Origin of the sequence: Citrobacter sp. RHB35-C21 (assembly GCF_013816515.1) — a bacterium.
In the GTDB taxonomy this organism is placed as follows: domain Bacteria; phylum Pseudomonadota; class Gammaproteobacteria; order Enterobacterales; family Enterobacteriaceae; genus Citrobacter; species Citrobacter braakii.
This window is the reverse complement of record NZ_CP057147.1, coordinates 3,446,614-3,561,012: the sequence shown is the minus strand read 5'-3', so window position 1 is coordinate 3,561,012 and position 114,399 is coordinate 3,446,614. Positions and strand designations below refer to the sequence as shown.

At 52.3% G+C, this 114,399-nt stretch carries 110 protein-coding genes, 5 tRNA genes, 2 other RNA genes, 1 pseudogene and 1 riboswitch (1 of these 119 only partly in view); of the genes and pseudogenes, 58 read left to right on the top strand and 60 right to left on the bottom strand.

The window, feature by feature from the left end; all coding sequences use genetic code 11:
- From cydX to pnuC, 18 genes are all read left to right on the top strand, one after another.
- Window positions 1–11 carry the 3' end of a cytochrome bd-I oxidase subunit CydX gene (gene cydX, locus HVZ39_RS17440; protein WP_003022970.1) on the top strand. It extends 103 nt beyond the left edge of the window, so only the last 11 of its 114 coding nucleotides appear in the window; its start codon lies off the left edge, out of view; its stop codon occupies window positions 9–11.
- Entirely contained in the window at window positions 11–304 is a 294-nt protein-coding gene (gene ybgE / locus HVZ39_RS17435; RefSeq protein ID WP_016152311.1) for a cyd operon protein YbgE, read from the top strand. The genes cydX and ybgE overlap by 1 nt, the downstream gene beginning before the upstream one ends.
- Before the next feature lie 330 nt (window positions 305–634).
- Window positions 635–1,039, top strand: a complete 405-nt coding sequence (gene ybgC, locus HVZ39_RS17430; protein ID WP_003831439.1) for a tol-pal system-associated acyl-CoA thioesterase — start codon at window positions 635–637, stop codon at window positions 1,037–1,039.
- Window positions 1,036–1,728: a Tol-Pal system protein TolQ gene (gene tolQ / locus HVZ39_RS17425; RefSeq protein WP_016152312.1), complete on the top strand. Its 693-nt coding sequence runs from the start codon at window positions 1,036–1,038 to the stop codon at window positions 1,726–1,728. Before ybgC ends, tolQ begins: the two co-directional genes overlap by 4 nt.
- A gap of 3 nt (window positions 1,729–1,731) precedes the next feature.
- Entirely contained in the window at window positions 1,732–2,160 is a 429-nt protein-coding gene (tolR, locus tag HVZ39_RS17420; RefSeq protein WP_003022978.1) for a colicin uptake protein TolR, read from the top strand.
- A 64-nt stretch (window positions 2,161–2,224) separates the two neighbouring features.
- Entirely contained in the window at window positions 2,225–3,481 is a 1,257-nt protein-coding gene (tolA, locus tag HVZ39_RS17415; RefSeq protein ID WP_181632761.1) for a cell envelope integrity protein TolA, read from the top strand.
- Between the two features lie 127 nt (window positions 3,482–3,608).
- The gene (tolB, locus tag HVZ39_RS17410; RefSeq protein WP_003022981.1) at window positions 3,609–4,901 is read left to right on the top strand and encodes a Tol-Pal system beta propeller repeat protein TolB; all 1,293 of its coding nucleotides are present in this window, start codon (window positions 3,609–3,611) and stop codon (window positions 4,899–4,901) included.
- 34 nt (window positions 4,902–4,935) lie between these two features.
- Window positions 4,936–5,454, top strand: coding sequence for a peptidoglycan-associated lipoprotein Pal (gene pal, locus HVZ39_RS17405; RefSeq protein WP_003022983.1), 519 nt, complete (start codon window positions 4,936–4,938; stop codon window positions 5,452–5,454).
- Window positions 5,455–5,463: 9 nt separating this feature from the next.
- Window positions 5,464–6,252: a cell division protein CpoB gene (gene cpoB / locus HVZ39_RS17400; RefSeq protein ID WP_016156016.1), complete on the top strand. Its 789-nt coding sequence runs from the start codon at window positions 5,464–5,466 to the stop codon at window positions 6,250–6,252.
- 165 nt (window positions 6,253–6,417) lie between these two features.
- Window positions 6,418–6,493: transfer RNA gene (locus tag HVZ39_RS17395), tRNA-Lys, on the top strand.
- A 26-nt stretch (window positions 6,494–6,519) separates the two neighbouring features.
- Window positions 6,520–6,595, top strand: a tRNA-Val gene (locus tag HVZ39_RS17390).
- Window positions 6,596–6,598: 3 nt separating this feature from the next.
- Window positions 6,599–6,674: transfer RNA gene (locus HVZ39_RS17385), tRNA-Lys, on the top strand.
- A gap of 149 nt (window positions 6,675–6,823) precedes the next feature.
- Window positions 6,824–6,899 (top strand) — tRNA-Lys (locus HVZ39_RS17380).
- A 32-nt stretch (window positions 6,900–6,931) separates the two neighbouring features.
- Window positions 6,932–7,007 (top strand) — tRNA-Lys (locus HVZ39_RS17375).
- Window positions 7,008–7,036: 29 nt separating this feature from the next.
- A non-coding RNA gene (locus HVZ39_RS17370) (RtT sRNA) lies at window positions 7,037–7,162 on the top strand.
- A 29-nt stretch (window positions 7,163–7,191) separates the two neighbouring features.
- Window positions 7,192–7,317: non-coding RNA, RtT sRNA (locus HVZ39_RS17365), on the top strand.
- Between the two features lie 269 nt (window positions 7,318–7,586).
- Window positions 7,587–8,630 carry a quinolinate synthase NadA gene (gene nadA / locus HVZ39_RS17360; RefSeq protein WP_181632760.1) on the top strand — a complete coding sequence of 348 codons (1,044 nt, stop codon included), beginning with the start codon at window positions 7,587–7,589 and terminating at the stop codon, window positions 8,628–8,630.
- A 27-nt stretch (window positions 8,631–8,657) separates the two neighbouring features.
- Complete coding sequence (gene pnuC / locus HVZ39_RS17355) at window positions 8,658–9,377, top strand: nicotinamide riboside transporter PnuC (RefSeq protein ID WP_016152316.1); 720 nt, start codon at window positions 8,658–8,660, stop codon at window positions 9,375–9,377.
- On the opposite strand, the gene zitB is transcribed toward pnuC, so the two are convergent.
- Together zitB and HVZ39_RS17345 are read right to left on the bottom strand one after the other, a co-directional pair.
- Window positions 9,374–10,315 carry a CDF family zinc transporter ZitB gene (gene zitB / locus HVZ39_RS17350; RefSeq protein WP_019076308.1) on the bottom strand — a complete coding sequence of 314 codons (942 nt, stop codon included), beginning with the start codon at window positions 10,313–10,315 and terminating at the stop codon, window positions 9,374–9,376. The two genes, pnuC and zitB, sit on opposite strands and share 4 nt — an antisense overlap.
- A gap of 113 nt (window positions 10,316–10,428) precedes the next feature.
- Window positions 10,429–10,803: a YbgS-like family protein gene (locus HVZ39_RS17345; RefSeq protein ID WP_016152318.1), complete on the bottom strand. Its 375-nt coding sequence runs from the start codon at window positions 10,801–10,803 to the stop codon at window positions 10,429–10,431.
- Window positions 10,804–11,120: 317 nt separating this feature from the next.
- On the opposite strand from HVZ39_RS17345, the gene aroG reads away from it, so the two are divergent.
- Complete coding sequence (gene aroG, locus HVZ39_RS17340) at window positions 11,121–12,173, top strand: 3-deoxy-7-phosphoheptulonate synthase AroG (protein ID WP_016152319.1); 1,053 nt, start codon at window positions 11,121–11,123, stop codon at window positions 12,171–12,173.
- A 154-nt stretch (window positions 12,174–12,327) separates the two neighbouring features.
- On the opposite strand, the gene gpmA is transcribed toward aroG, so the two are convergent.
- The gene (gene gpmA, locus HVZ39_RS17335) at window positions 12,328–13,080 is read right to left on the bottom strand and encodes a 2,3-diphosphoglycerate-dependent phosphoglycerate mutase (RefSeq protein ID WP_003022999.1); all 753 of its coding nucleotides are present in this window, start codon (window positions 13,078–13,080) and stop codon (window positions 12,328–12,330) included.
- Between the two features lie 407 nt (window positions 13,081–13,487).
- On the opposite strand from gpmA, the gene chbC reads away from it, so the two are divergent.
- From chbC to chbG, 4 genes are all read left to right on the top strand, one after another.
- Window positions 13,488–14,846 (top strand): PTS N,N'-diacetylchitobiose transporter subunit IIC, encoded by a 1,359-nt coding sequence (gene chbC, locus HVZ39_RS17330; protein ID WP_181632759.1) that lies wholly within the window; start codon window positions 13,488–13,490, stop codon window positions 14,844–14,846.
- Between the two features lie 12 nt (window positions 14,847–14,858).
- Complete coding sequence (chbR, locus tag HVZ39_RS17325; protein ID WP_181632758.1) at window positions 14,859–15,677, top strand: transcriptional regulator ChbR; 819 nt, start codon at window positions 14,859–14,861, stop codon at window positions 15,675–15,677.
- A 73-nt stretch (window positions 15,678–15,750) separates the two neighbouring features.
- On the top strand, window positions 15,751–17,142 hold the full coding sequence (locus HVZ39_RS17320; RefSeq protein ID WP_181632757.1) for a 6-phospho-beta-glucosidase: 1,392 nt from the start codon (window positions 15,751–15,753) through the stop codon (window positions 17,140–17,142).
- Window positions 17,120–17,878: a chitin disaccharide deacetylase gene (gene chbG / locus HVZ39_RS17315; RefSeq protein ID WP_141874991.1), complete on the top strand. Its 759-nt coding sequence runs from the start codon at window positions 17,120–17,122 to the stop codon at window positions 17,876–17,878. Before HVZ39_RS17320 ends, chbG begins: the two co-directional genes overlap by 23 nt.
- Before the next feature lie 50 nt (window positions 17,879–17,928).
- Here chbG and galM read toward each other — a convergent pair whose 3' ends face one another.
- The 6 genes from galM to modE all read right to left on the bottom strand — a co-directional run bounded on the left by galM (window position 17,929) and on the right by modE (window position 24,733).
- Window positions 17,929–18,969: a galactose-1-epimerase gene (galM, locus tag HVZ39_RS17310; protein WP_019076309.1), complete on the bottom strand. Its 1,041-nt coding sequence runs from the start codon at window positions 18,967–18,969 to the stop codon at window positions 17,929–17,931.
- A complete protein-coding gene (gene galK, locus HVZ39_RS17305; protein WP_181632756.1) occupies window positions 18,963–20,111 on the bottom strand; it encodes a galactokinase in 1,149 nt (382 codons plus the stop codon). The genes galM and galK overlap by 7 nt, the downstream gene beginning before the upstream one ends.
- A 3-nt stretch (window positions 20,112–20,114) precedes the next feature.
- On the bottom strand, window positions 20,115–21,161 hold the full coding sequence (gene galT, locus HVZ39_RS17300; RefSeq protein WP_016156021.1) for a galactose-1-phosphate uridylyltransferase: 1,047 nt from the start codon (window positions 21,159–21,161) through the stop codon (window positions 20,115–20,117).
- 9 nt (window positions 21,162–21,170) lie between these two features.
- Complete coding sequence (galE, locus tag HVZ39_RS17295) at window positions 21,171–22,187, bottom strand: UDP-glucose 4-epimerase GalE (protein WP_103929035.1); 1,017 nt, start codon at window positions 22,185–22,187, stop codon at window positions 21,171–21,173.
- A gap of 217 nt (window positions 22,188–22,404) precedes the next feature.
- Window positions 22,405–23,877: a molybdate ABC transporter ATP-binding protein ModF gene (modF, locus tag HVZ39_RS17290; RefSeq protein ID WP_181632755.1), complete on the bottom strand. Its 1,473-nt coding sequence runs from the start codon at window positions 23,875–23,877 to the stop codon at window positions 22,405–22,407.
- Between the two features lie 67 nt (window positions 23,878–23,944).
- Window positions 23,945–24,733, bottom strand: a complete 789-nt coding sequence (gene modE / locus HVZ39_RS17285) for a molybdenum-dependent transcriptional regulator (protein ID WP_016152325.1) — start codon at window positions 24,731–24,733, stop codon at window positions 23,945–23,947.
- Between the two features lie 130 nt (window positions 24,734–24,863).
- Between modE and HVZ39_RS17280 the strand changes: the two genes are divergently transcribed.
- From HVZ39_RS17280 to modC, 4 genes are all read left to right on the top strand, one after another.
- On the top strand, window positions 24,864–25,013 hold the full coding sequence (locus HVZ39_RS17280; protein ID WP_003023026.1) for an AcrZ family multidrug efflux pump-associated protein: 150 nt from the start codon (window positions 24,864–24,866) through the stop codon (window positions 25,011–25,013).
- A 201-nt stretch (window positions 25,014–25,214) separates the two neighbouring features.
- The gene (gene modA / locus HVZ39_RS17275) at window positions 25,215–25,988 is read left to right on the top strand and encodes a molybdate ABC transporter substrate-binding protein (protein WP_016152326.1); all 774 of its coding nucleotides are present in this window, start codon (window positions 25,215–25,217) and stop codon (window positions 25,986–25,988) included.
- Window positions 25,988–26,677 (top strand): molybdate ABC transporter permease subunit, encoded by a 690-nt coding sequence (gene modB, locus HVZ39_RS17270; protein WP_016152327.1) that lies wholly within the window; start codon window positions 25,988–25,990, stop codon window positions 26,675–26,677. Before modA ends, modB begins: the two co-directional genes overlap by 1 nt.
- Window positions 26,678–26,679: 2 nt before the next feature.
- Window positions 26,680–27,738 carry a molybdenum ABC transporter ATP-binding protein ModC gene (gene modC / locus HVZ39_RS17265; protein WP_181632754.1) on the top strand — a complete coding sequence of 353 codons (1,059 nt, stop codon included), beginning with the start codon at window positions 26,680–26,682 and terminating at the stop codon, window positions 27,736–27,738.
- Here the strand turns inward: modC and HVZ39_RS17260 are convergent, their stop codons facing one another.
- Entirely contained in the window at window positions 27,739–28,557 is an 819-nt protein-coding gene (locus HVZ39_RS17260) for a pyridoxal phosphatase (protein WP_016152329.1), read from the bottom strand. It abuts the gene before it with no gap.
- Between the two features lie 165 nt (window positions 28,558–28,722).
- Between HVZ39_RS17260 and pgl the strand changes: the two genes are divergently transcribed.
- A complete protein-coding gene (gene pgl / locus HVZ39_RS17255) occupies window positions 28,723–29,718 on the top strand; it encodes a 6-phosphogluconolactonase (RefSeq protein WP_181626315.1) in 996 nt (331 codons plus the stop codon).
- A gap of 81 nt (window positions 29,719–29,799) precedes the next feature.
- Here pgl and HVZ39_RS17250 read toward each other — a convergent pair whose 3' ends face one another.
- From HVZ39_RS17250 to HVZ39_RS17190, 13 genes are all read right to left on the bottom strand, one after another.
- On the bottom strand, window positions 29,800–30,909 hold the full coding sequence (locus HVZ39_RS17250) for a hypothetical protein (RefSeq protein ID WP_181632753.1): 1,110 nt from the start codon (window positions 30,907–30,909) through the stop codon (window positions 29,800–29,802).
- A 14-nt stretch (window positions 30,910–30,923) separates the two neighbouring features.
- Window positions 30,924–31,700: a M23 family metallopeptidase gene (locus HVZ39_RS17245; protein ID WP_223307935.1), complete on the bottom strand. Its 777-nt coding sequence runs from the start codon at window positions 31,698–31,700 to the stop codon at window positions 30,924–30,926.
- 12 nt (window positions 31,701–31,712) lie between these two features.
- A complete protein-coding gene (locus HVZ39_RS26800) occupies window positions 31,713–32,510 on the bottom strand; it encodes an A24 family peptidase (protein ID WP_103283642.1) in 798 nt (265 codons plus the stop codon).
- A 12-nt stretch (window positions 32,511–32,522) separates the two neighbouring features.
- The gene (locus HVZ39_RS17235) at window positions 32,523–33,560 is read right to left on the bottom strand and encodes a type II secretion system F family protein (protein WP_181632752.1); all 1,038 of its coding nucleotides are present in this window, start codon (window positions 33,558–33,560) and stop codon (window positions 32,523–32,525) included.
- A complete protein-coding gene (locus HVZ39_RS17230; RefSeq protein ID WP_131341739.1) occupies window positions 33,544–34,926 on the bottom strand; it encodes an ATPase, T2SS/T4P/T4SS family in 1,383 nt (460 codons plus the stop codon). The genes HVZ39_RS17235 and HVZ39_RS17230 overlap by 17 nt, the downstream gene beginning before the upstream one ends.
- A gap of 143 nt (window positions 34,927–35,069) precedes the next feature.
- Complete coding sequence (locus tag HVZ39_RS17225; RefSeq protein ID WP_181632751.1) at window positions 35,070–35,606, bottom strand: hypothetical protein; 537 nt, start codon at window positions 35,604–35,606, stop codon at window positions 35,070–35,072.
- Entirely contained in the window at window positions 35,588–36,442 is an 855-nt protein-coding gene (locus HVZ39_RS17220) for a hypothetical protein (RefSeq protein WP_181632750.1), read from the bottom strand. The genes HVZ39_RS17225 and HVZ39_RS17220 overlap by 19 nt, the downstream gene beginning before the upstream one ends.
- Before the next feature lie 4 nt (window positions 36,443–36,446).
- Window positions 36,447–36,992, bottom strand: a complete 546-nt coding sequence (locus tag HVZ39_RS17215) for a hypothetical protein (RefSeq protein ID WP_103283646.1) — start codon at window positions 36,990–36,992, stop codon at window positions 36,447–36,449.
- A gap of 7 nt (window positions 36,993–36,999) precedes the next feature.
- Window positions 37,000–38,442, bottom strand: a complete 1,443-nt coding sequence (locus HVZ39_RS17210) for a type II and III secretion system protein (RefSeq protein ID WP_049040755.1) — start codon at window positions 38,440–38,442, stop codon at window positions 37,000–37,002.
- A 20-nt stretch (window positions 38,443–38,462) separates the two neighbouring features.
- The gene (locus tag HVZ39_RS17205) at window positions 38,463–38,918 is read right to left on the bottom strand and encodes a TcpQ domain-containing protein (RefSeq protein WP_181632749.1); all 456 of its coding nucleotides are present in this window, start codon (window positions 38,916–38,918) and stop codon (window positions 38,463–38,465) included.
- Window positions 38,919–38,934: 16 nt separating this feature from the next.
- Window positions 38,935–41,085 carry a prepilin-type N-terminal cleavage/methylation domain-containing protein gene (locus HVZ39_RS17200; RefSeq protein ID WP_181632748.1) on the bottom strand — a complete coding sequence of 717 codons (2,151 nt, stop codon included), beginning with the start codon at window positions 41,083–41,085 and terminating at the stop codon, window positions 38,935–38,937.
- A gap of 84 nt (window positions 41,086–41,169) precedes the next feature.
- On the bottom strand, window positions 41,170–41,874 hold the full coding sequence (locus tag HVZ39_RS17195; protein WP_181632747.1) for a type IV pilus major pilin: 705 nt from the start codon (window positions 41,872–41,874) through the stop codon (window positions 41,170–41,172).
- 559 nt (window positions 41,875–42,433) lie between these two features.
- Window positions 42,434–43,717 carry a putative acyl-CoA thioester hydrolase gene (locus HVZ39_RS17190; protein WP_047502440.1) on the bottom strand — a complete coding sequence of 428 codons (1,284 nt, stop codon included), beginning with the start codon at window positions 43,715–43,717 and terminating at the stop codon, window positions 42,434–42,436.
- Window positions 43,718–43,940: 223 nt separating this feature from the next.
- Here HVZ39_RS17190 and hutI point away from each other — a divergent pair, with 223 nt between their 5' ends.
- The 5 genes from hutI (at window position 43,941) to hutH (ending at window position 50,242) form a co-directional block, all read left to right on the top strand.
- On the top strand, window positions 43,941–45,164 hold the full coding sequence (gene hutI, locus HVZ39_RS17185; protein ID WP_181632746.1) for an imidazolonepropionase: 1,224 nt from the start codon (window positions 43,941–43,943) through the stop codon (window positions 45,162–45,164).
- A complete protein-coding gene (gene hutG / locus HVZ39_RS17180) occupies window positions 45,161–46,102 on the top strand; it encodes a formimidoylglutamase (RefSeq protein ID WP_181632745.1) in 942 nt (313 codons plus the stop codon). Before hutI ends, hutG begins: the two co-directional genes overlap by 4 nt.
- An 87-nt stretch (window positions 46,103–46,189) precedes the next feature.
- Window positions 46,190–46,909 (top strand): histidine utilization repressor, encoded by a 720-nt coding sequence (locus HVZ39_RS17175; RefSeq protein WP_016152334.1) that lies wholly within the window; start codon window positions 46,190–46,192, stop codon window positions 46,907–46,909.
- 125 nt (window positions 46,910–47,034) lie between these two features.
- Entirely contained in the window at window positions 47,035–48,720 is a 1,686-nt protein-coding gene (hutU, locus tag HVZ39_RS17170) for a urocanate hydratase (protein ID WP_181632744.1), read from the top strand.
- Between the two features lies 1 nt (window position 48,721).
- Window positions 48,722–50,242, top strand: coding sequence for a histidine ammonia-lyase (hutH, locus tag HVZ39_RS17165; RefSeq protein ID WP_181632743.1), 1,521 nt, complete (start codon window positions 48,722–48,724; stop codon window positions 50,240–50,242).
- A 56-nt stretch (window positions 50,243–50,298) separates the two neighbouring features.
- On the opposite strand, the gene HVZ39_RS17160 is transcribed toward hutH, so the two are convergent.
- The 7 genes and pseudogenes from HVZ39_RS17160 to bioA form a co-directional block, all read right to left on the bottom strand.
- Window positions 50,299–50,775 (bottom strand): kinase inhibitor, encoded by a 477-nt coding sequence (locus tag HVZ39_RS17160; protein ID WP_016156043.1) that lies wholly within the window; start codon window positions 50,773–50,775, stop codon window positions 50,299–50,301.
- Window positions 50,776–50,874: 99 nt separating this feature from the next.
- Window positions 50,875–51,036: pseudogene (locus HVZ39_RS26695) on the bottom strand (phage tail protein); the annotation flags it as partial.
- Window positions 50,996–51,256, bottom strand: coding sequence for a hypothetical protein (locus HVZ39_RS17155; RefSeq protein ID WP_047359449.1), 261 nt, complete (start codon window positions 51,254–51,256; stop codon window positions 50,996–50,998). The gene HVZ39_RS17155 and the pseudogene HVZ39_RS26695, both read right to left, overlap by 41 nt.
- Before the next feature lie 171 nt (window positions 51,257–51,427).
- Complete coding sequence (locus HVZ39_RS17150; RefSeq protein ID WP_019076332.1) at window positions 51,428–51,862, bottom strand: hypothetical protein; 435 nt, start codon at window positions 51,860–51,862, stop codon at window positions 51,428–51,430.
- Window positions 51,859–52,215, bottom strand: a complete 357-nt coding sequence (locus tag HVZ39_RS17145) for a tlde1 domain-containing protein (protein ID WP_181628931.1) — start codon at window positions 52,213–52,215, stop codon at window positions 51,859–51,861. Before HVZ39_RS17145 ends, HVZ39_RS17150 begins: the two co-directional genes overlap by 4 nt.
- 10 nt (window positions 52,216–52,225) lie before the next feature.
- The gene (locus tag HVZ39_RS17140) at window positions 52,226–52,717 is read right to left on the bottom strand and encodes an Hcp family type VI secretion system effector (RefSeq protein ID WP_047415235.1); all 492 of its coding nucleotides are present in this window, start codon (window positions 52,715–52,717) and stop codon (window positions 52,226–52,228) included.
- 254 nt (window positions 52,718–52,971) lie between these two features.
- Window positions 52,972–54,261, bottom strand: coding sequence for an adenosylmethionine--8-amino-7-oxononanoate transaminase (bioA, locus tag HVZ39_RS17135; protein ID WP_046274629.1), 1,290 nt, complete (start codon window positions 54,259–54,261; stop codon window positions 52,972–52,974).
- A gap of 76 nt (window positions 54,262–54,337) precedes the next feature.
- On the opposite strand from bioA, the gene bioB reads away from it, so the two are divergent.
- Genes bioB through bioD form a run of 4 tightly spaced genes read left to right on the top strand, consistent with a single transcriptional unit; the run spans window position 54,338 to window position 57,962 of the window.
- Window positions 54,338–55,378, top strand: a complete 1,041-nt coding sequence (gene bioB / locus HVZ39_RS17130) for a biotin synthase BioB (RefSeq protein WP_181632742.1) — start codon at window positions 54,338–54,340, stop codon at window positions 55,376–55,378.
- Window positions 55,375–56,532: an 8-amino-7-oxononanoate synthase gene (bioF, locus tag HVZ39_RS17125; RefSeq protein ID WP_181546273.1), complete on the top strand. Its 1,158-nt coding sequence runs from the start codon at window positions 55,375–55,377 to the stop codon at window positions 56,530–56,532. The genes bioB and bioF overlap by 4 nt, the downstream gene beginning before the upstream one ends.
- Window positions 56,516–57,271, top strand: coding sequence for a malonyl-ACP O-methyltransferase BioC (bioC, locus tag HVZ39_RS17120; protein ID WP_181632741.1), 756 nt, complete (start codon window positions 56,516–56,518; stop codon window positions 57,269–57,271). The genes bioF and bioC overlap by 17 nt, the downstream gene beginning before the upstream one ends.
- Window positions 57,264–57,962, top strand: coding sequence for a dethiobiotin synthase (gene bioD / locus HVZ39_RS17115; protein WP_181598430.1), 699 nt, complete (start codon window positions 57,264–57,266; stop codon window positions 57,960–57,962). Before bioC ends, bioD begins: the two co-directional genes overlap by 8 nt.
- Here bioD and HVZ39_RS17110 read toward each other — a convergent pair.
- Complete coding sequence (locus HVZ39_RS17110; protein ID WP_047359446.1) at window positions 57,928–58,650, bottom strand: ATP-binding cassette domain-containing protein; 723 nt, start codon at window positions 58,648–58,650, stop codon at window positions 57,928–57,930. The genes bioD and HVZ39_RS17110 overlap by 35 nt on opposite strands.
- A gap of 770 nt (window positions 58,651–59,420) precedes the next feature.
- Between HVZ39_RS17110 and uvrB the strand changes: the two genes are divergently transcribed.
- The 3 genes from uvrB (at window position 59,421) to nhaC (ending at window position 64,465) form a co-directional block, all read left to right on the top strand.
- The gene (gene uvrB / locus HVZ39_RS17105; RefSeq protein ID WP_016152344.1) at window positions 59,421–61,442 is read left to right on the top strand and encodes an excinuclease ABC subunit UvrB; all 2,022 of its coding nucleotides are present in this window, start codon (window positions 59,421–59,423) and stop codon (window positions 61,440–61,442) included.
- A 329-nt stretch (window positions 61,443–61,771) separates the two neighbouring features.
- Complete coding sequence (locus tag HVZ39_RS17100; protein ID WP_181632740.1) at window positions 61,772–62,983, top strand: PLP-dependent aspartate aminotransferase family protein; 1,212 nt, start codon at window positions 61,772–61,774, stop codon at window positions 62,981–62,983.
- A 15-nt stretch (window positions 62,984–62,998) separates the two neighbouring features.
- The gene (gene nhaC / locus HVZ39_RS17095; protein WP_181632739.1) at window positions 62,999–64,465 is read left to right on the top strand and encodes a Na+/H+ antiporter NhaC; all 1,467 of its coding nucleotides are present in this window, start codon (window positions 62,999–63,001) and stop codon (window positions 64,463–64,465) included.
- Window positions 64,466–64,529: 64 nt separating this feature from the next.
- Here the strand turns inward: nhaC and yvcK are convergent, their stop codons facing one another.
- The gene (gene yvcK / locus HVZ39_RS17090) at window positions 64,530–65,438 is read right to left on the bottom strand and encodes a uridine diphosphate-N-acetylglucosamine-binding protein YvcK (protein ID WP_016152345.1); all 909 of its coding nucleotides are present in this window, start codon (window positions 65,436–65,438) and stop codon (window positions 64,530–64,532) included.
- 392 nt (window positions 65,439–65,830) lie between these two features.
- A riboswitch (molybdenum cofactor riboswitch) is annotated at window positions 65,831–65,976 on the top strand.
- On the opposite strand from yvcK, the gene moaA reads away from it, so the two are divergent.
- The 6 genes from moaA (at window position 65,964) to HVZ39_RS17060 (ending at window position 69,411) form a co-directional block, all read left to right on the top strand.
- Window positions 65,964–66,953 carry a GTP 3',8-cyclase MoaA gene (moaA, locus tag HVZ39_RS17085; protein ID WP_016152346.1) on the top strand — a complete coding sequence of 330 codons (990 nt, stop codon included), beginning with the start codon at window positions 65,964–65,966 and terminating at the stop codon, window positions 66,951–66,953. (Overlaps the previous riboswitch by 13 nt.)
- Before the next feature lie 19 nt (window positions 66,954–66,972).
- Entirely contained in the window at window positions 66,973–67,485 is a 513-nt protein-coding gene (moaB, locus tag HVZ39_RS17080) for a molybdenum cofactor biosynthesis protein B (RefSeq protein ID WP_016152347.1), read from the top strand.
- Window positions 67,486–67,487: 2 nt separating this feature from the next.
- Window positions 67,488–67,973 (top strand): cyclic pyranopterin monophosphate synthase MoaC, encoded by a 486-nt coding sequence (moaC, locus tag HVZ39_RS17075; protein ID WP_003035188.1) that lies wholly within the window; start codon window positions 67,488–67,490, stop codon window positions 67,971–67,973.
- A complete protein-coding gene (gene moaD / locus HVZ39_RS17070) occupies window positions 67,966–68,211 on the top strand; it encodes a molybdopterin synthase sulfur carrier subunit (protein WP_016152348.1) in 246 nt (81 codons plus the stop codon). Before moaC ends, moaD begins: the two co-directional genes overlap by 8 nt.
- Window position 68,212: 1 nt before the next feature.
- Complete coding sequence (gene moaE / locus HVZ39_RS17065) at window positions 68,213–68,665, top strand: molybdopterin synthase catalytic subunit MoaE (protein ID WP_016152349.1); 453 nt, start codon at window positions 68,213–68,215, stop codon at window positions 68,663–68,665.
- 41 nt (window positions 68,666–68,706) lie between these two features.
- Complete coding sequence (locus tag HVZ39_RS17060) at window positions 68,707–69,411, top strand: Bax inhibitor-1/YccA family protein (RefSeq protein ID WP_003831536.1); 705 nt, start codon at window positions 68,707–68,709, stop codon at window positions 69,409–69,411.
- A gap of 39 nt (window positions 69,412–69,450) precedes the next feature.
- Here HVZ39_RS17060 and HVZ39_RS17055 read toward each other — a convergent pair whose 3' ends face one another.
- From HVZ39_RS17055 to HVZ39_RS17045, 3 genes are read right to left on the bottom strand one after another with little or no spacing between them, the layout of a single operon-like run.
- Window positions 69,451–70,413 (bottom strand): YbhN family protein, encoded by a 963-nt coding sequence (locus HVZ39_RS17055; RefSeq protein WP_016152350.1) that lies wholly within the window; start codon window positions 70,411–70,413, stop codon window positions 69,451–69,453.
- Window positions 70,413–71,654 carry a cardiolipin synthase ClsB gene (gene clsB, locus HVZ39_RS17050; protein ID WP_080859036.1) on the bottom strand — a complete coding sequence of 414 codons (1,242 nt, stop codon included), beginning with the start codon at window positions 71,652–71,654 and terminating at the stop codon, window positions 70,413–70,415. Before clsB ends, HVZ39_RS17055 begins: the two co-directional genes overlap by 1 nt.
- On the bottom strand, window positions 71,651–72,412 hold the full coding sequence (locus tag HVZ39_RS17045; protein WP_181632738.1) for an endonuclease/exonuclease/phosphatase family protein: 762 nt from the start codon (window positions 72,410–72,412) through the stop codon (window positions 71,651–71,653). The genes clsB and HVZ39_RS17045 overlap by 4 nt, the downstream gene beginning before the upstream one ends.
- A 131-nt stretch (window positions 72,413–72,543) precedes the next feature.
- Here HVZ39_RS17045 and HVZ39_RS17040 point away from each other — a divergent pair, with 131 nt between their 5' ends.
- Window positions 72,544–72,954 carry a YbhQ family protein gene (locus HVZ39_RS17040; protein ID WP_016152353.1) on the top strand — a complete coding sequence of 137 codons (411 nt, stop codon included), beginning with the start codon at window positions 72,544–72,546 and terminating at the stop codon, window positions 72,952–72,954.
- Here the strand turns inward: HVZ39_RS17040 and HVZ39_RS17035 are convergent.
- From HVZ39_RS17035 to cecR, 5 genes are read right to left on the bottom strand one after another with little or no spacing between them, the layout of a single operon-like run.
- Window positions 72,916–74,022, bottom strand: a complete 1,107-nt coding sequence (locus tag HVZ39_RS17035) for an ABC transporter permease (protein WP_016152354.1) — start codon at window positions 74,020–74,022, stop codon at window positions 72,916–72,918. The two genes, HVZ39_RS17040 and HVZ39_RS17035, sit on opposite strands and share 39 nt — an antisense overlap.
- A 10-nt stretch (window positions 74,023–74,032) precedes the next feature.
- A complete protein-coding gene (locus tag HVZ39_RS17030) occupies window positions 74,033–75,166 on the bottom strand; it encodes an ABC transporter permease (protein WP_016156059.1) in 1,134 nt (377 codons plus the stop codon).
- Complete coding sequence (locus HVZ39_RS17025; RefSeq protein WP_016152356.1) at window positions 75,159–76,895, bottom strand: ATP-binding cassette domain-containing protein; 1,737 nt, start codon at window positions 76,893–76,895, stop codon at window positions 75,159–75,161. Before HVZ39_RS17025 ends, HVZ39_RS17030 begins: the two co-directional genes overlap by 8 nt.
- Window positions 76,888–77,883 carry a secretion protein HlyD gene (gene hlyD / locus HVZ39_RS17020; protein ID WP_016152357.1) on the bottom strand — a complete coding sequence of 332 codons (996 nt, stop codon included), beginning with the start codon at window positions 77,881–77,883 and terminating at the stop codon, window positions 76,888–76,890. The genes HVZ39_RS17025 and hlyD overlap by 8 nt, the downstream gene beginning before the upstream one ends.
- Window positions 77,880–78,557 (bottom strand): transcriptional regulator CecR, encoded by a 678-nt coding sequence (gene cecR, locus HVZ39_RS17015; RefSeq protein ID WP_016152358.1) that lies wholly within the window; start codon window positions 78,555–78,557, stop codon window positions 77,880–77,882. The genes hlyD and cecR overlap by 4 nt, the downstream gene beginning before the upstream one ends.
- A gap of 221 nt (window positions 78,558–78,778) precedes the next feature.
- On the opposite strand from cecR, the gene rhlE reads away from it, so the two are divergent.
- The 4 genes from rhlE to HVZ39_RS16995 all read left to right on the top strand — a co-directional run bounded on the left by rhlE (window position 78,779) and on the right by HVZ39_RS16995 (window position 84,614).
- Window positions 78,779–80,122 (top strand): ATP-dependent RNA helicase RhlE, encoded by a 1,344-nt coding sequence (rhlE, locus tag HVZ39_RS17010; protein WP_047415258.1) that lies wholly within the window; start codon window positions 78,779–78,781, stop codon window positions 80,120–80,122.
- Between the two features lie 96 nt (window positions 80,123–80,218).
- Window positions 80,219–82,369: an ATP-dependent DNA helicase DinG gene (gene dinG / locus HVZ39_RS17005; RefSeq protein WP_115190792.1), complete on the top strand. Its 2,151-nt coding sequence runs from the start codon at window positions 80,219–80,221 to the stop codon at window positions 82,367–82,369.
- A 29-nt stretch (window positions 82,370–82,398) separates the two neighbouring features.
- The gene (ybiB, locus tag HVZ39_RS17000) at window positions 82,399–83,367 is read left to right on the top strand and encodes a DNA-binding protein YbiB (RefSeq protein WP_181632737.1); all 969 of its coding nucleotides are present in this window, start codon (window positions 82,399–82,401) and stop codon (window positions 83,365–83,367) included.
- Between the two features lie 161 nt (window positions 83,368–83,528).
- Window positions 83,529–84,614, top strand: a complete 1,086-nt coding sequence (locus tag HVZ39_RS16995; RefSeq protein WP_181632736.1) for a malate/lactate/ureidoglycolate dehydrogenase — start codon at window positions 83,529–83,531, stop codon at window positions 84,612–84,614.
- A gap of 97 nt (window positions 84,615–84,711) precedes the next feature.
- Here the strand turns inward: HVZ39_RS16995 and ybiJ are convergent, their stop codons facing one another.
- The 5 genes from ybiJ to mcbA all read right to left on the bottom strand — a co-directional run bounded on the left by ybiJ (window position 84,712) and on the right by mcbA (window position 89,175).
- Window positions 84,712–84,972 carry a DUF1471 family protein YbiJ gene (ybiJ, locus tag HVZ39_RS16990; protein ID WP_016152363.1) on the bottom strand — a complete coding sequence of 87 codons (261 nt, stop codon included), beginning with the start codon at window positions 84,970–84,972 and terminating at the stop codon, window positions 84,712–84,714.
- A 300-nt stretch (window positions 84,973–85,272) separates the two neighbouring features.
- A complete protein-coding gene (locus HVZ39_RS16985) occupies window positions 85,273–85,539 on the bottom strand; it encodes a DksA/TraR family C4-type zinc finger protein (RefSeq protein WP_181632735.1) in 267 nt (88 codons plus the stop codon).
- 75 nt (window positions 85,540–85,614) lie between these two features.
- Complete coding sequence (ybiX, locus tag HVZ39_RS16980; RefSeq protein WP_047501257.1) at window positions 85,615–86,292, bottom strand: PKHD-type hydroxylase YbiX; 678 nt, start codon at window positions 86,290–86,292, stop codon at window positions 85,615–85,617.
- Window positions 86,293–86,335: 43 nt separating this feature from the next.
- Window positions 86,336–88,621: a catecholate siderophore receptor Fiu gene (locus tag HVZ39_RS16975; RefSeq protein WP_181632734.1), complete on the bottom strand. Its 2,286-nt coding sequence runs from the start codon at window positions 88,619–88,621 to the stop codon at window positions 86,336–86,338.
- Between the two features lie 293 nt (window positions 88,622–88,914).
- Entirely contained in the window at window positions 88,915–89,175 is a 261-nt protein-coding gene (mcbA, locus tag HVZ39_RS16970; protein ID WP_016152367.1) for a DUF1471 family periplasmic protein McbA, read from the bottom strand.
- A 210-nt stretch (window positions 89,176–89,385) separates the two neighbouring features.
- Between mcbA and rlmF the strand changes: the two genes are divergently transcribed.
- On the top strand, window positions 89,386–90,312 hold the full coding sequence (gene rlmF, locus HVZ39_RS16965) for a 23S rRNA (adenine(1618)-N(6))-methyltransferase RlmF (protein WP_047359435.1): 927 nt from the start codon (window positions 89,386–89,388) through the stop codon (window positions 90,310–90,312).
- Here rlmF and ybiO read toward each other — a convergent pair.
- The 6 genes from ybiO to rhtA all read right to left on the bottom strand — a co-directional run bounded on the left by ybiO (window position 90,309) and on the right by rhtA (window position 96,957).
- Window positions 90,309–92,546, bottom strand: coding sequence for a mechanosensitive channel protein (gene ybiO, locus HVZ39_RS16960; protein ID WP_181632733.1), 2,238 nt, complete (start codon window positions 92,544–92,546; stop codon window positions 90,309–90,311). The genes rlmF and ybiO overlap by 4 nt on opposite strands.
- Before the next feature lie 118 nt (window positions 92,547–92,664).
- The gene (gene glnQ / locus HVZ39_RS16955) at window positions 92,665–93,387 is read right to left on the bottom strand and encodes a glutamine ABC transporter ATP-binding protein GlnQ (protein WP_003035246.1); all 723 of its coding nucleotides are present in this window, start codon (window positions 93,385–93,387) and stop codon (window positions 92,665–92,667) included.
- Window positions 93,384–94,043 (bottom strand): glutamine ABC transporter permease GlnP, encoded by a 660-nt coding sequence (gene glnP, locus HVZ39_RS16950; RefSeq protein ID WP_003035248.1) that lies wholly within the window; start codon window positions 94,041–94,043, stop codon window positions 93,384–93,386. The genes glnQ and glnP overlap by 4 nt, the downstream gene beginning before the upstream one ends.
- A gap of 107 nt (window positions 94,044–94,150) precedes the next feature.
- Entirely contained in the window at window positions 94,151–94,897 is a 747-nt protein-coding gene (gene glnH / locus HVZ39_RS16945) for a glutamine ABC transporter substrate-binding protein GlnH (protein ID WP_016152370.1), read from the bottom strand.
- A 365-nt stretch (window positions 94,898–95,262) separates the two neighbouring features.
- Window positions 95,263–95,766: a DNA starvation/stationary phase protection protein Dps gene (dps, locus tag HVZ39_RS16940; protein WP_006685362.1), complete on the bottom strand. Its 504-nt coding sequence runs from the start codon at window positions 95,764–95,766 to the stop codon at window positions 95,263–95,265.
- 303 nt (window positions 95,767–96,069) lie between these two features.
- Window positions 96,070–96,957, bottom strand: a complete 888-nt coding sequence (gene rhtA / locus HVZ39_RS16935; RefSeq protein ID WP_016156069.1) for a threonine/homoserine exporter RhtA — start codon at window positions 96,955–96,957, stop codon at window positions 96,070–96,072.
- Window positions 96,958–97,368: 411 nt separating this feature from the next.
- Here rhtA and ompX point away from each other — a divergent pair, with 411 nt between their 5' ends.
- Window positions 97,369–97,884: an outer membrane protein OmpX gene (ompX, locus tag HVZ39_RS16930; RefSeq protein WP_016152372.1), complete on the top strand. Its 516-nt coding sequence runs from the start codon at window positions 97,369–97,371 to the stop codon at window positions 97,882–97,884.
- Window positions 97,885–97,947: 63 nt separating this feature from the next.
- Here ompX and HVZ39_RS16925 read toward each other — a convergent pair whose 3' ends face one another.
- Complete coding sequence (locus HVZ39_RS16925; RefSeq protein ID WP_181632732.1) at window positions 97,948–99,534, bottom strand: phosphoethanolamine transferase; 1,587 nt, start codon at window positions 99,532–99,534, stop codon at window positions 97,948–97,950.
- Window positions 99,535–99,810: 276 nt separating this feature from the next.
- Complete coding sequence (gene mntS, locus HVZ39_RS16920) at window positions 99,811–99,939, bottom strand: manganase accumulation protein MntS (protein WP_046274644.1); 129 nt, start codon at window positions 99,937–99,939, stop codon at window positions 99,811–99,813.
- A gap of 186 nt (window positions 99,940–100,125) precedes the next feature.
- Here mntS and mntR point away from each other — a divergent pair, with 186 nt between their 5' ends.
- Window positions 100,126–100,599: a manganese-binding transcriptional regulator MntR gene (gene mntR, locus HVZ39_RS16915; RefSeq protein WP_003831586.1), complete on the top strand. Its 474-nt coding sequence runs from the start codon at window positions 100,126–100,128 to the stop codon at window positions 100,597–100,599.
- Entirely contained in the window at window positions 100,596–101,705 is a 1,110-nt protein-coding gene (locus HVZ39_RS16910) for an anion transporter (protein WP_181632731.1), read from the top strand. Before mntR ends, HVZ39_RS16910 begins: the two co-directional genes overlap by 4 nt.
- Before the next feature lie 80 nt (window positions 101,706–101,785).
- On the opposite strand, the gene ldtB is transcribed toward HVZ39_RS16910, so the two are convergent.
- Window positions 101,786–102,706 carry a L,D-transpeptidase gene (gene ldtB, locus HVZ39_RS16905; RefSeq protein ID WP_003035268.1) on the bottom strand — a complete coding sequence of 307 codons (921 nt, stop codon included), beginning with the start codon at window positions 102,704–102,706 and terminating at the stop codon, window positions 101,786–101,788.
- Between the two features lie 232 nt (window positions 102,707–102,938).
- On the opposite strand from ldtB, the gene HVZ39_RS16900 reads away from it, so the two are divergent.
- Window positions 102,939–104,531, top strand: a complete 1,593-nt coding sequence (locus tag HVZ39_RS16900) for an ABC-F family ATPase (RefSeq protein ID WP_016156073.1) — start codon at window positions 102,939–102,941, stop codon at window positions 104,529–104,531.
- A gap of 143 nt (window positions 104,532–104,674) precedes the next feature.
- Here HVZ39_RS16900 and HVZ39_RS16895 read toward each other — a convergent pair whose 3' ends face one another.
- The 4 genes from HVZ39_RS16895 to HVZ39_RS16880 all read right to left on the bottom strand — a co-directional run bounded on the left by HVZ39_RS16895 (window position 104,675) and on the right by HVZ39_RS16880 (window position 110,365).
- On the bottom strand, window positions 104,675–105,937 hold the full coding sequence (locus HVZ39_RS16895) for a DUF1479 domain-containing protein (protein WP_181632730.1): 1,263 nt from the start codon (window positions 105,935–105,937) through the stop codon (window positions 104,675–104,677).
- 153 nt (window positions 105,938–106,090) lie between these two features.
- Window positions 106,091–106,906 (bottom strand): Cof-type HAD-IIB family hydrolase, encoded by an 816-nt coding sequence (locus HVZ39_RS16890; protein ID WP_047359428.1) that lies wholly within the window; start codon window positions 106,904–106,906, stop codon window positions 106,091–106,093.
- Between the two features lie 121 nt (window positions 106,907–107,027).
- Complete coding sequence (locus HVZ39_RS16885) at window positions 107,028–109,460, bottom strand: glycyl radical protein (protein ID WP_049040697.1); 2,433 nt, start codon at window positions 109,458–109,460, stop codon at window positions 107,028–107,030.
- 5 nt (window positions 109,461–109,465) lie between these two features.
- Window positions 109,466–110,365, bottom strand: coding sequence for a glycyl-radical enzyme activating protein (locus HVZ39_RS16880; protein WP_016152383.1), 900 nt, complete (start codon window positions 110,363–110,365; stop codon window positions 109,466–109,468).
- Window positions 110,366–110,497: 132 nt separating this feature from the next.
- Between HVZ39_RS16880 and fsa the strand changes: the two genes are divergently transcribed.
- Window positions 110,498–111,160, top strand: coding sequence for a fructose-6-phosphate aldolase (fsa, locus tag HVZ39_RS16875; protein ID WP_019076360.1), 663 nt, complete (start codon window positions 110,498–110,500; stop codon window positions 111,158–111,160).
- Window positions 111,161–111,279: 119 nt separating this feature from the next.
- Here the strand turns inward: fsa and moeB are convergent, their stop codons facing one another.
- Window positions 111,280–112,029 carry a molybdopterin-synthase adenylyltransferase MoeB gene (moeB, locus tag HVZ39_RS16870; protein WP_137367128.1) on the bottom strand — a complete coding sequence of 250 codons (750 nt, stop codon included), beginning with the start codon at window positions 112,027–112,029 and terminating at the stop codon, window positions 111,280–111,282.
- A complete protein-coding gene (gene moeA, locus HVZ39_RS16865) occupies window positions 112,029–113,264 on the bottom strand; it encodes a molybdopterin molybdotransferase MoeA (protein WP_181632729.1) in 1,236 nt (411 codons plus the stop codon). Before moeA ends, moeB begins: the two co-directional genes overlap by 1 nt.
- Window positions 113,265–113,439: 175 nt before the next feature.
- Here moeA and HVZ39_RS16860 point away from each other — a divergent pair, with 175 nt between their 5' ends.
- On the top strand, window positions 113,440–114,228 hold the full coding sequence (locus tag HVZ39_RS16860; RefSeq protein ID WP_181632728.1) for an aminoglycoside adenylyltransferase family protein: 789 nt from the start codon (window positions 113,440–113,442) through the stop codon (window positions 114,226–114,228).
- The last annotated feature ends 171 nt before the right edge of the window (window positions 114,229–114,399 follow it).

Sequence of the window (114,399 nt, the reverse complement as noted above, 5' to 3'; positions counted from 1 at the left end):
AAGATAGCTGATGACCAACATTATCGCGATGCAGTATAACGCGATGGATAAGCGCCCCTTGCGGGCGCTTTCCTTTGTGCTGGCAATCGTGTTGGCTGGTTGCATATTCTGGGATCCGTCACGTTTCGCGGCCAAAACCAGTGAGCTGGAAATCTGGCATGGTCTCCTGCTGATGTGGGCGGTCTGCGCAGGCATCATTCACGGCGTTGGTTTTCGTCCTCGCGCCGTACACTGGCAGGGCATTTTCTGCCCGTTAATCGCGGATATCGTCCTGGTTGTTGGTCTGATTTTCTTCTTCTTTTGAATAAGAAACATCCTTAAATATTTATGGGCTTGCATAAGCCCATAAATTTTTACTCTCCGTTTACTTTCCCCCATTCCAAAGCACCATTCCCGCGCGTATAGTAGCGAAGTTTGAAAGCATTAACCTAAGGTTGTGCCCTGGAGTTGTGTGCGGTGGCGACACTGGACCATCAGGACGCAACTTAATTGCATTACCGGGATGTAAAGTGAATACAGCGCGATATACAACGACATTCTTGAAGCATCGCGGCGGCAAGAACGCGAGTCACCAGGCGCTTACAAAGTTAAGCGACCGGTGTGAGTGGGCGAAGCCAACAAAGAGGCAGTAAGAATGAACAAGTATATGTTTCGATGGCCGGTTCGTGTCTACTATGAAGACACCGATGCCGGTGGAGTGGTTTACCACGCCAGCTACGTCGCTTTTTACGAAAGAGCACGCACAGAAATGCTGCGTCATCATCACTTCAGTCAGCAGGTCCTGTTGGCCGAACGTGTAGCCTTTGTGGTGCGCAAGATGACGCTGGAGTATTTTGCGCCTGCCCGGCTCGACGATATGCTCGAAGTCCAAACCGAAATTACGTCAATGCGTGGCACCTCATTGGTTTTCACGCAACGCATTGTCAACGCAGAGAACACCGTGCTGAATGAAGCCGAAGTTCTGATTGTTTGCGTTGATCCACTCAAAATGAAGCCTCGTGCGCTTCCCAAGTCTATTGTCGCGGAGTTTAAGCAGTGACTGACATGAATATCCTTGATTTGTTCCTGAAGGCAAGCCTTCTGGTTAAACTTATCATGTTGATTTTGATTGGTTTCTCAATCGCATCCTGGGCCATTATTATCCAGCGGACCCGTATTCTTAATGCGGCTTCACGTGAAGCTGAAGCATTTGAAGACAAGTTCTGGTCCGGCATTGAATTGTCGCGCCTGTATCAGGAAAGCCAGGGGCGTCGTGATAATCTGGTGGGTTCGGAACAAATTTTCTACAGCGGATTCAAAGAGTTTGCGCGTCTGCATCGGGCGAATAGTCATGCGCCGGAAGCGGTCGTTGAGGGGGCATCCCGTGCGATGCGTATCTCGATGAACCGTGAACTGGAAACGCTGGAAACGCATATTCCATTCCTCGGCACCGTCGGCTCCATCAGCCCGTATATCGGTCTGTTCGGTACCGTTTGGGGGATCATGCACGCATTTATCGCGTTAGGCGCGGTAAAACAGGCAACGCTGCAAATGGTCGCACCGGGTATCGCGGAAGCGTTGATTGCAACGGCTATCGGTCTGTTTGCGGCAATCCCGGCGGTTATGGCTTACAACCGACTGAATCAGCGCGTGAACAAGCTGGAACTGAATTACGACAACTTTATGGAAGAGTTCACCGCGATTCTGCACCGCCAGGCGTTTACCGTTAGCGAGAGCAACAAGGGGTAAGCCATGGCCAGAACGCGTGGACGAGGTCGTCGCGAACTCAAGTCCGAAATCAATATTGTACCGCTGCTCGACGTACTACTGGTGCTGTTGCTGATCTTTATGGCAACCGCGCCGATTATTACGCAGAGTGTGGAAGTTGACCTGCCGGATGCGACCGAATCGCAAGCTGTCAGCAGTAACGACGAACCGCCGGTCATTATTGAAGTTTCCGGGATAGGGCAATACAGCGTGGTCGTTGAGAAAGATCGTATGGATCAACTGCCGCCGGAGCAGGTTATCGCGGAAGCGAAAAGTCGCCTGCAGACCAATCCGAAAACGGTCTTTTTAATCGGTGGTGCGAAAGACGTGCCTTATGATGAAATAATTAAAGCGCTGAACTTGTTACACAGTGCAGGCGTAAAATCGGTTGGCTTGATGACGCAGCCAATCTGATGACTGCGTTTTGCTGGCTTGAAAGATAGCGCGTAACAGGCGAACAGTTTTTTGGGAACCGAGAGTGTCAAAGGCAACCGAACAAAACGACAAGCTCAAAAGGGCGATAATTATTTCAGCGGTGCTGCATGTCATTTTATTTGCAGCGCTGATCTGGAGTTCGTTCGATGAGCACATTGATGCTTCAGCCGGCGGCGGTGGCGGTTCGTCCATCGACGCCGTTATGGTCGATCCTGGCGCCGTTGTGCAACAGTACGACAGGCAGCAGCAACAGCAGGCAAGTGCTAAACGTGCAGAAGAGCAGCGTGAAAAACAGGCGCAGCAGCAAGCTGAGGAACTTCGCGAGAAGCAGGCGGCCGAGCAAGAGCGACTGAAGCAACTTGAAAAAGAACGTTTAGCCGCGCAGGAAAAAGTGCGCGAACAGGCGGAACAGCAGAAACAGGCCGAAGCCGCCGCCGCGAAAGCGCAAGAGCAACAGAAACAGGCTGAAGAAGCTGCGGCGAAGGCTGCTGCAGACGCGAAGGCCAAAGCTGATGCTCAGGCGAAACAAGCGGCAGATGCCGCGAAGAAAGCCGCTGCGGACGCACAGAAAAAAGCAGAGGCTGAAGCCGCTAAAGCCGCCGCTGATGCGAAGAAAATTGCCGAAGCACAAGCTGCTAAGGCTGCCGTAGACGCTGCGAAGAAAGCTCAGGCTGAAGCCGCCAAGCAAGCAGCAGCCGAGAAAGCTGCTGCGGAGAAAGCAGAAAAAGCCGCTGCCGCGAAAGCTGCCGCTGCTGAAAAGGCTGCGGCTGATAAGAAAGCCGCAGCGGAAAAAGCAGCAGCAGATAAAAAAGCTGCAGCCGAGAAAGCCGCTGCCGATAAGAAAGCTGCGGCAGATAAAGCGGCGGCTGCGAAAAAGGCTGCGGCCGAAAAAGCAGCTGCAGCCTCTGGCGTTGACGACTTGTTAGGCGACTTAAGCTCCGGTAAGAATGCACCGAAATCAGGTGGTGGAGCGAAAGGAAACGGTCAACCGGCGAAAGATAGTGGTACAAGTGGTGCAAATGGCGGTGCATCTGGCGCTGATATCAGTGCTTACGCATCTCAAATTCGTAATGCGATCCAGAGCCGCCTGTATGGTGCCGATTTGTATGCGGGTAAATCTTGCGTATTACATATCAAGTTAGCACCCGATGGTCTGTTACTGGATGTGACCGAAGAGGGCGGAGATCCGGCATTGTGCCAGGCTGCGCTGACGGCTGCGAAAACAGCCAGAATTCCTAAACCGCCTAGCCAGGCTGTTTATGAAAAAGTAAAAGATGCCAAGCTGGACTTTAAACTGTAATAACGTCCCTGAGAATTCAGGGGAAACGGTCTAAGGTTGAGACAGTGTTCTGGTAGTTTTGTGTATTTGAGTTTGTTAACATTCTGCTAAATTATCGTGGGCTTTCCGTCCAGATAAGGGAGATATGATGAAGCAGGCATTACGAGTAGCATTTGGTTTTCTGATGCTGTGGGCAGCGGTGCTGCACGCAGAAGTACGTATCGAGATCACCCAGGGGGTGGACTCGGCACGCCCGATTGGTGTTGTCCCCTTCCAGTGGGCAGGGCCGGGTGCTGCACCTGAAGATATCGGTGGTATCGTAGGCGCTGACCTGCGTAACAGCGGTAAATTTAATCCGTTAGACCGTTCTCGTCTGCCGCAGCAGCCGGGTACCGCACAGGAAGTTCAACCTGCCGCATGGTCTGCGCTGGGTATTGATGCCGTGGTAGTAGGTCAGGTTACGCCAAATCCGGATGGTTCCTACAGCGTTGCTTATCAACTGGTAGATACCGGTGGCGCACCGGGTACCGTACTGGCACAGAACACCTATAAAGTGAACAAGCAGTGGTTGCGTTACGCGGGACATACTGCAAGTGACGAAGTGTTTGAAAAACTGACCGGTATTAAAGGTGCATTCCGTACCCGTATCGCTTATGTTGTTCAGACGAACGGCGGCCAGTTCCCGTACGAATTACGTGTATCCGACTACGATGGCTACAACCAGTTCGTGGTACACCGTTCTCCGCAGCCGCTGATGTCTCCGGCATGGTCTCCGGACGGTTCAAAGCTGGCATACGTCACTTTCGAAAGCGGTCGTTCTGCGCTGGTTATTCAGACATTGTCTAATGGCGCGGTTCGTCAGGTAGCGTCGTTCCCACGTCACAACGGTGCACCTGCGTTTTCTCCGGATGGCAGCAAACTGGCGTTTGCCCTGTCTAAAACCGGTAGCCTGAACCTGTATGTCATGGACATTGGTTCCGGTCAGATCCGTCAGGTGACGGATGGTCGCAGCAACAACACGGAACCTACCTGGTTCCCGGACAGCCAAAACCTGGCCTTTACCTCTGACCAGGCCGGTCGTCCGCAGGTATATAAAGTTAACGTCAACGGCGGTGCTCCGCAGCGTATTACCTGGGAAGGTTCGCAAAACCAGGATGCGGATGTGAGCAGCGACGGTAAGTTTATGGTAATGGTAAGCTCAGCCAATGGTCAGCAGCACATTGCCAAACAAGATCTGGTAGCGGGTGGCGTACAAGTCCTGTCGTCAACGTTCCTGGATGAAACGCCAAGTCTGGCACCTAACGGCACTATGGTAATCTACAGCTCTTCTCAGGGGATGGGATCCGTGCTGAATTTGGTTTCTACAGATGGGCGTTTCAAAGCGCGTCTTCCGGCAACTGATGGTCAGGTCAAATTCCCTGCCTGGTCGCCGTATCTGTGATAATACATAATTGATTAATAAAGGAATCATTGAAATGCAACTGAACAAAGTGCTGAAAGGGCTGATGATTGCTCTGCCTGTTATGGCTATTGCAGCGTGTTCTTCTAACAAGAACGCCAGCAATGACGGCAGCGAAGGCATGCTGGGTGCCGGCACTGGTATGGATGCAAACGGCAGCGGCAACATGTCTTCTGAAGAGCAAGCGCGTCTTCAGATGCAACAGCTGCAGCAGAACAACATCGTTTACTTCGATCTGGACAAGTACGATATCCGTTCTGACTTCGCTGCAATGCTGGATGCTCACGCTAACTTCCTGCGTAGCAACCCGTCTTACAAAGTCACCGTAGAAGGTCATGCGGACGAACGTGGTACTCCTGAGTACAACATCTCCCTGGGTGAGCGTCGTGCAAACGCCGTTAAGATGTACCTGCAGGGTAAAGGCGTTTCTGCTGACCAGATCTCCATCGTTTCTTACGGTAAAGAAAAACCTGCAGTACTGGGTCATGACGAAGCGGCTTACGCCAAAAACCGTCGCGCCGTACTGGTTTACTAAGAGAATTGCATGAGCAGTAACTTCAGACATCACCTGTTGAGTCTGTCGTTACTGGTTGGCATAGCGGCCCCTTGGGCCGCTTTTGCACAGGCGCCAATCAGTAGTGTCGGCTCAGGCTCGGTCGAAGACCGTGTCACTCAACTCGAGCGTATTTCTAACGCTCACAGTCAGCTTTTAACCCAACTCCAGCAACAACTCTCCGATAATCAGTCCGATATCGATTCCCTGCGTGGTCAAATTCAGGAAAATCAATATCAACTGAATCAGGTTGTTGAGCGACAGAAGCAGATATTGCTGCAGATGAATAATCTTGGCAGCGGTAGTGCGCCTGCGGCACAGTCTACAGGTGGCGATCAGAGTGGGGCGGCAACCCCTGCACCTGATGCGGGAGCTGCAGCAACGTCAGGTGCTCCCGTGCAAACTGGCGATGCGAATACCGATTACAATGCAGCGATTGCTCTGGTGCAGGATAAATCCCGCCAGGATGACGCAATTGAAGCATTTCAGAACTTCATCAAAAAGTACCCGGACTCTACTTACCTGCCCAATGCGAATTACTGGCTGGGTCAGTTGAATTACAACAAGGGTAAAAAAGATGATGCTGCGTTCTATTTTGCTTCGGTAGTTAAAAACTTCCCAAAATCACCTAAGGCTGCAGACGCGATGTATAAAGTCGGCGTCATCATGCAGGACAAAGGTGACACAGCAAAAGCTAAAGCGGTTTATCAGCAGGTTATCACTAAATATCCTGGCACTGATGGCGCAAAACAAGCGCAAAAACGCCTTGGCGCGATGTAATGACCACCATGCGACCAGAAATCGTGTTATTTCTGGTCGTGTCGTGTGATTCCTAAGCAGTTGAGTTATTTACATCGAAATTTTTGTTGCGCTAAAATCTGAAATCAGTAATATATGCCGCCGTTGCCAAGGGATATCAAACAGCCCGAAAGCGGCGAAAAAAGTGGGGCGTTAGCTCAGTTGGTAGAGCAGTTGACTTTTAATCAATTGGTCGCAGGTTCGAATCCTGCACGCCCCACCACTTAATGCAGTATCCAGCGTAGTATCGGGTGATTAGCTCAGCTGGGAGAGCACCTCCCTTACAAGGAGGGGGTCGGCGGTTCGATCCCGTCATCACCCACCACTCGGGGCGTTAGCTCAGTTGGTAGAGCAGTTGACTTTTAATCAATTGGTCGCAGGTTCGAATCCTGCACGCCCCACCAACTTTAACATTGTACTCAGGTGTTAAACGTGAAGGATAACGTTGCTTTAGCAACGGCCCGTTAGGGCGAGACGAAGTCGAGTCATCCTGCACGCCCCACCAATTCTTATATTGGTGTCGAGTAAAGAATTTTTCAGGTGACATCCGAGCGGGTCGTTAGCTCAGTTGGTAGAGCAGTTGACTTTTAATCAATTGGTCGCAGGTTCGAATCCTGCACGACCCACCATCCTGAATAATTGAAGCAGTAAACCCCATACGGGGGCGTTAGCTCAGTTGGTAGAGCAGTTGACTTTTAATCAATTGGTCGCAGGTTCGAATCCTGCACGCCCCACCAGTGTAAAAAGGCGCCCTAAAGGCGCCTTTTTGCTATCTGCGATTTATAAGATTCGAACCTGCAGCAGGTTCGGGTCGAACGCAGTGAGACAACGGAGCCGTTCACGGCGACGGCCCGAAGGGCAAGCGAAGCGAGTCATCCTGCACGCCCCACCAGTGTAAAAAGGCGCCCTAAAGGCGCCTTTTTGCTATCTGCGATTTATAAGATTCGAACCTGCAGCAGGTTCGGGTCGAACGCAGTGAGACAACGGAGCCGTTCACGGCGACGGCCCGAAGGGCAAGCGAAGCGAGTCATCCTGCACGCCCCACCAGTGTAAAAAGGCGCCCTAAAGGCGCCTTTTTGCTATCTGCGATTTATAAGATTGCCTGATGTCCTTTGCTTATCAGCCTACAGACGACACTACTCGTGTAGGCCGGATAAGACGTCAGACGCCATCCGGCATTCATCACACGCAATTATTGTGACTTTTCTGCACCAATCCGCTATCTTGTTTAGCATACAAAACAAATCAAACCGAATATGGCGTGTGTCACGCTTTTAATCGGTTATTTCGTTAAGCCAGTGAAACGAGAAAGCAAGATGAGCGTGATGTTTGATCCAGAAGCAGCAATTTATCCGTTTCCGCCGAAGCCAGTACCGCTAAGTGTGGATGAAAAGCAATTTTATCGTGAAAAAATCAAGCGCCTGCTGAAAGAGCGTGATGCCGTTATGGTCGCGCATTATTACACCGATCCTGAAATTCAGCAGTTAGCGGAAGAGACCGGGGGCTGTATTTCTGATTCTCTGGAGATGGCGCGGTTCGGTGCAAAGCATTCTGCCTCTACGCTGCTGGTTGCGGGCGTGAGGTTTATGGGAGAAACTGCCAAAATTCTCAGCCCGGAAAAGACCATCCTGATGCCGACCTTACAGGCGGAATGTTCATTAGATCTGGGCTGTCCGATTGACGCGTTCAGCGCATTTTGCGACGCGCATCCGGATCGTACCGTGGTGGTTTACGCCAATACCTCTGCTGCCGTTAAAGCACGTGCGGACTGGGTCGTGACTTCCAGTATCGCGGTTGAACTTATTGAACATCTTGATAGTTTAGGTGAAAAAATCATCTGGGCTCCGGACAAACATTTGGGCAACTACTTGCAAAAACAGACCGGCGCAGACGTGCTCTGTTGGCAGGGCGCCTGTATCGTCCACGACGAGTTTAAAACCCAGGCTTTAACACGCATGAAAGGGCTTTACCCTGATGCCGCGGTGCTGGTGCACCCGGAGTCCCCTCAGTCTATCGTTGATATGGCAGATGCGGTTGGCTCAACCAGCCAGCTCATCAACGCGGCTAAATCGTTACCGCATAAGCAGTTGATTGTGGCGACTGACCGGGGCATTTTTTACAAAATGCAGCAGGCCGTTCCGGATAAAGAGCTGCTTGAAGCTCCGACGGCTGGCGAGGGGGCAACCTGTCGCAGCTGTGCGCATTGTCCGTGGATGGCGATGAATGGCCTGAAAGCGATTGCTGAGGGCCTGGAACATGGCGGCGCGGCTCATGAGATACATGTTGAGGACTCGCTGAGAGAAGGGGCGCTGTTGCCGTTAAACCGTATGTTGGAATTTGCGGCTACACTTCGAGCGTAATTATTTATTTTTGCTCTGGGGGAAAAGATGGACTTTTTTAGCACGCAGAACATTCTGGTACATATTCCGATTGGCGCGGGTGGTTACGATTTGTCGTGGATCGAAGCCGTGGGAACGATCGCCGGGTTGCTGTGTATTGGCCTGGCGAGCCTTGAGAAAATCAGCAATTACTTCTTCGGTCTGATAAACGTCACGCTGTTTGCAATTATCTTCTTTCAGATCCAGCTCTATGCCAGCTTGTTGCTGCAAGTTTTCTTCTTTGCCGCAAATATCTACGGCTGGTATGCCTGGTCCCGGCAAACCAACCAGCATGAAGCGGAACTGAAAATTCGCTGGCTACCGCTTCCAAAAGCGATCGGCTGGCTGGCGGCTTGCGTGGTGGCGATCGGCCTGATGTCGATCTATATCGATCCGGTCTTTGCGTTCCTGACAGGCATTGCAGTGAATATTATGCAGGCATTGGGATTACAGGTTGTTGTGCCTGAACTACAACCCGATGCATTCCCGTTCTGGGACTCCTGCATGATGGTGCTGTCGATTGCAGCGATGATCCTGATGACGCGCAAATACGTTGAAAACTGGCTGCTGTGGGTGATCATTAACGTCATTAGCGTTGTGATCTTTGCCCTGCAAGGCGTATATGCCATGTCGCTGGAATATATGATCCTGACGGTTATCGCCCTGAACGGTAGCAGGATGTGGATTAACAGTGCACGTGAGCGGGGTTCCCACGCGCTTTCTCATTAATGGTGATGATGTGAATGGCCGGACACGCCCTGATACAGGTGACAGTCCGGCCCATTGCACGGCTGATACTCCATCTGGATTGTGGCGTGTTCAATCTGGTAGTGATGGATAAGGAAATGCTGAATACGCTCCAGCAACGCATCGTGATCGTGTGGCGGGATCACCTGAACATGCAGCGTCATTACCGGTTTTTCGCCCACCATCCAGACATGGACATGGTGAACGTTGCGGACTTCAGGAATATCCCGGCTGAGATGGCGCTGCAGTGCGGCGATATCCAGCGTCAGCGGGGCACCTTCCAGTAATTCATTAACGCTATCTTTTAGCAATCGCCAGGCGCTACGCAGCACCAGCACGGAAACCAGAATCGAGAGAATTGGGTCCGCGGGTGTCCAGCCCGTCCAGATAATAATCAGCGCAGCGATGATTGCCCCGACCGAGCCAAGTAAATCGCCCATCACATGCAGCGCCGCGGCGCGGACGTTCAGATTTTTCTCTTCACTGCCGCGATGTAAAACCCAAAAAGCGAGCACGTTGGCCAGTAGACCCGCGACAGCAATAACCATCATCATGCCGCCAGCCACGGGGCGAGGTGTCTGGAAGCGCTCAATCGCCTCCCAGACGATTAAAATGGTGATAACGACCAATGCGATGGCATTAACAAATGCGGCCAGCGTCGTGAGCCTCAGCCAACCGAAGGTGTGTCGTATTGTGGGCGGGCGACGGGAAAAACGGACGGCCAGCAGCGCGAAAAGCAGCGCCGCAGCATCCGTGAGCATATGCCCTGCGTCGGCCAGCAAGGCCAGTGAACCAGAAAGTATTCCACCCACCACTTCAACCAACATAAATCCGGCTGTAATGCAGAATGCGAACATCAGTCGGCGGGCATTATTGTCCTTGGGTTGCTCAGAGGAAGTATGAGTATGTGCGTGAGCCATTATGCCATCCCTTTGTTATTCTCATCTTTACTGTATGCCATCATACCGTTTTTGGGATGATAAAATTAAAAAGGAGAGCTATTGCTCTCCCATTATTAGCTTTAATTTCAGCGTTACTGCGTGGTGCCATCAGTTTTTGTGTCAACATCATTGTTGATGCCGTTTCCGGTCTCAACCTTCTTATTCACATCAGGGCAGCGACCGTCCTTACACATAGTGTTTTTGTGCATCTCATCTTTGGTCATCCCTTCATGGTTCATTGATGAACCGTCCGGGTGCAGCATTGTGCCACCTGAATTCACGTTACTGTTGTCGACATTATTTGGCGCCACGTTTTCGCGGGCGTCTGGGGCGACTTGTCCTGCATCAGCCGAGGAATTTGCCTGACCGTTATTGGACTGCGCGTTGCTTTCAGCAGCTAGTGCCGCGCCACTGGCGAGGCTGAGTGTAGCGGTAAGGAAGAGTGAAGCCAGCTTTGTCATATGCATAATATGCTCCTGTTAAGGTCGATATGTCGGATAACGTCTTCCAACAGTGCATGTGCCAGTTACATCATCAATATGTGGTTAATCGTTTTGCTATGGAAATTAAAACCAGCATAGAATCTTGAAATCTATGAAAATTAAAGCTGTTACAGTTAGAAATTGTAGTTTGGATCTCGTTTTTCGCTACTTTATTGCGTTTTTTTGGCCAATTCCAGGATTAATCCGTCCAAAGTGTAAAACCCCGTTTACACTTTATGACTGAAGATATAGATTGGAGGGATTGCATTCATTTATATAAGTATGGCAACGCTGGAATAATCATGAATTATCAGAACGACGATTTACGCATTAAAGAGATCAACGAGTTATTACCACCAGTCGCACTGCTGGAAAAATTCCCCGCTACTGAAAATGCCGCCAATACGGTGGCTCATGCCCGTAAGGCGATTCATAAAATTCTGAAAGGGAGCGACGATCGCCTTCTGGTGGTGATTGGGCCGTGCTCTATTCATGATCCGGCAGCTGCCAAAGAGTATGCCACTCGTCTGCTGGCGCTGCGCGAAGCGTTAAAAGGTGAGCTTGAAATCGTCATGCGCGTCTATTTTGAAAAACCGCGTACCACCGTTGGCTGGAAAGGGCTTATCAACGACCCGCACATGGACAACAGCTTCCAGATCAATGATGGGCTGCGCATTGCGCGTAAACTGCTGCTGGATATCAACGACAGCGGATTGCCGACTGCGGGTGAATTCCTCGATATGATCACCCCACAATATCTCGCCGATCTGATGAGCTGGGGCGCGATTGGGGCACGTACAACAGAATCTCAGGTGCACCGCGAGCTGGCATCGGGTCTGTCCTGCCCGGTTGGTTTTAAAAACGGTACCGATGGCACCATCAAAGTGGCGATTGATGCAATCAACGCTGCTGGGGCACCGCACTGCTTCCTGTCTGTCACCAAATGGGGTCATTCAGCGATCGTGAATACCAGTGGTAATGGCGATTGCCATATCATTCTGCGCGGTGGCAAAGAGCCGAACTACAGCGCTCAGCACGTTGCGGACGTGAAAGAAGGTCTGGTCAAAGCAGGACTCTCTGCGCAAGTGATGATCGACTTCAGCCATGCCAACTCCAGCAAGCAGTTCAAAAAGCAGATGGATGTTGCTAAGGATGTTTGCGGACAAGTCGCCGGTGGCGAAAAAGCAATTATTGGCGTGATGATCGAAAGCCATTTGGTGGAAGGTAATCAGAATCCGGATAGCGGTGAGCCGCTGACCTACGGTAAGAGCATCACCGACGCCTGCATTGGTTGGGAAGATACCGATGCGGTGTTGCGTCAACTGGCGGATGCGGTAAAAGCGCGTCGCGGTTAACCAAGTCCCGTAGGCCTGAGAGGCGTAGCGCCATCAGGCATTCCGGTGCAGGCTGCCGGATGGGGCGATGTCTTATCCGGCCTACATTTTCTTGTAGGGCCGAAATAAAAAAGCGTGGAGGAATCCACGCTTTGTCTTTAACTTACCGAGAAAATTACTTCGCTTTACCCTGGTTCGCAACGGCCGCCGCTTTTGCTGCGATCTCGTCAGCGTTACCCAGATAGTAGTGTTTGATCGGCTTGAAGTTTTCGTCGAACTCATACACCAGCGGTACGCCGGTCGGGATGTTCAGTTCAAGGATCTCATCTTCGCCCATGTTATCCAGGTATTTAACCAGCGCACGCAGAGAGTTACCGTGAGCGGCGATAATTACGCGCTCACCGCTTTTCATGCGCGGCAGAATGGTTTCATTCCAGTAAGGGATAACGCGATCGATGGTCAGCGCCAGGCTTTCGGTAACCGGTAACTCTTTGTCGGTCAGCTTCGCATAACGCGGATCGTGACCCGGGTAACGCTCGTCGTCTTTGGTCAGTTCCGGCGGGGTAACCGCAAAGCCGCGACGCCACTGCTTAACCTGCTCATCACCGTATTTTTCCGCGGTTTCTGCTTTGTTCAAACCCTGCAGCGCACCGTAATGGCGTTCGTTCAGTTTCCAGGATTTCTCAACCGGCAGCCAGGCCTGATCCAGTTCGTCCAGTACGTTCCACAGGGTGTGGATGGCACGTTTCAGCACGGAGGTATAAGCAAAATCAAAGCTGTAGCCTTCCTCTTTCAGCAGTTTTCCTGCCGCTTTTGCTTCGCCCACGCCTTTCTCGGACAGATCAACATCATACCAACCGGTAAAACGGTTTTCGTTGTTCCACTGACTTTCACCGTGACGTACCAGAACCAGCTTAGTTACAGCCATACATTCACTCCTATAAATCATATCGAATGATAATAATTCTCATTATATTGCCGTAATGTGTAAGCGGCAATGCTTATCCTTATACAATAGCGAAAATTAGTCATTAATGTAAGAAACATGTAAATGAGAGGTTGTGTAGGGAGAGCAAGGTGAGTGACTGAGCACCTGAGAGAAAAGGGGCGAGATTTTCAGTGAATACAGAGCCTGAAAATTGTTCAAAATGTGAAAATCCTCATACCAAAAAGTCAATCAAACGGAATTCAAGTACCTTACTCATTACTACCTTTGAATCTCTTCAAGTATGCTATTCATAATTTCTGAGTAAATGTTCGAACGATTAATTTTCCGTCAAAGAATTTCACAATAATTCATTTCCTTATCAGATGTCATATTTGAGGATATTTATCATGTCAGGTGCAATAAGCTCTCTGGAAAGGGGGATCTTACCTGTTGCCGTAAAACTGGGAAAACAGGTACATGTCAATGCCATTAAAAATGGCTTTATCAGGTTAATGCCTTTAACGCTGGTTGGGGCAATGTTTGTTCTTATTAACAATGTGCTACTTAATTTTGGTGAAGGATCATTCTTCTGGTCAATGGGGGTGCGGCTGGATGGAGGAACAATTGCTTCTCTGGAACAATTAAAAGTCATTGGTGGCAGCGTTTATAACGGCACGCTGGGGATAATGTCATTAATGACACCATTTTTTATTGGTATGGCACTTGCTGAAGAGCGTAAAGTCGATGCTCTGGCCGCTGGCTTATTATCAATCGCGTCTTTTATGACCGTAACACCATTTACCGTAGAGCAGGCGAGTGCCATTGGCGCAAACTGGCTTGGTGGCGCGAATATTATCTCAGGGATTGTAATAGGTCTGGTCGTTGCTGAGATGTTTGCTTTTATTATCCGCCGTCAATGGGTTATCAAGCTACCCGATAGCGTACCGGAGTCAGTCTCTCGTTCATTTACTGCTTTGCTCCCCGGTTTCATCATTCTTTTAATTATGGGGCTCATGTCATGGGGGCTTTCTCTGGCGGGTACCCATTTCCACCAGGTGATTATTAATTCGATCTCCACTCCACTGGCGTCACTTGGCAGTATTGTGGGATGGGCATATGTCATATTTAATTCATTACTCTGGTTTTTCGGCGTGCACGGAGGCCTGGCGCTAACTGCGCTGAATAGCGGTATCCTCGGCCCGTGGGGAATGGAAAACATGGCGACCTACACCCATTTTGGTTCTGTCGATGCAGCACTGGCCGCGGGTAAAAGCTTCCACTTTTGGACAGGCCCAATGCTGGAATCGTATGTTTACCTTGGGGGAACGGGAGCGACGCTTGGTCTGATTTTTGCCATTTTTATTGCCTCGCGCCGTGCGGATTATCGTCAGGTGGCCAAAATGGCGCTGCCGTCGGGACTCTTTAATATTAACGAGCCTATTTTGTTTGGCTTGCCAATCATTATGAATCCAGTGTTGATGATCCCCTTTGTGCTTATTCAGCCAATCCTGGCGGGAATCACCCTGCTGGTGTATTCATTAGGTATTATCCCCCCATCCACAAACTTTGCACCGTGGACGATGCCGCCTGGACTGGGAGCATTTTTCAATTCAAATGGTAGTGTTGCCGCTTTGATTATGGCATTAGTGAATCTTGCCATGGCAACGATAATTTATCTGCCATTTGTTGTGATTGCTAATAAAGCGCAAAACGTTATTGATGAGGAAGAGAGCGAGGAAGATATCGCTAATGCTTTGAAGTTTTAATGAGGAACTACCATGGAAATTAACACCGTTCATGAAAATCAGTTTTTAAAGGGTAAGGATTTTTACTTCTTTATCCTTGATAAAACGGAGAGTATTAGTGGATTACACCAGCATGATTATTATGAGTTTACCCTTGTGCTGACGGGAAGTTGTTGTCAGGAGATTAATGGTAAACACGTTATAATGGAGCGTGGTGATTTTGTGTTTATTCCTGTGGGGTCATATCATCAAACTTTTTATGATTACGGCGTTACTCGCATTTTAAATATGGGAGTAAGTAAATGCTATTTTGATGAACATTATTTGAATATGCTGCCCTCATGTTTTGTGGCATCACAACGTTATACGATGTCAAATGCATTTTTGACCTACATAGAATCTACATTATCAACGTTGGGCGTACATCAGAGCGAGTGCGATGAATTCAATAAATTACTTACTTTTTATATCGTCAATCGGCTACAGCATTATGAAGACAATCCACGGTCAGATTCCGTGCCCGGCTGGTTATCTCAACTGATAAGAGAAATGCACAAAAAATCAATGTTTGCAGATCAGGCATTAAATAATATGGTCAGACTCTCCGGAAAAACCCAATCGTATCTTACGCGTGCAACAAATCGTTATTACCAGAAAACACCTGGGCAAATAATTAATGATATTCGTATTGATTATTGTAAAAGGCAGTTGGAGACAACTAATTTTTCTGTGACGGATATTGCTTTTGAAGCTGGTTTCAGTAGCCCAGGGATTTTTATTAATAATTTTAAAAAATTGACATCATTTACGCCGGGTAATTATTGCCGACAGTTGGTCAATGCAAATCATTAGCACTATTGGTATCAAGTGCTATTGAGTTAAGTAAATAACAACAGATTGCAGGAGACTGCTTTCAGGAGTCGAAATGAAAAAATTAAAAGTAGTCACCATTGGGGGAGGCAGTAGCTATACTCCGGAATTGCTCGATGGATTTATTAAGCGCTATCACGAGTTACCTGTCAGCGAGTTATGGCTGGTGGATGTTGAAGAAGGTCAAGCCAAACTCGATATCATTTTCGCGTTATGCCAGCGTATGGTGGCGAAGGCGGGCGTGCCGATGACCATCCATAAAAGTCTTAACCGGCAGGAAGCGTTACAAAATGCGGATTTTGTTACTACACAATTTCGAGTTGGGCAGCTAAAGGCACGTGAGCAGGATGAGCGTATTCCGTTGTCACAGGGGTATCTGGGGCAAGAGACCAATGGCGCCGGTGGGCTATTCAAGGGGCTACGTACAATACCTGTTATTTTAGATATTGTGCAAGATGTACAGAATATTTGTCCTCAGGCCTGGATTATTAACTTTACCAACCCTGCAGGAATGGTAACAGAAGCTGTATATCGCTATACCGATTTTAAACGTTTTATTGGTGTCTGCAATGTCCCGATAGGAATGCGGATGTTGTTAGAAGATCTATTGGCGTTAACCAAACAAGATGACGTTTCTCTTGATCTGTTTGGGTTGAATCATTTGGTTTTCATTCGTGATGTTTGGGTAAATGGGCAATCACGTTTTGCTGAGGTAATGGAACGGGTTGCTTCGGGAACGATTGGCGGCAGTTCGGTCAAAAATATTTATAGTCTACCGTTTAGTGAAGGTTTGTTACGTTCACTTAATTTACTACCGTGTTCATATCTTCTCTATTATTTCAAACATAAAGAGATGTTGGCGATAGAAATAGGTGAGTATTACAAAGGTAACGTGCGCGCACAGATAGTTCAGAAGTTGGAAAAACAGCTATTTGAAATCTATAAAAATCCTCAGTTGGATACTAAACCTGCGGAACTTGAAGCCCGTGGGGGAGCTTACTATTCAGATGCGGCTTGCGAAGTAATTAATGCTATTTATAACGATAAGCAAACTGAACATTATATTAATGTACCGCATCATGGACATATTGATAATATCCCAGCGGATTGGGCTGTAGAAATGACCTGTTTGCTGGGTAAGCATGGCGCTACACCACACCCGCGTATTACGCATTTTGATGAGAAAGTGCTGGGGTTGATCCACACCATAAAAGCGTTTGAAATCGCTGCTTCACATGCATCCCTGAGCGGTCAGTTTAACGACATTTTGCTGGCGTTGAATCTTAATCCATTGGTGAATTCAGACCTGGGCGCTGAAGTTTTGGCGCGGGAAATGCTGCTGGCTAATCAACAGTATTTGCCCCAGTTTGCTGATGCTTTTCACTTATTCCTGAAACCAGACAATCAACCAAAGGACCAGCGACATGATGAAATTATTGATTGTTAATGCCGATGATTTTGGACTAAGCCCGGGGGTAAATTACGGCATTATTGAGGCACATCGCCATGGCTTAGTTACCTCAACGACAGCAATGATGAATGCCGGGGGTATCGAACATGCGGCGGAGATCAGCGCTGATTATCCCTTGCTAGGTGTTGGTTTACATTTTGTTCTCAGTTATGGCAGACCACTGTCCGCGATGCCTTCCCTGGTGAGAGAAGGTCATTTAGGGAAATGGGTGTGGGAGGTAGCAAAACAGGGCTCACTGGCAGATGAGGATATTGTGGCTGAATTACACCAGCAGTTTGACCGCTTTGTCTCGCTTTTTGGGCGTCAGCCAACCCATATTGATAGCCATCATCATGTCCATTTTATTCCTCAGGTCTGGCAGCATGTGTCAGATTTTGCACGTAAAAAAGGCGTACCAGTACGCCTCGACTGGCAGGCGATCCGGCAGCAAAATATCCCGGTACAAGGGGTACGCGGAGTTGAACGCTTTATCAATGATTTTTATGCTGAAAATGTCTCTGATCGCTTCGTTCTTGAAGCGCTAAGACGGGCAACACTGGGTGATGAACAATCTGTCGAGCTGATGTGTCATCCTGCTTTTATCGACAAAACAGGCATGGCCAGCAGTTATTGTTTTCCGCGACTGGATGAACTGGAGGTACTGACTTCGCCTGCACTGCAACGTGCAGTGGTGGAGTTGGGATTCCGGCTGGGAACCTATCGCGATCTGTGATGAATTACCCGGCGGTTTACATCGCCGGGCATTTTACATTGAGGACGACATCAGGCTGGAATAAACTGATATTCCGTCACGCTGGCATACTCTTCACCCGGACGCAGGAAGCAATCCGCCTGTGGCCACTCGGGGTGGTTCGGGCTGTCCGGCAGAAATTCACTTTCCAGCGCCAGGCCTTGCCAGTCTTCGTAGGCCTCTGGCCCGCGGGAAGGCGTACCACCGAGGAAATTACCGGAGTAAAACTGCAATGCCGGGGCCGAGGTGTAGACCACCATCTGCAGTTTTTCATCCTGTGACCACAACTGAGCGACCGGCGTACGCGCGTTGCCCTGTGCCTGAAGCAGGAAGGCGTGATCGTAACCTTTCACCTTGCGCTGATCGTCATCGGCCAGAAATTCACTACTGATGATTTTAGGGGTGCGGAAATCGAACGTGCTACCGGCGACGGATTTCAGTCCATCATGCGGGATACCCATTTCGTCAACCGGTAAGTACTCGTCCGCCAGAATTTGCAGCTTATGCTGGCGCACATCCGTTTTATCGCCGTCGAGGTTAAAATAGACGTGATTTGTCAGATTCACCGGGCAGGGTTTATCGACCGTGGCACGATAAGTTATCGAAATACGATTATCATCAGTCAGGCGATACTGCGCGGTGGCGCAAAGATGGCCTGGGAAGCCCTGATCGCCATCGTCAGACGTTAAGGCGAACAGCACCTGACGGTCATTCTGATTGACTATCTGCCAGCGACGTTTGTCGAAACCGTCTGGTCCGCCGTGCAGTTGGTTATTGCCCTGACTTGGCAGTAATTCAACGGTTTCGCCAGCAAAGGTATAGCGGCTGTTGGCGATACGGTTCGCGTAGCGGCCAATCGAAGCCCCCAGAAATGCAGCCTGTTCCGGGTATTGTTCCGGACTGGCGCAGCCGAGTAATGCTTCGCGCACGCTACCATCGCTAAGCGGAATACGCGCAGAGAGCAGGGTCGCACCCCAGTCCATGAGCGTGACTACCATCCCTGCGTCATTGCGCAGGGTGAGCAGGCGAAACGGTTGACCGTCCGGAGCCTGCACGGGGATTTCGTTTAACATTGTCCGGCTCCTTGTGAAGGTTTGCAGACGTAGAATGTTTCTTTAATACCGGTTTTTGCCTCGTACTGTGTGGCGACAGCCTGCTGTACGGCAGGAACCAAATCTTGTGGGATCAGCGCCACGATGCAGCCGCCGAAGCCGCCGCCGGTCATCCGCACACCGCCTTTATCACCGATGGTCGCTTTGACAATCTCTACCAGCGTATCAATTTGCGGCACCGTGATTTCAAAGTCATCGCGCATTGAGGCGTGAGATTCCGCCATCAGCTGGCCCATGCGCAGCAGGTCGCCTTTTTCCAGTGCCTGTGCGGCTTCAACGGTACGCGCATTTTCCGTGATGACGTGGCGCACGCGTTTGGCAACAATCGGATCCAGCTCGTGGGCGACAGCGTTAAACGTTTCGAGGCTGACATCACGCAGCGCTGGCTGCTGGAAGAAACGCGCGCCAGTTTCACACTGTTCGCGACGGGTGTTGTATTCGCTACCGACCAGCGTGCGTTTAAAGTTGCTGTTGATGATCACCACCGCTACACCCTCAGGCATAGAAACGGCTTTGGTGCCCAGCGTACGGCAGTCGATCAGCAGCGCATGATCTTTCTTGCCAAGTGCGGAGATCAGCTGATCCATGATGCCGCAGTTACAACCTACAAACTGGTTTTCAGCTTCCTGGCCATTCAGGGCAATCTGCGCGCCGTCGAGCGGCAGATGATAGAGTTGCTGGAATACCGTACCAACAGCGACTTCCAGTGAGGCAGAAGAGCTTAAGCCCGCACCCTGCGGGACGTTACCGCTGATCACCAGATCCGCGCCGCCAAAGGCGTTATTGCGCTTTTGCAGATGTTTTACCACGCCACGCACGTAGTTTGACCACTGCTGGCTGTCGTGGGCGATAATTGGCGCATCGAGAGAGAACTCATCAACCTGATTGTCGTAATCAGCGGCGATGACGCGTACTTTTCGATCGTCGCGGGCCGCGCAACTGATGACGGTTTGATAGTCGATGGCGCAGGGCAAAACGAAGCCGTCGTTATAATCGGTATGTTCGCCGATCAGGTTTACACGACCCGGTGCCTGAATAGTATGGGTGGCAGGGTAGCCAAACGTTTCTGTAAACAGAGATTGTGTTTTTTCTTTCAGACTCATTATTTACACTCCGGATTCGCGAAAATGAATGTCGCTGACCGCACGCAGTCGCTCAGCCGCTTGTTCTGCAGTCAGATCTCGCTGGGTTTCTGCCAGCATTTCATAACCGACCATAAATTTACGCACGGTCGCGGAACGCAGCAGCGGCGGGTAAAAGTGCGCGTGCAACTGCCAGTGTTCGTTTTCTTCACCGTTAAACGGCGCGCCGTGCCAGCCCATGGAGTAGGGGAATGAGCACTGGAACAGGTTGTCGTAACGACTGGTCAGTTTTTTCAACGCCAGCGCCAGGTCAGCACGCTGCTCGTTGGTCAAATCGGTAATACGCAGCACATGCGCTTTCGGCAGCAGCAGCGTTTCGAACGGCCACGCGGCCCAGTAAGGGACAACCGCCAGCCAGTGCTCAGTTTCAACGACCGTACGGCTGCCGTCTGCCAGTTCACGCTGGACGTAATCAACGAGCATCGGCGCGCCCTGTTCGGCGAAGTATGCTTTCTGTAGGCGATTTTCACGTTCAGCTTCGTTGGGCAAAAAGCTGTTGGCCCAAATTTGACCGTGTGGGTGCGGGTTCGAGCACCCCATCGCCGCGCCTTTATTCTCAAATACCTGCACCCAGGGATAGGTTTTCCCTAAGTCTTCGGTCTGCTCCTGCCACGTTTTTACGATTTCTGTCAGCGCAGGGACGCTGAGTTCTGGCAGCGTTTTGCTGTGATCGGGCGAGAAGCAAATTACGCGGCTGGTACCGCGCGCGCTCTGGCAACGCATCAACGGATCGTGACTGTCCGGCGCGTCCGGGGTATCGGACATCAGCGCCGCAAAATCATTGGTAAAAACATAGGTTCCGGTGTAATCCGGATTTACATCACCGGTAACGCGCGTATTGCCAGCACACAGGAAACAGTCCGGGTCATGTGCAGGCAGTACCTGCTTAGACGGGGTTTCCTGCGCCCCTTGCCACGGACGTTTGGCGCGATGCGGTGATACGAGGATCCACTGCCCGGTGAGCGGGTTAAAACGGCGATGTGGATGATCGACAGGATTGAATTGCGTCATGATTGGTCCTTAATCCGAATATCCTTGCGGGTGGCGTGACTGCCAGTGCCAGGTGTCTTGTGCCATTTCATCCAGTGTGCGGGTCACGCGCCAGTTAAGCTCGCGATCGGCTTTGCTGGCATCTGCCCAGTAAGCCGGAAGATCGCCATCACGGCGCGGGGCGAAATGGTAATTAATGGGTTTACCGCAGGCTTTGCTGAAGGCGTTGACCACGTCCAGTACGCTGCTGCCGATGCCTGCTCCGAGGTTGTAAATATGCACACCCTGTTTGCCCGCCAGTTTTTCCATCGCGACGACGTGGCCGTCGGCGAGATCCATCACGTGGATGTAGTCGCGAACGCCGGTGCCATCTTCAGTTGGGTAGTCGTTGCCAAATATGGCAAGGGACTCGCGGCGGCCCACGGCAACTTGTGCGATGTAAGGCATCAGGTTGTTGGGAATACCTTGCGGATCTTCCCCCATATCGCCCGACGGATGAGCACCAACCGGGTTAAAGTAGCGCAGTAAGGCGATACTCCAGTCGGGGTGTGCTTTTTGCAGGTCGGTCAGGATTTGTTCTACCATCAGCTTGCTTTTGCCGTACGGACTTTGCGGCGTGCCGGTAGGGAAGCTTTCAACGTAAGGAATTTGCGGCTGATCGCCATAGACGGTCGCGGAGGAGCTGAAAATGAAGTTTTTCACGTTGGCGGCGCGCATTGCATTCACCAGACGCAGGGTGCCATTGACGTTGTTGTCATAGTACTCCAACGGCTTGGCAACCGATTCTCCAACGGCTTTTAAACCCGCAAAATGAATGACCGTGTCAATGGCATGATCGTGTAGAATTTCGGTTATCAGCGCTTCGTTACGGATATCCCCTTCCACGAAGGTCGGCTGCTTGCCACTTAAACGCTCAATGACGGGCAAAACGCTGCGTTTGCTGTTGCAGAGATTGTCCAGGATCACCACCTCGTGACCGTTTTTCAACAACTGCACGCAAGTGTGGCTTCCAATGTAACCGCTACCACCTGTAACCAATACTCTCATAATTCGCTCCGTTAAGCCTATGGTATGCAATAACCATAGCATAACAAAGATACGAAAAGTGTGACATGGAATAAATTAGTGGAATCGTTTACACTCCATAAGTTTCACGCATTTTTAATGGTTATTTTATTTTAAATCATTATGTTAGGTTGTTATTTCAGCGTTTGTCTGAAAAAAAGCAGAAAAAAAGGGCGTGATAAACGCCCTGCAATGAAAACTAACGCAGAGACGTTAATCGATAGGCGTAGATGTCGTTTTCGGGCACAAACTCCAGTCGATGGGTAATGCAGGCTGGGGCATCTTCGGCGTGGTGAGAGACGAACAGCAGTTGAGTTTCACCTTCACCGATTAGCACATCCACAAAACGGCGAATCAGTTGGCGATTGAGCGGATCTAACCCTTGCAAAGGCTCGTCAAGGATCAACAACGTCGGGTGTTTAACCAGCGCGCGAACAATCAGTGCCAGCCGCTGCTGTCCCCAGGAAAGACTATGAAATGGCGCATCCGCGGTGCGTTTATCGAAGCCAAGGATATCCAGCCACTGTTGCACCAGCTTGTGCTGCCTGTCGGAAACGGCCTGATAGATGCCGATTGAATCAAAATAACCAGAGAGAATAACGTTGCGAACTGTGGTACTCACCCGGTAATCCAGATGCAGACTGCTGCTGACGTAGCCGATGTGTTTTTTGATATCCCAGATAGTTTCACCGCTGCCACGGCGACGGCCAAACAGGGTCAGGTCGTTGCTGTAGCCCTGGGGGTGATCGCCGGTGATTAAACTGAGCAGAGTTGATTTTCCCGCTCCGTTGGGGCCGACGATTTGCCAGTGTTCCCCCGGATTTACCTGCCAGCTCAAATGGTGAAGGATAGGGCGATCGTTATACGAGACCGTGCCATCGTTAAGCACAATTCGCGGCTCGTTATCTGACAACGTACGGCGCACCGAAGGCTCGTCCGGTTCAGGTAACTGAATTCCTTCCAGCCGCTCGCTATGGGCAAGCTGAGCGATTAATGCCTGTTGCAGAAGGTCGGTTTTTGCGCCGGTTTCTGTCAGCGTGCAATCGGCAAGTACGCCAGCAAACTGCACGAATTCGGGAATTTCATCAAAGCGGTTAAGTACCAGCACCAGCGTAAAGCCGGCCTGATGCAACTCAGCGAGCAGTTCTGCTAACTGACGGCGTGACGCTACGTCCAGCCCGTCAAAGGGCTCATCAAGGATCAGTAAATCCGGCGCGGACATTAACGCCTGACAGAGCAGGGTTTTGCGTGTTTCACCGGTGGAAAGGTATTTGAAACGCCTGTTGAGCAGGGAAGAAATGCCAAACTGCTGCGCCAACGCAGCGCAGCGGACGGGATCGTTGATCTCATCCTGGATGATTTCGGCGGTGGTGCGCCCGGTGTCGTCTTCACCGGGACTAAGAAGATCGGTGTTGTTTCGCTGCCACTCGTCGCTGACTAGCTTTTGTAGCTGCTCAAAGGAGAGTCGGGTAATACGCGTGAACTGACAGTGGCGCTCGCCTTTCAGAAGCGGCAGCTCTCCCGACAGTGCGCGGGCCAGCGCGGATTTCCCGCTCCCGTTAGCGCCAACAAACGCCCAGCTATCACCCGCGTTTAACGTCAACGCATCTAACTGGAGCGTTTTTGTGTCGCTAAGACGAAACGTGCCTTGCGAAATTTGCAACGATGACATTTTGTATCCCATTATTTGCAGCGATTAATAACAGGGATACGTGTTCTTCAGGCTGATGTCAATCTACTCAGCACAGCGTGGCGATAATCACTCTGTCAGCATTAAACCAGGCGGTGACGTTAGCGCCTTCTTGCAGCGTTGCGGCGTCTTGGGCCGGAACGGTGGCGCACAGCGTCTGGCCGTCTGGCAACGTCATCAGCACTTCACACTGTTCCGCTCCACGTTCAATATGGCTAATCGTGCCCTGCAACTGGTTATCGGCGGCCTGAGCGATGGCGTCATCCTGAGTGATTCCTACCCACGGCGCTTTCAGCAGAATCAGTACTTCTTTGCCTTCCTCAAGACCCAGACGCTCGCCGCTTTGCGCAGTGATCGCCACTTTCAGGCGCGTTTCGCCATCGGCCAGCAGGACGTCGACATGCTGCTGGACCTGATCGTGGTCGCGGGCGGTGATTGTGCCAAACCATTGGTTACGGGCGCTGGTTTGCAGTGAAAATCGAGAGATAGCCGCCAGCAGGCTATTGAGCGGTAGCGCATCGTCATCGCTCAAAACATCAAAGGCTTTTTGTTGGATCTGCGCCAGCAAATCATACAACTGAATTAAGCGTTGGCCGTAGCGCGTTAATACCGCGCCGCCGCCGCCTTTGCCGCCTGTGGCGCGCTCAACCAGCGTCTGTTCGCTAAGCTGGTTCATTTCGTTAATCGCATCCCAGGCGCTTTTGTAGCTAATACCTGCATCCTTCGCGCCCTGACTGATAGAGCCGGAAAGCGCAATATGCTTAAGCAGAGAAATGCGACGGGGATCGGCAAACAGTTTTTGCTGAAGTTTCAGCGTAAGAAGGATTTCGGCCTGCATCACAAGCTCCTGGCAAAAGAGAGTATTGTGACGGAAAACCGTGCCTGAGCAAAGCCGACCGCACAAAAGGGGAGTGCTTTTCTGCGTTATGTGGTTAGAATACAGCTAAGGACTACATCTGGAGTTGACCATGTTAGAGTTATTGAAAAGTCTGGTATTCGCCGTAATCATGGTACCTGTGGTAATGGCCATCATTCTGGGTCTGATTTACGGACTGGGTGAAGTGTTCAACATTTTCTCCGGTATCGGTCAAAAAGACCAGTCCAGACAGAATCATTGATTCCCCAAACGCCCGCTCAGTCGGGCGTTTATATTTTTTACGCCTTCCAACCCGTTTTCTCTGTCTACCGTTTCTCAAGATTCTGCTTTCCCTGCCGATATTTTCTTCGTGTAACCTCAAATTGGTATTAATAACCACTGGGAAAATCCTGGTTTACTCGTTATATTTGCGACTACATAACGAAACGCAAAGGAGTTACAGATGGCACGTACATGGTTACGCTTGTTTGCCGGGGCAACACTTTCTCTTACTGTTGCCGGGCATGCGCTGGCGGATGAAGGAAAAATTACTGTTTTCGCAGCGGCTTCACTGACTAACGCGATGCAGGATATTGCGACGCAATACAAAAAAGAGAAGAACGTTGACGTTGTCTCTTCTTTTGCGTCTTCTTCCACGCTGGCGCGCCAGATTGAAGCAGGCGCTCCGGCCGATCTGTTTATCTCTGCCGATCAGAAATGGATGGATTACGCGGTAGACAAAAAGTCGATTGATACCGCAACGCGTGAAACGCTGTTGGGTAACAGCCTGGTGGTTGTCGCACCGAAAGACAGTGCGCAGAAAGACTTCACCATCGACAGCAAAACCAACTGGACCCGTTTGTTAAATGGTGGGCGTCTGGCCGTTGGCGATCCGGAACATGTTCCGGCGGGCATTTATGCTAAAGAAGCGCTGCAAAAATTGGGGGCATGGGATACCCTGGCCCCGAAACTGGCACCTGCCGAAGATGTGCGCGGTGCGCTGGCGCTGGTAGAGCGTAACGAAGCGCCGCTGGGGATCGTCTATGGTTCCGATGCTGTCGCCAGCAAGGGCGTAAAAGTTGTTGCGACTTTCCCGGAAGATTCACACAAAAAAGTGGAATACCCTATCGCAATTGTTGATGGGCACAAAAACGCAACGGTCAGCGCGTTCTATGATTACCTGAAAGGACCGCAGGCTGCTGAAATCTTTAAACGTTATGGATTTACGACCAAGTAATGATACTGACCGATCCTGAATGGCAGGCCGTTATACTGAGCCTGAAAGTTTCTTCCCTGGCTGTGTTGTTTAGTCTGCCGTTTGGGATCTTCTTTGCCTGGCTGCTGGTGCGATGCAAGTTCCCGGGCAAAGCGCTGCTCGACAGCGTTCTGCATTTGCCGCTGGTACTGCCGCCGGTCGTGGTGGGCTATCTGCTGTTGGTCGCCATGGGGCGTCGCGGATTCATTGGCGAATGGCTGTACGACTGGTTTGGCATTACCTTTGCCTTTAGCTGGCGCGGTGCGGTACTGGCTGCGGCGGTGATGTCTTTCCCGCTTATGGTACGGGCTATTCGTCTGGCGCTGGAAGGTGTCGATGTCAAGCTGGAGCAGGCGGCCCGCACGCTGGGCGCTGGACGCTGGCGCGTATTTGTCACGATTACTTTACCGCTGATGCTACCTGGCATTATTGTCGGTACGGTGCTGGCGTTCGCGCGTTCCCTCGGGGAATTTGGCGCAACGATTACCTTTGTCTCCAACATTCCTGGCGAAACCCGCACTATCCCATCGGCGATGTATACCCTGATCCAGACCCCCGGCGGCGAAAGCGCGGCGGCAAGGTTATGTATCATTTCTATTGTGTTAGCGCTGATTTCACTGCTGATTTCTGAATGGCTGGCGCGTATTAGCCGTGAACGGACGGGGCGGTAATCATGCTGGAACTTAATTTCTCCCAAACGCTGGGGACGCATTGCCTGACGCTCAACGAAACGCTGCCAGCCAGTGGGATCACCGCTATTTTTGGCGTTTCCGGCGCGGGTAAAACCTCGCTGATTAACGCCATCAGCGGCCTGACGCAGCCGCAGTCCGGGCGCATCGTGCTTAACGGACGGGTTTTGAACGACGTCGAGAACGGTATCTGTTTAACGCCCGAAAAACGCCGGGTGGGCTATGTTTTCCAGGATGCGCGCCTGTTTCCGCATTATAAAGTGCGCGGCAACCTGCGTTACGGTATGGCGAAAAGTATGTCCGGACAGTTTGATAAGCTGGTGGCCCTGTTGGGCATTGAATCGCTGCTTGACCGTCTGCCTGGCGGTCTTTCTGGCGGTGAAAAACAGCGCGTAGCCATCGGTCGGGCGCTGCTTACCGCACCGGAACTGTTGTTGCTTGATGAGCCGTTAGCCTCGCTGGATATCCCGCGTAAGCGCGAACTGTTGCCTTACCTGCAACGCCTGGCACGTGAAATTAATATTCCGATGCTGTACGTCAGCCACTCGCTCGATGAAATCTTGCACCTGGCAGACAAAGTGATGGTGCTGGAAAACGGGCAGGTTAAAGCGTTCGGTTCGCTGGAAGATGTCTGGGGCAGCAGCGTGATGCATCCGTGGCTACCAAAGGAACAGCAAAGCAGCATTCTGAAAGTCAACGTGCTGGAACATCATCCACATTACGCAATGACTGCACTGGCGCTTGGCGATCAGCATCTATGGGTCAATAAGCTGGATCAACCGCTGCAAACTGCGCTGCGTATTCGTATTCAGGCATCTGATGTTTCGCTGGTGCTTCAACCGCCGCAGCAGACCAGTATTCGTAACGTGCTGCGGGCGAAAGTCGCGCAGTGCTATGACGATAATGGTCAGGTGGAGGTTCAGCTTGAAGTGGGCGGTAAAACGCTGTGGGCGAGGATCAGCCCGTGGGCCAGGGATGAACTGGGTATCAAACCTGGCCTGTGGCTGTACGCGCAAATTAAGAGCGTATCGATTACCGCGTGATTACAGCAGGTGGGAGTAAATAAATTTCGCGATGCTGTCGGTGGTGTTGTCACCAATTACGATGTTGGCGCGGGCTTTGACCGCGTCGTCCGCATTACCCATCGCCACGCCGGTACCTGCGGCTTCCAGCATGCTGATATCGTTAAAGTTGTCACCAAAGGCAATGACGTTTTCCATTGACCCGCCCTGTGCTTCAATCCACTGGGTAAGGCGTCGTCCTTTGCTGTTGCCTTTACGGGCAATGTCGACCTGATCGTGCCAGGACCATTCACACTCCAGCCCCAACTGTTGTTCAACATGCTTACCAAACTGCTGCAGTTTCGGAATATCTTCGTCGGTGAGGGCAAATTTCCAGACGGCGTTAACGTCATGTGCAGCCTGCGCCAGCGAAGGCACCTGGGTGAAGGTCGGGCGCTGTTCCGGCGGCAGGGTTTGCGCCCAGTTAGCGGTACGCACCACATGTCCGGTTGGGCGCTCATACAGCATGGCCTCATCCACATACATCAGCCCGTGGATCTGATGTTCATCCAGCATTTCGATCAGCTGTAATGCCTGGTTTACCGGAAGGGGATCGGATTCCAGTACCGTTTTTGCCTGATAATCATACAAGTAGGTGCCGTTGCAGCAAATTGCAGGTGTATCCAGCGCCAGTGCCTGATAAAAAGGATGAATAGCAACGTGATGGCGACCTGTGACAATGATAAGTTGGTATCCTGCTTCTCTGGCGCGCGCGAGCGCTTCAAGAGAGGATGGCAGCAAGGTTTTTTTCGGGGTCAACAGGGTACCGTCTAAATCCAGGGCAATCACGCGTGCGGTCATAGTTATTTCCAGATTAAGGTTGAGAATTTTATCTGCTGGAATGGTACACCGAGACGGGAGCCGGACAAAATTCTGCGCCTTAATTAAGCATTCACCGTTAAAAGCGTCTACCTTAGGCGTGTGTCAGGCAATTGCAGCCACCTGCCAAAAAGCAAAGGAGTATTCATGAAGCAAACCGTTTATACCGCCAGCCCTGAAAGTCAGCAAATCCACGTCTGGAGCCTGAATCATGATGGTTCTTTGACGCTGACGCAGGTGGTTGATGTGCCGGGTCAGGTACAGCCGATGGTCGTCAGCCCGGATAAGCGCTACCTCTATGTTGGCGTGCGCCCGGAGTTTCGCGTGTTGGCTTACCGCATTGCGCCTGATGACGGTGCGCTGACCTTCGCGGCGGAGTCTGCGCTGCCGGGTAGCCCGACGCATATTTCTACCGATCATCAGGGACGTTTCGTGTTTGTCGGCTCTTATAACGCCGGGAGCGTGAGCGTCACGCGTCTGGAAGATGGCCTGCCGGTGGAACAGGTTGACGTGGTTGAAGGTCTGGACGGCTGCCACTCGGCCAACATCTCACCGGATAACCGTATCCTGTGGGTTCCGGCGTTGAAACAGGATCGTATCTGTCTGTTTGAGGTAAGCGATGATGGACATCTGGTGGCGCAGGAACCGGCAGAAGTGACCACCGTTGAAGGTGCTGGCCCGCGTCATATGACGTTCCATCCGAATAAGCAATTTGCCTACTGTGTGAATGAGCTGAACAGCTCCGTTGACGTCTGGGCGCTGAAAGATCCATACGGCAAGATTGAGTGTGTGCAGACGCTGGATATGATGCCGGCTGATTTCACTGATACCCGTTGGGCAGCGGATATTCACATTACACCGGATGGTCGTCATCTGTACGCCTGTGACCGCACCGGCAGCCTGATTACGATCTTTAGCGTGTCTGAAGATGGCAGCGTGCTGACCAAAGAGGGTTTCCAGCCAACTGAAACTCAGCCGCGCGGTTTTAATATCGATCACAGCGGTAAATACCTGATTGCCGCCGGACAGAAATCGCACCATATCGCGGTGTATGAGATTGCTGGCGAGCAGGGGCTGCTGGCAGAGAAGGGGCGTTATGCGGTGGGGCAGGGACCGATGTGGGTCGTGGTGAACGCTTACTAACGCCATCAGTCAGAGCAGGAAAAGCCTGTTCAAAGATAAAAGCGAGGTTTACATCCGTGTGAACCTCGCGGGGAAAATAAGTTATTTCAACGGATAAATACACTTAGCATTGACCCAGGGGAAACATATTAAATCCGTCTTTTCTAATTGAAAATAAATCCCCGTGTCCTCAGGTGTGTCCCAGTCTGGGTATCGAGAATTATAGAAAAGCTTCACCTTGAGAACGTCAATATTTGTGAAATCGATTTCATCTGCATCACCATGAATAGACGTAGCACCGACATCCCAATATCCATCCGTATCGTTATTGGGGGGCGTCGAAGGGAAAGTAGCCGCAAACATTTCCATCCCCATTCCTGGCTTGGCATGCCTATCCGATCTTAATATCTTCATTTTCTTGCCCTGCCCTGTGGGGACATATTTTACAGCCGCAATAGGGAAGGTATAAAAGGCGTCATTTTTAAACACTCTCTTATTCGTATGCTGGAAACCAATGACTTCAATGACGAGATATTCCAGATCGTTACTTGATATAAGTATGTCTTTAGGGACTTGATGTCCATCCTGGCCACCGCAGAATCGACTGCCTGCTTTCTCACAGGGGGCTTCGCTTTGGGAAAAAAAGATCGCTGAGAGCCGGACATTAGGATCGTCCACCTCATCCTGCTTATTCGCCGGTGGATACTCGTAACCGCCATAGCGATGTCTAAAGAACCGTGTCGCTCTTTGAAGTTTATCGGGGACCTTGCCCTGAATATAAATACCATTGTCAATCTCGAGATAACTATAAAGCAAACCTTCAAGGTGTTCTGACGAAGCCTCCGAATTACCTCTAAGTTTGTCTCTACTGTTATCACATTGCCTTTCCTCTTTAAATGGACAACGCGGTAAATTTGGTGCAGTAACACTAAGATTATTACGACCTTTATCCTGATCGTACCCTTTCGTTTTCCAATACACGTTCACGCCATACGATTGTATAGCCTCAGTACTAAATTGCCGACTAAACGTCTCTGCCGTTACCCGAACGGTAAAATAATGCGGCCCCAGCGAGGCCGGCGTGCGTTTCAGAAAACCAAAATTTGCACTGAGGTCGTCTCCTGAATTGGGAGCATTATTCGAAGATATTGCACTTGTGCTAAAAAGCAGCATTGCCGAGATCAGCCCTGCCGATAAAACAGTCCTTTTCATTTGTCACTCCCTCTTTATGCGACGGAAATAATCTGATATTTACCACTGCGCAACAGCACGACCTGATAGTCGCCAAAGACCATACTACCTGGTGCCACGGTGCGCGTTTTGTTGTTAAACCGGACGGTAATCCGGGTTCCGCCCGGTCCCTGAGAAACCAGCACCACCCGAGGCTGAGCGTCGGATTTTTCTTCCGTGGACGCCCGCCCGGCGCGCGCCAGCATCGGGGTGTTGTTCAGCAAGGGCTGCGGGTCGAGCGCCACGCCCCGCCAGGCAATTTCCAGATGCAGATGCGGACCTGTGCTAAAACCGCTGCTGCCGGATGCGGCGATCTCTTCGCCCGCCGTCAGCTTTTCGCCCTTACGCACCCGCGTAGAGGCGAGATGAAAATAGCGACTCAGCCAGCCGTCTGCATGACGGAGAGTGATAAAGTATCCGGTGCCGCGACCGTAGCCGCTCTCCACCACTTCGCCGTCGGCAATTGCATGCACGCTGCTGCCGAATGGCACAGGAATATCCATGCCTTTATGCTGCATCATGCGCCCCAGCACAGGGTGCAGGCGTTGTCCAAATCCTGAGCTGATCTGGCGCTTCGCCACGGGCCAGATAAAGCGTACTGGGGCGTTATCATCATCCACCGCCGCAGCGCTGGACGGCATCCTCAGGTTCTCTTCTGACCACATTTGCGCTGCCTGTAATGACGGAACGAAAGCCTGCTGCCAGGCCTGCTCGCAGCTGGTCGTCGCCAGCGGCGCCATTGTCAGCCATATGCTCCATATCAGACACGACACGATCGACCTCCGTCAGAGCAGCAGTAAAAACGCGACCAGCGCGATAGCCGGACCGAACGGAATATAAAAGCGATGTTTGTCATCCTCTTGCGTATAAAAAAACCGCACGCAGGCGTAAAACAGCAGCCCGGCCAGCGCCGAAAAGCAGAGTAATTCCGGCAGGCGCTGCCAGCCAAGCCATGCCCCGCAGGCGGCGTAGAGCTTGACGTCGCCGTAGCCCAGACCGTCGCGTTTGCAGAACGTCTCCCACAGCTTCATCACGCCCCACAGCAATAGCCAGGCGGCGGCGACGCCATAAACCGCGTCCTTCACCCGCACCATGGAGTAGCCCGATGCGGCAAGCAGTAGCCCGCCCCAGAGCACGGTGAAGACCAGCGCGTCCGGCAGAATCAGATGTTTAAAATCGATAACCGCCGCGCTGTAGAGCACCATAAACAACAGCGCATATGCCAGCGCGAGCTGAGGAGACCATTGCGGCAGGTAAAACCAGGCCAGCGCCCCCCATACCAGCCCCATCGCCAGTTCAGAAACCGGATAAATAACCGGGATCGCAATGCCGCACTGGCGGCATTTGCCCTTCAGTAACAGCCAACTGAGAACCGGAATATTATCCCAGGGCTTAATATCTGATTTACAGGCAGGGCAGTGCGACGGCGGCCACCACAAATTAACAGCCGCCCCTTCTGAATCATCCTCATCTATCACGCCAAGCATCAGCGGCAGACGATAAATAATCACGTTGGCTAAGCTGCCAAACAGCAATCCAAGTGGGATAAAAATAGCCACCATCCATGGCATTAACAGTTCCATGATTTAATTTTCCTAAAAAGAACCGCTGGCGCCCATCGCCGCCAACTTGTCGCTGAGCGAAAACAACGCGGCAAAAACCCATATTACGCAACCGCCTAATATCAGCGTGGAGAGCGCTTTTAATAACCCGGAAAGTTTAGTGATATATTCCCGAATGTGTTCACGTGATTTATTCGATACCGCCAGCAGCACCTCATTAAACGAGGGTAGCGCGGCGTAAAGGCTGATATTGAGCAGCGTTTCCGTGTTCAGTAAACCCGAATTGAGCGCCTCCCCATAGCTGACGCCTGCCGCCATTTTCTTCTGCATCCCGGCCAGGTGCCAGCGCAGCCAGCGGCTGGAGTTCAGGCTAATAATGCTGAGCGCATCGTTGAGCGGAATGCCGTTTTTTAACATCAGCGCCAGGTTGTTGAGAAAAATAGAGGCGGTCAACTGCTTATACGTTGAGAACGGCATAATTCGGTCAAGAAACTGATTACGAATATTCCCGGTCATTTTGCCCATCGCTATTTTGATCACGGTAACCAGCGCAATAAAACCAATGAGGATATATATCCACAGCCCATTACACAGCGCCATCCCAAAAATATAGAGCGCGCTGGTGACGCCAGGCCATTTTTCAACCGGTACAACGCCTTCAAAAGCCGGGAACACTTTATAAGCATAACCGCCTATCACCACCAGCGACAGGACCAGCATAATGAGCGGGAAGGTGATGGCGCCGACGATTTTCTTGCGCAGCTCGTCGTTATAATTAATTACGTTTACCAGGGTGATAAAACCGTCGGCCAGGCTGCCGCTGCGTTCCGCCGCGTTAATCACGCTCAGTTCAGATTCAGGGACCAGTCCCTCGAAAACCATCGCAATGGAGGTGGTTTTCGCCATTTTGCTTGTCAGCTCTTCCAGACGTTTAGCAAATCCTTTGCCGAGCAGTTTTTCCCCTTCCGCGCGTAATTTTTGCAACGCGTCATACAACGGAAGTTCAGCGTTAATCATGTCTGCGCAAAACTGATAAAGATAAATACGCTGTTTCTTACCGAATTTTTTCAACTATTACCTCCAGCTCTTCCTGAACGACTTGCCCAAACTCCATTTGAAACCAGGTCGCGCACACGCGTCCCTGAAGTACCGCCGCCATTGTTTTTTCTTTAATTTCGAATCCTTCACTCAGGCCGGTCTGTTTTAATCGCTTCGCGCGCCAGACGGTATAAACTTTAAGCCACTTCTGTTCAGCAATGGCCTCCAGCTCGTCATACACCGGCAGCAAATACTCCATCACCAGCTGGCGTCCGCCAATACCGGTGTGTTTGCAGGCCGGACAGCCTTCAGCGTTTTTTTCATAAAGCTGGAATTCGCGTCCCTTAATGGCGGTGGTCCGTAACGACGTTTTACACTGCGGGCACAGTACCGGTATTAGCTTCTGGCACTGTAAGCCCGCAATAAAGCCCGGCGTTGAAAGCTTATCGCTGGTAATACCGAGCGCGGATAAGCGTTGCAATAACGAAACGATGTTGCCTGCGTGCACGGTGGTAAAGCAGTAGTGACCACTTTCCACCGCCCCAGCCAGCGCGTTAGAAGAGATATTGTCGCGAATTTCCCCCACCATCAGCACGTCCGGATCGCGACGCAGCGAGGATTTGATCGCCGAATGGAATCCTCCGGATTCGCCGCTTAATACCGAACTTTGCGTCGCGCCATAGATCTGATATTCGACCGGATCTTCTACGGTCAGAAAACAGCCGCGATTGTCATAGCGGTTGATTTGCATCCATTCCATCAAATTCTTCAGGGTAGTGGATTTCCCCGAACCGGTTGTTCCGGCAATAATATAAGCGCCGTAGGGGTTACTCAGGATCCTTTTGAGGTCGCTAATTTCCTCATCGGAAACGCCAAGCTTATCCAGGCTCGCGACGCTGGCTCTGTCCAGACCCGATGGAATAATTCGCAATACCGCGTGATAGCAATCGCTGGTCTCGCCAAATATCGGATAGTGCGCATAGCGGAAGCGGTAGCTTTTCCCCGCCAGCGAATAGAGGATATTGGCGTTTTGCGCAATATTGCGGTTCCAGGTGGTGTCGCGGGTGCTTGCCTCAACGTTGTAGAGCACGAACACCAGCTCATCGCAGCGTGACGCCTTCATCTGTATAAACGGACAAAGCACGCCGTTAATGCGCAGCTCAATATTCGCCACCATATCATTACGGGTGATATGCAGGTCGCTGGCCTTCAACGCCACGGCCTTTTTCAGCATCTCTTCCAGCGCAAGCTGTGTGTTACTGCTTTCCTGTTCAAGCAGCTTACTTCCCGCCGACAGCAGTTGTTCAACGATCAGGTAATAATTTTTCTCAGTAACCTGCGCTATTCCCTTAACCTGAATATTATGGGAAACCTGCAGGCGGTGGCACACCGCCTGCATTGGTGCCAGATTATCAATCAAAGGCGTGGATACCAGTAACCAGGCTTCATCCGCATGCTCAGCAACCAGAATATCGCCGTCATACTCCTGGAATTGCCACTCCTGAGAATGAATATTCTCCTCGTTAAACTGGATATAATCGATCACTTACCCACAACCTCGACCGTCACGTCATTTGCCTTGTTATGACGCGCAATATAGTCATAACCGCCGTAACTAAAACGCTGATTCAGCGGCACCATCTTCACGCCGCCGTCGGCGCCGGCAATCGCCACGCGTTTTTGACCCGCGATTTCGGAAATCAGCAGCGGCCGCAGCCCAGGCGCAGATTCTGAGGTTGCTCCTGGGGAAGCGCTAATATAATCCATTGTGCTGGCGGTGCTCACCGGCATAATCGCTGCGCTATCCGTCTTTTTCTCACCGCGAAGCTTACGCAGCTCGCTGCGGACTTTTTCCAGCGCAAGCTGATTCGCCAGCTCGCGGTACTGGCTCTCGAAGTTGAAATCTTTTTCTATCATCTCAACAACGTGATCCTGCATCGGCGATACGTCGCTTAACGGCGGCGTGCCTTCCGCTTGCACAACCTCCTGCGCGGGGATGATTTCTGCCGTATCTGCGGCGTAAAGAGCAGGTGAAAGCGTCAACACTATTCCCGCAATAATTAATTTCCCTTTTTGCATGCCAGTCCTCCGGTAACGAGCGTTGAGTTTTCAGTGAATACGATTGATTTGATAATAAACGCGTCGGCAAAGGGTTGCTTATTCAACACCAACGACACGCCTGAGAAATCCATTTTGGTCGGTGAGGTGATCGTCCAACCGACGAACAGCATGCCAAATGACGTTACCGCACTTTTCAGCGCGCTTTCATTTTGCCCGACGGCAGAGGAGGGCATTCCCGTTAATACCAGTTCGGTATTTCGTCCGCCTAATGAGTTCCAGGTGCTGATATAACTTAATACATCGGTACAGACCGGCAGATTGACCGTATTTTTACTCTGCCACGCGCTGAGCCATGGGTGTTTATTCATCCCGGACTCAACGCCCGTATAGTCCAGCGTGTTTTTTGAAAAACTGGGCGACCAGGTTTTGCCCCAGAGATTAATATCGGCCACGCTAAATATCCGCCCTGGATTCAGCGCATAGCTGAGTGAGCAACCCGTACTGGTACATTCAATACTTTTTGGCGCAAAGCCCACCTGCGACAGTTTTTTATTTGCCAGCAAGAGCTGCTCCAGCAGCAGGCTGGCATCAGAAATGCTGCCGCCCGTGAGTGACTTGCGATAAAAATCTTCGATAGCTTTGATTTTTTGCTGGCGGGCAGCCTGTTCAGCCTTGACTCTGGCTAATCGTTCCTGCTCCGGTTTCCAGATAAAATAGTAATAGCCCGACCCGCCGCCGCCAGCTAATAAAATCAGTAGCGTAACGACCCAGACGATAATTTTACCGCCTCGTCCGGTAGGTGCGCCCCCTATATTACGACGCTTCCAGAAATAGAGATTTTCAGAGACCGCCACGTTCTCATCCTTTTATAAATAATTTCAGTAGTGTCATAAACACCAGTAAAAATACGATGCCGCCTGCTATCAGAGCGCCGATCATCATCTGTCGCCGCTTTTTCTGCCGCTGCTGATGTCCAGTACAGCCTTCAATCACCGCCTCAATGTGCTGTTCCGTTAACTGAATTAACGGTAGCTCCGCATACTGTGGCGATTCTTTCAACTGCTCTTTCAGCTTCATCCAGAAGCGTCTGGAGACCAGACGATCGCTGCCCGAAACGGGAACACCGTGCGAGATAATCAGGAAATAGCAGCTTTCCACCTGCTCGTAATAATAAATACCGTCACCGTACAGAGCTTTCATCCACAGGGCGAAAGGCTCATATAAGGTGGAGTGTTTAGTACAGAAACCCGTAACCATTTCCCCTTCATCCGACAGGACCGTTAACTGGCGATGGGTTCGCCGTAAATGCGCCAGCCAGTCAAGATAATAAGGTTCGTGAGAGGCGGGCTCGTAGCTCCAGACCAGATCAATTAATACCCGATTTTCTGATAAGTGCTTAAGCATGATGCCCTCATCGGGTCTGCGTTGGGGCACGGTAATTATCAATACCGACTACCATAACCACCGTTTCGACATGATCGCTGTTGGTAACCGAGCCTGCCAGCACCGACCATCCCTGACCGTCAGCATCCTCTTTCGCTTCGTATTTGCTGACCAGCAGCAGGCTACCCGGCGTAATTGTGGAAATGTTAAACATTTCCGTCGTGCTTACCGACGGCAACTGAACTTCATCAAAGGTATCGATTGAGTTGAGGTAGCGCTTGGTAAAGCCGCTGGCCACTTCAATTCGCCCGTCGGTTAAGATACGCGGGGTAAGAATAAAGCTGGTGCCGGTGACCAGTTCCGTGGTTTCCACCTCCGTACTGACGTCTCCTGAATTGGAGTCTTCTTCCCTGGTGCGACTGGAGACATAATATTGCGACGTGGTCATGTTGAGTGGAATAGGGATGTTATTACGGGTAATAAACGAACCGCTCTGGATCACCTTACTGCCGGTGAGTTCGTACAGGGCATCCAGTTGAGAGCTGATATTCATATGCTGATTGGTCCAGCCTGCGGTTAAGCCGCCGGAGAGCTTCATCAGCATTTCTGAGCTGTCGATACCAAAAGAGGAGGTCCCGTCATTGAAGGTCATATTGACCCCGCCGCCCAGCTCTTTCGTTTTGCGCTTATCAAGGGTAAATATTTTGTAAGTCACGACAAACTGACGGGTATTATCCGCCTGGAATTTCTTCAGCGACTCATTCAGCGCGTGATACTCCGAAGGACGCGCGGTGATCGTCAGAATCGAGGCGTCTTTAAAAATACTGTAAACGCCGCTGGAGACGAATTTTTCCGCCATATCCTCAACGTCGTCCCAGAAGCTGGATTCAAATTTGGTTTCGGCTTTGCCTTTCAGACCGCCACCGGTAGTGGCTTCATTACCGGACAGGTCGAGACTGGTCTCAAACTTGTTGTCTTCGCCGTAAAAATCCAGCTTCAGCACATAGTTCTGGAAATAAGAGACGACCAGCACGCCGTTGTTATCCAGCACTGGGTTCACGTCATATAGTGCGGAAATATAGCGGGTAAATTCCTCAAACGTTCCGTTGAACTTAACGCTACGGAACTCCGGTTCCCCCGCATCCGATTTTCCACCGGGAATGGAAGTATTAATACGGTAGCTAATACCGGTTTGCGCGGTCACCGCCTCAAGAATTGTCGCCAGATCGGTAGGCTCGTAGGACTGAATACTCACCTGCTTACGCAGCAGCGCCTGTTTACGGGAGTTATATTCAACCTTTTTGCCCAGATAAGGCTCGTTATATTTCATATAACCGGTCGTTTTCATCTCATCCGGAGTGGTCGGGTTGCCGGTTTCCTGCGGGACAATACTTTTATCGTACTTGGTATCAATAGACGTACAACCCTGAAGAGCCAGCGTCAACGCCAGAAGCGAAACTTTAATTTTCATAGCATTATTCCCTTGCTTAATTACTGCTCATCAATGATCAGTACGTTATTCGCCTGGTAGTCTTTTATCACCAGCCCGTAGTTTTCTGACGTAAATACTTGTCCAAGCTTAACCAGCACATCCTGTATTGATTTACCCTGCAAATGAATTGCCTTGTAAATAACAAAATCAGTTGAGCTGTTCCAGAGCAGCTTATAGCCATTTTGCTGCGCCCATTTTGAAAGCTGCTGGCTTAATAACTCCTCCTCCAGTAAATCAATTTTTATTTCCATTACTGGCGCACTGACAGGTGCGACGCTTTTCACCGTATCATCCCCGGAAAAGGGATTTCGCGGCGTGGTTGTACTTTCTTTCACTGGCGTGGTGGTTAACATCCCTGCGTCAATTTTTTGCCCGGCTGGTGCGCTGGCGGCAAAACTTCCCTGGCTGCCTAATAATGCGGACACGGCAGCCCCAATTATCCATGTTTTTTTCATCTTACTCTTCCAATGATTAATAGGTGATTCTTTCATGGTCCGGAATATCAAGTTTATTACCGTCTTCTTTATAAAACTTAAGATCGTTATCTTCCGCAACAAGAGAATGGAGCACATACTTATTCGGCATCGCCGTCTTCCAGGCGTAACCTTCGGATGAAATCATTCCCCCTTGCGGGATCGTGCTACACCACTGGTTAATCACCACTGAGAGAGACTGCGGATTCATTTTATTGATACCATCACCATCGGGATTAATCATTGCCGAGGTGGCGCTGATTAACCAGAAGGGGGCGGGGTCGTCCCTGGTACCTGCACCTTTGAACCAGTCTTCCGCGATCCAGTCCTCAAAGGTTCCGTTTTTGTCCCTTTTCACCGGATCGTTGGCAGGGGCTGCTGTATCTTTGTTAACCACTATATTGGCCTGGATCGCAACACCCGCTACCGCCCCCACTTTGTTGCGGGTTTTAACGGTATTCAAACGCGTTGCCCCCTGCTGGGTGTAGTCAGTATAACCAGTGTCTGTTTCAGCATTCTCATCTGCCGCGACCGATGATATGGCGACCGACAGGCGGGGATAGAGGCTTCGCAGCGTGGTGTTACCGTCTTTATCGATACCGGTTACTTTAGGACACGTTTGCAACGGTAAACGAATCACGCCCGGCTCACTTAAGAGACCATCGTAATTTGTACTCTTATTTGCCTCTTTATAAATATCATCAGCCCCTGTCGGACCTTTACCCTGCGGATAATCGTTTTTAAATGACTGATAAAAAGTGGTGGTGGGCGTCACCAGCTCATATTGACCACTGAAGGCATCAGAAAATACACGAGTGGTATCATCATTATTCTGCTGACCATCCTTAAGCGCGTTTGCCTCTACTTGATCGTAAGCCACATGCCATTTTTCCGGATGTTTGCGCGAGGTATTTTCCATCACGATATTGGCGTACAGCGTGCCGGTGGTGCCTTTGAGTGAGCTTGGTAAAGCAGGTTCTGCCTCGCTACCGTCTGTTTTATCCGCGCTGGTACGCAGATGCAGAATGCGATCGTCCGGGTTATCCGCGCCAGGATTGACGCCGTTGCTGTCCATTGCCGCCAGGCACAGCGTGCTCTTGTTTTGCTCTCTGCTCCAGCACATCGCCGGTTCGTTTTTATCTTTGCCCGTTGCATCGCTGCTGGTAATCAGCAGGCGGTCTTCATCAATCGCCGTAATACACGGTCCGGCTTCGTCTTTGGCATCGTTCCAGCATAGTTTGGCCGTTGGAACGGAACCATCGGCTGCAATATCTTCACTGCTTTTGTCTAAGCTTAAGCGAATGCCGTAACGTTTATTCGCATTGAGCCTGTCCATATGATTGGGAACGTCCCCCATCTGCAGCGGCTGGCCTGAGGCCGAGGTTACCAGTTTAAAATTACCGTTACCCTCGATTTCAAACACCACCGCCTGCAGATAGCTGAGATCGACGCCTTTCAGCGCTTTTTCCAGCGGCTTAATAAATCCGGCAAAATGGAGGCCTTCGTTCTCGGCATCTGTCTGGTAGGTGATGTAGAAGTCGACACGTTCAATACCTGGCCCGCTGGTGCCGGCTTGCCGAATGTTGTTGACGAAGTCCACGCGTTCCAGCATCAGCTCCAGCGATTCGGCGCCAGGGCGCAGTTCACACGGCAGCATAGACTCCGCAAGGGCGAAGGGCAGTTTCCCTTTCGGGTTATTGCCATTTTTACATTCACTACCCAGAAACAGATAGCGAGAACCTCGAGTGGGCGATACCTGGGCTTGTGTTGACACACCAACAGACCAGCCGGAATAAAATTTGTCTGTATCCGTATTAGGATAAGGTTGATCCTGTAAGGTTTTATTAGATACGCGATTATCATAATTCGCGACGGTGACGTTAGTATTTTTCGTCCCGAATAGTGGGTTGGCTTCTTCACCGCCCCCCAGAACATTCAGTTTATTTTGCGCAATAAAGCGCATTACGCCAGAAATATCACGGACGATCATATCAGCGACAATAAGCTGGTGACTTTGCTGGGCTTCTTTTCGTTTATAATTGGCATATGTCATCAGGCACATGCCGATAATGGCAAGCACAACAATCATTTCAAGAAGGGTGACGCCTGCCTGACGGCCGTGAGCATTCGTGCTGTGCTTACTTATCATTTATAAAGTCCATTTAGAAGGACTGCCCTCTAATAAAGAGGGCAGAATAAGTACAACAAATTAAAAAAATATTGCCAGTATTTATTAACGGCTACCTAAAACGATAGCGTTAGTTGGACCAGTTGGATCAGTGTCACAGACACCAGTTGCGACGATATTGGCAGGCGTTAACTTATCATCAGTCGTTGTTTTCAAAATACCAGTAGCAGGGTTCGCTTCAACACTGATATCAATTGCTGCAGCATTACCAGACATTGCACCTGCAGCCGCTGTAGTGGTCGCCACGTAATCCCATTGAGAACCAATCTGTGACACAATGTTACGGCAATCTTCCATCTCCAGTCCGTTGATTACCATAAAGAAAGCTTTATTCTTCGCGGCAGTAGCGGAAAGTTTTGCAGGTCCAATTTCAAAAGCATCGTTAGAGAATCCATTGAACGCTTCGCTAGGACCGATTTTACCCATCTTGACCAGACCAACGATTGCGGATGTTCCAGATGATGTCTCGATCCCAGCTTTTGTTTCTGAATTTGAATCAGCGCGAGCCGGATATTCAGCGGAGTCTTTATACGCCTCTGTCATCGCAACACGGACAGAGTTCGTATTATCGGTCAGGTCTGAAATATCCTGAGATGTAAACGCACGCTGTGCCAGAACAACCACGCCTGCGGCAATAATACCGATAATGCCCAGTACAATGATAATTTCAAGCAGCGTTACGCCTTTCTGTTTTTTCAGCTCACGATACTGAGCCGCCTTTTTTTTCCATGAATGAATCATGTTTTTCATATCCATAAATCCTTAGATATTAGTTGCTGTAAAAATTAACCCTGCACTCACTGTGCCAAAATATTATATGCGGCATTTTTCGTAAAGCACCAGAAGCTAAAGGTTGTGACGGGATAATTAGGAAAAAAGGTGACTGGTCAGATGAGTTGTTTTTTGAATCATTTTCCCATTTATGTATTTTATATATAACAAATATCATAAGGTTTTTTTTGATTTATTTTTAGATTACGTTACGGTAATTTTCCTTTTCCGGAGAGTGATATATATTGATGGGGTTAATATATTAAAATTAATATGGATTGGCTTTTATCTATTTTGGGTTAAAAATTGAGTTTAGCGGCAGAATGATATTTATCAAGTTAATCGTTTCTGTAACTTACTTATGTAAGCACCTGGGCTTGCCTTCATACAACTCGAATTATTATGGCTATAAATAGATTGATTCACGCGATCAATTTAAACCTGCGTTGGTGAAAATATTACCTGTGTGAAGAAAAGACGTTGAAAGCGGTGAAGGGGGCTGGCGGGAGTGTTCCCGCCAGCGGTTTGATGGCTGTGATTACTGCTTCGGTTCGGCAACCACTTTGCTACCGATACCGCGGTTGTTGTATTCCCACATGCGGTTGAAGTTGGTGTCGTTCAGGTTGCGCTGGATTTCACCTTTGTCATCTTCTGCACCGGTATTACCGGCAAAAGGACGCTTCGAGATAACGCTGTCAGCCCATGGTTTTGCCATGTTAAAGCCTTCGTTGATCACGCTGTCGCGGATAACGACCTGACCGTTAGTGTTTGAATCGACATCCAGCGAGCGGCCCAACTGTGCCACGCCATCACCACTCGCCGTGAAGCGGCTATTTGTGGCGAGGAAGCCGTAGTAGATGTTTGACAGCGTCGCGGGTGCAAACACATAGGCTTCCTGCTGAGTACGGGAGTTCACAACGCGGAAATCGGTGTTATCGAACACCACGGCGCCGCGACCGGAAACAATATCCACATCGCCTTCAATGTAGCTGTTGGTTACCAAAGTACGCGGTTGACGATCGTTTTCCAGACGGTTTTGTACGCCGCTGTTGGTCACGAAAAACGTATTCTGGCGACCGAGGATGTTGACCTTATTGATCTGCACTTTATCGCCATCGGTACGTAGCGCAACGGCCGGGTGATTACCCGCATCAACGCTGTCACCCAGATTGTTTTCGATGGTCAGGTTCTGCAATTGCAGACCGTTATTTTGCGACCAGACGACGGCAGAACACATCACGCCAATATTTGTGCCGCGCTTGTTCTGGCAATTATCAAACATATACCACGCCGGTTTACCCGGCATGTATTTACCGCCCGGGTTCACCGTACGACGCCAGTCTGCGGTGCTCATGTCACCATCAATAGCCTGGCCAATTTTCACATCCAGCGGTTTTTCGCCCATACCGTACAGCGTCAGACTCCCCGTTGCTGCCGGGATATATACCGTGCCCTGATACTCGCCCGGCATAATCGCGATGTACTGACGTTTGTTAGTACGTTTGATGATTGCCGCATCAACCGCAGCCTGAATGCTGGTATGGGTGACGCCCTGAGTCCCAGCCGGGCCAACCACGAAGTCAGGCTGTGCAGGCAGAGAAATAGCAGAAGGGCTCCACGGCGCGGTGTTTGGCGTCAGCGCGGAAAAATAGTGCGCAGCAACGAAGTTTTTCGCTTCATTGGCCGACAAGATCGGGCGCGAAGAGGTACCTGGCGCGGTCTGATCGGAAGGAATTTGATCGGGCGGCGTAGAGCTACAGGCGGTCAGCGTCACGCCAAAAGCCATTGCCAGCGCCAGACGGGAAACTGATGATATGTTCACAGGTTGCTCCGGGCTTTGAAAGTTATCCATTGAAGCCTGCTTTTTTATACTAAGTTGAGCGAAACGGGAAGGTTAAAAGGTAAAAAGTTGTTTTTATCGCCGTAATGCCCGGCACGGAGAGTCCTTATATCACAAATACATAACAATTACGGTCCTTCAGGTTGACAACATCCGTATAATCAAAAATAAATGTCTATACAACCTATGACAAGTGGTGAGTCGAATGCAGCAATTCTTCCCTGATGATGTTATCTGGCGCAATGTTCGTCTGGCGACCATGGATCCCGAACGTAACACCCCGTATGGGCTGGTAGAGGGTCATGCGCTGATCGTCCGCGAGGGGAAGATTCGCGATATCGTCCCGGAGTCATCGCTCTATCTCACACATGACAATACCTTTGATATGCAGGGCAGGCTAATTACACCTGGCCTGATTGACTGTCATACGCATCTGGTCTTTGGTGGAAACCGCGCAGGTGAATGGGAGCAGCGGCTAAACGGTGTCTCCTACCAGCAGATAAGCGCCCAGGGCGGGGGGATCAATGCCACCGTATCAGCAACCCGCAGCGCCAGTGATGAGCAACTCTTACATCTAGCGCATCAGCGTATGGAACAGCTAATCAAAGAAGGTGTTACGTTGCTGGAAATAAAATCCGGTTACGGCCTGGATTTGCAGACAGAAGAGAAAATATTGCGCGTGGCAGCGGCGCTGGCGGCGGAGAATATCATTGAAATAAGCCCCACGCTGCTGGCTGCCCACGCGACTCCAGCAGAATACCGGGATGATCCTGACGGCTATATTACGCTGGTGTGCGAGACCATTTTGCCGCAGCTGTGGGAACAAGGGCTGTTCGAGACCGTCGATCTGTTTTGTGAAAGCGTGGGTTTTTCGTTGGCGCAGAGCGAGCGGGTGTTTCAGGCCGCGCAGGCGTTGGGCATCCCGATTAAGGGCCATGTTGAACAGCTGTCATTGCTGGGTGGCGCACAGCTGGTAAGCCGCTACCACGGGTTATCCGCCGATCATATTGAATATCTCGATGAAGTGGGCGTAGCGGCGATGAGCCAAAGCGGTACGGTCGGCGTGCTGCTGCCCGGCGCATTCTATTTCCTTAAGGAGCAACAGCGTCCGCCGGTGGCGTTGCTGCGTCAATATCAGGTACCGATGGCGGTGGCGACAGATTTTAACCCGGGTACCAGCCCGTTTATCAGCCTGCACTGGGCGATGAATATGGCCTGCGTTCAGTTTGGCTTAACGCCGGAAGAAGCATGGGCGGGCGTAACCCGTCATGCGGCCCGGGCGCTGGGACGTCATGCCACTCATGGTCAATTGAAGGCCGGGTTTGTGGCCGATTTTGTGGTGTGGGATGCAACTCTCCCGGTCGAGATCCTGTATGAACCGGGGCGTAACCCGCTCTACCAACGCGTATTCAAAGGACAAATAGTATGACTCACTGGCAACCTGTTTCACCTGCGCTGTGGCAGGGACGTGATGATCGCGCCGAATCGCCGAATGCGCTGCGCCTGTTTCAGACGATCACGCTGAGCCCGACATTTAGCCCAGAAATGTATCGCGAGAAGATAGCGCTGCTTGGATTTGCCTGCGACGAAGGCGTGAAACGTAATCAGGGCCGGACGGGAGCCGCCGGAGCACCTGATGTGCTGCGCAAGGCGCTGGCGAATTTAGCCAGCCACGATGGGCATCATCGGCTGGTGGATCTGGGAAATATTGTGGCCCAGGCCCCCGACCTTGAGGGCGCGCAGCAGGCGCTACGCAATGCGGTGCAGCGCTGTCAGCAGGAGAATATACGTACCTTTGTTCTGGGGGGAGGACACGAAACCGCATTTGCGCACGGCGCAGGCGTGCTGGATGCGTTCCCGCAGGCGAAAGTGGGGATCGTCAACTTCGATGCGCATCTCGATTTGCGCCATGCCGATCAGGCTACTTCCGGTACACCGTTTCGCCAACTGGCGCAGCTTTGCGATGAACAACAGCGTGAATTTCACTATGCCTGTATCGGTGTCAGTCGGGCGGCAAACACCCAGGCGTTATGGGATGAGGCGCAGCGGCTTGGTGTGACCGTGGTGGAAGATCTGTACTGTGCAACGGCGCAGGCGCAGTTAGCGCAGTTTGTCGCCAACCTGGATGTTATCTATCTGACTATCGATCTCGACGTGCTGCCGGTGTGGGAAATGCCCAGCGTGTCGGCACCCGCTGCGCTGGGCGTACCGTTGGCGACGCTGCTGAGTCTGATTGAACCCCTGTGTCGTAGCAGTAAACTGCAGGCGGTGGATATGGTTGAATTTAATCCACGCTTTGACGATGATGGCAGAGCGGCGCGCGTTGCGGCGCGATTAGGTTGGCAAATCGCGCACTGGTGGCACTGATATACCTGATGGCGTTGCGCTTATCAGGTTCGGGTAATGCCTGTAAACTGTACCCACTCACATTCTCAGCTTAAGGAAGGCTTACGCATGCTCCCATCCCGTTCTGCTCCGGCACCTTTTTACGAAAAGGTCAAACAGGAGATCAGCGAAAAGATTGCCAGCGGTATCTGGCAACCTCACGATCGCATTCCCTCTGAGGCGGAGCTGGTGGCGCAGTATGGTTTCAGCCGCATGACCATCAACCGGGCGCTGCGTGAGTTAACGGATGAAGGGTTACTGGTTCGCTTGCAGGGCGTAGGGACGTTTGTCGCCGAGCCGAAGGGCCAGTCTGCGCTGTTTGAAATTCGCAGCATCGCGGATGAAATCAACGCCCGTCAGCATCAGCACCGCTGCGAGGTGATCACGCTTGAACGAACCCAGGCAAGCGCGCAGCAGGCTTTGGTGTTAAACGTCAAAGAAGGCACCTCCATTTTTCACTCTGTCATGGTGCACTACGAGAACGAACTGCCGGTGCAGATTGAAGATCGCTGCGTGAATGCCGAAATTGTGCCAGCGTATCTGGCGCAGGATTACAGCCAGACTACGCCGCACGCTTATCTGTCGCTGATAGCCCCTTTAACGGAAGGCGAGCATATTGTTGAAGCGGTCCGCGCCAGTGCTGAAGAGTGCGCGCTGCTGAATATCAAAGAACACGATCCCTGTCTGCTGATCCGCCGTAAAACCTGGTCTGCGTCATCCATTGTCTCTCATGCCCGTTTGCTCTTCCCGGGTTCCCGCTATCGCCTGCAAGGGCGGTTTATGTCCTGAAAAGCGTGATTGCTGCCGCAGTATAATAAAATTGTATCTTTTTTGTTAAAAGTACGCTTGCGACAACTTGTATAGACAAGTATATGTTACTTATCTGTCCGATCGTTCGCGAGGAGTGCTCTACCATGTCTCATAGCAAGTACCGTCAGCAGGATATTCGTGCCCCACGCGGCACCACTTTAACGGCCAAAAGCTGGCTGACCGAAGCGCCGCTGCGCATGTTAATGAACAACTTGGATCCCGATGTGGCGGAAAATCCGCATGAGCTGGTGGTATACGGCGGGATTGGTCGCGCCGCGCGGGACTGGGAATGTTATGACGCCATCGTCAACGCGCTGACCAAACTGGAGACCGATGAGACCCTGCTGGTCCAGTCCGGTAAACCGGTTGGCGTTTTCAAAACCCATGACAATGCGCCACGCGTGCTGATTGCCAACTCCAACCTGGTGCCACATTGGGCTACATGGGAACACTTCAACGAGCTGGACGCCAAAGGGCTGGCGATGTATGGCCAGATGACCGCCGGGAGCTGGATCTACATCGGCAGCCAGGGCATCGTGCAGGGGACTTATGAAACCTTCGTTGAGGCCGGGCGTCAGCATTATCAGGGTAACCTGAGCGGACGCTGGGTGCTGACCGCCGGGCTGGGCGGCATGGGAGGGGCGCAACCGTTAGCCGCAACGCTGGCAGGTGCTTGCTCGCTGAATATTGAGTGCCAGCAAAGCCGGATCGATTTCCGTCTGCGTACCCGCTACGTGGATGAGCAGGCGACATCGCTTGACGACGCGCTGGCGCGTATCGAAAAGTACACCCGCGAGGGTAAAGCGGTCTCCATTGCGCTATGCGCTAACGCCGCCGACGTTGTGCCGGAACTGGTGAGGCGCGGTATGCGCCCGGATATGGTCACTGACCAGACCAGCGCCCACGATCCGCTGCATGGTTATCTGCCGTCCGGCTGGAGCTGGGAAGCGTATCAGGCGAAAGCGGTGTCCGATCCGCAGGGCACGGTACAGGCGGCGAAACGCTCAATGGCAACGCACGTTGAGGCAATGCTGGCGTTCAGCAAAATGGGCGTGCCGACGTTTGATTACGGCAATAACATTCGCCAGATGGCCAAAGAGATGGGCGTGGAAAACGCCTTTGATTTCCCCGGTTTCGTCCCTGCTTATATTCGCCCTCTGTTCTGCCGCGGCATTGGCCCGTTCCGTTGGGTGGCGCTTTCCGGCGATCCGCAGGATATTTATAAAACGGATGCCAAAGTGAAAGAGATCGTGGCTGACGATAAACATCTGCACCACTGGCTGGATATGGCGCGTGAGCGGATTAACTTCCAGGGATTACCGGCGCGTATCTGCTGGGTCGGTCTGGAATGGCGTCAAAAACTGGGGCTGGCGTTTAATGAAATGGTGCGCAGCGGCGAAGTGTCTGCGCCGATTGTTATTGGCCGTGATCATCTGGATTCCGGCTCCGTCGCCAGCCCGAACCGCGAAACCGAAGCCATGCGCGACGGTTCTGATGCAGTATCCGACTGGCCGCTGCTGAACGCGCTGCTTAACACCGCCAGCGGTGCAACCTGGGTGTCACTGCATCACGGTGGCGGGGTAGGAATGGGCTTCTCCCAGCATGCCGGGATGGTGATTGTTTGCGATGGTACTGATGAAGCCGCAGCGCGTATCGCCCGGGTATTACATAACGATCCGGCTACCGGGGTGATGCGCCACGCCGACGCCGGGTATGACATTGCGGTGGAATGCGCCGTCGAAGAAGGGCTGAATTTGCCGATGGTCGCGGCGACGCAGGAGAAACGTTGATATGAACACCATGACATTAACGCCGGGTCACCTGAGCTTTGCGCAACTACGCGACATCTGGCAGCATCCGGTCAAACTGAGCCTGGATGCCGGGGCGATTGATGCGATCAACGCAAGCGTCGCCTGCGTCAATAATATAGTCGCTGAAGGCCGTACGGCGTATGGCATTAATACCGGCTTTGGCCTGCTGGCTCAGACCCGTATCGCCACGGAAGATTTGCAGAATTTACAGCGTTCGCTGGTGCTTTCCCATGCGGCAGGCGTTGGTGAGGCGCTCGATGACGCGATGGTTCGCCTGATTATGGTGCTGAAAATCAACAGTCTGGCGCGGGGTTTTTCGGGTATTCGTCTCAGCGTGATTGAAGCGCTGATTACGCTGGTGAATGCCGGGGTGTATCCGCTGATCCCGGCGAAAGGGTCAGTGGGCGCATCGGGTGACCTGGCACCGCTGGCACATATGTCTTTGACGCTGCTGGGCGAAGGTAAAGCGCGCTGGCAGGGGGAATGGCTTCCGGCGACCGAAGCGCTGAAAAAGGCCGGGCTGGAGCCGATTACGCTGGAGGCGAAAGAAGGGCTGGCGCTGCTCAACGGTACCCAGGCTTCCACAGCCTTTGCGCTGCGCGGGTTAATTGAAGCCCAGGAGCTGTTTGCGTCTGCGACGGTGTGTGGGGCGCTGACCACCGAAGCCGTTTTAGGCTCTCGTCGTCCGTTTGATGCCCGTATTCATGCCGCACGAGGACAGCGTGGGCAGATTGATGCCGCAACGCTGTACCGCCACGTGTTGACCGACACCAGCGAGCTTTCTCAGTCGCATCATAACTGTGAAAAAGTGCAGGATCCGTATTCTTTGCGCTGTCAGCCGCAGGTGATGGGGGCGTGCCTGACGCAAATGCGTCAGGTAATGGAGGTCTTGCTGGTAGAAGCCAACGCGGTTTCCGACAACCCGCTGGTGTTTGCCGAAGAGGGCGATGTCATTTCCGGCGGCAACTTTCATGCTGAACCGGTGGCGATGGCGGCAGATAATCTGGCGCTGGCGATTGCGGAAATCGGGGCGTTATCAGAGCGACGCATTGCGCTGATGATGGACAAACATATGTCGCAGTTGCCGCCGTTCCTGGTGAAAAACGGCGGGGTGAACTCCGGCTTTATGATTGCTCAGGTAACCGCGGCCGCGCTGGCGAGCGAGAACAAAGCGCTGGCGCATCCGCACAGCGTGGACAGCTTGCCGACCTCCGCCAACCAGGAAGATCATGTGTCTATGGCGCCGGCAGCGGGCCGCAGGTTGTGGGAGATGGCGGCGAATACGCGCGGCGTGATTGCCGTGGAGTGGCTGGCGGCGTGTCAGGGGATTGACCTGCGTGAAGGGTTAACCTCAAGCCCGCTGCTGGAGCAGGCGCGCCAGGCTCTGCGCGAGCAGGTTGCCCACTATACGCAGGATCGCTTTTTTGCTCCGGATATTGAGTGCGCAACCGAACTGTTAGCCCAAGGGACGTTGTTGAAATTGTTGCCTGAATTTCTGTAGAGAAGCCTTGTTTAGTAGGCCGGATGCGGCGAAGCCGACATCCGGCACAAGACAGCTTAACTGAACATCGCCGTAATCGAGGCGCTGGCGAGCGAGTGGAAGTGAACGTTAAAGCCAACCATCGCGCCGCTGGCGTCCTCATCGACATCAATACGCTCCACATCCAGCGCGTGAACCGTAAAGATATAGCGATGGGTTTCACCCTTCGGCGGCGCAGCACCGCCATAACCTGCTTTACCAAAATCCGTACGGGTCTGAATCACCCCATCCGGCAGCGCAACCAGCCCGGAGCCGAAGCCTTGCGTGAGTACGCGGGTATCTGCTGGCAGATTTACCACCACCCAGTGCCACCAGCCGGAGCCGGTTGGCGCATCAGGATCGTAGCAGGTCACGACAAAGCTTTTGGTCCCTGCTGGCACGTCATCCCACGCCAGATGCGGGGAAATATTATCCCCGTCATATCCCATGCCGTTAAAGACGTGGCGATGCGCAAGCTTTTCGCCATCGCGCAGATCGTTACTGATTAGTTTCATGCTGACTCCTCTCGTTAGCCAAAAAGTGTAGCCAGGAACCGTATGTAGCGTGGCGAAATATTCTGGACTGTTTTGCGTTCAATCAAGGGTGGCAAATCCGGTTTCGTGCAAACCAAGGTATGTGAGAATGTCGGCAATAGCGTTCTTGCTGATAATGTCACGACCAACAGAAGTTAAATCAGCCAGCGCTGCCTTATCCTCTCCGGTGAAGTAGGATACTTTATTCGCACTGGTGACCAGTCCAGCCAGTGCGGCATCGAGTAAACTCCAGATACTCCTTCTCGGCGGTGTCAGGGAAAATCTGGCGAATAATCCAGCCCTGATAGGCGTAGAGATCGTCCGCCACGCCTGATACAGCATTAGCCCGGACGGCGTAGTCGCTGTCGCTGCTGGTGTCGACGTTCTCATCGGGTAGCGCGTTCTGAATATCGCGTAACTGGCGGTCGGTACTTTCCGCAACGGTCGGGACGGGAAATGTCATTAAATAATCCTTACTGGGTGCCGGAACGTGTGCGGGGTGCCGGTGCTGTCGGTTAAACCCACTGCATGAGCGGTTATTGTATGGTGTTGAGTATTCAGGGAGCGGCTGCGGCACGAAAAATCAAAGGGAAGCGGAGGAAAGGACCCGGCCATATTGACCGGGTTAATTATCTTACTTAACCTGACGGGCTTTGTCTGCTTTCCATTCCTCATATGTTGCTTCGAGGAACCACAAGCAGCGAGCGCCCTTATCAGTGCTTAACAACGCAGGACGTGTCCGCTGATAAAAATCCTCAACGGTTGCTGGAGCTTCAACAGGCACTCCGCAGACAATATCAGTCCCGATCATGTGCGGCCATTTTCCCGCGTCAATGACGCTGAGCGCATCAAGAGCGCCGGTTGTATTTGCTGTTAGGGCAGCAGATAAAGCATCTTCCAGTTTAATGGCCTGCTTAACATCTGCCGCAGCCGCGAGTTCTGGCGTTTTATTCAGCCACGCTTGATCGCCCGTAGCCACGCCTTTCAGCGCATCGGGCCAGTTCACTTCGCCAGCTGCTGAAGTGGCCACAATAAACGGAAGTAGTAGCAATAATGCGAGCCGTTTCATCGTACAACCTCAAGCGGGCCGCCTTCACGTAAAATCCGGCGGCGCGTTGAGAGGGACATAATAATACAGCCCGCTGAGGCGAATCCTGCTGGCATACCCACACGTTCTCCGTGAATGCGGAAATCAGTACGACCAAAAGATTCACCAGAGGTCTGCACAAGAATGATAGTATAAGGGCCTCTAGAGGATGAATGTCCGTTAATACTATATGTTCCACGCGGGATCGGCCCCATACTCCGGACATGCTGCCGGTCCGGGTTGTTCTTATTCGTCAGATTGCCAGAGTAGCCGGTCTCCACCAGTTCAGAACCGCTGTATAATTTGCCAGTGCTCTGCTCATATTTCCATGCCATGACTGTCTCCTTACGCGGTTACGCGTTCCTTCCAACTGTCCGAGTGAATGATGTTACCGTCCGCGTAACGCCAGGTTATTTTCTCGTACATCAATTCCACGACGTCCAGATGATTACGCTTTTCACCGTACTGCGATTTAACGTCATACATAACCGGGCCGATGCTGATTACAGTTACGTTTTCCATCATCATGCTGAAGTATTCAACTTCCTGACCCGCATCATTGATGCGATAAAATTTCACTTCTGCCAATTTGAGCTTTTGCCCTGTGGTTACAGCCTTATACAGATAAGGTGTTGAAGCATCAGTTTCCTTGTCAAATGTGAATGGGGCATGTTGACGTGTTGCTGTCGCTTTGCCTGTGGCGGGGTCTGTTGGCAGCGATACACCATGATTCAGACCTAAAATCTCGATACTGCCTTCACGTCCATGAACATCGACGGAACCTTTGATATCAGCGCCGCCGTCATCTTTGAGCCATAAATAAGCTGGAATAGCCATTTTCTTAAAACTCCATTTAAGGAAAATCTCATAAAATCCTTTCACTTTAATCACTTACGTGACAAATTCACGCTATCGCTTATTAAATCACCCGTCAATTTTTGCTCAGCATCGATATAAAACGATTTACAATTTCTTTGATGCAAATAAAAAAAGGCCGGAATAATCCGGCCTTCATGTCTAAATATTGTTACTTCATCAGTCATCGAATAATCCGGGCTGTTTCACTTTTCCACGTCCGGACCGGGCGCTGATTAATCGCTAAAAAATGTTGCACTGCGCACAGCCTCGTTTACGGCCTGGGTCAGACGACGTAACTGATCGGGCTGAATAATGTACGGCGGCATCAGATAGATCAGTTTGCCAAACGGTCGTACCCACACGCCCTGTTCAACAAAGAACTTCTGTAACGCCGCCATATTCACCGGATGCGTGGTTTCGATCACACCGATGGCGCCGAGTACGCGCACGTCGGCTACCCAACTGGAGTCTGCCGCCGGGGCGAGTTCTGTCCGCAGTTGCGCTTCAATAGCCGCTACCTGTGAGCGCCACTCACCGGTTTCGAGTAACGACAGGCTGGCGGAGGCGACGGCGCAGGCCAGCGGATTACCCATAAAGGTTGGACCGTGCATGAAGCATCCGGCTTCACCGTTGCTGATGGTTTCGGCGACCTGACGCGTGGTCAGGGTGGCGGAAAGGGTCATGGTTCCGCCGGTTAACGCTTTGCCGAGGCACAAAATGTCCGGAGTTATGTTGGCGTGTTCACAGGCAAAAAGCTTGCCTGTACGACCAAATCCGGTGGCGATTTCATCGGCAATCAGCAGGATCCCTTCACGGTCGCACATCTTACGGATGCGCTTTAACCATTCGGGATGATACATGCGCATGCCGCCAGCGCCCTGCACAATCGGCTCAAGGATCACCGCCGCAATCTCGTGGCGATGCGCGGCCATCAGGCGGGCAAAAGGCACCATATCCAGTTCGTCCCACTCGCCGTCCATGCGGCTTTGCGGGGCGGGCGCAAACAGGTTCTCCGGCAGATAACCCTTCCACAGACTGTGCATCGAGTTGTCGGGATCGCAGACCGACATCGCGCCGAAGGTATCGCCGTGATAACCGTTTCGAAATGTCAGGAAACGCTGACGGGATTCGCCTTTGGCCTGCCAGTATTGCAGCGCCATTTTCATTGCTACTTCTACGGCGACCGAACCTGAATCCGCGAGAAAAACGCACTCCAGCGCCTCTGGCGTCATCGCCACCAACTGGCGGCACAGCGCAATGGCCGGGGCATGGGTAATGCCGCCAAACATCACATGTGACATGGCATCAATCTGCGTTTTCATCGCGGCGTTCAGCTGTGGGTGATTGTAACCGTGGATCGCCGCCCACCAGGACGACATGCCGTCTATCAGCCTCTCACCGCTGGCTAAAATCAGTTCGCAACCTTCGGCACGCGCCACCGGATAAACCGGTAACGGGGAGGTCATCGAGGTGTAAGGGTGCCAGATATGGCGTTGGTCAAACGCAAGATCGTCCGTTGTCATAATCGACTTGTAAACCAAATTAAAAAGATTTAGGTTTACGAGTCTACACCAAACTCATAACGAAACGTATACCAATATGGCTCATTCTTCTCGCTGGACAATGTCGCAAGTCACCGAATTATTTGAAAAACCGCTGCTGGATCTGCTGTTTGAAGCGCAGCAGGTTCACCGTCAGCACTTCGATCCGCAGCAGGTTCAGGTCAGTACGCTGCTGTCGATTAAGACCGGTGCCTGCCCGGAAGACTGCAAATACTGCCCGCAAAGCTCCCGCTATAAAACCGGTCTGGAAACGGAACGTTTGATGGAGGTTGAACAGGTACTGGACTCAGCGCGTAAAGCGAAACAGGCCGGTTCAACGCGGTTTTGCATGGGCGCGGCGTGGAAGAATCCACACGAACGCGACATGCCTTACCTGGAACAGATGGTTCAGGGCGTAAAAGAACTGGGGCTGGAAGCGTGTATGACGCTGGGTACGCTGAACGAAAATCAGGCCCAGCGGCTGGCTAATGCGGGTCTGGACTACTACAACCATAACCTCGACACCTCGCCGGAATTCTACGGCAATATCATCACAACCCGTTCGTACCAGGAGCGCCTGGATACGCTGGATAAAGTGCGTGAGGCGGGCATTAAAGTCTGCTCCGGCGGGATTGTGGGACTGGGGGAAACGGTGACCGACCGCGCGGGTCTGTTGCTGCAATTAGCGAATCTGCCAACGCCGCCAGAAAGCGTGCCGATCAACATGCTGGTGAAAGTGAAAGGCACGCCGCTTGCCGATAACGACGATGTGGATGCTTTTGATTTTATTCGTACTATCGCCGTGGCGCGGATCATGATGCCGACTTCATATGTCCGTCTTTCAGCCGGACGCGAGCAAATGAACGAACAAACCCAGGCGATGTGCTTTATGGCCGGGGCTAACTCGATTTTCTACGGCTGCAAACTGCTGACCACGCCGAACCCGAACGAAGATAAGGATTTGCTGTTGTTTCGCAAACTGGGTCTCAATCCGCAGCAAACGGCGGTGCTGGCCGGTGATAACGAACAGCAGCAACGCCTGGAGCAGGCGCTGCGTACCCCGGATACCGACGAATACTACAACGCGGCAACCGTATGACCTGGCAGCAAAAAATAGACGATGCGTTAACGGCGCGTCGTCGTGCTGATGCGTTGCGACGGCGCTATGCGGTGACGCAGGGCGCCGGTCGCTGGCTGCAGGCCGACGGTCGCCAGTATCTGAACTTTTCCAGCAACGACTACCTTGGCTTAAGCCACCATCCGCATATTATCTGCGCGTGGCAGCAAGGCGCTGAGCGTTTTGGCGTCGGCAGCGGCGGCTCGGGTCATGTCAGCGGTTATTCCGTTGCTCATCAGGCGCTGGAAGATGAGCTGGCGCAATGGCTCGGCTATTCACGGGCGCTGCTGTTTATCTCCGGTTTTGCCGCTAATCAGGCGGTCATTGCCGCGCTGATGGGCAAAGAGGACCGGATTGTTGCTGACCGGCTCAGCCATGCCTCACTGCTGGAAGCTGCCAGCCTTAGCCCTGCCGTGCTACGTCGCTTTACCCATAACGATCCCCAACATCTGGAACGTCTGCTGACCACCCCCTGTCCGGGGCAACAACTCGTGGTCACTGAAGGGGTGTTCAGCATGGATGGCGATAGCGCACCGCTGGCGGAAATTCACGCGGTGGCAGAGCAGCAGGGCGCGTGGTTGCTGGTGGATGATGCGCACGGGATTGGCGTCAGCGGTGAGGAAGGGCGCGGTTCGTGCTCCCGACAGCAGGTGAAACCCGAGCTGTTAGTGGTGACGTTTGGCAAAGGTTTTGGCGTCAGCGGCGCGGCAATCTTGTGCTCAGACAGCGTGGCCGATTATCTGCTGCAGTTTGCCCGTCATCTGATCTACAGCACCAGTATGCCTCCGGCCCAGGCCCAGGCCTTGCGCGCCGCGCTGGAGGTGATCCGCAGCCGCGAAGGCGATGAGCGCAGAGAAAAACTGGCGATGCTGATCCAGCGTTTTCGCGCTGGGGTGAATATGCCGGACTTAACGCTGGCGCAGTCAGACAGCGCCATTCAGCCGCTGATCGTGGGCGACAATCATAAAGCCTTGCAGCTGGCGGAGGCATTACGTCAACAGGGATGCTGGGTGACGGCTATTCGCCCACCGACGGTGCCGGTTGGTACGGCCAGGCTGCGGCTTACGCTGACCCAGGCGCATGAAGTCCAGGATATCGATCGCTTACTGGAGGTGCTGCATGGCGCAGGTCAATAAGCAGGCGATTGCTGCCGCGTTTGGTCGCGCGGCTACTCACTATGAGCAACACGCGGAACTCCAGCGTCAGAGCGCCGATGCGTTACTGGCGCGACTCGATGGTCGGGCATTCTCTCAGGTTTTAGATGCGGGCTGCGGACCCGGGCGTATGAGCCGTTACTGGCGGGAGCAGGGGAGCGAGGTCTGCGCGCTGGATCTGTCGGCGCAAATGCTGACTGAAGCACAGCGTCACGATGTCGCCCACCGCTATTTGCTGGCGGATATTGAAGCCATTCCGCAGGTTGCTGCTACTTTCGACCTGGCCTGGAGCAATCTGGCCGTACAGTGGTGCAGCGATCTGCGCGGCGCGTTACGCGAGCTTTACCGGGTGGTGCGTCCTGGCGGGACGGTGGCGTTTAGTACCCTGGCGCAGGGGTCAATGCCGGAACTTCGTCAGGCGTGGCGAGCAGTTGATGAGCGGGAGCACGCCAATCGTTTTTTGCCCGTGGAGCAACTGGAAAACGCCCTGCATGGGTGGGACGTTGAATACCAGTCTCATGCCGTCACGCTGTGGTTTGACGATGCGCTGAGCGCCATGCGCTCGCTGAAGGGCATTGGCGCGACGCATTTGCATGATGGCCGCGAGCCGCGCGTCCTCACCCGCTCACAGTTGCGCCAGCTACAGCTAGCCTGGCCCTGCCAGCAGGGGAAATATCCGCTGACCTATCATCTATTTTTGGGAGTGATTCAACGTGACTAACACTTTTTTTGTCACCGGGACGGATACCGAAGTGGGGAAAACTATCGCCAGCTGCGCGTTGCTACAGGCGGCGGGGCAGAGGGGATTGCGAACCGTCGGCTATAAGCCAGTGGCGTCGGGCAGTGAAATGACGGTTGAAGGTCTGCGTAATAGCGATGCCCTGGCATTACAGCGCAACAGCTTTGTGACGGTGGATTATGCGGCTATCAACCCCTATACCTTCGCGGAACCTACCTCACCGCATATCATCAGCGCGGACGAAGGTCGCCCCATTCAGGCCTCTGTAATGTCTGCGGGTTTACGCGCGCTGGAACAACAGGCTGACTGGGTGCTGGTGGAAGGTGCCGGCGGGTGGTTTACGCCGCTTTCGCCAACGCTGAGTTTTGCTGACTGGGTGAAAACAGAGCAGCTGCCGGTTATTCTGGTGGTTGGCGTTAAGCTCGGCTGCATCAACCACGCTGTGCTGACCGCCCAGGCGGTGCAGCAGGCCGGACTGACGCTTGCCGGATGGGTCGCCAATGATGTGACGCCACCTGGCAAGCGTCATGCTGAATATATGGCAACGCTCAGGCGTGTGCTTGCGGCTCCGCTGCTGGGGGAGATTCCCTGGCTGGCAGAAGAGCCGGAGCGGGCATCAACAGGACGTTATATCGATCTTAGCGTTTTGTCTGTAGCGCCCCCCAGTCGGTGATTAGCGGGTTGCTGAGCTGTGTGATTTGCCCCTGAGCCACGTTGCGCCCACGGTGTAACAGGCAGTAGCAGTCAGCGACCCGACGTATAAACGGCAGGCTCTGCTCCGCGAGCATTATGGCGATGCCGAGCTCCTGGCTTAACCTTACAACCAGGTTCCCCAGCTTGTGAATATATGCCTGGCCACTTCCCCGCGTGGGCTCATCGAGGATCAGCAGGCGCGGACGTGTGACCAGCGCGCTGGCGAGCGCAAGCTGGTGCTGATCATCTTCCGATAATGCCGCCCCTTTGGCCTGACGCAGTACGAACAACTGTGGAAACAGGCGGTAAATATCACTGCTGTTCATCGTTTCGCTTTCCTCAACCGCCTGGCGCGCAATATGCAGATTTTCCTCTACCGTCAATTGCGAAAAAATCCGTCTCTCTTGTGAAACGTAGTTAATGCCCAGCGCGATGCGATTTGCCGCCGGAATGGGACTCAGGTCGCGCGGTGGTGCGCCAGCCTGATGCCAGAACATGGTGCCGCTTTCGATCGGTAAATTGCCGATAATGCAATTGGTCAGTGTAGTCTTTCCCATCCCTGGAAGCCCCAACACACCGGTACATTTACCGGGCAGCAGGTCGAGATCCACATCCCATAGGGAGTGTTGATTACCGTAATAATGATTCACTGCGCGAAGACTCAACATAGATTCCTCCAGCATGATGCTATCCGCCCCACGTACAGGTCGTCGGAAGAAAATTGCAATTCTCTTGCCAGAAGAGGGATTGGGGTCAAAAAACAGCAGGAGAGTGTGCCGCGCAGGCGGTAACGTCTGGCTAGCCGGAGGGCTGGCGTTGTTTTGTGCACATTGCCAGTGCCTGGCGGTGTCGTAATGGTGCAGGCAAGAAAATGATGAAAATGCGAGCAAGATCCCGGCCATTCCAGGCCGCTTCGTTAGCTGATAAATATCAAAAAATAGCGATAAATTTTTTTTATCCCTCCGGAAAAGGGAGTGAGGGCGTTTTTGCCAGGCTACAGTCCATACGGGCTGGAGGCAGTTATCCACTATTCCTGTGGATAACCTTGTGTATTAGAGTTAGAAAACACAATGTAAGCGAGAGAAGACGCGGCCTGCGACTAAATTGATGCGAAAGAAGGCTCGGGATAATAGTCATTAAATTACAGAATGTTAGATAAAATCAATGGCTGTCGCAGAAGTGTCATGCGTTGCCACAAAACTTTCATCGGGCAGCTTGACAAATGTTAAAAAAGTCATTGCTTTGGGGATAACACGTTTTTGCTGGTGTTTTATCTTGTCTGAGGCCAAATTTTAGCCTGCAGTCACGGTCATTCTGATGGCGTATCAGAAATATTCTGGTGCGTTACTGTTTTTTCATCCAGTATATTTTACTGGCAAAATATACGACTGCGAGTAAAATTACACACCTGCCCGCCCATTGCTTCAGGTAGCTGCTCATGAGTAAACCGTTCAAACTAAATTCCGCTTTTAAACCCTCTGGCGATCAGCCTGAGGCTATTCGCCGTCTGGAAGAAGGGCTGGAGGATGGTCTTGCGCATCAGACGCTGCTGGGGGTGACGGGCTCGGGGAAGACATTCACCATCGCTAACGTAATTGCGGACTTGCAGCGGCCTACCATGGTGCTGGCTCCCAATAAGACGCTGGCCGCGCAGCTGTACGGTGAGATGAAAGAGTTCTTCCCGGATAACGCGGTGGAGTATTTCGTCTCCTACTACGACTATTATCAACCGGAAGCCTACGTACCAAGTTCTGACACCTTCATCGAGAAGGATGCCTCGGTTAACGAACATATTGAGCAGATGCGTCTGTCAGCGACCAAAGCGCTGCTGGAACGTCGGGATGTCGTTGTCGTCGCGTCAGTTTCCGCTATCTATGGTTTGGGCGATCCGGATCTGTATCTGAAAATGATGCTGCACCTGACGGTGGGGATGATTATCGACCAGCGTGCGATCCTGCGCCGCCTGGCGGAACTGCAATATACCCGCAACGATCAGGCATTTCAGCGCGGAACCTTCCGCGTGCGTGGTGAAGTGATCGACATTTTCCCGGCTGAATCCGACGATATCGCGCTGCGCGTGGAACTGTTTGATGAAGAGGTCGAACGTTTATCGCTGTTTGACCCGCTTACCGGGCAGGTTGAATCCACGATTTCGCGCTACACCATCTATCCTAAAACGCACTACGTGACGCCGCGCGAACGTATCGTGCAGGCGATGGAAGAAATCAAAGTGGAGCTGGCAGAGCGGCGTAAGGTCCTGCTGGCAAATAACAAACTGCTGGAAGAACAGCGGCTAAGTCAGCGTACGCAGTTCGATCTGGAAATGATGAACGAGCTGGGTTACTGCTCGGGGATTGAAAACTACTCCCGCTATCTGTCCGGGCGTGGCCCCGGCGAGCCGCCGCCGACGTTGTTTGATTACCTGCCTGCCGACGGCCTGCTGGTGGTGGATGAATCCCACGTCACTATCCCGCAAATTGGCGGTATGTATCGTGGTGACCGGGCGCGTAAAGAGACTCTGGTCGAATACGGATTCCGTCTGCCGTCGGCGCTGGATAACCGTCCGCTTAAATTTGAAGAGTTTGAAGCGCTGGCCCCGCAGACCATCTACGTCTCAGCGACGCCGGGCAACTATGAGCTGGAGAAATCCGGTGATGACGTCGTCGATCAGGTAGTACGACCGACCGGCCTGCTGGATCCGATCATTGAGGTACGCCCGGTGGCGACGCAGGTTGACGATCTGCTGTCTGAGATCCGCATCCGTGCGGCGATTAACGAACGTGTGCTGGTCACTACGCTCACGAAACGGATGGCAGAGGATCTCACCGAATACCTCGAAGAGCACGGTGAGCGGGTGCGCTATCTGCACTCAGACATCGATACCGTGGAACGTATGGAAATCATTCGTGACCTGCGTCTGGGCGAGTTTGACGTGCTGGTGGGTATCAACCTGTTACGTGAGGGTCTGGACATGCCTGAGGTCTCACTGGTGGCGATTCTGGACGCAGACAAAGAAGGGTTCCTGCGTTCTGAACGTTCGCTTATTCAGACCATCGGCCGTGCGGCGCGTAATATCAACGGGAAGGCTATTCTCTACGGCGACAAAATTACCGCCTCAATGGCTAAGGCGATAGGGGAAACTGAACGCCGTCGTGAGAAACAGCAGCTCTACAACGAAGAACACGGTATTACGCCGCAGGGGCTGAACAAGAAAGTGGTCGATATTCTGGCGCTGGGTCAGAATATTGCGAAGACTAAGGCGAAAGGCAAAGGGAAGTCACGCGCAGGCGCGAAGTCTGAAATTGTCGAACTGGATATGACGCCAAAAGCGCTGCAGCAGAAGATTCATGAGCTGGAAGGGCAGATGATGCAGCATGCGCAGAATCTTGAATTTGAAGAGGCTGCGACGATCCGCGACCAGTTGCATCAGCTGCGCGAGTTGTTTATCGCGGCATCGTAAGATTGTTTCCACTTTCCACTTTCCACTTTCCAATTCGCCATCGCGTAAATGCCATGGCGATTGGAAAAATAGAGAATGTATTATCACTTATAATTATATTATTCGTTTTTCTATTGCCATTTATTATTCTTAAAATTAATGCGCTCACTCTAATTGATTCTTTGCTGAATTGATTTTTGTTTTTCAGCTTTGTGAACCTCATCGTTTTATTCTTTACATTTCTGACGATTCTTTCAGCATTTTGGCAGCAAGAAAAAGGCTGTCATTGTTCTTTTTTTTATAATTGTCCTGTTATAGAAATTTCCCTGACGAAAATATAAAGGAAAATTATGAAAAAGATAATATGTAGTTACGCTGAGAATGATTATGCCGTTCAGGACGCCATGATATGTTCTGGCGTTGGTGAACAACACCAGAAAAATTATGGTGCAGTCAGCCCTCCGCTAGTAAAAACCAGTCTGTTTGTGCAGCAGAGCTATCAGCAATACTGTGATGATATGCAGCACGAAGCTGAATGTTACATCTATTCCCGGGGGCTTAACCCAACAACGGAACTGTTAGAGCATAAACTGGCAGCGTTGGAGCGTGGCGCGGCCTGCAAAGTTTTTGGCTCGGGCATGGGCGCGATAAGCGCAATATTGTTTGGCCTGCTGAAAAGTGGTGACCATATTATTCTGGTGAATAATGTTTATGGTCCAACAGTTGTGCTGGTGAAGCAAATGCAACAACGATTTGGTATTGACTATGACATTGTTCTCAGTGGCGATGTTGAGGATATTCGGCAGAAAATAAAGCCGAATACTCGCATGATATACACGGAATCCCCAGGAACAATGACCATGCGAGTTGTGGATCTGCAGAAGATAGCAGAGTTGGCGAAAGAGAATAATATTATTACTGCCATTGATAATACATGGGCTACGCCACTCTTCCAAAAGCCATTGACTCTTGGTTTCGATTTAGTGCTCCACTCTTGTACTAAATATATCGGCGGTCACAGTGATTTAACGGCGGGTGCTGTGGTAGGCGCAAAAGTCTATCTTGATATTATTCGTGATTTTTCACATCAGCTTCTTGGCGCAGTGCTGGCCCCAGATAGTGCATGGTTAGTGATTCGCGGTTTACGAACGTTGCCGCTGCGCATGAGACAACATCAGAATAATACCTATGCAATTCTTACTTTTCTCAATAGCAGAGCAGAGGTTGAGAATATCTGTCACCCTCTTATGGCTGATGCAAAACAACGTGAAATTGTTTCACAACAAATGTTTGGTACTTCTGGCCTCATTAGTTTTGAACTTAAAGATGGCAGTTTTGAAAAAGTTAAAGCCATTATTGATAGTTGTAGAATTTTCAAACCGGGATGCAGTTGGGGGGGATATGAAAGCCTGATTATTTCTCCAAATCGCGGTTATAACCAGGATGTAATATGCAAAGATGGGATGGCGCCTGGTTTAATTAGGATTTCAATTGGCCAGGAATCTCCAGAGATGTTAATCGCGGACTTAGAGAATGCGTTTGATTCTATAAAAACATATTAATAGCGGGAAAATAACATGGTAAGCACAAATAAGCAACCGAGCTTTTATGCAGCATTGATGTTATTAGTGGCTATTTTCCTGGTTTTCTTTATAGGTATTGGGGTTTTAAATTACCCAGTTGAATTTATCTTAATTATTATTACGATTATTACAGGTTTTTTTGCCAGATACTATGGCGCGGGCTGGAAGGAAATTCTCCAGACTTTTATAGAAAAAATAAAAGATGCCGTCCCTGCGATTTTAATTCTACTGTCGATCGGTATGTTGATTGGATGCTGGATGGTTAGTGGTACCATTCCGTTAATGGTCTATTATGGCCTGGAAATTATCAACCCAGCTTACTTATATCTTACAGCTTTTTTAGTGACGGTTTGCATCTCGACATTTACAGGCACTTCATGGGGTTCCGCAGGAACAATAGGTGTGGCGTTGGTTGCCGTTGCTGCGGCGATGAATGTGTCATTGCCGATTACTGCTGGAGCCGTTATCTCCGGTGCCTATTTTGGTGATAAATTATCTCCTTTATCAGATACCACAAACATGGCCGCGTTAGCTGCGGGGGCTGAGCTTTATCAAAGTATTAGAAATATGTTGTATACATCGGTTCCTGCTTTTTTGTTTGCCTGCCTGGGGTTTTATATCGCGGGGTTAGATTTAAATTTGGTAAATTCAATCCAACTAGATACTATCCCGGTCATGAAAAAAGCGCTAAACTCATTATTCTGGCTTAACCCTTTATTAATATTACCGACATTGCTGGTCTTTATTGGTGCGATAAAAAAATGGGATACCATTATTGTTTTGATCGCATCTTCTTTTTTTGCTCTGGCAATATGCGCAATTTTTCAGCCGTTTACCATGATGGACCTCGTTCAAGCATCGATTAATGGCTTTAATACCAATATGATCAGCAATTTTTCAGATGTCGCGATGAATGAATCTACGACTAAAAATATTAATATATTGCTTAATCGTGGCGGTATGTATTCAATGGTTAGCCCGATTGTGGTTATGCTTTGTGCATTTATGTTCGCTTCGGCACTTGATGTTTCTGGTGGCCTTAATGTGCTGCTTGGGCGACTGGTTCAGAAATTAAAAACGGTGACCAGTACTCTGTTGGCGACAATGTTCACAAGTTCTTTATTAGTTGCCTGCACTGGCAATGCAGTCATCAGTTTCTTTCTGGTGAAGAATATTTATGATCCTTGTTTTAAAAACAAAAAATTGCATATGGTTAATATGTCCCGATCAATGGAGTCTGGAGCCACGCTACTTGAAGGACTTTTCCCTTGGACAATATCTGGTATGTTCATGGCGAAGACGCTGGGGGTGGCGACGCTGGATTATGCACCCTGGGTTTTGTTCAATTTAAGTTGCCTGGTTATGGCCGTATTCTTTGCCATTCTTGCCCGGTGGTCTAATTTTGGCACAAGATACGAAGAGCCAATATCCGCCGAGCAGGTACCTGTGCTGAGAGGTTAATGCTGTAAGCTACAAGTACAATCCTCATTACGATGAGGATTGTATGCTAATCACGCACTTGAGATTACCCCAGCGCCTGTACCGCTTTCTCCAGCGCGTAATGCAATAGCTGGCGGTCATGGCGGTAGGGAATGTCGCTGGCTTCCAGCACTTCCTGAATAACAACGCGGTCGGTAACGGTGGATACATCCACTTTCGGGCCTACAACCACCGCATCAATCACTTTCCTGCCAACGTACTGTTCAATGATTGCCAGCTTATCGTTAAGCGTCAGGCTGGCTGCTGGCAGGCTTAACTCACGACCCAGATTGCCGATGTAGACCATCGGGGCAGGTGTGCGACGTAATGCCTGCGCCAATTCGTCGAGTAGCAGGAGCGGCATCAGGCTGGTGTAAAAACTGCCGGGTCCGATCAATATCAAATCCGCTTCGGCGATAGCTTCAACTGCCTCCCGCGTGGTGGGGACTTTTGGCGACAGCATCAGTTCCTGAGGCGGGATGGTGAGCTGATCGATATTTACTTCGCCATACACTTCATGTCCCTGATCGTCGATAGCCATCAGATCCACCGGCAGCTCCGACATCGGAATTAAATGCGCGTCAACTTTCAGCAGACTACGAATTAAATTGATGGCTTCCAGAGGCCGCACGCTGAGGTGATCGAGCGCCTTTAACATCAGATTTCCGAGGTTATGCCCGGAAAGCTCACCATTACCGCCAAAACGATACTCAAACATGGCGGATGCAACGCTGGGTTGAGTAATTAACTGGTTCAGACAGTTACGCATGTCTCCCCAGGCAATGCCTCCTTCAGAGCGACGAATACGACCTGTCGACCCGCCGTTATCGGTCGTGGTGACGATCCCTGTCAGGCGTGAACCTAAAGGGGAAAGAGAGGAGAGAACGCGTCCCAGTCCATGCCCTCCGCCGAGAGCGACAACGCGGTCCAGATCTGCCAGCGTGCGAGTGCGCATATATTTTCCTGATATCAATTGATCGGCGCTACAGTAACGTAAATAGTGTGTTTTCAGCAATTATCCAAGCGGAATCTGGCGTAATTTTTTTCTGCGATCTACTCCTTTCTGACGAGATTCACCTGCCGGCAAGATGATGTATATCAATGCAAAACTGTGGTTTTTGCTTATTCTGTAGCGAAATTGCACGATTATGTCGCTATGTATGTGTTTATACAACGAAAGTGTACATGGCAAAAGCGTCATTTACACGCTAGTATCGGCATAACCACAATGTACTCTGAATAATTTGAGTTGCAGGAAGGCAGTGAGGGAGAGAATCCCCCGTAAGCGGACATAAGTACGTGACTGGGGTGAATGAACAAAGCCCACGCTTCTGCAATTTGAAGTATGACGAGAATAAACACTCTAGCCTCTGCACCTGGGTCAAATGATACGGTGCTTTGGCCGTGACAATACTTGAATAAGTTTGTCACCAGGGCGTAGGAAGAAATGACTACGTCTCCCGTATTTGGAAAGGTGTACATGGGCTCTCAACTTACCGATGCTTTCGCACGTAAGTTTTACTACTTACGTTTGTCGATTACCGATGTGTGTAACTTTCGTTGCACCTACTGCCTGCCGGATGGCTATAAGCCCGGCGGTGTCACCAATAACGGCTTTTTGACCGTTGATGAAATTCGCCGCGTTACGCGCGCGTTCGCCAGTCTGGGAACGGAAAAAGTGCGTCTGACAGGGGGCGAACCTTCATTGCGTCGCGACTTTACCGACATTATCGCCGCCGTGCGCGAAAACCACGCCATCCGTCAGATTGCGGTGACCACTAATGGTTATCGTCTGGCGCGTGATGCCGCTGCCTGGCGCGATGCCGGACTGACCGCACTTAACGTGAGCGTCGACAGCCTCGATGCCCGTCAGTTTCACGCCATTACCGGGCAGGACAAATTTCAGCAGGTGATGGCAGGCATTGACGCCGCTTTTGATGCGGGTTTTGAAAAAGTGAAAGTCAATACCGTGCTGATGCGCGATGTAAACCATCATCAACTGGACACCTTCCTGGCGTGGGTTCAGCCCCGTCCTATCCAACTACGCTTTATTGAACTGATGGAAACGGGTGAGGGCAGCTCTCTCTTCCGTAAACACCATATCTCAGGCCAGGTCCTGCGCGATGAGCTGCTGCGTCGCGGCTGGATCCACCAGATCCGACAGCGCAGCGACGGCCCGGCTCAGGTTTTCTGTCATCCTGACTATGCTGGTGAAATTGGTCTGATCATGCCTTATGAGAAAGACTTCTGCGCCACCTGCAACCGTCTGCGCGTTTCCTCTGTCGGCAAGCTGCATCTGTGTTTATTTGGTGAAGGCGGCGTAAGCCTGCGTGATTTGCTGGAAGATGACGCTCAGCAGTCGGCGCTGGAAGAACGCATTTCAGCCGCGCTGCTGGAGAAAAAGCAGACTCATTTCCTGCATCAGAACAATACCGGTATTACGCAAAACTTATCTTACATTGGCGGCTGATCGCTAAAAGGAGTTTTTCATGAGTCAGGTAAGCGCTGAATTTATCCCGACACGCATTGCTATTCTTACTGTTTCCAACCGTCGCGGCGAAGAAGATGACACCTCCGGCCATTATCTGCGTGACTCGGCGCAAGAGGCGGGTCATCAGATTGTCGACAAGGCGATTGTCAAAGAGAACCGCTACGCCATTCGCGCCCAGGTTTCTGCATGGATTGCCAGTGAGGATGTGCAGGTTGTGCTCATTACAGGCGGCACGGGCTTAACCGAAGGGGACCAGGCGCCAGAAGCGCTGCAACCGCTGTTCGACAGAGAAGTCGAAGGGTTTGGTGAAGTATTCCGTATGCTGTCGTTTGAAGAGATTGGCACCGCGACGCTGCAATCCCGGGCGATTGCCGGAGTGGCCAACAAAACGCTGATTTTCGCCATGCCTGGGTCGACTAAAGCGTGTCGTACCGCATGGGAAAATATCATTGCGCCGCAGCTCGATGCCCGTACGCGTCCGTGTAATTTCCACCCACATTTGAAGAAATAAGTATGTCGCAACTGACTCATATTAACGCCGCTGGCGAAGCGCATATGGTGGATGTCTCCGCCAAAGCGGAAACCGTACGCGAGGCGCGTGCAGAAGCATTCGTTACCATGCGTAGCGAAACGCTGGCGATGATTATCGACGGCAGCCACCATAAGGGCGACGTTTTCGCCACGGCGCGTATTGCCGGTATTCAGGCCGCCAAACGGACCTGGGATCTTATCCCGCTGTGCCATCCGCTGATGTTGAGCAAGGTTGAAGTTAATCTGCACGCCGAGCCGGAACACAACCGCGTACGCATTGAAACGCTGTGTCGCCTGACCGGGAAAACCGGCGTCGAAATGGAAGCGTTAACGGCGGCCTCCGTGGCAGCGTTGACCATCTACGATATGTGCAAAGCGGTGCAAAAGGATATGGTAATTGGTCCGGTGCGTTTGCTGGCTAAAAGCGGCGGCAAATCGGGAGATTTTAAGGTGGATGCGCATGATTAAGGTTCTTTTCTTTGCTCAGGTACGGGAATTGGTGAACACGGATGCGATAGAAGTCGCCGCTGAGTTTGCAACGGTAGAAGCGCTGCGCCGGAGTCTTGCGGCAAAAAGCGATCGCTGGGCGTTGGCGCTGGAAGACGGCAAGCTGCTGGCCGCGGTAAACCAGACGCTGGTCAGTTTTGACCATCCCCTTAATGCGGGTGACGAAGTGGCTTTCTTCCCACCGGTAACCGGAGGCTAAGATGGCTGAAACGCGAATTGTTGTTGGTCATGCGCCGTTCAGCGTCGGGGAAGAGTATCCCTGGCTGGCCGAACGCGATGAAGATGGCGCGGTGGTCACTTTCACCGGTAAAGTCCGCAATCACAATCTCGGCGATAGCGTGCAGGCGTTAACGCTGGAACACTATCCGGGAATGACCGAAAAAGCGCTGGCGGAGATTGTCGACGAAGCGCGTGCGCGCTGGCCGCTGGGACGAGTAACGGTCATTCATCGCATTGGCGAACTGTGGCCGGGTGACGAAATCGTTTTTGTTGGCGTGACCAGTGCGCATCGCAGCAGCGCGTTTGATGCCGGGCAGTTCATTATGGATTATCTGAAAACCCGCGCACCGTTCTGGAAGCGCGAGGCCACGCCAGAAGGTGAGCGCTGGGTTGATGCCCGCGACAGCGATAAGCTAGCAGCAAAACGCTGGTAGAGTACAATTGGTGTAGGCTCATACTGATTCAGGAGATTGTCATGGACCGATTCCCACGATCCGATTCTATTGTACAGGCCCGTTCCGGCCTGCAAACGTATATGGCGCAGGTGTACGGCTGGATGACCTGCGGATTGTTGCTGACGGCGTTTATCGCCTGGTATGCAGCAAATACGCCCGCGGTGATGATGTTTGTCTTCTCCAGCAAAATCACCTTCTTTGGACTGATCATTGCCCAGCTAGCGCTGGTGTTCGTCCTGTCCGGCATGGTGCAAAGGCTCAGCGCGGGAATGGCGACCACGCTGTTTATGCTCTATTCGGCATTAACCGGGCTGACGCTATCAAGCATTTTTATCGTCTATACCTACTCGTCTATCGCCAGCACCTTCGTGGTCACCGGCGGGATGTTCGGGATCATGAGTTTGTACGGCTACACCACCAAACGCGATCTCAGCGGTTTCGGCAATATGCTGTTTATGGCACTGATCGGTATTGTGCTGGCCTCGCTGGTTAACTTCTGGTTGAAGAGCGAAGCGCTGATGTGGGCGGTGACCTATATTGGGGTGATTGTGTTTGTCGGCCTGACCGCTTATGACACGCAGAAGCTGAAAAATATCGGTGAGCAGATCGACCTGCGTGACAGCTCCAATCTGCGTAAATACGCAATTCTTGGGGCCTTAACGCTGTATCTGGACTTCATCAACCTGTTCCTGATGCTGCTGCGTATCTTCGGCAATCGTCGTTAACTCTCTGTTGCCGGATGGCGTAAGCCGCCATCCGGTGAATCATTTCGCCATCGCCTTCTCGTTTTTTACCCGCAACTTTTTCGCCCGACTCTCCAGCAGCAAATAGCACATCAGCGCCAGCAGCAGCGGAATAAAATAGTACAGCACGCGATATGCGAGCAGGGCGGCAATGATTGTCCCCTGAGAGGTGTTCTCTCCCGCCAGCAGCGCCATAAAGACCGCCTCCAGCACGCCAATCCCCGCCGGAATATGCACGATAACACCGGCAATACTGCTCACCAGCAGCACGCCCAGCACGAAGAAATAGTTGATATTCTGACCCAGCAACAGCCAGATAATCGCCCCCATTACCATCCAGTTAGTACCGGATATCGCCATTTGCGCGAGGGCAAATTTCCAGGAGGGCAGCACTAGTTTTTGGCCCTTGATGGTGATGTGGCGATGTTTAGCGAAAGCGCAAAACCACAGATAAACAACAATCATCAGCAGCAGCGCAATGCCTAAGAGGCGTAGCGTACCTTCATCGATATACCAGTGCGCGGGCAGTTCAACAACGCCGAAAGTGAAAATAAAACCGCCCAGCAGAATATAGCCCAGCCAGTTGGTGGTAATGCTCAGTGAAAAAATTCGCGTAATTGTGCTCCCCGGTAATCCGAGACGCGAGTAGAGACGATAACGCATCCCAATACCGCCCACCCAAGTGCTTAACGTCAGGTTGAAGGCGTAACAGATAAACGACACCAGCATGACCTGGCGTTTTGCCAGCTTGTGCCCGCAGTAGTAGCGCCCGAGCAAGTCATAGCAGCCGTAAAGTAAATAACTGACGATCACCAGCCCTACGGCGCTGAGCAGGGCGATCCGATTGTAATCGCGAATTACCGTCCATACTTCCTGCCAGTTGACCTTACTGGCATAAACGACCAGCAATACGATGACTGCAATAAAAAATAGCCATGTGAGGATCTTTTTCGCTAAGCGCCAGCGTCGGTGGTTTTTTGGCATCAGGTTTCCCCTCCTGCATCCTCAGTTGGAATACGATCCTGGGTTTCCAGAGTTGGCTGTGCGGGTGGTTCTACCTCGGCCAGATGCGGGGTATGCGCCGGTAGCCAGCCGACCAGCGCCGGGAAGTGGCGTAAAAAGTGGAAGGCCAACACGCTTTTGGTCAGGTTCCACCAGGTGCGTTTTGGCAGCATTGATTCATCAACTCGCTTGCAGTCCTGCGCAATAATGGGGTTCAGGTTGTCACGCAGGGTCTGGTTAAACGTGCGGTCATGAATAATAAGATTCGCCTCCAGATTGAGCGACAGACTGAGCGGGTCGAGATTGCTGGAACCTACCGTCGCCCAATGATCGTCCATCAGCGCGACTTTACCATGCAGGGGCTTACGCCGGTATTCATAGACATGGACGCCGCCTTTAACCAGATAGTTATAAAGCAGGCGGGCACCCACTTTCACAATCGGCATATCCGGTTCACCCTGGACGATGAGTTTTACCCGAACACCGCGTCGCGCAGCTTTTCGGAGGGCATGCAGCAGGCGATAACCCGGAAAGAAATAGGCATTGGCAATGATCACTTCCCGCCGGGCCTGGGTCAGCATTTTCAAATAGTGGCGTTCAATATCATCGCGATGCTCTTCGTTATCGCGCCAGACAAACAGCGCCTGCGCTTCGCCAGGCCGATGATTCTCAATTGCCCGGTGATGACGTCGCCACCAGCGTCGTACGGCGCTCTGTCCCGGTAAGTTCTCCAGCACGAATTTCAGGATGTCGGCCACGACAGGACCTTCCACGCGAACGGCATAATCCTGCTTGGCCTCGGGACCGTAATCAGACATGTGTTCAGCGGAATAATTAATACCGCCGACAAAGGCAACACGGTCATCAATGACCACAATTTTGCGATGCATACGGCGAAAGAGATTGGTGCGCATACCGAACAGACGCGGGCGCGGATCGTAGTAGCGGAAAACAACGCCTGCTACGGTCAGCTCTTCGACAAAACTGTCGCTAAGATCCGGTGAACCGTAACCGTCCAGCAGCACCTCTGCTTTGATTCCGCGCTGGGCAGCTCCGAGCAAGGCGGCATGCAGCTGTTTTCCGACCGCATCTTCAAACCAGATAAAAGTCTCAAGGATAATTTTTTGCTGTGCTTGTTCAATGGCGTCAAAGACGGCGGGATAGTATTGATCGCCATTTTCCAGCAGTTGAATTTGATTGCCTTCACGCCAGCCATTTTTCATAAATGAATCTCCGCACTCAGGGGGGCATGATCGGACAAATGTCGCCAGTGACGCAGCGCCAGCGTCGCTGGGGTACTGGCATTCGCGTTTTTCACATAGATCCTGTCCAGACGCAGCAGGGGAAACTGCACCGGAAACGTCCGCGCCGGGCGACCGTGGGCGCGGGTAAAAATCTCGTCAAGGCCGGCCCTGGCTTTCAACGGGTGATTGGCCGTTTGCCGCCAGTCGTTAAAATCTCCGGCGATCACCACGGGCTCCGCGTCGGGCAGGGCATTGACCCAGTCAGCCAGCATAGCGAGCTGGGCCTGACGGTGTGCTTCACGCAAACCGAGATGCACGCACATGACATGAATTGGGTGCGAGAGCATTGGCGGCACGATGCGGCAGTAGAGGACCCCGCGCTTTTCACTCGCGCCGACGGACACATCGCGATTTTCATAATGTTCAATGGGATAACGCGACAGCACCGCGTTACCGTGATGCCCTTGCGGGTACACGGCGTTACGCCCGTAGGCGAAGTCGCTCCACATGGTGTCCGCCAGAAATTCGTAGTGGGTGGTATCCGGCCAGTTCTCAATCTGCAGCGAGTGAGCATCGTGCGCGCCCATAACTTCCTGTAGGCACACAATGTCTGCACCGACCGTTCTGATAGCCTCCCGTAGCTCAGGCAAAATAAAACGCCGGTTGAAGGCGGTGAACCCTTTGTGAGTATTAATGGTGAGCACATTGAATGAAAATTGAACTCCCGATCCGCTCATGAGCCTCCCGTTGGCGTCACTTCCTAAATAAAATAGTGTAGTCGTCGTCACAAAAAGATGCGGTGTTGCGGAATTTTCCGTAAAGTCCGGTACTCTGAATAATTAGTTGAAAATCCTTCAGGAGAAAAGCCATGAGGTGGCAACAACGTGTTCGTGTCGCAACGGGTCTAAGTTGCTGGCAGATTGTGTTGCATTTACTGGTAGTGGCGTTGCTGGTAATGGGCTGGATGAGCGGTACGCTGGTGCGCGTCGGCCTGGGATTATGCGTCGTTTACGGCGTAACGGTTTTATTAATGCTGGCCTTGCAACGTCACCATGAACAGCGCTGGCGCGACGTAGCTGATGTGCTGGAAGAACTGACTACCACGTGGTATTTCGGTGCCGCGATGATCGTACTGTGGTTGCTGTCGCGCGTGCTGCAAAACAACGTCTTGCTGGCCCTGGCGGGCCTGGTGATCCTTGCCGGACCCGCCGTGGTCTCGCTGTTGGCGAAAGACAAAAAGCTACATCACCTTGCGTCTAAACATCGCATACGCCGCTGAGCCGGTCGTGGCCGCTATTACCAACAGCGGCCACAAACTTCCCCACACAATCTGCAGACTCGCATCCTTCAGGTAAATCTGTTTCGTGATGTCCGTAAAATGGCGGATTGGGTTTATCCACGTCAGATTCTGTAGCCAGACCGGCATATTTTCGACCGGCGAGACGTAGCCTGAAAGTAAAATCGCCGGCATCATAAACACAAACACGCCGATAAATGCCTGCTGCTGGGTGGCACACAGTGATGAAATCAGCAGACCAAAGCCGACCAGCGACAGCCCGTAAATCACCATCGTGAAATAGAACAGCGCCAGTGAACCGGCAAAGGGGATGTGATAAGCCCAGATGCCGATCGCCAGCACAATGGTGGCCTGAAACGTTGCCACAATTAACGCGGGCACCGCTTTACCGATGAATATCTGCCAGGTGGTAAGCGGGGAGACCAGCAGCTGATCCAGCGTGCCTTGCTCGCGCTCGCGGGCAACCGAGAGCGAAGTGACGATCATGACGCCGATGGTGGTGATCATGGCGATCAGCGACGGAACCACAAACCATTTGTAATCCAGATTCGGGTTATACCAGTTACGCACCACCAGCTCGCTGTTGTTCGGTTTCGGCTTGCCGTCCATCAGCTCCTGCTGATACTCCTTAACGATCTGCTGCAGATAATTCGCGGCAATTTGCGCACTGTTAGAGTTACGCCCGTCGAGAATAATCTGCATGGGAGCCTGCTGAAAGGTATCCAGATTACGCGAAAAGTTGGCCGGGAAGCGCACCAGCAACAGGGCTTTTTGCGTGTCGATGGTGGGCTGGATCTCCTGCGGGCTTTTCAGCAGCAGAACGTGCGTAAAGGCGCTGGCGCGAGCGAAGCGCTGGGTTAGTTCCACCGAATGTTTACCGTTGTCTTCGTTATAGATAGCGATAGTGGCGTTGGTGACTTCCAGCGTGGCCGCGAACGGGAACAGAATAACCTGAATCAGCACCGGTAAAATCAGAATGGCTCGCGTCTGCGGTTCACGTAACAGCGATTGCAGCTCTTTACGAATTAATGTCCATAAGCGATGAAACATGCCCGTCCCCTTAATCCAGCCGACGTTTGGTTTTAAGCCACGTCAGGCCAATAAACATCACCGCCGAAGCGATTAAAAATAGCACGTTGATAATCAGCACCACCGGAATATTTCCCGCCAGAAACAGGCTTTGTAGGGTGCTGACGAAATAACGAGCCGGAATAATATAGGTTACTGCCCGGATAATCGCCGGCATGCTGTCTATCTGGAAGATAAAACCCGACAGCATAATCGAAGGCAGGAAGGCGGCGTTTAGCGCGACCTGCGCGGCGTTAAACTGATTGCGGGTGATGGTGGAGATAAGCAACCCCATGCCGAGCGTGCTGAGCAGAAACAGGCTGGTAATGAAAAACAGGATCAGCAACGAACCGCGATAGGGCACGCCGAGAATAAACACCGACACCAGCATACACAGCAGCATCGCCAGCATGCCCAGAAAGTAATAGGGGATCAGTTTGCACAGCAGCAGTTCGACGCGGGTGACTTCGGTAGACAACAGCGCTTCCATGGTTCCGCGCTCCCATTCGCGCGCCACCACTAATGAGGTGAGGATAGCGCCAATAACCGTCATGATGATGGTTACCGCCCCGGGAATAATAAAATGTTGGCTGATGGCCGCCGGGTTAAACCAGTAGCGGGTCTGCACGTCGATCAAAGGTTCAAAAGATTCTCCGCGATCTTCCGCCCGCTGTTGTTGCCAAATCTGCCAGATGCCTTCGACATAACCCTGTACAAAGTTCGCGGTATTCGGTTCACTGCCGTCGGTGATCACCTGAATCGGCGCCACGTCGTTGGGTCGCGCCATCTGCTGGGCGAAATCCACCGGGATCACCACTAGCCCGCGAATGCGCCCGGCCTGCATTTTCTCAATCAATTCTTGACGGTTATCGCTGATGGTGGCGTCAATATACGGTGAACCGGTCATGGTATGGGTAAAATCCAGCGCCTCTTCGCTTTGCTGTTCGAGCAAAATCCCTACCCGCAGCTTGCTGGAGTCGAGGTTGATCCCGTAGCCGAAGATAAACAGCAGCAGCAGCGGGATCACCACCGCAATCAGCCAACTGCTGGGATCGCGGACGATCTGGCGCGTCTCTTTCACGCACAGCGCGCGTACGCGACGCCAGGAGAGAACGGAGTTACTCATGCGTATGCTCCTTATCCCAGTCATTGATTAGCGTGATAAAGGCCTGTTCCATGGTCGGGTCTGGCGTCTCACTGTCAGCAGCCTGAGCTTTCAGGTCGTCCGGCGTACCGCTGGCAATCAGTTTGCCGCGATACACCAGCCCGATGCGATCGCAGTATTCTGCCTCATCCATAAAGTGGGTGGTCACCATCACCGTGACGCCTTTTTCCACCATGCTGTTGATATGTAACCAGAACTCCCGACGGGTGAGGGGATCGACCCCGGAAGTGGGTTCATCGAGGAACAGAATGTCGGGTTCATGCATCAGCGAACAGGCCAGCGCCAGGCGCTGTTTAAAGCCCAGCGGCAGTTCGTCGGTGGCGTGGGAGGCGATACTCTTCAGGCCGAATGCCTCGCTCATCCGCTCGATTTTCTCCTTCTGCGCCCGACCGCGCAGGCCGTAGACGCCGGAGAAAAAGCGCAGATTCTGTTCAACCGTCAGGTTGCCATACAGGGAGAATTTCTGCGCCATATAGCCCAGATGCTGGCGCGCTTTACCGGAGCTGACCTTCAGGTCCATGTCCAGCACCAGCGCTTTACCCGAAGTGGGGACCAGCAGGCCGCACATCATTTTAAAGGTAGTGGATTTGCCCGCGCCGTTGGGCCCTAACAAACCAAAAATCTCGCCGCGCTGCACGGCAAAGTCTACGTGGTCGGTAGCGGCAAAATCGCCAAATTTTTTGGTCAGCGCTTTGGCTTCGATCACCGTTTCACCTGGCGTGCCTTCCACGGTATGCAGGATAGCGCCCAGCGGGGACTCCGATGTTCCGGCCCCGCCAAGTAAATCGATAAAGGCATCCTCGAAGCGGGGGGCGGTTTCGTTGATGGTTATCTCCGGCATGCCGTCAGCGTTTTGAATCTGCTGGGCCGTCGCTTCTTTTTTCAGGATTAAGCGGACGGATTTCCCCTGAATCATCCCGTCGCTAACCTGCGGCAGTTTTAACGTGCGTTGCAGCAGTCGGCGGTTATTTTCCTGCGAACTACTCATCAGGAAGCTGCGACCCGACATGGTTTGCGTAAGCTGAGTGGGATCGCCCTGATACAGCAATTCACCTTCGTTCATCAGCAGCACATCACGGCATTGTTCAGCTTCATCCAGATACGAAGTGCTCCAGAGGATCAGCATGCCGTCCCCGGCCAGTTCATGAACCATTTGCCACAGTTCGCGACGGGAAATAGGGTCGACGCCCACGCCAGGCTCATCCAGCAGCAACACGCTGGGTTCACCGACCAGCGTACAGGCAAGTCCGAGCTTCTGTTTCATGCCGCCGGAAAGCTTGCCGGCCAGTCGTCCGGTAAACGGCCCCAGCGAGGTAAATTCCAGTAGCCGGGCAAAGGTTTTTTCTCGCGCTTCACCGGTAACGCTACGTAAATCTGCATAGAGATTGAGGTTCTCCATGACGGTCAAATCTTCATACAGACCAAATTTCTGCGGCATGTACCCCAGTACCGCATGCAGCGCGCTGTCGTCTTTGATGGGATCAAAACCAATTACCGTTGCGCTACCGGCGTCGGGTTTCAACAGCCCTGCCAGCATTCGCATCAGCGTGGTTTTGCCTGCGCCATCCGGCCCGACCAGCCCGGTCACGTAGCCCGCATGAACGGTACAGTCGAGCGGGGCGACGGCCGGTTTATCCATTCCGGCAAAGTTTTTCGTCAGTCCATTCAGCGTAATGACGGCGTCATTCATGCCGTGCCTCATCGCTGAACTTTATCGTTACCGGCATTCCCTGGCGCAGCGCATCGTCCGCGTCGGTCACCACAATACGCAGGCGATAAACCAGGTCGGTGCGCAGGTCAGGGGTCTCGACTGTTTTTGGGGTAAACTCGGCGGTGGGCGACACGAAGCCGATTTTGCCGTGATACGGTTTGTCCGGACGGCCATCGGTGTAAAGCAGGATTTCGCGTCCTGGCTGCGCCTGGCTCAGATTTTGTTCGTCAACGTAGGCGCGAACCCATACCGGACGCGTGAGTGACAGCGTCAGTACCGTGCCCCCTTCGTTCAACATGCTGCCGGGTTCGACCGCACGGGTGAGTAACGTGCCGTCAGACGGCGAGGTCAGCGTGGTGTCATGCAAATTAAGCTCTGCCTGGGCCAGCTCGGCCTGAGCTTGTTCGAGCGTGGCTTTCGCCTGCTCAATGTCCTGCACACGATTACCGCTGCGGTATTGGGTGAGTTTATCCTGTGCGGATTTCAGAGAGGCCAGCGCCTGATCGCGTGATGAACGGGCGTTTTCCAGATCGTTGGCGGAGATAGTGCGGCTTTTCCACAATCCTACCTGCCGATTGTAAAAGTTTTGCGCGTAATCATAGGCTGCCTGCGCCTGTTTGACTGCCGCTGCGGTTTGCGCGATCTCCTCTTCACGATACCCTGCCAGCATCAGATCGTATTGCGCCTGCGCGGCGGCAACATTCGCTTTTGCCTGCATTAATGCGTTTTCGTACGGTGCACGGTCCAGTTCGCCCAGCACCTGACCGGCGGTAATGGCATCGCCTTCGTCAACCGCCAGCGAGGCCAGCCTGCCGCCGACGCGAAAACTCAGGTTGACGCTACGGATATCGACATTGCCGTACAGCGTCAGACCGTTATCTTGCCGACTTTGATACCACCACGTTCCACCGGCAATCACGGCAACGAGGGCCGCGATGACCAGCCCGAGAACGACAGGTTTTTTCATGACTCCAGACTCCTTTGCGTTAAACCTTGCAGAATAAGATCGATGTGACAGGTGATCGTTTGGTCAATCAGCGCGGTTTTATCCTCATCAAATTGTGACCAGCCCGTACGCAACAGAATGGTTTCTTTCCCCAGACGAAAGGCCAGTACCTCGCCGAGTAGGGCGTGGGTGTGCAGGATCATTTGGGTATCGTTGGCATCGCCGCCGGTATAGGCAGCAATCAGGCGCGTCAGGTGAGTATGTAGCGGATTGATAACCTGGTCGTGCACCAGTTGATAAGCCGCGGTGGGGGAAAGCTGTTCGCGCGAAATAAATTTGCTCAGGTTAACGGTATCGTCCTGGGTTAACAGCATGATCATATTTTTGCAGGCGCGGAGGATAAGTTCGCGCATCGCGCCACGATCCGGTTCCGGCTGAGCAAACAGACGCTCGGCTTCTTCAGCGTGCGGGCGAAACTGTGAGCCGATAAAATCCGCAATCCACTGGGCGCAGGCGAGATATAAATCCTCTTTTGAGCCAAAATAGTAGGTGATGGCAGCAATATTTTGCCCGGCCTGCGCGGCGATATCGCGAGTAGTGGCGTGCAGACCATACTCGCCAAACTGCGCCAGCGCGGCGGCAATGAGCTGATTTTTCGCCTGTTCACCTTTGGTTGTCATGGTGGGTGTATTCATAGCACGACTCAGATCTTAATCAATCGATTGATTAAGATTATGACTGATGTGTAACCTTGTCCAGTCCGGACCGTTATTTTTCAGCGCAGGGATAATTTATGCGGCACATCACAAAAACTGCTACACTCCGCCCCTTCATGACATTGTGGTTTTTGTCATCTTTATTATATGTATCTCCCTGAAAACGACACCGGTAACGGTCAGGGTGGTTCGGAGTTGTTATGTCTTTTGATTCCCTTGGTTTAAACCCTGATATTTTACGTGCCGTTGCCGAGCAGGGTTACCGTGAACCTACCCCTATTCAGCAGCAGGCGATCCCTGCCGTGCTGGAAGGCCGCGATCTGATGGCTAGCGCCCAGACCGGTACGGGGAAAACGGCAGGTTTTACCCTGCCGCTGTTGCAGCACCTGATTACCCATCAGCCGCATGGCAAAAGCCGTCGTCCGGTGCGTGCGCTGATCCTCACGCCAACTCGCGAACTGGCGGCCCAGATTGGCGAAAACGTACGTGATTACAGTAAGTATCTGAATATTCGCTCGCTGGTGGTCTTCGGCGGCGTGAGCATTAACCCGCAGATGATGAAGCTGCGCGGCGGTGTGGATGTGCTGATCGCCACGCCTGGTCGTTTGCTCGATCTGGAACACCAGAATGCGGTGAAACTGGATCAGGTTGAGATTCTGGTACTGGATGAAGCTGACCGCATGCTGGATATGGGCTTTATTCATGATATCCGTCGCGTTCTGGCGAAACTGCCGGCAAAACGCCAGAACCTGCTGTTCTCAGCAACATTCTCTGATGATATTAAGTCGCTGGCCGAAAAGCTGCTGCACAATCCGCTGGAAATCGAAGTGGCGCGCCGTAATACCGCGTCAGAGCAGGTGACTCAGCACGTTCATTTTGTTGATAAAAAGCGTAAACGTGAACTGTTGTCGCAGATGATTGGTCAGGGCAACTGGCAGCAGGTACTGGTGTTTACCCGTACCAAACATGGTGCGAACCATCTGGCGGAACAGCTGAATAAAGACGGCATTCGCAGCGCGGCGATCCACGGTAATAAATCTCAGGGGGCGCGTACGCGTGCGCTGGCTGATTTTAAATCCGGTGATATTCGTGTGCTGGTGGCGACCGATATTGCCGCGCGCGGTCTGGATATTGAAGAGCTGCCGCACGTCGTGAACTACGAGCTGCCAAATGTCCCGGAAGATTATGTGCACCGTATTGGTCGTACCGGTCGTGCGGCCGCTACCGGCGAAGCGTTGTCTCTGGTGTGCGTTGATGAACACAAGCTGCTGCGTGACATCGAGAAGCTGCTGAAAAAAGAGATCCCGCGAATTGCGATGCCAGGCTACGAGCCAGACCCGTCCATCAAAGCCGAGCCGATCCAGAATGGTCGCCAGCAGCGTGGCGGCGGTGGTCGCGGTCAGGGTGGAGCAGGGCGTGGTCAGCAGCCGCGTCGTCAGGATGGCGGTGCGCCAAAAGCGAAACCGCGTAGCGGCGAAGGCAAACCGGCGGGCGATAAGCCTCGTCCACCGCGCCGTCCGCGCAAACCGTCTACAGCGCAGTAATTGCGAGCCCGGCCGAAAGGTCGGGCTTTTCTTTTTGCGACACGTATCAGAAAGTGCCACAATAGTGGCTGTTTATACAGTATTTCAGGTTTTCTCATGGCACTAACGGCTGCGCTAAAAGCGCAAATTGCCGCCTGGTATAAGGCGCTTCAGGAACAGATCCCCGACTTTATTCCCCGTGCGCCCCAGCGGCAGATGATTGCTGACGTCGCGAAAACGCTCACCGGGGAAGAAGGGCGGCATCTGGCAATTGAAGCGCCGACCGGGGTGGGGAAAACGCTGTCGTACCTGATTCCCGGTATTGCCATAGCGCGTGAAGAACAAAAAACGCTGGTGGTCAGTACCGCCAACGTTGCTTTACAGGATCAGATCTACAGCAAAGATTTACCGCTGCTGCGCAAAATTATCCCCGATCTGCGTTTTACCGCCGCGTTTGGTCGCGGGCGTTATGTCTGCCCGCGTAATTTAGCGGCGCTGGCCAGTAGCGAACCCAATCAGCAGGATCTGTTGGCCTTTCTCGACGATGACCTGACGCCCAACAACCAGGAAGAACAAAAGCGCTGCGCCAGGCTAAAAGGCGATCTCGACAGCTACAAGTGGGACGGGCTGCGCGATCACACGGATATCGCTATCGACGACGGACTCTGGCAGCGCCTGAGCACTGATAAAGCCAGCTGTTTGAATCGTAACTGTCACTACTATCGTGAATGCCCCTTTTTTGTCGCCCGCCGTGAGATTCAGGAAGCCGAAGTGGTGGTGGCTAACCACGCGCTGGTGATGGCGGCCATGGAAAGCGAAGCTGTTTTGCCGGAGCCGAAGAACCTGCTGCTGGTCCTTGATGAAGGTCACCATTTGCCGGACGTCGCGCGCGATGCGCTGGAGATGAGCGCAGAAATCAGCGCCCCCTGGTATCGACTGCAGTTGGATCTGTTTTGCAAATTAGTGGCCACCTGCCTGGAACAGTTTCGTCCAAAAACCACGCCGCCGCTGGCGAATGCCGAGCGTCTGAACGGTCACTGTGAGGAACTGTATGAGCTGATTTCATCGCTCAATAACATTCTTAATCTGTACATGCCTGCGACCCAGGAGGCGGAACACCGTTTCGCGATGGGCGAACTGCCTGCGGAAGTGATGGAGATTTGTCAGCGTCTGGCGAAGCTAACAGAAATGCTGCGCGGTCTGGCGGAACTGTTCCTCAACGATCTCAGCGAAAAAACCGGCACCCACGATATTGTGCGTCTGCATAGGGTTATTTTGCAGATGAATCGGGCGTTGGGCATGTTTGAGGCGCAAAGCAAACTGTGGCGGCTGGCTTCGCTCGCGCAGTCGTCAGGCGCGCCGGTGAGTAAATGGGCGACGCGCGAAGTGCGTGACGGGCAGATCCACGTCTGGTTCCACTGTGTGGGGATCCGTGTGAGCGATCAGCTTGAACGACTGCTGTGGCGCAGCGTACCGCATATTATCGTGACCTCCGCCACGCTGCGTTCGCTCAACAGCTTCTCGCGTTTGCAGGAGATGAGCGGGCTGAAAGAAAAAGCAGGGGACCGGTTTATCGCGCTGGATTCACCGTTTAATCACGTTGAGCAAGGCAAAATCGTCATTCCGCAGATGCGCTACGAACCGTCAATTGATAACGAAGAGAAGCATATCGCGGAAATGGCCGCCTATTTCCGCGAACAGCTGGAAAGTAAAAAGCATCAGGGCATGCTGGTACTCTTTGCCAGTGGTCGGGCAATGCAGCGTTTTCTTGAGCACGTTACCGATCTGCGCCTGCTGTTGCTGGTACAGGGCGACCAGCCGCGCTATCGACTGGTGGAGCTGCACCGCAAGCGGGTGACCAACGGCGAGCGTAGCGTACTGATTGGGCTGCAATCTTTTGCCGAAGGTCTGGATTTGAAAGGCGACTTGCTGACCCAGGTGCATATTCACAAAATTGCTTTTCCGCCTATCGACAGCCCGGTGGTGATCACCGAGGGCGAGTGGCTGAAAAGCCTGAACCGCTACCCCTTTGAGGTGCAGAGCTTGCCCGCGGCATCGTTCAATTTGATCCAGCAGGTTGGGCGACTCATTCGTAGCCACGGCTGCTGGGGAGAAGTGGTTATTTATGACAAGCGTTTATTGACCAAAAGCTATGGCAAGCGTTTACTGAACGCATTACCCATATTTCCGATAGAGCAACCTGCTGTGCCAGACGTTATAGTAAAACCAAAAGAAAAAGCGAAACCCACGCGTCGCCGTCGGCGTTAACGATGCGAGCAACAGGCAAGGAGTTATCGATGGATTACCGCAAAATCATCAAAGAGATTGGGCGAGGAAAAAATCACGCGCGTGACCTGGATAAGGATACTGCTCGCGGACTGTATACCCATATGATGAACGGCGAGGTGCCCGATCTTGAGATGGGCGGTGTACTGATTGCGCTGCGCATTAAAGGCGAAGGTGAAGCGGAGATGCTGGGCTTTTACGAAGCGATGCAGAACCACACCATTCGCCTGAGTCCGCCAGTGGCCAAACCCATGCCGATTGTCATTCCCAGCTACAATGGCGCGCGCAAGCAGGCAAATTTGACTCCGCTGCTGGCGATTTTACTGCATAAACTGGGCTTCCCGGTGGTGGTGCACGGTGTCAGCGAGGATCCAACCCGCGTGCTGACTGAAACCATTTTCGAACTGATGGGGATTGCGCCGACGCTGCATGCCGGGCAGGCACAGGCAAAGCTGGATGGTCATGAGCCGGTGTTTATCCCGGTGAGTGCGCTGTGTCCTCCGCTGGAAAAACAGCTGGCGATGCGCTGGCGAATGGGCGTGCGTAACAGTGCGCATACGCTGGCTAAATTAGCCACGCCGTTTGCCGAAGATGCCGCGCTGCGTCTTTCCAGCGTTTCTCACCCGGAATACGTATCGCGCGTGGCGAAATTTTTCGGCGATATCGGTGGGCGTGCCCTGTTGATGCACGGTACCGAGGGTGAAGTGTACGCCAACCCGCAGCGCTGCCCGCAGATAAGCCTGATAGATTCGTCCGGCGTGCGAGTGCTACAGGACCGGCAGAGCGAGATGCCCGATGAGCCGGTCCCACTGCCGGTGGCTAAAGACCCGGAAACTACCGCGCGCTGGATTGAGCGTTGTCTGGCGGGCAGTGAGCCGGTTCCGGCATCGCTGAAGATCCAGATGGCCTGCTGCCTGGTAGCAACCGGTGAATCCGCGACGCTGGCTGAAGGACTTGGCCGCGTCGAGCAAAGCTTCTGATTTTTCTTTCTCTCGACGGGTCATTTGCCTGGCCCGTCGCTTCACGCCTTCCGGCAACGTGAAATTTCTGCACGTTTATTGATCTCCTGAGCGCTGTGGCGCAGCATAGTTTGTTGAAAAATAAGAAACACAATCAACACGCGACACAACAGGAGATAACAATGAACAGTGGACATCGCTTCCATGTGCCAACGCTGCACGCCTTTATCCAGGCCGTTTTTCACCAGATGGGAAGCAATGAGCTGGAGGCGCGGCTGGTGGCCGATCATCTGATAGCCTCTAACCTCGCCGGCCACGACTCCCACGGTATCGGCATGATCCCAAGCTATATTCGCTCATTTTCGCAGGGACACCTGCAGATCAACCGCCATGCCAAAGTGGTCAACGATGCGGGAGCGGTGATTACGCTTGACGGCGACTGCGCATTTGGTCAGGTGGCGGCCCACGAGGCAATTACGCTTGGGATCGAAAAAGCGCGCCAGTACGGTATCGCTGCCGTGGCATTACATAATTCGCACCATATTGGACGTATTGGCTACTGGGCGGAGCAATGTGCGGCGGCGGGTTTTGTTTCGGTGCACTTTGTGAATGTGGTAGGGATCCCGATGGTCGCACCGTTTCATGGCCACGATAGTCGATTTGGCACCAACCCCTTCTGCGTGGTGTTCCCACGTAAAAATACGTTCCCGTTGTTGCTGGACTATGCAACCAGCGCCATCGCGTTTGGCAAAACCCGTGTGGCTTGGCACAAGGGTGAGCCGGTGGCTCCGGGATGCCTGATTGATGCTAATGGGGTACCCACAACCGATCCTGCCGTAATGCAGGTCTCTCCACTGGGGTCGTTGCTGACCTTCGCCCAACACAAAGGTTATGCGCTGGCGGCAATGTGCGAAATTATGGGGGGAGCGCTTTCTGGTGGTAAAACCACACATGAAGAGAGCCTGCAGACCAGCGCGGACGCCATCATTAACTGTATGACGACCATCATTATGAATCCGGAACTGTTTGGCGCGCCGGACTGCGACAACCAGGTCGCGGCCTTTGCTAAGTGGGTGAAAGCGTCCCCCCATGCTGAAGATGCCCCGATCCTGTTGCCAGGGGAGTGGGAGGTGAATACTCGTGAAGAACGGCTGGAGCAAGGTATTCCGCTGGATGCCGGAAGCTGGCAGGCGATTTGCGAGGCGGCGTTGCAAATAGGGATGCCAGACGCCGTGTTGCAGGAATTCCGTCAACGACTGGAACACTAAGCAAAAAAAAGCCCGTCCAGTGGCGGACGGGCAAACAAAGGGTAACAAACAGGGTCAATGAGGGTTGGAGCATTGGGTCGTACAGGTAATCTTTCGGTTATTTATAGATAACCGCGGTGCCGCTCATTTTGTCTTTGCCGATAGCGGAAGTGATGCTGTAACCCGTTGCACCAGCAGCAGTCGCTTTTTCAGCCAGTTTTGCTTCCAGGCCGTCCAGCGTGGTGGCGCCGTCAGCAGATACCACACCAATTTTGTTCATGTTTTGCGCCTGAGTAGAGGAAACTGGCTCGGCAGCGAAAACGCCAAATGACAGGGTAGACAGAGCGATGGCGGCAACAGCAAATTTGATATTTTTCATGATTAATTTCTCGCAGGTTTGTTCTGTTAGTCAGTGTTCTTTAAGAAGACGTTGTTTCGTCGATGTGAGAAGTATCACGTTTTTTTATGCGAGATAAAATCGAATAGAATTGACGACATCAATCAAAAAAATTGAATGACAAATAACTTATTGAATATTAATAAATTCGAAAGAGGGATTTACAGTTCTTGTCATTGCGCTTTACAGAGAAACCGACAACGGCACATTTTGCTACACAGAGTGCAAAAAAGCGTGCTCGTAAAGGAAATCGTATGCGCTGAAACTTTCGGTAAAGATAAGTCAACGTAGCTGGCTGTCTTTCGAACCTCTGCGATTATATCCTGAAAATGCTGCACTATGTGAATCTTTATCCTGCTGGCATGTGATGCACAAGCGTACGCCGGGCACGGCCTCCCGTCTGGCCTGAGGGATTAGATTGCCACATTCTTCGCATTCATACAGACTTTCCCCCGTCGGTAACTCACCGCGGGCGCGGGCAACAGCATCTTCAATAGTATTGTTGATCTGTTCGTTAACAGCGTCGTCATTTGCCCATCCGGATGCCATACCTACCTCCTGCTGATGTCTACAAAATAAGTATAGCGAATGTGATGGCTGAAAAACGACCACGTGTCAGCGGTATCAGATTTCAGACCATTCGCGCAGCAGGTTATGGTAGAGATTGAGAAGCGACAGGATCTCGCTACTCTCCCCATGACGTGTCTTCAGGGACTGGATGTTTTTATCCAGTTCAAAAAGCATGGCGCGATTTTTATCGTCCCGGATCATCGACTGGATCCACATAAAGGATGCCACCCGAACCCCACGGGTCACTGGCGTAACGCAGTGCAGGCTGCTGGAAGGGTAAAGTACCAGATCGCCTGCCGGAAGTTTTACCGCATGCTGGCCGTAGGTGTCATTGACCAGCAGCTCTCCTCCCTCATAATCGTCGGGATTACTCAGGAATAAGGTGGCGGAAAGATCTGTGCGCATCCAGCCGTTTTCCGGATGACTACGCACCGCGCCGTCAACGTGAAAACCGTAGGTCTCGTTGTGCTGGTAGCGATTGAACAGCGGTGTGGAGAGCGTTTTCGGTAATGCAGCGGCGAAGAATAACGCGCTGTTGTTCACCGCGTTTTGTACCGCCTGTTGTAAAACGCCGTAACGTTCACTTTGCGTATTCACCTGCTGGTTGTTTTTAACCTGCGCGCCCTGAGCGCCGGTGGTTGCGCGGCCATCAACCCAGTCGGCAGCGTCCAGTTGTTCGCGAAACCAGGCGACATCCTGCGCCGACAGAATGCCGGGAATGTGATACATCATCAGTGTTTCTCCTGAAAGTGGGGCTTACGCCCCACGTAAAAGATCAGAAATGCATATTTGCCGTGAGCAGGAAGGTTCTTGGCTCGCCCGGATGATAACGGTATCCGCTCTTGTTAATGGAGGATACATAATCGGTGTCGAACAGGTTATAGACGTTCAACTGGAAATCGAGATTGCGATTCACGCGATAACCCAGTTTCGCGTCGGCGACCCAGTAACCTTCGGTGTAGGATGGCGTACCCATGGCCCCGTCGGAACCGCGATGCATACTGCCCACGTAGCGAGCGCCCGCGCCAACAGAGATATCATCGGTAGCCTGATACTGGTTCCACAGCGTGAACGCATGTTCTGGCGTGTACGGCAGGGATGAAGAACCATCCTGAGCAACGTTTTTGCCGCTGTGGATCGTCGCGCGCTGCTGGGTGTAACCCCCAATAACCTGCCATGCGGGAGTGATGTTCCCTGCTACCGAGAGTTCGTAACCTTCAACGCGCTTCTCCCCGTACTGGGAATATGTGCCGTCGTCGTTCTGCTCAACTTCGTTCTCAATATCCGTACGGAAAATCGCGGCAGTTAACAGCAGGCGCTTATCCAGCACCTCCCATTTGGTGCCGATCTCGCTGGTTTTCGCTTTCTGCGGTTTGAAATCGGTACGGTTCGCACTGTTACCGCTTCCGCCCTGAGCGAGGGCAAAGTTGCTGCCGCCCGGCGGTTGCTGAGAAACGGCGTAGTTAATGTAAACGTTACCGTTATCGGTCAGGTGATACAGCGCGCCCGCTTTCCAGTTCACCAGATTGCCTGATTTGGCAGTATCCACGGTGGTGACCGGAGAACCTTTCGCCACGCCTGTCGGACACGCGACCGCGCCGCGACCAGAAGCGCCGCAAGCGGTGGCGCTGTCATATTCCGTGCGGTAATTGTCGAGGCGAATACCACCGTTCAGTTCAAACTCACGGGTAATCTGTAGCGTATCAAAGGCGTATACACCGAAGGTATCGGTTTGCCCGTTAGCATTAGCGCCGTTACGAGACAATCCGCCGATATTCACATTGCTGTCGGGGTGATAGATATTTACCGGCGGCGGGGTGATCGGGTTTACACCATAGTTGGTTTGCGTTTCGCGCGTTAGCTCCACGCCGGTGCTGATGTCGTGACCGATGGATCCGGTGTAAAATTTTGAGGTCAGGTTGGTTTGGTTGGTCAGGATCTTATTGCTGACATCTTTGGTATTTGCCAGGCGTGACCAGGTCCAGGTGTCGACGCTGCTGGAGGGTTGGGTGATGTTAGTCGCGCCGCCCATCACCGCCGTCATCAGATAATCCTGCTTAATGCGTGACCAGCGGGTGGTGTTGCGAATAGTGGTGCTGTCGTTCAGGTCATGTTCAAAACGCATCGTTGCAGTATCGGTCGTTGAATCGTCGTAATCCGAGTTGGTACCGTAGAAGTTATGCGTATCCACTTTTCCTGACTGATTCAGTGCAGCAGTCCCCGCGGAAGGCGCGGAATATCCAGGCAGACCGATGGTGGGGACACCGCCATCCGGGGTGTTGTGCTGGGTGACATGCAGATAGTTCAGATACAGTCGGTTCTCAGTGCCTAAGCCAAAGGCGAGCGAGGGGGCCACACCATAACGTTCATTCTTAACGTTATCGCGACCGGCATCATGCGTTTTTTCACCCATCAGGTTTAACCGTGCAGCGGTGGTCTCACCGATGACCTGGTTAATGTCCAGCGTACCACGGCGGAACCAGGCGCTACCGACGCTGGCCGAGGCATCGATCCCTGAGTCAGTGCGCGGCTGTTTGCTGATCATATTGATGGAGCCCGTTGGCGCGCTACGGCCATAGTCGGTGCCGGAGGGGCCTTTGATCACTTCAACCTGTTCGGTATTGAAAGTGTCGCGCGTAACGCTGCCAATATCACGGATACCGTCGATATAAATACTGTTCGAGGTATCCGCACCACGCATGTATACCGCGTCACCGGTAGTGGAGTTGCCGTTCTCACCGGCGAAAAACGCGCCAACGCCCGGTACGTTTTTCAGCGCATCGGTCAGATTGGTTGCACCTTGATCCTTAATTACCTGCTCAGAAATCACTGTCATGGTGCGGGTTGTATCCGCTACCGGGCGGGAGAACTTAGGGTCGGCAGACTGCGTTGGGGCGTATAGCGAAGGTTTGGCCGCTTCAACAACCAGCGTATCTTCTTGTTTTTTATCTTGATCGCCCGCGGCGACAGCCTGAGCTACCGGAGACAGGCCAATACACAGACCGGCAAAAAAAGTCAGTGAATGAAAACTACTGGCAGGCAAATTGCGATTTTTATCCATGTTAGTGAGTGACTTATTATTTTTTGAGTAGACGGTTTCACTCGCGCGAAGGGACATCTCTGTGGATGTTATACCCTGCAGGCCTCGCGGGAGTGAACATGTAATTGATAATGATTTTGATAAGCATTACTAATCAGTGCGACGTTTTAGCATTCATTAATTCAAAAATAAATACATTTATTTACATTGGATTCAAAATTGCTACACGATGATTACAATTTGAGCGGTGAACGACGTGAACAGCAGGTAGCAAACTGCATTCGGGGTGAATGCAGTTGGGCTAAGGTGAGGGACTACTTATAGATAGTTGCGCTGCCGTACATCTGGTTTTTACCGCCCGCAGAATTGACGACAAAGCCTTTTGCGCCTTGTTCTTTCGCTTTCTCTGCCAGCTTGTCTTCGAGATCGCTCAGGTTAGAGGCTCCGGTAGCGAAAACAGTGCCGGAAGCTTGTAGCTGGCCGGTTTGAGGGCTGGTGTAGGGCTGTGCAGCAAAGGACGCAAATGTCATGCCGGTCAGTACGGTAGCGGCAAGGAATGTGAGGCATTTCTTCATGGTGATATCCTCTGAGAAACAACAGGTCGTGCCTGATAAGTTTAGGCCGTCAGCGGATGACATTTACCGCAAAAAACTGGTGATGAGGTGTCTGTTTTTTGAACAATCAGCAAGCCATCAAATAGGTATAAAAAAAGCAAATTTCCTTGCTGTGTGTTTACCGCGTGGCGTTATGCGGGTATCTTACGCCGCTGTTAAAAGGAGAATGCTATGCCCCCCCAGAAACCGGGATTACACCCACGCAACCGCCACAATGGCCGTTATGATCTTGCGACTTTATGCCAGGTTACACCCGAGTTGACGCAATTTCTCACCCTCACGCCAGGCGGCGAGCAGAGTGTTGATTTCGCGAATCCGCAGGCAGTGAAGGCGCTCAATAAAGCACTGCTGGCGCATTTTTATGCGGTGAAAAACTGGGATATTCCAGACGGTTTTCTGTGCCCGCCGGTTCCTGGTCGCGCTGACTACATTCACCATCTGGCCGACCTGTTAGGTGAAACCAGCGGAACCATTCCGGCAAATGCGAGCGTGCTGGACGTGGGAGTTGGGGCAAACTGTATTTATCCGTTGATCGGCGTGCATGAATATGGCTGGCGATTCACCGGTAGTGAGACCAGTAGCGAAGCGTTTAACAGCGCTCAGGCGATCGTAAATGCCAATCCGGGGTTAACTCGTGCTATTCGTCTGCGTCGCCAGAAAGATGCTACGGCAATCTTCAACGGTATCATTCACAAGAATGAGCAATATGAAGCCACATTGTGTAACCCGCCTTTCCATGATTCTGCGGCTTCAGCCCGCGCCGGAAGCGAGCGCAAACGTCGTAATCTGGGGCAGGATAAAGATGATGCGCTGAACTTTGGCGGGCAGCAGCAGGAGCTGTGGTGTGAAGGCGGTGAAGTGGCGTTCATCAAAAAAATGATCGCCGAAAGCCAGGCCTTTGGCCGTCAGGTGATGTGGTTCACCACGCTGGTTTCGCGCGGTGAGAATTTGCCTCCGCTGTACCACGCGTTAACGGATGCGGGGGCGGTGAAAGTGGTTAAGAAAGAGATGGCCCAGGGGCAAAAGCAGAGTCGCTTTATTGCCTGGACCTTTATGGATAACGATCAGCGTCGCCGTTTTATGGCGCGTAAACGCTAAAGCGTTGGCTCGGTTGGCGGCAGCGGTTCGCTTGCTGCCGACGCAGGGCCATTCACCGGTGCAGGCAAAACCTGATACGTCTGTACTGGCGCGCGTACGTTGGCCAGATCGAAGTATTTCTTCACCTGGCTGTCGAGCGCGAAACGTACCGTCCACTGTTTCAGCGGTAATGTGGTAAATGAGACCCGTAGCGTGAAGGCCGTATTGGTTAACCCCACAATCCCGGCAAACGACGGCTCGCCAATAATCAGCCCGCGAATATCGTCCTGTTCCATCACTGCAGCCACAGCGTCTTTCAACGCCTGATTCGCTTTATCTGCATCCTCATGGCGGTCTACGTCGTAATTGGCGACGACCGATCCAATCCCGCGCACAAAGTTGGCGAAGGTCGTTATCGATGACCAGGGAATGATATGGTACGCCCCGGTGTCCTGACGGACGCCCACAGAGCGGATGGACATCCGTTCAACCGTACCGGTGAGTGGGCCGATAGTCACCAGGTCGCCGGTGTTCATGCCATTTTCGAACTGAATAAAGATCCCGGTAATAATATCTTTTACCAGCGTTTGCGAGCCGAAAGAGATAGCCAGCCCCAGCGCCCCGGCCCCGGCCAGTAAGGGCGCGATATTGACGCCAATTTCGGATAGCACAATCATGATGGTGATCGTGCTGATGATCACCGCCAGCGCGTTGCGAAACAGCGTCAGCAGGGTGCGGGTACGGGCGCTGGGGAGCGGGCGGCCGTGAATATCGGAAGCCAGACGATTTTCAATCAGGCTGGCAAGGATCGTCCAGCCGATGGCGGAGAAGAATAAAATCAGCGCGATACGGATCAGGATATCCACCGTTTTTTCTCCTGCGCCGTAATGCAGCCAGTTCCAGAAGTCGAACAATCCCCAGGCATTCAGTAGCAGCATTACCGCGACGCACACCGTCAGGATCCTGGCCACGCTTAACGCCGTCGACAGCCAGCCATTCAACCGTTTTTGTAGTTCCGGATAGCTGCGCTGGGTGTGTGGCGAAAGGGTAATAGTTTTGGCTATCCAGCGGGAAAACATGCCGGAAACAAAAGCGGCGATTCCAATGATCACCAGGCTACGCAGCGTAGCGCCCATCATGAATTTCAGGCTGTTGCCAGGATCAAACAGCGAGAAGAAAAACAGCACAATGAAGTAGGCGCTGGCCAGCCAATGCCATACCAGCGCAAAGGCGCGGATAAACAGGCTGAAAAACGCTAACGATCTTTCCGCCAGATTCAGCAAATGCTGCGTTATCTCTTTCTTGTTTCTGAAAATCAGGTACAGCGCCCATAGCGTGATACAGAGCATGATGATGACGTTTGCCATCGCGCCGACCTGCACGTTGACCTGATTCGAGATAATGGGAACGGCAACGATAAGTCCGTATCCAATCAGGCTGCTCAATGAACTTAAACGGCGATTCCAGTAGCGCGCACCGGCATCCTGAATGTTAAACGGGCGCAGTTCGGCCACCGTTGGGCAAAATATCAGGCGTAGAATGGCTTTGAAGAACTCAATCAGCGCAAAGGCATTGAGGAACAGACTTTGCTGAAAGGCGATAGTGCGGCTACCGGCGTTCATTCTGTCGCTCAGTATCTGCCCGACAAACAAAGTCAGCGCCAGCAGAAGCAAATCGATAATGAATGCGCCGATGATCATCGCCGGAAGCTGGAGCCAGTTGCTGCGTTCGCGGTTTTTCCGTCGTGCCCATTGCCCCATTTTGCGATACAGCGGCAGCGCACACAGGCGAAGCAGCCAGAAAAAACCGAACACTGACGCCGCCAGCATTAAAAAATGGGTCAGGGCATTGGTGAACGTTTGCGGGTTAAAGGTCTTGTGTGGTGCATCGGTAATATTGCGGTAAAGCTGAGCAAAGCGGCTGGAGAGCGCCTCACCGTAGTGGCGGGTGACATCCGTGACGTTTTCCAGCACCGTTTTTTCTTCCGTTAACGTGGGCGGAACAATGGTTGGCACCGGCTCGGCAGGGGGCGCTGTCGCCACTTTGCGTAACTGACCGATCAGTTCCTGGCGCGAGGCATCATTTTCCAGCACATCAGCCAGTGCGCCGTAGGCCGCTTTCTTCTGTTCAACATCCGGCTCTTTCGCCGGCGCGGTTTGCGCGTTGGTTGACGTTGGCGTAGTGACGCCAGGTATCGTCACCGCCTGAGTCGGGAGACTCACCAGACAAACAAAGATGAACAGGATCCAGCGCATGACTCCTCCCATGAGAAAATAAATTCAAAAGGATAAGTATAGATGTCAGGGCGGGGGAGAAATGAAATGAGAGGATTCTGGTGAAAAACCTCCCTTCAGGCGAAGGGAGGGAGAGCTATCAGGAAACGTGCTGCAAGAATTCCTGTAAACGTTGGCTGGGCGGATTTTCAATCAGGGCCTGCGGATTACCGTCTTCGGCAATACGTCCCTTATCAATGAAAATCAGGCGTGAAGCCACTTTTTCGGCAAAGCCGATTTCGTGGGTCACAATGACCATGGTCATCCCTTCCTCCGCCAGATCCTGCATAACTTTCAGAACTTCGTGGCGCAGTTCCGGGTCCAGCGCTGAGGTTGGCTCATCAAACAGCATCATTTTCGGCTTCACCGCCAGCGCACGGGCGATCGCCACACGCTGCTGTTGACCGCCAGACAGCTCAGAAGGGTAGTGATGCGCACGCTCGGCCAGACCTACTTTCGCCAGCAGCTCTTTAGCCAGTTTCTCGGCCTGTTCTTTATTCGCCCCGCGTACGCGCTGCGGTCCGAACATGACGTTTTCCAGCGCCGTCAGATGCGGGAACAGGTAGAACTGCTGAAACACCATCCCGGCTTCCTGGCGGATTAACCGCTCGTCTACCTTTGGATCGTTTACCTTCAGACCGTCGACGATCAGATCGCCAGAGGTTATCTCTTCCAGTTTGTTAATGCAGCGCAGCAGGGTTGATTTGCCGGACCCGGATGGCCCGATAATTACCACCACTTCGCCCTGCTGAATGTTCAGGTCAATATTGTGCAGCACCTGGGTTGGGCCAAAGTGCTTAGAAACGTTTTTAAATTCAATCACAGGATTTTCATCCTTCTTTCCAGACGACGCAGAATGAAGCTCAGCACCAGCGTAATGATCAGATAGAACACCGCAACGGCGCTCCAGATTTCCAGTGCGCGGAAGTTACCGGCAATGATTTCCTGGCCCTGACGGGTCAGTTCAGCGACGCCAATGACAATAAACAGCGAGGTATCTTTAATGCTGATGATCCACTGGTTGCCCAGCGGTGGCAGCATACGACGCAGCGCGAGAGGTAAAATAACGTGGCGGATAGTCTCTGTACGTGAAAGCCCAAGCGCCAGTCCGGCTTCGCTGAATCCTTTATGGATTGAGAGCACCGCGCCGCGGGTGATTTCCGCAATATAGGCGCCGGAGTTGATCATGATGGTGACAACGGCGGCGCTAAAGGGATCAATGCGTAAATCGTTAAATGCCATTGGCAGGGCAAAGTAAATAAACATCACCTGCACAACGATTGGCGTACCGCGAATGACTTCGATAAACACCAGCGCTACGTGGTTGGCTATCCAACCGCCGAAAGTACGCGCAAACCCTGCTGCAAGCCCGATTATCAGACCGCCTGCCAGACCGAGGACCGAGATCCACAGGGTCATTTTGGCGCCTTCAATCAAAAGCGGGATGGCGGGCCAGATGGCACTCCAGTCAAACTGCATATTTCGTTCCTGTTACCGTGGTGAGAAAAGTAATGAGCCATAACGTGATGACTCAAAATTGCAGGCCCGGCGGCGCTGGCGCTACCGGGCGTTACAGAACGTTCTTGTTATTTAGGTTCGGTACCGAACCATTTTTTGTAGATTTCGTTGTATGTGCCGTTCTCTTTCAGCGTTTTCAGCGCGCCGTTCACTTTCTCACGCAGTTCATCGCTGCCTTTCGGGAAGGCGATACCGTACTGCTGGGCTTCCAGGGATTCGCCTACTGCTTTGAACTGACCGTTGCCAGCGGTTTTGATGAAGTAAAGAATGTTTGGCGTGTCGTGCAGTACGGCGTCTGCGCGGTTGGTGCCCAGTTCCATATATGCGTTATCGATATTCGGGAACTGACGCAGATCTTTGGTTTTGATGTTAGCTTTCGCGTAATCAACGGAACCCGTGCCGCTCTTCACAGCGACGACTTTACCATCCAGATCTTTCACGCTTTTCACGTCGTTATTATTCGCTTTGACCATCACTAACAGACCGCTTTTGTAGTAGCCGTCAGAGAAGTCGATCGCTTTCTTACGCTCATCAGTGATGGTGATACCCGCCAGCGCCAGGTCGATATTCTTGGTTTGCAGAGCCGGGATGATGCCGCTGAAATCCATTGGTTTCAGTTCATAATCCAGCTTCAGTTCTTTGGCCACTGCAGCCCACAGATCCACATCAAAACCAACGTATTTGTCACCCTGTTTGAATTCGAACGGTACAAACGCGGTGTCGGTTGCGACAACCAGTTTCTTATCTGCGGCATGGGAGGACACCGCAAAAGCCAGGGTAAGTGCAGCCAGTGAGACTTTTAATACAGACTTCATAGGATTTCCTTTTATATCCACGGGGCGATCCCCTGCGAGAACATATGGCTTAATGAAAAAATCGTGCCAGTTTTGCAACTCATTGTTTTAACAAGAGGGCGTCTCGTTTCTCTGCACAATAAGTAGGGCAAAGTGGGTAATCTGCACTGTTTTGGGGCACTCATTTGGTGCGTACCTGACACAGTGCAAACGGTATGACTATTTAGCGTAAAAATTGTTGATAAAACAATCTTTCGTTAACGATTGTGTGAAGTGATTATTACAAATAATTTACTTTGGAGTGACGAACGATCAATGTCATGCACCATAGATGTGCAAAACCCCCGCCAGGGCGAGGGTTATATAGATAATTCTTATGTCTGCTGTTATTCAATGTTGGCTTCGATAAACCACAGGAATTTGTCGAGGTCGCGTGAAGCGGCGGTGAAGATATCTGCTGTATCTTCGTCTTTTGCTTCGCTAATGGCTTTACGGACGCTGTTAGCGACGACGGCATAACGATCGGCCAGCTCTTTTAAGTGGTCCTGTACGCTATGGATATCCAGCGGATAGCTTTTCAGAGGCGTTTTGCTGTTAATAACCTGGGTGGTACCCAATGCCACACCGCCTAACTGTACGGCGCGCTCAGCCATGGTATCGAGGTGGTCGGTCAGAGCAGTACGGAAGCCATCGAGCATTTCATGCACAGCAATGAAGTTCGCGCCGCGCATGTTCCAGTGAGCCTGTTTGGTGATCAAAGACAGGTCGATGAACTGGATCACTTGCTGATTCAGCAGCTCTACGGTCGCTTTCTTTTCGCTATCTGTTACATCGTTGCGGGTATAAAGGAGGGCAGATGCTTTTGTTTTTACCAGTTTTGCGGTACTCATATTTTCATATCCTCTTGATAATTATGTCCCAGCTCTTCAACGGGAATAAGTATAGCGTGAATTTTGGATTTATTTTTCTGGTGTTACCTATCACTTTAATAGCGAAGAGAGGGGTGGGTATGAAATAACCAATAAAATCATATGGATATGATGGTTATTAATGGGGGTGTGTTATTTTTATGTTAATGTAAAAATTTCAAGAAATATGCAGATGAGAAAATTATATTTATTAGAATAATTATCACGCAGATTTACAATTGGATATTCTGCATGATTATGCAAACCATGCAGAATATTAAGTGGTTAATTCACGTCAACTTGCTTAATTTGTGGTTCTTTGCGAATAGTGAGCGTCGAACCCATTGATGCGACAATAATGGCGCCCAGAGCGAGCGTCTGGACAAGCGTCAGCGTTTCACCGAGGAAGATCATTCCTGAAACCGCAGCCAGTGCGGGTTCCATACTCATCAGAGTACCAAAAGTGCGAGTTGGCAGCCGCGTCAACGCAATCATCTCCAGCGAGTAGGGAAGCGCAGTGGAGAGGACCGCAATGGCCAGGCCTAACGGTAGAATGGACCAGTGCCACAAGGCATCCCCGGCCTGGAGCGCGCCGATGGGTACAAAAATCAGCGCCGCAATTAATGACCCTACCGCAACGGTCGCCGGACCATGTTCCGCGCCGGCACGTTGCCCGGTAAGAATATAGATTGCCCAGCAGGCGCCAGCGCCCAGCGCCAGCGCAGCACCGGTTAAATCCACGTGAGAAACGTCCTGACCTAACGGCAGCAGGAACCAAAGCCCGAGTACAGCCAGTGCAACCCAAATGAAATCCACCGGACGTCGGGATGAAAACAGTGCTACCGCGAGCGGGCCGGTGAACTCCAGCGCTACGGCAATTCCCAGCGGGACGGTCTGGATTGACAGATAGAAGAGATAGTTCATCCCGCCCAGAGACAGACCATAAAACAGCAGCGGCAGGCGTTGTTCTTTGGCGAATCGCAAACGCCAGGGTTTAAAGAAGGCAATAAGGATGAGGGTGCCCAGCGCAAGGCGCAATGCGGTAACGCCCGGCGCACCGACGAGTGGGAATAGCGATTTTGCCAGAGATGCTCCGCTTTGAATGGAGGACATAGCAATAAGCAAAACCAAAATAGGCAACCAGACTGGCGCTTTACGTGACGACCCCGGCATCCTTTCTCCTGTCAAATGATAATTACACGCCTTCATCTGCGTGACGTTGCAAATTTGCTACGACACGGATGACGTGATGTATAGAAAAGTAAAACAGCGAGTGTAATGGAAATACGCACCGCTGGTTGAGTATTCGTTGAAAAAAAAATTGCTCAGTTCCGTACAATGGCATGAAAGTGATGGATTAATAATCTGTGTGATTAGGAATATTCTGGATGAATGTGCCATATTGTGCGCGCAATAATGGCATTTTAGGTTAGAAAAGTGATGTTAATTGAAAGAGATAGCGGGTTTCTGAAACGTTCTGTTACATGAAAGACCCCGTTAGACATCGCGAATCGCAAAGAGTTTCCCATCAATTTTTGGTATATTTAAAACTTAGGATTTACTTGAAGCACATTTGAGGTGGTTATGAAAAAAATTGCATGTCTTTCAGCACTGGCCGCTGTTCTGGCTTTCTCCGCAGGTACTGCTGTAGCTGCGACTTCTACCGTTACCGGTGGTTACGCTCAGAGCGATGCTCAGGGCGCAGCGAACAAAATGAACGGTTTTAACCTGAAGTATCGCTACGAGCAGGACAGCAACCCGCTGGGTGTTATCGGTTCCTTCACTTACACTGAAAAAGATCGTACCGATGCGTCTGGCGACTACAACAAAACCCAGTACTACGGCATCACTGCTGGCCCGGCTTACCGTCTGAACGACTGGGCAAGCATCTACGGTGTAGTGGGTGTTGGCTACGGTAAATTCCAGAACGCAGCATCCCCGGCTGATAACCACACCACCAGTGACTACGGTTTCTCTTACGGTGCTGGTCTGCAGTTCAACCCGATCGAAAACGTTGCTCTGGACTTCTCCTACGAGCAGAGCCGTATTCGTAGCGTTGACGTTGGCACCTGGATCGCTGGCGTGGGTTACCGCTTCTAATCACTTCGGTGATACAAAAAATCCGCCTCTCGGGGCGGATTTTTTTTGTGCGCAACTCAGAGATTAACGAGATTTGGTCTCAAAGATGTCGGTACCCAGATGGTTGTAGTCCACCTTCTGCAATTTGAAGTTGGTGATATACACCGGGCCAGCCTTTTTCTCTGAAATAAAGCGATAGCTGTTGGTGATTTCCTTCGCGCTTATCCCCGTCCACTGCGAGAAAAAGCTGAGGAAATCATTGGCGGAGCGACGGGCTTTAATCACCCGGTGCGCTTTATCATCGCTCGACAGCACCATAAATGGTACCTGGAAATTCTGCTGGAACTGATCGTCATGCGCCAGGTACTGCACCTCTTTCCCCCGCTCTTTAAACGCGAGGCCATGATCGGAGAAATAGACCATCGAGAAGCTGTTACCGCTGTTACGTAACTGATCGTAAAGCTGGCGCAGCAGGTCATCCGTCTGCGTCATCGTGTACAGATAGCAAGATGTCTCTTTTGACTGGACGAAAGTCTCGTATTTACCCTGTGTACGGTCGCAGGCCTGCGGATGTGAGCCCATTAAATGCAGCACGATAAGCTGTGGCTGAGTGCGCTCAGTTGCCAGCACCTGGGCGGTCATCTTCAACAACGCTTCGTCACGGGTATTTTTATCCGCTTCGAAATCACCGCTTTTGAGGAACTGAACTTCATCAGCTCGCTTCGCAATGCTGGCGATGGCCGTATCGTATTCACCAATCTGTCCCTGATTGGAGAACCACCACGTCTGGAATCCCGCGCGGTTGGCCAGAGTGACAAAGTTATCCTGGAACTGGGGTTTATTGTCGACCACCCGATTCAGCGTCAGGCCGAGTGATTTTTGTGTCGAACCGCTTGCCGCAATGTAATCCGCGAAGATGTAGCCGTTAACGGAACTGGCAAACGGGGTGTTATCCCAGTGGCCGCCAAAAGCGCCTAACGCATCGCGGCGGGCGCTTTCGCCGATGACCACGACGTAGGTATGATACTTCGGCTTCACGGCGGTTACCGTCCAGTTGTCTTTCACGCTCGCCAGCTTCGCCATACGCTCTTGTTCGTCGAGCACTTCGTTGTTATTAACGATAACGTCCTTGGCAAAGCGGAAAACCGGATAGCCGGTGTCTTTCAGCTTGAACACGCCGCCCCAGGCCAGGTTTTGCACCGGGGTTACAAAGAACGCGACAACGCTGAACAGCAAACAAATGCTGTCGAACTTGTTCCAGCTACGCTGCTGCACCTCTTTTTTACGGCGTACGGCGATAACTCCGAGGGCGAAAATAAGCACCCCAACCAGATAACTGTACCAGGGGAAGATGGTCAGGATTTCAGTAGACTCTTCCATATTGGTTGAGTGCAGCGCCAGCAAGGTATTGAAGTTCGGCGAACCGTAAGCCTGGCCAAACGGGAAGTACATTGCCGCTATCAGCGAGCAAATGCCAATCAGCACTTTCTGCGCACGCGGCGCGCTGCGCCACAGCAGCATCAATATACAGGTGAAAGCAACGCTATAGAGCAGGCTAAGCGGATAGCCCAGCGCAAGGTTGATCAGCAGAGACTGTAAGAAATAGAGGCCAGTCCACGGACTAATCGCCCGGCTACGAGCAATGATTGAATCTTTGAGGGTTAAATTCATATGCCACTGTTACAAAAACGCCATGTGCTTACCCTGGCGCTAAGGGTCATTGCCTGCCTGAGAGAGCGAGAAGGGGGATAGGGTCCGCATCCGCGAGCCGCAATATATGCAGGGCTGCGAAAAGATAGAGTGTGTGCAAGAGAAGGTCAACTACTACTAAGAAATTGTTTTGCGAGGGGCGTGGCAAAACTGACAAAAAGAAGGGTTATTGGCACGAAAACGATCACCGTATCCGAGTTACGGCAGGAAAATGAAGCGGCGTACCGCGACGCCGCATTATTTATCTGCAGGTTTATCCTGCTCTGGTTTGCTGTTAATCATGTCGCACAGCATAGAGATCAGCATTAACCGTACTTTAAAGGGAGAGTGGCTAAACACGCGCATACACCTCTTAAATTCATTCATATAAACCTCCTGACTTCACGATCCCATCAGTCCTTGAGGGATGTCTTTATTATATACAGATATAGCACAGGCTATATTATATAGCTATTGCTAAAACGTTAATTTTTTGTGCCCACGCAACTCTGGTTTACAATGAGCGTTCTCTAATCAGATGCCGTTAACGCGTCACAGTAACGAGGAAGCAGAATGAGTCGTCGCGCAGGTATGCCAACAACAAAAAAAGTGACGCAATTGGTGAATGTCGAAGAACACGTTGAAGGATTTCGTCAGGTCCGGGAGGCACATCGCCGTGAGCTGATTGATGACTACGTAGAGCTGATTTCCGATCTCATTATTGAGGTGGGTGAAGCACGCCAGGTAGATATGGCCGCACGGCTTGGGGTTTCCCAGCCGACGGTTGCTAAAATGCTTAAGCGTCTTGCTTCAGTTGGGTTGATTGAAATGATCCCCTGGCGGGGCGTGTTTTTAACCGCAGAAGGTGAACGACTGGCTCAGGAGAGTCGGGAGCGTCACCAGATTGTGGAGAATTTCCTGCTGATGTTAGGTATCAGCCCGGAAATTGCCCGTCGCGACGCGGAGGGAATGGAGCATCACGTCAGTAAGGAAACGCTGGAGGCTTTTAGCCGGTTTACGCAACAGCAAGGCACAGGCTCTGAATGAGTTTTCCTTTACTACGCGCCTTACAGCGCGATCGCTTTTTTCAGCTGTTAATCATCGTCGGGGTTGTACTGAGCCTGTTCGTGCCATTTACGCCAAGGTCGTGGCCGGGGGCGATAGACTGGCACACGATTATTACGCTTAGCGGCCTGATGTTACTGACCAAAGGCGTGGAGCTAAGCGGTTACTTCGATGTGTTAGGGCGCAAGATGACCCGGCGCTTTAACACCGAACGTCAATTGGCGATATTTATGGTGCTGGCGGCGGCGCTGCTGTCGACGTTTCTGACCAACGATGTTGCGCTGTTTATTGTTGTTCCGCTGACGATCACCCTGAAAAAATTGTGCGCCATTCCTGTAAATCGCCTGATTATCTTTGAGGCGCTGGCGGTAAACGCCGGATCATTGCTCACGCCAATAGGTAATCCGCAAAACATTCTGATGTGGGGACGCTCCGGCTTATCGTTTACCGCGTTTACCTGGCAGATGGCGCCGCTTGCGGGGACCATGATGCTGACGCTGGTGGTGCTGTGCTGGTTCAGTTTCCCGCATAAAGCATTGCATTATCATACCGGTACGCGCGCACCTGACTGGCAACCGCGCCTGGTGTGGAGCTGTCTGGGGCTGTATATCATTTTCCTGGTGGCACTGGAGTTAAAACACGAGCTGTGGGGCCTGGCGATCGTCGCGGCAGGATTCATGGTGCTGGCTCGCCGCGTGATCCTCAGCGTGGATTGGACGCTGCTGTTGGTGTTTATGGCGATGTTCATTGATGTGCACTTGCTGACGCAACTCCCGGCCTTGCAGGATATTACCCACCAGATTGGCACGCTTTCAGCGCCGGGGCTTTGGTTGACGGCCATTGGCCTGTCGCAGTTTATCAGTAATGTTCCCAGCACGATTTTGCTGCTGAACTACGTCCCGCCAACGCTGCTGCTGGCCTGGGCGGTCAATGTGGGCGGTTTTGGGTTGTTGCCGGGATCGCTGGCGAATCTTATTGCTTTACGGATGGCAAACGATCGACGGATCTGGTGGCGTTTTCATTGGTATTCGGTGCCGATGCTGATATGGGCGGCGCTGGTAGGGTATGGTTTATTGCAGGTGATGTGAGGATTGTGCCCGATGGGGCTGGCGCTTATCGGGCCTACAGGTTAAGTAGGCCCGATAAGGCGAAGGGACAGTTTTGATGCTTAGTTCAGACGAACCGGCATACCTGAACGGTTCTGTACCGCCTGCTCAACGACGGCCTGATCGACGTCAGACTGACCGGTGATGCTGGTAATGCTCTTGTTCAGCGTAATCGGTACGATTTCCCCGCCTTCGAACTGTGCTTCAGTGGTAGACAGTGGGTTGTGTACCTCGATGTAACGGCTGCCGTCTGGTTCAGTCGTGGCTTTTACCGGCTCATCGATAAACTGTACGCGGGTGCCGACCGGCACATTTTCAAACAGGAATTTGATGTCGTCGTTACGCAGACGCACGCAACCGTGGCTGACGCGTAAGCCGACGCCGAAGTTAGCATTGGTGCCGTGGATGGCGTACAGGCGACCGATATACAGCGCGTACAGGCCCATCGGGTTATCCGGACCTGCCGGAACAACAGCTGGCAGTGGTTCGCCCGCAGCGCGGTATTCCGCATGCATTTTTGCCGTTGGCGTCCAGGTTGGGCCCGCTTTTTTACGTTCTACTTTGGTGGTCCAGTTGATTGGCGTGTCTTTGCCCAACTGACCAATACCGATCGGCAGAACAATAACGGTGTTGGTGCCTTTCGGGTAGTAGTACAGACGCATTTCAGCGCTGTTAATAACAATACCTTCATGCACGGTATCCGGCAGGATCAATTGCTGAGGTATGTTCAGGACGGTGCCGCCCTTCGGCAGGAAGGTATCCACGCCCGGGTTGGCTTCCAGCATATTAGACAGACCCATCTGATACTCCGCCGCAAAATACTCCAGCGGTTGGGTGTTGCCTTCAGGAATAGTGATGACCTGGTTTTGGCCGATCAAACGGCTGCCATCGGTAGGCAGCGGGTACGTGACGGCAGAAGCGGTGTTACAAAAACCAACTATTGCGAGTGCCGCCGCGAAAAGCGTTGTTAATTTCATATTCATGTTCATGTATGCGAGATTCAGTGCCAGGCAGGCTAGTGGGTTGAGATTTATGTAGTGTTGGGCACGCATTATATGTGCAATCTGAGCAACAAGGAATTCGGATGTGTACTAAATCACATTTTTTTCCTTTTGCTTTCACTTTATCCCTTCAGCATCAAGGCGCGATCTTATTGCAGACTTATGGCATAATAAGCGGTTCGTCACATATTTCTTTCTCTTTCAGGATACGCCAGTGTTAGTTTCCAGCAACGTCACCATGCAGTTCGGCAGTAAGCCGCTGTTTGAAAATATTTCCGTCAAATTTGGCGGCGGCAACCGTTACGGCCTGATTGGCGCGAACGGTAGCGGTAAATCCACTTTTATGAAAATTCTCGGCGGCGACCTCGAACCGACGCTGGGCAACGTTTCCCTCGATCCGAACGAGCGCATTGGTAAGCTGCGTCAGGATCAGTTCGCCTTTGAAGAGTTCACCGTGCTTGACACCGTGATCATGGGTCACGGTGAACTGTGGGAAGTAAAGCAGGAGCGCGATCGCATTTACGCCCTGGCCGAAATGAGCGAAGAAGACGGCTATAAAGTTGCTGACCTTGAAGTTCAGTATGGCGAAATGGACGGCTACTCTGCGGAAGCGCGTGCGGGTGAATTGCTGCTGGGCGTAGGTATTCCGGTAGAACAGCATTATGGCCCGATGAGCGAAGTCGCCCCCGGCTGGAAGCTGCGTGTGCTTCTGGCACAGGCGCTGTTCTCTAACCCCGACATTCTGCTGCTCGACGAACCAACGAACAACCTGGATATCGACACCATCCGCTGGCTGGAGCAGACGCTGAACGAGCGTGACAGCACCATGATCATCATTTCGCACGACCGTCACTTCCTGAACATGGTCTGTACGCACATGGCGGATCTGGACTACGGCGAACTGCGTGTTTATCCGGGTAACTACGACGAATATATGACGGCGGCAACTCAGGCGCGTGAACGTCTGCTGGCCGATAACGCCAAGAAGAAAGCGCAGATTGCCGATCTGCAATCCTTCGTCAGCCGCTTTAGCGCCAACGCATCTAAATCTCGTCAGGCGACTTCTCGTGCGCGTCAGATTGATAAGATCAAGCTTGACGAAGTGAAGGCGTCCAGCCGTCAGAACCCGTTCATCCGCTTCGAACAGGATAAGAAACTGTTCCGTAACGCGCTGGAAGTGGAAGCGCTGACGAAAGGGTTTGATGAAGGTCCGTTGTTTAAAAACTTTAACCTGCTGCTGGAAGTCGGTGAGAAAATTGCCATTCTTGGTGCCAACGGCGTGGGTAAATCAACCATGCTGAAAACGCTGGTCGGCGAATTACAGCCGGATAACGGTACCGTGAAATGGTCTGAAAACGCCCAGGTTGGTTACTACGCGCAGGATCATGAGTACGAATTCGAAAACGATCTGACGGTCTTCGAGTGGATGAGTCAGTGGAAACAGGAAGGCGACGATGAGCAGGTAGTACGTAGCTTCCTTGGTCGCTTGCTGTTCAGCCAGGACGATATCAAGAAACCTGCTAAAGTGCTGTCCGGTGGTGAAAAAGGACGCATGCTGTTCGGTAAGCTGATGATGCAGAAACCGAATATCCTGGTAATGGATGAACCGACCAACCACCTGGATATGGAATCTATCGAGTCGCTGAACATGGCGCTGGAAATGTACCAGGGTACGCTGATCTTCGTTTCTCACGACCGTGAGTTCGTCAGTTCGTTGGCAACCCGCGTGATTGAAATTACGCCGGAACGCGTAATCGACTTCACCGGTAACTACGAAGATTACCTGCGTAGCAAGGGCGTCGAATAATTTTCCCGTCGTCTTTCGTGTTACAGGTGTGTTGGCTGCACCTGTACACCCCGGTCACTTACTTGTGTAAGCTTGCGGGGATTTACAGGCTGGCCGCCTTCCTGTAACGCGAAATACTTAGGGAAACTTGTGTAAGTTACAAATTAAATAATCCCCAGCGCACGCTTGCCATGGATATTCAAATCATCCAGCGTGAAGCGTCCTTCCCAGTGAGTTTCATAATCCTCGCGTGGGAAATCACCCGGCGATACGCCTTTTTCCAGCGCGGCCTTCACTTTATGGGCGTAGGCCAGATTCTTTTCGCACATCGGTGCGGCAGGGATGTACATCACGTTGCCCCAACCCTGTTGATTTTCTACCGGTGCGACGGAGTGGATCACATCACAATGCCACCAGACGGAGTCTCCGGCGTCCAGTTGCGGAATGCTGGTTAACGCTTCAATCAGCAGCGGATGCCATTGCGCAGAAATCGGCAGAACTCTGCCGGGCGCAACGCCGCAAAGTTCATCTTCCGGCACATCGTCAAGCAATGGACGTAACAGTACCCAGGCCATCGCTTCAGGGATAGGGACCACGTGCAACAACCCCTGACCTGGCAGCATATCGGAGAGAGCAGTCCAGCCCTGGAAGGTGCGGAATACTGAACATTTGGTGGTGTTATCCACCGTGTACTCTTCTACTTCAGTGCGATGCGCGGCCTGCCACGGGTCGTAATCTTCCAGCTTACCATTGAAAACATTAGCAAAGACCTGCTGATATGCCGGCAGAAGCCAGCGTTCCAGCGCGCCGGAATCCGTATGCGCGCCCAGCCCTTTGGACGTCGTTCCCGGTGGACGACGGCGTATGCGGTCGGGGTAGATAACGCTGACATCCGGGTTAAACCATTGCTTATCTTCGCCTGCAAATGTCCAAAGACGGTTGAGAAATGACTGCGCATTTGCCATTTCTTCACTCTGACGGGCCTGCATCTGCGCCTGGGACCAGTAGATGGGGTAGATTTCAGGTCGCGACGCGCTCAGGTTACCAAAGAAATTATCGCCCGGTCCTTGGTAAACGTCGTCAAAATGGTTGCGGTCCAGATAGTCCAGCATTGACCTATCCCAATCGAGGGCTTGTTCGCGAGAGAAATGGCCTTTAATGACCGCGCATCCGCGACGCTTAATTTCTTCACGCTGCTCAGCACTCACGCGACCTGCCTTGATATCCGCATAGGACAACACAGGCCATACCGGAGAGCCTTGCGCTTTGAGGGCGTTGATTTCCGCCACGCGATTGGCAATGGCCTCGCTCAACTGATTGAAAATCAACTGAACATCTCCAAGCTGTTCACGCAATTGCTTTTTCATCTGCCGGATTGCCGCTTTGTGATCGGTGGGCAACGTGTCGCTGGTAAAAGTAAAAGCCATATCCACCTCGCATTAACTTTCATTCGAAACTTGTTTAACTTACAGGTGATAATATAAGTTAAAATTTAGTTAACGCAAGTTTAAAATTTGATGGTGTGAGAAACATGAAAAAGCGTGGAAACCGGGGCAAGGGGATACCCCGGTTGGGCAGGATTAGCAATTAAAAGGGGAAGTGTTATCCAGCACTGCCTGAATCACGTTCAGCGCGCCCTGATGGTTATTGTTGTCGGTCTGATAGCGGGCAATCGATTTGATACTCTCTGCCGCATTGGCCATGGCGAAAGAGTAGCGAGCCATTTTCAGCATTTCTGCATCGTTGCCGCTATCGCCGATGGCGACCACGTTTTGCGGTGACAGGTTCCAGCGCTTTAGCAGACGGCTGATTCCGTTGGCTTTATGCAAGCCTGGAATGATCAGGTCAATAAACCCAAAGCCGCTGGTGACGGGTTTCATTATACCGTCAAGGGCAGAATGAAGGTGATCGATCACTAATGGGATTTGTTGGTCCGGTAAATTCAGCGAGAACTTGAACAGCACATCATCGATGTCCTGATAATCCTTCACGGGTTTCAGGCGATGGTAGTGTTTTGACATCAATGCGACAAAGGACTCGGGGGCATTTTCGCTAACGTAGGCGCTTTGCAGGCCGCAAGCCACAAAGTTGAGATGCGTATCTTTGAGCAGTTCGCCAATGACAATGCGGGATTCGTGGCGGGTCAGCTCACCGTGAAACAGCTGTTTGCCATGTTCAAAGACTAACGCCCCGTTCTCGGCAACAAAAGAGATCTCATTTTTGAGTTCCGGGAAAAAGGAGATCAGTTGGTAATACTGATTGCCGCTGGCCACGACAAATTCAATATCTCGTTTTTTCAGTTCCTGATACTGCGCCATAAAACGTGCATGATCGTATTTTTTGGCGTCGTCGAGAAAAGTTCCGTCCATATCGGTGACGATAACTTTGATGGTCATACTTGCTCCTGGCTCATAACTGCGACCAGAAACATTTTAATAACAATGTGAGCTAAAGCACAAATTTATTTCATTCGAAAGAAGAATACCCGGCAAGCGAAATGCCGCCGGGTAAGGGGGATTACAGCATATGTTCAGTACGTGCGATGATATCGTCCTGCGCATCTGGAGACAGCGCGGTGAAGAAGGCCGAATAACCTGCTACACGGACCACCAGGTCACGATACTGATCCGGGTGTTTTTTGGCTTCCAGCAGCGTTTCACGGGAGACAATGTTGTACTGAATATGCCAGCCTTTGTGCTCTTCAAAGAAGGTACGCAGCAGGATCATCAGCTTTTGCTTATCGGATTCATTCTCCAGCGTGGCCGGGTTCAGCTTCTGGTTTAACAACACGCCGCCGAGGATTGAACCGGTCGGCAGTTTACCCACCGAGCCAATTACCGCTGTTGGGCCGAGATGGTCCGTTCCGGAAGCCGGGCTTGCGCCTTCTGCCAGCGGAGTGTGCGCCTTACGACCATCCGGTGTGGCCATCGTTGCCGCGCCAAACGGTACGTTTGCGGAGATAGACGAGGTACCCGCGTAGTAATTGCCGCCAACCGGGCCACGTCCATAACGCGGATTATGATACTGTTTCAACTCATTGATATAGGTCTGATAAGCACGAGCCAGCAGCGTATCAACGCTATCGTCATCGTTGCCGTATTTCGGTGCGCCGTTAATTAGCCGCTGGCGTAATTGTTCGTGGGTCAGACCGTCAAAATCGTCGGCCAGCGCGGCGGCCAGCTGTTGCTGACCGATAGCGCCTTGTTCAAAGACCAGTTTCTTCACCGCAGCCAGGCTGTTGCCGAGGTTGGCAATACCCACCTGCAAACCCGATACCCAGTCGTATTTCGCGCCGCCTTGCTTAATGCTTTTCGCGCGTTCAATACAGTCATCTACCAGCGCAGAGCACAGAATATCGTGTACGTTCTCTTCCAGCATGGTGTCGACAACATACTCAATTTCGATAGATTTACGCGTGTAGTAGCGAATCTGCGCATCCCAGGCATCCATCACTTCGTCGAAATTGTTGAAGTTACCAGCCGAGAGCGCTTTTTCCTGTGGCAGAAATACTTTACCGCTGGTGGCATCGCGACCACCTTCCAGCGCTGCCAGCATCACGCGGGCAAAGTTAATAAAGCTCATACCGGTACAGCGGTAGCCCCATTTGCCGCCAACAGCGGTTTCGATGCAACCAATGGCCGCATAGTCATAGGCGTCCTGCGGTTCAATGCCAAGCTTAATGAATTCAGGTATGACGATTTCGTCGTTATTAAAGGCAGGCATCCCGAAGCCGCAGCGGATCACCTGTACACAGGCATCCAGGAAATCATTACTCATCCCTGCATGATAACGCACGCTCAGGTTTGGCTGAGTAGAACGCAGGCGACCGCAGGATTCCAGAATGGCGTAGGAGAGCGGATTGACGGCATCCATTGCCTGACCGTTAACCAGGTTTTGGCCACCAATGGTCACGTTCTGATACAGCGGGCTACCCGCCGAGGCTTTCGAATGGGAGCCGGAGCGGATTTTGTTCACTTCCAACAGTTTCAGCCAGCAGCTGTGCAGCAGCTCAATGGCGTGCTCACGATCGAGGCTCTGGTTCAGTTCTACGTCACGACGGTAGAACGGATAGAGGTACTGATCCATGCGACCAAACGACACCGAGTGACCATTCGATTCAATTTGCAGGATCAACTGGATGAAATAGCACAACTGCAGCGCCTGCCAGAACGTTTTTGGCGGCTCATGGGCGATCACATCGCAGTTGTCCGCCATGGTCAGCAGTTCATCACGACGACTGGCGCGAGTTTCCGTGGCCGCCATTTTACGTGCCAGCGCGGCAAAGCGCTCAATGTGCAGACTGACGGCCTCCAGCACGATATCAATCGCTTTCAGAAACTGATCGCCATGGAGGTCTTCCAGACAAGTCAGATTGATGCGGGAACGACGTTCATCAACTTTGTGGCGCAGGCCGTCGAGACCTTTTTCCAGCAGCAGCGGGAAGTTTACCGCCAGGTGTGCATCACCAGAGGTCATGTTACCTTCGGCTTTGATAATGCCGGTTTCCAGCAGCCCTTTCTGCTCGTCCGTAAACATCCCGTAGCAGCGATCCTGCACGGTCTGACCACGCCACCATGGACACACCTCGTGCAACACGCGTTTGTTCTCTTCGCTTACCGCAAAGCCAGCGCCCGGCCTGTCGGCGAGGTCATCGATCTCTTTTTCAATCCACGACACGGTGTATTCCGGGAAGATTGGCGCGGCACGCACTTCGCTTGCCTGGTTACCAATGATCAGTTCGTCATGCTTGATCCAGATGGTGCGTTCCGCCAGATGATGGGCCAGCGCCAGCGCGCGGCGAACCGGAATAGGTTTATCCAGATGCTGTTGGTACATCTCGGTATAGTGCTGGGCGCGCTCGGTACAAACCGGCGGCTTCACGATGTGGATCAGGGCCGTTTTATGCGCTTTGATACGGTCGCTGAGTGTGTCCAGTTTCAGAGTGGTCATGGCGATTATCCTCGTAGGGTCGCGGTTAAACCTTTCAGGCTGGCGTACTGCTGGGCAAATTCGAGCAGCGCAGGCGCATCAAGCGGTTTATCCGGTGCGTTGTAGGGTTGACTGAGTAAGTGGTATTTGTTGATGCCCAACGTGTGGTAGGGCAAAAAATGGATCTCATCGACGTGAAGCTCGTCGGCAGCAAAATCGGTAATGGCCTGAATAGCGGCTTCGTCAGCGTTGAACCCCTGAATCAGGGGGACGCGGATAACCATTTTTTTACCGGCGGCGGCCAGTTTTTTCAGATTTTCCAGTACGCGAGAGGCGCTGCCATCGGTCCACTGTTTAAACGGCGCGTCGGCGACATGTTTTAAATCGGCCAGGAACAGGTCGACGTCAGGTAATGACGGTTCAATATACTTCCACGGGACATGCAGACAGGTTTCAACCGCTGTATGAATACCTGCATCGTGGCTGGCTTTGAGCAGCGCTGCCGCCAGTTCTGGCTGCATAAAGGGTTCACCGCCAGACAGGGTGAGACCCCCGCCGCTGCGATCGTAAAACGGTTTATCACGCACTACGGTCGCCATGATGTCGTCCACGCTTTTTTCCTCTCCGCAGACGGTCAGCGCCTGGGTTGGACAGCAGTGGGTCAGCGCCGTGAGCGCATCATCGGTCAGTTTTTCGCGATGAATCAGCAATCCACTCAGCGCGCGTTCAATCACCTTCGGTGCGGCCTGAGCACAGAGATCGCAACCGTCGAGGCACAAACGCGCGTCATAGAGCAGATCCTGCGTGCGGGCGCGGCTTTCCGGATTCTGGCACCACCGACAGCCCAGAGAGCATCCCTTAAGGAACACCACGGTACGGATACCGGGACCATCATGTGTGGAATAGCGCTGGATATTGAAAATCATAAGCGGCCTCTCATCTTTCGTATAAAGATTAAATTACTTTCGAATGAAAGTTATATTGACGTACGTCAACCAACCGTGAGGTTTCGCCGTGCTACCTTTTATTCATGCTAATTATTCGTTTGAGGAAAGGTTATGGAACTCTATTTAGATACGTCTGACGTTGACGCGGTAAAAGCTCTGGCGCGGGTTTTTCCGCTGGCAGGGGTGACCACTAACCCAAGCATTGTGGCGGCAGGTAAGCAGACGCTGGACGTGTTACTGCCGCAACTGCAGGAAGCGATGGGAGGGCAAGGACGCCTGTTTGCTCAGGTAATGGCGACCACCGCCGAAGGCATGGTCAGCGATGCGCGTAAGCTGCGGGCAATCATTGCGGATATCGTGGTCAAAGTGCCGGTCACGGCAGAAGGTCTGACGGCCATTAAATTGCTGAAAGAAGAAGGGATCCCGACGTTGGGTACCGCGGTATACGGCGCTGCTCAAGGGCTATTAGCTGCGCTTGCGGGGGCCGAATACGTTGCGCCATATGTTAACCGTGTGGATGCGCAGGGGGGGGACGGCATTCAGACGGTGACCGATCTGCAGACCTTACTGAAAATGCATGCCCCGCACGCCAAAGTACTGGCCGCCAGTTTTAAAACGCCGCGTCAGGCGCTGGATTGCCTGCTGGCAGGCTGCGAGTCCATCACGCTGCCGCTGGATGTCGCTCAGCAGATGATTAGCTCTCCGGCCGTTGATGCTGCCGTAGCGAAGTTCGAGCACGACTGGCAGAGCGCATTTGGACGCACTTCTCTGTAAGTCTGTTTTGCCGGATGGCGGCTGACACCTTATCCGGCCTACACAATGCGCTGTTGTAGGCCTGATTGGAGGCATTAGCATCGCCCTCTGGCAATAGTGTGGTGCCGACGATTTCTCTGCTAACTCCCGCAGACCTCACAGGTGGGATTGCGCATCAGCTTCATTTCGCGAAACTGGCAGGTCATGGCGTCGTACATGACGATTTTTCCTGAAGCCGGTTTACCGTAGTTAGCCAGTAGCTTAATGGCTTCCATCGCCTGTAACGAGCCGATCACGCCGATCAGCGGGGCCATCACTCCGGCCTCTACGCAGGTCAGGGCGTTTTCACCGAACAGACGGCTCAGGCAACGGTAGCAGGGCTCTCCTTCCTGGTAGGTAAATACGGTAATTTGTCCTTCCATGCGAATTGCCGCACCGGAAACCAGCGGAACCCTGGCGGCGAAGCATCCGGCATTCAACTGATTGCGGATGCTGACATTATCCGTACAGTCCAGCACCAAATCGTGTTCGGTAATAAGCGTGTGAATCTCGCTCTCGTCCAGCAGGGCATTCACCGGCGTAATGGCGATATAAGGGTTAATCCGCGCCAGTGCGTCGCGGGCGGATAGCACTTTTGGCTGTCCAACGGTCGCATCGCTGTGCAGCGTCTGGCGCTGGAGGTTCGACACGGAGACCGTGTCAAAGTCGAGCAAGGTTAAATGCCCGACGCCAGCGCCTGCAAGGTACTGAGTTGCTGCGCATCCCAGTCCCCCCACACCAACGACCAGTACCCGCGCGTCCTTGAGCGCTTCCTGACCTTCGAAATCGAAGCCGCGCAGAATGATTTGCCGGTTATAGCGCATCATCTCCTGGTCGCTGAGTTCTGCCATTACAGGCCTCCAAACAGTGCGTTAAACGGCTCGACCTCAACCCATTCGCCGGCTTCGACGTTACCGCGATCGCGCTCCAGCACGATAAAACAGTTACCCTGGCTAAAAGAGCTAAAAATATGCGAGCCCTGGTGCCCGGTAGTGGTGACTTCCAGTTCGCCTTCAGCGGTACGCTGCAATACGCCGCGCTGAAAATCCAGACGGCCAGGTGTTTTCTTCAGGCGTGAGGCGGTGCGCACGCGCTGGCGAGGCGGCAGTCCACAGGCGGTGTTGCCGCTGAGTTTCGCCAGGAGCGGTTGTACCAGTTGATAAAAGGTGAGGGCCGCAGACACTGGATTACCCGGCAGACCGCAAAACCAGCTGTTGCTCAGTTTGCCAAACGCGAACGGTTTGCCCGGTTTGATGGCCAGCTTCCAGAAGGCAATTTCTCCCAGCTCTTCCAGAATAGTTTTAGTGTAATCCGCTTCGCCTACTGAAACGCCGCCGGAGCTGATGACGACATCGGCCTGGCTGTCGGCTTCGATAAACGCGGCACGCAGTGCGTTGGGATCGTCGCGAATAATCCCCAGGTTGATCACTTCGCAGCCTAACTGTTGCAGCATCAGGTGAACGGTCAGACGGTTAGTGTCATAAATCTGCCCGTCTCCCAGCGGCTGACCAGGCAACTGCAGTTCATCACCGGTGGAGAACAGCGCCACGCGGACTTTGCGCACAACGGGAGCATCGGCAACACCGAGCGAAGCCAGAACGGGAAGCTCGCCGGTTGTCAGGCAAGTCCCGGCGGGAAACACCACCGCGCCGTTTGCAATATCTTCACCGCGCAGACGAATATTTTGCCCGCGGCGGACTTCGGCGGTAAAACGCACCCCGTCGTCAGTTTGTTCCGTTTGCTCCTGCATCACCACCGCTTCACAACCAGCAGGTACCGGGGCGCCGGTCATAATACGGATGCAGGTTCCCGCAGGCCACTCGCCATGGAAAGGCTGACCGGCAAAGGCTTTACCCGCCACCGCAAGCGGCTGATCAGATTGTAAATCGGCTAATCGTACCGCATAGCCATCCATTGCTGAGTTATCGAATCCCGGTACATCAATGGGGGAGACAACGTCGGTGGCCAGAATACGGCCAAAGCATTGAACCAGCGGCAGCGTTTCGACGGCGGTGAGCGGGGTAATACGCGAAAGCATCTGAGAGAGAGCCGTTTCAAGCGGCATCAGTCCGGCGGTAAATTCCATGAGAAGACTCCTGCGGGGCAAAATCGAATCTGCTCATTATGTCAGAAAATGGACGCGGGCAGTATGCTACCTCAGGCTTAGAATCAGATCTGGTAAAGGTTTTGTGCCAGGGATAGCGCTGCAAGAAGAATGCAGTATAGACTCAATATTTCCGCTCATTTTTCCCTGGGGCTAAATGGCTAATATTATTCCAGACGCAATTCGACGACAGGTGGAGGCCGCCAGTGCGTGCATCCGCCAGATTTTCGAGGGGAATCTCATTGCCCTTCATTTGTATGGCTCTGCGGTTGAAGGCGGCTTAAAACCCCAAAGCGACATTGATTTATTGGTCACCCTGCGTGAACCAATAAATGTCCGACAAAGAAAAAAACTGATGCAGGATTTGCTGACCATTTCAGCGCCTCCCGGCACCTCCGGGCCATATCGTGCGCTGGAAGTGACCGTGGTTCTGCACTCGCAGATCGTGCCGTGGCGATTCCCACCGGCGAGAGAAATGCAGTTTGGCGAATGGTTGCGTGATGATATTCGTGCTGGCGTGTTTGAACCGGCAATGGTGGATGCTGATCTTTCTATTCTGCTGACCCAGGCCCGGCGCGCCAGCGTACCGCTGTTCGGTGAACCGGCTGAAACGTTATTTAACGTCATTCCGTTTAGCGATGTATTGCAAACATTTCGGCATATCCTTGAGATGTGGCAGAAACCGGCTGATTTAGAGGGGGACGAGCGTAATATCATCCTTGCTCTGGCACGTATCTGGTATAGCGTGGTTACGGGTAATATTGTCGCTAAAGATGAGGCCGCATCCTGGCTTCTGCCGCAATTACCCGCTGAGCATGCTGATTTGCTGCAAGCGGCGCGTGCGGAATATCTGGGGTTAACCAAACATAACTGGGCAGCGTGTATGCCGTCTGTAGAACGCTTTGTGTTTTATGCAAAAAAACAGATTACCGATCGGCTTGAATAATTTAGCACCAACGTCGAGAGATCTCCTTTCCGTTAAACACATCTGAATGACCTGATGAGACGGGGTGTGAGGTGCGGGCCTTTACCTTTACATGACGTCTGCATCTTTCTATATTCAAAAATCGAATCAATAAGTCACCGAAATTCTGATATTTATAACCCCCCGGTACCC

Coding starts and splice junctions, on each gene's coding strand:
- HVZ39_RS17225 (WP_181632751.1), bottom strand. CDS start 35,606: ATGCAAAAAGGGAAATTAATTATTGCGGGAATAGTGTTGACGCTTTCA.
- clsB (WP_080859036.1), bottom strand. CDS start 71,654: ATGAAAAATGGCTGGCGTGAAGGCAATCAAATTCAACTGCTGGAAAAT.
- HVZ39_RS17150 (WP_019076332.1), bottom strand. CDS start 51,862: ATGAAACGGCTCGCATTATTGCTACTACTTCCGTTTATTGTGGCCACT.
- rhtA (WP_016156069.1), bottom strand. CDS start 96,957: ATGCCGGGGTCGTCACGTAAAGCGCCAGTCTGGTTGCCTATTTTGGTT.
- tolB (WP_003022981.1), top strand. CDS start 3,609: ATGAAGCAGGCATTACGAGTAGCATTTGGTTTTCTGATGCTGTGGGCA.
- galK (WP_181632756.1), bottom strand. CDS start 20,111: ATGAGTCTGAAAGAAAAAACACAATCTCTGTTTACAGAAACGTTTGGC.
- HVZ39_RS16985 (WP_181632735.1), bottom strand. CDS start 85,539: ATGGCATCCGGATGGGCAAATGACGACGCTGTTAACGAACAGATCAAC.
- HVZ39_RS17250 (WP_181632753.1), bottom strand. CDS start 30,909: ATGAAAAGGACTGTTTTATCGGCAGGGCTGATCTCGGCAATGCTGCTT.
- HVZ39_RS17060 (WP_003831536.1), top strand. CDS start 68,707: ATGGACCGATTCCCACGATCCGATTCTATTGTACAGGCCCGTTCCGGC.
- pnuC (WP_016152316.1), top strand. CDS start 8,658: ATGGACTTTTTTAGCACGCAGAACATTCTGGTACATATTCCGATTGGC.
- ompX (WP_016152372.1), top strand. CDS start 97,369: ATGAAAAAAATTGCATGTCTTTCAGCACTGGCCGCTGTTCTGGCTTTC.
- dinG (WP_115190792.1), top strand. CDS start 80,219: ATGGCACTAACGGCTGCGCTAAAAGCGCAAATTGCCGCCTGGTATAAG.
- hutG (WP_181632745.1), top strand. CDS start 45,161: ATGACTCACTGGCAACCTGTTTCACCTGCGCTGTGGCAGGGACGTGAT.
- moeA (WP_181632729.1), bottom strand. CDS start 113,264: ATGGAATTTACCGCCGGACTGATGCCGCTTGAAACGGCTCTCTCTCAG.
- fsa (WP_019076360.1), top strand. CDS start 110,498: ATGGAACTCTATTTAGATACGTCTGACGTTGACGCGGTAAAAGCTCTG.
- ybgC (WP_003831439.1), top strand. CDS start 635: ATGAACAAGTATATGTTTCGATGGCCGGTTCGTGTCTACTATGAAGAC.
- HVZ39_RS17055 (WP_016152350.1), bottom strand. CDS start 70,413: ATGCCAAAAAACCACCGACGCTGGCGCTTAGCGAAAAAGATCCTCACA.
- moaB (WP_016152347.1), top strand. CDS start 66,973: ATGAGTCAGGTAAGCGCTGAATTTATCCCGACACGCATTGCTATTCTT.
- HVZ39_RS17200 (WP_181632748.1), bottom strand. CDS start 41,085: ATGATAAGTAAGCACAGCACGAATGCTCACGGCCGTCAGGCAGGCGTC.
- HVZ39_RS16910 (WP_181632731.1), top strand. CDS start 100,596: ATGAGTTTTCCTTTACTACGCGCCTTACAGCGCGATCGCTTTTTTCAG.
- moaA (WP_016152346.1), top strand. CDS start 65,964: ATGGGCTCTCAACTTACCGATGCTTTCGCACGTAAGTTTTACTACTTA.
- modA (WP_016152326.1), top strand. CDS start 25,215: ATGGCACGTACATGGTTACGCTTGTTTGCCGGGGCAACACTTTCTCTT.
- rlmF (WP_047359435.1), top strand. CDS start 89,386: ATGCCCCCCCAGAAACCGGGATTACACCCACGCAACCGCCACAATGGC.
- bioB (WP_181632742.1), top strand. CDS start 54,338: ATGGCTCATTCTTCTCGCTGGACAATGTCGCAAGTCACCGAATTATTT.
- bioA (WP_046274629.1), bottom strand. CDS start 54,261: ATGACAACGGACGATCTTGCGTTTGACCAACGCCATATCTGGCACCCT.
- HVZ39_RS17160 (WP_016156043.1), bottom strand. CDS start 50,775: ATGAAACTAATCAGTAACGATCTGCGCGATGGCGAAAAGCTTGCGCAT.
- gpmA (WP_003022999.1), bottom strand. CDS start 13,080: ATGGCTGTAACTAAGCTGGTTCTGGTACGTCACGGTGAAAGTCAGTGG.
- mntS (WP_046274644.1), bottom strand. CDS start 99,939: ATGAATGAATTTAAGAGGTGTATGCGCGTGTTTAGCCACTCTCCCTTT.
- HVZ39_RS17230 (WP_131341739.1), bottom strand. CDS start 34,926: ATGCAGGCGGTGTGCCACCGCCTGCAGGTTTCCCATAATATTCAGGTT.
- HVZ39_RS17260 (WP_016152329.1), bottom strand. CDS start 28,557: ATGACCGCACGCGTGATTGCCCTGGATTTAGACGGTACCCTGTTGACC.
- ybiJ (WP_016152363.1), bottom strand. CDS start 84,972: ATGAAAAATATCAAATTTGCTGTTGCCGCCATCGCTCTGTCTACCCTG.
- HVZ39_RS16860 (WP_181632728.1), top strand. CDS start 113,440: ATGGCTAATATTATTCCAGACGCAATTCGACGACAGGTGGAGGCCGCC.
- HVZ39_RS17205 (WP_181632749.1), bottom strand. CDS start 38,918: ATGAAAAAAACATGGATAATTGGGGCTGCCGTGTCCGCATTATTAGGC.
- HVZ39_RS17035 (WP_016152354.1), bottom strand. CDS start 74,022: ATGTTTCATCGCTTATGGACATTAATTCGTAAAGAGCTGCAATCGCTG.
- HVZ39_RS26800 (WP_103283642.1), bottom strand. CDS start 32,510: ATGGAACTGTTAATGCCATGGATGGTGGCTATTTTTATCCCACTTGGA.
- HVZ39_RS17100 (WP_181632740.1), top strand. CDS start 61,772: ATGAAAAAGATAATATGTAGTTACGCTGAGAATGATTATGCCGTTCAG.
- ybiX (WP_047501257.1), bottom strand. CDS start 86,292: ATGATGTATCACATTCCCGGCATTCTGTCGGCGCAGGATGTCGCCTGG.
- mntR (WP_003831586.1), top strand. CDS start 100,126: ATGAGTCGTCGCGCAGGTATGCCAACAACAAAAAAAGTGACGCAATTG.
- moeB (WP_137367128.1), bottom strand. CDS start 112,029: ATGGCAGAACTCAGCGACCAGGAGATGATGCGCTATAACCGGCAAATC.
- chbC (WP_181632759.1), top strand. CDS start 13,488: ATGTCAGGTGCAATAAGCTCTCTGGAAAGGGGGATCTTACCTGTTGCC.
- HVZ39_RS16975 (WP_181632734.1), bottom strand. CDS start 88,621: ATGGATAAAAATCGCAATTTGCCTGCCAGTAGTTTTCATTCACTGACT.
- HVZ39_RS17155 (WP_047359449.1), bottom strand. CDS start 51,256: ATGACATTTCCCGTCCCGACCGTTGCGGAAAGTACCGACCGCCAGTTA.
- aroG (WP_016152319.1), top strand. CDS start 11,121: ATGAATTATCAGAACGACGATTTACGCATTAAAGAGATCAACGAGTTA.
- modE (WP_016152325.1), bottom strand. CDS start 24,733: ATGCAGGCCGAAATCCTTCTTACGCTGAAACTTCAGCAAAAACTGTTT.
- rhlE (WP_047415258.1), top strand. CDS start 78,779: ATGTCTTTTGATTCCCTTGGTTTAAACCCTGATATTTTACGTGCCGTT.
- HVZ39_RS16885 (WP_049040697.1), bottom strand. CDS start 109,460: ATGACCACTCTGAAACTGGACACACTCAGCGACCGTATCAAAGCGCAT.
- HVZ39_RS17280 (WP_003023026.1), top strand. CDS start 24,864: ATGTTAGAGTTATTGAAAAGTCTGGTATTCGCCGTAATCATGGTACCT.
- pgl (WP_181626315.1), top strand. CDS start 28,723: ATGAAGCAAACCGTTTATACCGCCAGCCCTGAAAGTCAGCAAATCCAC.
- nadA (WP_181632760.1), top strand. CDS start 7,587: ATGAGCGTGATGTTTGATCCAGAAGCAGCAATTTATCCGTTTCCGCCG.
- uvrB (WP_016152344.1), top strand. CDS start 59,421: ATGAGTAAACCGTTCAAACTAAATTCCGCTTTTAAACCCTCTGGCGAT.
- chbR (WP_181632758.1), top strand. CDS start 14,859: ATGGAAATTAACACCGTTCATGAAAATCAGTTTTTAAAGGGTAAGGAT.
- galM (WP_019076309.1), bottom strand. CDS start 18,969: ATGTTAAACGAAATCCCCGTGCAGGCTCCGGACGGTCAACCGTTTCGC.
- chbG (WP_141874991.1), top strand. CDS start 17,120: ATGATGAAATTATTGATTGTTAATGCCGATGATTTTGGACTAAGCCCG.
- HVZ39_RS16995 (WP_181632736.1), top strand. CDS start 83,529: ATGAACAGTGGACATCGCTTCCATGTGCCAACGCTGCACGCCTTTATC.
- moaD (WP_016152348.1), top strand. CDS start 67,966: ATGATTAAGGTTCTTTTCTTTGCTCAGGTACGGGAATTGGTGAACACG.
- HVZ39_RS16880 (WP_016152383.1), bottom strand. CDS start 110,365: ATGATTTTCAATATCCAGCGCTATTCCACACATGATGGTCCCGGTATC.
- tolR (WP_003022978.1), top strand. CDS start 1,732: ATGGCCAGAACGCGTGGACGAGGTCGTCGCGAACTCAAGTCCGAAATC.
- ldtB (WP_003035268.1), bottom strand. CDS start 102,706: ATGAATATGAAATTAACAACGCTTTTCGCGGCGGCACTCGCAATAGTT.
- HVZ39_RS17195 (WP_181632747.1), bottom strand. CDS start 41,874: ATGAAAAACATGATTCATTCATGGAAAAAAAAGGCGGCTCAGTATCGT.
- pal (WP_003022983.1), top strand. CDS start 4,936: ATGCAACTGAACAAAGTGCTGAAAGGGCTGATGATTGCTCTGCCTGTT.
- HVZ39_RS17040 (WP_016152353.1), top strand. CDS start 72,544: ATGAGGTGGCAACAACGTGTTCGTGTCGCAACGGGTCTAAGTTGCTGG.
- yvcK (WP_016152345.1), bottom strand. CDS start 65,438: ATGCGCACTCGCACGCTGGCAGATCTGGACCGCGTTGTCGCTCTCGGC.
- hutU (WP_181632744.1), top strand. CDS start 47,035: ATGTCTCATAGCAAGTACCGTCAGCAGGATATTCGTGCCCCACGCGGC.
- cpoB (WP_016156016.1), top strand. CDS start 5,464: ATGAGCAGTAACTTCAGACATCACCTGTTGAGTCTGTCGTTACTGGTT.
- HVZ39_RS17320 (WP_181632757.1), top strand. CDS start 15,751: ATGAAAAAATTAAAAGTAGTCACCATTGGGGGAGGCAGTAGCTATACT.
- HVZ39_RS17145 (WP_181628931.1), bottom strand. CDS start 52,215: ATGGCATGGAAATATGAGCAGAGCACTGGCAAATTATACAGCGGTTCT.
- HVZ39_RS16890 (WP_047359428.1), bottom strand. CDS start 106,906: ATGACCATCAAAGTTATCGTCACCGATATGGACGGAACTTTTCTCGAC.
- modC (WP_181632754.1), top strand. CDS start 26,680: ATGCTGGAACTTAATTTCTCCCAAACGCTGGGGACGCATTGCCTGACG.
- HVZ39_RS17215 (WP_103283646.1), bottom strand. CDS start 36,992: ATGCTTAAGCACTTATCAGAAAATCGGGTATTAATTGATCTGGTCTGG.
- HVZ39_RS16925 (WP_181632732.1), bottom strand. CDS start 99,534: ATGAATTTAACCCTCAAAGATTCAATCATTGCTCGTAGCCGGGCGATT.
- glnH (WP_016152370.1), bottom strand. CDS start 94,897: ATGAAGTCTGTATTAAAAGTCTCACTGGCTGCACTTACCCTGGCTTTT.
- bioC (WP_181632741.1), top strand. CDS start 56,516: ATGGCGCAGGTCAATAAGCAGGCGATTGCTGCCGCGTTTGGTCGCGCG.
- hutH (WP_181632743.1), top strand. CDS start 48,722: ATGAACACCATGACATTAACGCCGGGTCACCTGAGCTTTGCGCAACTA.
- cecR (WP_016152358.1), bottom strand. CDS start 78,557: ATGAATACACCCACCATGACAACCAAAGGTGAACAGGCGAAAAATCAG.
- HVZ39_RS17030 (WP_016156059.1), bottom strand. CDS start 75,166: ATGAGTAACTCCGTTCTCTCCTGGCGTCGCGTACGCGCGCTGTGCGTG.
- ybiO (WP_181632733.1), bottom strand. CDS start 92,546: ATGCGCTGGATCCTGTTCATCTTTGTTTGTCTGGTGAGTCTCCCGACT.
- HVZ39_RS17045 (WP_181632738.1), bottom strand. CDS start 72,412: ATGAGCGGATCGGGAGTTCAATTTTCATTCAATGTGCTCACCATTAAT.
- glnP (WP_003035248.1), bottom strand. CDS start 94,043: ATGCAGTTTGACTGGAGTGCCATCTGGCCCGCCATCCCGCTTTTGATT.
- galT (WP_016156021.1), bottom strand. CDS start 21,161: ATGACGCAATTCAATCCTGTCGATCATCCACATCGCCGTTTTAACCCG.
- HVZ39_RS16895 (WP_181632730.1), bottom strand. CDS start 105,937: ATGGCTTTTACTTTTACCAGCGACACGTTGCCCACCGATCACAAAGCG.
- HVZ39_RS17345 (WP_016152318.1), bottom strand. CDS start 10,803: ATGCATATGACAAAGCTGGCTTCACTCTTCCTTACCGCTACACTCAGC.
- moaE (WP_016152349.1), top strand. CDS start 68,213: ATGGCTGAAACGCGAATTGTTGTTGGTCATGCGCCGTTCAGCGTCGGG.
- galE (WP_103929035.1), bottom strand. CDS start 22,187: ATGAGAGTATTGGTTACAGGTGGTAGCGGTTACATTGGAAGCCACACT.
- dps (WP_006685362.1), bottom strand. CDS start 95,766: ATGAGTACCGCAAAACTGGTAAAAACAAAAGCATCTGCCCTCCTTTAT.
- moaC (WP_003035188.1), top strand. CDS start 67,488: ATGTCGCAACTGACTCATATTAACGCCGCTGGCGAAGCGCATATGGTG.
- modF (WP_181632755.1), bottom strand. CDS start 23,877: ATGTCATCGTTGCAAATTTCGCAAGGCACGTTTCGTCTTAGCGACACA.
- HVZ39_RS17210 (WP_049040755.1), bottom strand. CDS start 38,442: ATGAAAATTAAAGTTTCGCTTCTGGCGTTGACGCTGGCTCTTCAGGGT.
- HVZ39_RS17140 (WP_047415235.1), bottom strand. CDS start 52,717: ATGGCTATTCCAGCTTATTTATGGCTCAAAGATGACGGCGGCGCTGAT.
- zitB (WP_019076308.1), bottom strand. CDS start 10,315: ATGGCTCACGCACATACTCATACTTCCTCTGAGCAACCCAAGGACAAT.
- hutI (WP_181632746.1), top strand. CDS start 43,941: ATGCAGCAATTCTTCCCTGATGATGTTATCTGGCGCAATGTTCGTCTG.
- HVZ39_RS17110 (WP_047359446.1), bottom strand. CDS start 58,650: ATGTTGAGTCTTCGCGCAGTGAATCATTATTACGGTAATCAACACTCC.
- ybgE (WP_016152311.1), top strand. CDS start 11: ATGACCAACATTATCGCGATGCAGTATAACGCGATGGATAAGCGCCCC.
- HVZ39_RS17025 (WP_016152356.1), bottom strand. CDS start 76,895: ATGAATGACGCCGTCATTACGCTGAATGGACTGACGAAAAACTTTGCC.
- mcbA (WP_016152367.1), bottom strand. CDS start 89,175: ATGAAGAAATGCCTCACATTCCTTGCCGCTACCGTACTGACCGGCATG.
- HVZ39_RS17175 (WP_016152334.1), top strand. CDS start 46,190: ATGCTCCCATCCCGTTCTGCTCCGGCACCTTTTTACGAAAAGGTCAAA.
- ybiB (WP_181632737.1), top strand. CDS start 82,399: ATGGATTACCGCAAAATCATCAAAGAGATTGGGCGAGGAAAAAATCAC.
- bioF (WP_181546273.1), top strand. CDS start 55,375: ATGACCTGGCAGCAAAAAATAGACGATGCGTTAACGGCGCGTCGTCGT.
- nhaC (WP_181632739.1), top strand. CDS start 62,999: ATGGTAAGCACAAATAAGCAACCGAGCTTTTATGCAGCATTGATGTTA.
- hlyD (WP_016152357.1), bottom strand. CDS start 77,883: ATGAAAAAACCTGTCGTTCTCGGGCTGGTCATCGCGGCCCTCGTTGCC.
- modB (WP_016152327.1), top strand. CDS start 25,988: ATGATACTGACCGATCCTGAATGGCAGGCCGTTATACTGAGCCTGAAA.